This window comes from Glycomyces harbinensis (assembly GCF_900101745.1).
In the GTDB taxonomy this organism is placed as follows: Bacteria; Actinomycetota; Actinomycetes; order Mycobacteriales; family Micromonosporaceae; genus Glycomyces; species Glycomyces harbinensis.
The window spans coordinates 57672-159941 of sequence record NZ_FNAD01000015.1 but is presented as its reverse complement, the minus strand read 5'-3'; the positions used below and the strand labels follow the sequence as shown (position 1 = coordinate 159941).

General features: G+C 70.3%; 101 protein-coding genes and 2 pseudogenes (1 of these 103 cut by a window edge). 48 read left to right on the top strand and 55 right to left on the bottom strand.

The window, feature by feature from the left end:
- The 11 genes and pseudogenes from BLQ63_RS21385 to BLQ63_RS21335 form a co-directional block, all read left to right on the top strand.
- Positions 1-243 (top strand): annotated as a pseudogene (locus BLQ63_RS21385) (carbohydrate ABC transporter permease); the annotation flags it as partial.
- A gap of 13 nt (positions 244-256) precedes the next feature.
- Positions 257-1762, top strand: coding sequence for a glycoside hydrolase family 43 protein (locus tag BLQ63_RS21380; RefSeq protein ID WP_091039558.1), 1506 nt, complete (start codon positions 257-259; stop codon positions 1760-1762).
- A complete protein-coding gene (locus tag BLQ63_RS21375) occupies positions 1755-2636 on the top strand; it encodes a DUF6807 domain-containing protein (RefSeq protein ID WP_091039557.1) in 882 nt (293 codons plus the stop codon). Before BLQ63_RS21380 ends, BLQ63_RS21375 begins: the two co-directional genes overlap by 8 nt.
- Before the next feature lie 48 nt (positions 2637-2684).
- Positions 2685-3584, top strand: coding sequence for a DUF6807 domain-containing protein (locus BLQ63_RS21370; RefSeq protein WP_091039556.1), 900 nt, complete (start codon positions 2685-2687; stop codon positions 3582-3584).
- Between the two features lie 43 nt (positions 3585-3627).
- The gene (locus BLQ63_RS21365) at positions 3628-4830 is read left to right on the top strand and encodes an ROK family transcriptional regulator (protein WP_091039555.1); all 1203 of its coding nucleotides are present in this window, start codon (positions 3628-3630) and stop codon (positions 4828-4830) included.
- A gap of 156 nt (positions 4831-4986) precedes the next feature.
- Complete coding sequence (locus BLQ63_RS21360) at positions 4987-5727, top strand: SDR family oxidoreductase (protein ID WP_091039554.1); 741 nt, start codon at positions 4987-4989, stop codon at positions 5725-5727.
- A gap of 12 nt (positions 5728-5739) precedes the next feature.
- On the top strand, positions 5740-6324 hold the full coding sequence (locus tag BLQ63_RS21355; protein WP_091039553.1) for a TetR/AcrR family transcriptional regulator: 585 nt from the start codon (positions 5740-5742) through the stop codon (positions 6322-6324).
- A gap of 4 nt (positions 6325-6328) precedes the next feature.
- The gene (locus tag BLQ63_RS21350) at positions 6329-7297 is read left to right on the top strand and encodes a zinc-binding dehydrogenase (RefSeq protein ID WP_091039552.1); all 969 of its coding nucleotides are present in this window, start codon (positions 6329-6331) and stop codon (positions 7295-7297) included.
- Positions 7294-8028, top strand: coding sequence for a glucose 1-dehydrogenase (locus BLQ63_RS21345; RefSeq protein WP_091039551.1), 735 nt, complete (start codon positions 7294-7296; stop codon positions 8026-8028). Before BLQ63_RS21350 ends, BLQ63_RS21345 begins: the two co-directional genes overlap by 4 nt.
- 118 nt (positions 8029-8146) lie before the next feature.
- Positions 8147-8944: an ABC transporter ATP-binding protein gene (locus BLQ63_RS21340; RefSeq protein WP_091039550.1), complete on the top strand. Its 798-nt coding sequence runs from the start codon at positions 8147-8149 to the stop codon at positions 8942-8944.
- Positions 8941-9657 carry an ABC transporter ATP-binding protein gene (locus BLQ63_RS21335; RefSeq protein ID WP_091039549.1) on the top strand — a complete coding sequence of 239 codons (717 nt, stop codon included), beginning with the start codon at positions 8941-8943 and terminating at the stop codon, positions 9655-9657. Before BLQ63_RS21340 ends, BLQ63_RS21335 begins: the two co-directional genes overlap by 4 nt.
- 926 nt (positions 9658-10583) lie before the next feature.
- Here the strand turns inward: BLQ63_RS21335 and BLQ63_RS28580 are convergent.
- On the bottom strand, positions 10584-10751 hold the full coding sequence (locus BLQ63_RS28580; RefSeq protein ID WP_177155034.1) for a hypothetical protein: 168 nt from the start codon (positions 10749-10751) through the stop codon (positions 10584-10586).
- A gap of 65 nt (positions 10752-10816) precedes the next feature.
- On the opposite strand from BLQ63_RS28580, the gene BLQ63_RS21330 reads away from it, so the two are divergent.
- From BLQ63_RS21330 to BLQ63_RS21305, 6 genes are read left to right on the top strand one after another with little or no spacing between them, the layout of a single operon-like run.
- Entirely contained in the window at positions 10817-11695 is an 879-nt protein-coding gene (locus BLQ63_RS21330) for a branched-chain amino acid ABC transporter permease (protein ID WP_091039548.1), read from the top strand.
- A complete protein-coding gene (locus BLQ63_RS21325; RefSeq protein ID WP_091039547.1) occupies positions 11692-12720 on the top strand; it encodes a branched-chain amino acid ABC transporter permease in 1029 nt (342 codons plus the stop codon). Before BLQ63_RS21330 ends, BLQ63_RS21325 begins: the two co-directional genes overlap by 4 nt.
- 9 nt (positions 12721-12729) lie before the next feature.
- The gene (locus BLQ63_RS21320) at positions 12730-13989 is read left to right on the top strand and encodes an ABC transporter substrate-binding protein (protein ID WP_091039546.1); all 1260 of its coding nucleotides are present in this window, start codon (positions 12730-12732) and stop codon (positions 13987-13989) included.
- Positions 13990-14044: 55 nt separating this feature from the next.
- Positions 14045-15100: a phosphotransferase family protein gene (locus BLQ63_RS21315; protein WP_091039545.1), complete on the top strand. Its 1056-nt coding sequence runs from the start codon at positions 14045-14047 to the stop codon at positions 15098-15100.
- Positions 15076-16317, top strand: a complete 1242-nt coding sequence (locus tag BLQ63_RS21310) for an acyl-CoA dehydrogenase family protein (protein WP_245681036.1) — start codon at positions 15076-15078, stop codon at positions 16315-16317. The genes BLQ63_RS21315 and BLQ63_RS21310 overlap by 25 nt, the downstream gene beginning before the upstream one ends.
- Positions 16314-17900 carry an AMP-binding protein gene (locus BLQ63_RS21305; RefSeq protein ID WP_091039543.1) on the top strand — a complete coding sequence of 529 codons (1587 nt, stop codon included), beginning with the start codon at positions 16314-16316 and terminating at the stop codon, positions 17898-17900. The genes BLQ63_RS21310 and BLQ63_RS21305 overlap by 4 nt, the downstream gene beginning before the upstream one ends.
- Here BLQ63_RS21305 and BLQ63_RS21300 read toward each other — a convergent pair.
- Entirely contained in the window at positions 17897-18325 is a 429-nt protein-coding gene (locus tag BLQ63_RS21300) for an acyl-CoA thioesterase (RefSeq protein WP_218125399.1), read from the bottom strand. The two genes, BLQ63_RS21305 and BLQ63_RS21300, sit on opposite strands and share 4 nt — an antisense overlap.
- Positions 18326-18410: 85 nt before the next feature.
- Here BLQ63_RS21300 and BLQ63_RS21295 point away from each other — a divergent pair, with 85 nt between their 5' ends.
- A complete protein-coding gene (locus tag BLQ63_RS21295) occupies positions 18411-19616 on the top strand; it encodes an acyl-CoA dehydrogenase family protein (RefSeq protein ID WP_091039541.1) in 1206 nt (401 codons plus the stop codon).
- 78 nt (positions 19617-19694) lie between these two features.
- The gene (locus BLQ63_RS21290; RefSeq protein ID WP_091039540.1) at positions 19695-20918 is read left to right on the top strand and encodes an acetyl-CoA C-acetyltransferase; all 1224 of its coding nucleotides are present in this window, start codon (positions 19695-19697) and stop codon (positions 20916-20918) included.
- 127 nt (positions 20919-21045) lie between these two features.
- On the opposite strand, the gene BLQ63_RS21285 is transcribed toward BLQ63_RS21290, so the two are convergent.
- The 5 genes from BLQ63_RS21285 to BLQ63_RS21265 form a co-directional block, all read right to left on the bottom strand.
- The gene (locus BLQ63_RS21285; RefSeq protein WP_091039539.1) at positions 21046-21507 is read right to left on the bottom strand and encodes a MaoC family dehydratase; all 462 of its coding nucleotides are present in this window, start codon (positions 21505-21507) and stop codon (positions 21046-21048) included.
- Positions 21504-22256 carry a 3-oxoacyl-ACP reductase FabG gene (fabG, locus tag BLQ63_RS21280; RefSeq protein WP_091039538.1) on the bottom strand — a complete coding sequence of 251 codons (753 nt, stop codon included), beginning with the start codon at positions 22254-22256 and terminating at the stop codon, positions 21504-21506. Before fabG ends, BLQ63_RS21285 begins: the two co-directional genes overlap by 4 nt.
- Positions 22257-22356: 100 nt before the next feature.
- A complete protein-coding gene (locus tag BLQ63_RS21275) occupies positions 22357-23445 on the bottom strand; it encodes an alcohol dehydrogenase catalytic domain-containing protein (RefSeq protein WP_091039537.1) in 1089 nt (362 codons plus the stop codon).
- A 92-nt stretch (positions 23446-23537) separates the two neighbouring features.
- Positions 23538-24146 (bottom strand): TIGR03086 family metal-binding protein, encoded by a 609-nt coding sequence (locus BLQ63_RS21270; protein WP_091039536.1) that lies wholly within the window; start codon positions 24144-24146, stop codon positions 23538-23540.
- A gap of 144 nt (positions 24147-24290) precedes the next feature.
- Positions 24291-25133 carry an aldo/keto reductase gene (locus BLQ63_RS21265; RefSeq protein ID WP_091039570.1) on the bottom strand — a complete coding sequence of 281 codons (843 nt, stop codon included), beginning with the start codon at positions 25131-25133 and terminating at the stop codon, positions 24291-24293.
- Positions 25134-25200: 67 nt separating this feature from the next.
- On the opposite strand from BLQ63_RS21265, the gene BLQ63_RS28920 reads away from it, so the two are divergent.
- The gene (locus BLQ63_RS28920; protein ID WP_218125396.1) at positions 25201-26406 is read left to right on the top strand and encodes a hemerythrin domain-containing protein; all 1206 of its coding nucleotides are present in this window, start codon (positions 25201-25203) and stop codon (positions 26404-26406) included.
- Between the two features lie 158 nt (positions 26407-26564).
- Here BLQ63_RS28920 and BLQ63_RS21255 read toward each other — a convergent pair whose 3' ends face one another.
- The 5 genes from BLQ63_RS21255 to BLQ63_RS21235 form a co-directional block, all read right to left on the bottom strand.
- Positions 26565-27152 (bottom strand): DinB family protein, encoded by a 588-nt coding sequence (locus tag BLQ63_RS21255; RefSeq protein ID WP_091039535.1) that lies wholly within the window; start codon positions 27150-27152, stop codon positions 26565-26567.
- Between the two features lie 183 nt (positions 27153-27335).
- Positions 27336-28556 carry a CHAT domain-containing protein gene (locus tag BLQ63_RS21250; protein WP_091039534.1) on the bottom strand — a complete coding sequence of 407 codons (1221 nt, stop codon included), beginning with the start codon at positions 28554-28556 and terminating at the stop codon, positions 27336-27338.
- Positions 28550-30175 carry a tetratricopeptide repeat protein gene (locus tag BLQ63_RS21245; RefSeq protein ID WP_091039533.1) on the bottom strand — a complete coding sequence of 542 codons (1626 nt, stop codon included), beginning with the start codon at positions 30173-30175 and terminating at the stop codon, positions 28550-28552. The genes BLQ63_RS21250 and BLQ63_RS21245 overlap by 7 nt, the downstream gene beginning before the upstream one ends.
- Positions 30172-31338 carry a hypothetical protein gene (locus tag BLQ63_RS21240; RefSeq protein ID WP_091039532.1) on the bottom strand — a complete coding sequence of 389 codons (1167 nt, stop codon included), beginning with the start codon at positions 31336-31338 and terminating at the stop codon, positions 30172-30174. The genes BLQ63_RS21245 and BLQ63_RS21240 overlap by 4 nt, the downstream gene beginning before the upstream one ends.
- Positions 31335-32618 (bottom strand): hypothetical protein, encoded by a 1284-nt coding sequence (locus BLQ63_RS21235; protein ID WP_091039531.1) that lies wholly within the window; start codon positions 32616-32618, stop codon positions 31335-31337. Before BLQ63_RS21235 ends, BLQ63_RS21240 begins: the two co-directional genes overlap by 4 nt.
- Before the next feature lie 169 nt (positions 32619-32787).
- Between BLQ63_RS21235 and BLQ63_RS21230 the strand changes: the two genes are divergently transcribed.
- The 5 genes and pseudogenes from BLQ63_RS21230 (at position 32788) to BLQ63_RS29395 (ending at position 38542) form a co-directional block, all read left to right on the top strand.
- Positions 32788-34068 (top strand): PA2928 family protein, encoded by a 1281-nt coding sequence (locus tag BLQ63_RS21230; RefSeq protein WP_091039530.1) that lies wholly within the window; start codon positions 32788-32790, stop codon positions 34066-34068.
- A gap of 87 nt (positions 34069-34155) precedes the next feature.
- Positions 34156-34947: a hypothetical protein gene (locus BLQ63_RS21225; protein ID WP_091039529.1), complete on the top strand. Its 792-nt coding sequence runs from the start codon at positions 34156-34158 to the stop codon at positions 34945-34947.
- A 129-nt stretch (positions 34948-35076) separates the two neighbouring features.
- Positions 35077-35655, top strand: a complete 579-nt coding sequence (locus BLQ63_RS21220) for a DUF4386 family protein (RefSeq protein ID WP_091039528.1) — start codon at positions 35077-35079, stop codon at positions 35653-35655.
- A gap of 130 nt (positions 35656-35785) precedes the next feature.
- Positions 35786-36781: pseudogene (locus tag BLQ63_RS29995) on the top strand (Hsp70 family protein); the annotation flags it as partial.
- Between the two features lie 186 nt (positions 36782-36967).
- Positions 36968-38542 carry an outer membrane protein assembly factor BamB family protein gene (locus tag BLQ63_RS29395; RefSeq protein WP_245681034.1) on the top strand — a complete coding sequence of 525 codons (1575 nt, stop codon included), beginning with the start codon at positions 36968-36970 and terminating at the stop codon, positions 38540-38542.
- A gap of 7 nt (positions 38543-38549) precedes the next feature.
- On the opposite strand, the gene BLQ63_RS21210 is transcribed toward BLQ63_RS29395, so the two are convergent.
- The 4 genes from BLQ63_RS21210 to BLQ63_RS21195 form a co-directional block, all read right to left on the bottom strand.
- On the bottom strand, positions 38550-39122 hold the full coding sequence (locus tag BLQ63_RS21210; protein ID WP_091039526.1) for a hypothetical protein: 573 nt from the start codon (positions 39120-39122) through the stop codon (positions 38550-38552).
- Positions 39122-40342 carry a hypothetical protein gene (locus BLQ63_RS28570; RefSeq protein WP_091039525.1) on the bottom strand — a complete coding sequence of 407 codons (1221 nt, stop codon included), beginning with the start codon at positions 40340-40342 and terminating at the stop codon, positions 39122-39124. The genes BLQ63_RS21210 and BLQ63_RS28570 overlap by 1 nt, the downstream gene beginning before the upstream one ends.
- A 99-nt stretch (positions 40343-40441) precedes the next feature.
- Positions 40442-41239, bottom strand: a complete 798-nt coding sequence (locus BLQ63_RS21200; protein WP_091039524.1) for a hypothetical protein — start codon at positions 41237-41239, stop codon at positions 40442-40444.
- Positions 41236-42156 carry an ATP-binding cassette domain-containing protein gene (locus BLQ63_RS21195; RefSeq protein WP_091039523.1) on the bottom strand — a complete coding sequence of 307 codons (921 nt, stop codon included), beginning with the start codon at positions 42154-42156 and terminating at the stop codon, positions 41236-41238. The genes BLQ63_RS21200 and BLQ63_RS21195 overlap by 4 nt, the downstream gene beginning before the upstream one ends.
- Positions 42157-42301: 145 nt before the next feature.
- On the opposite strand from BLQ63_RS21195, the gene BLQ63_RS21190 reads away from it, so the two are divergent.
- From BLQ63_RS21190 to BLQ63_RS21175, 4 genes are all read left to right on the top strand, one after another.
- The gene (locus tag BLQ63_RS21190) at positions 42302-43480 is read left to right on the top strand and encodes a sensor histidine kinase (RefSeq protein ID WP_091039522.1); all 1179 of its coding nucleotides are present in this window, start codon (positions 42302-42304) and stop codon (positions 43478-43480) included.
- Positions 43477-44154, top strand: coding sequence for a response regulator (locus tag BLQ63_RS21185; protein ID WP_091039521.1), 678 nt, complete (start codon positions 43477-43479; stop codon positions 44152-44154). Before BLQ63_RS21190 ends, BLQ63_RS21185 begins: the two co-directional genes overlap by 4 nt.
- A gap of 94 nt (positions 44155-44248) precedes the next feature.
- Positions 44249-44641, top strand: coding sequence for a YciI family protein (locus BLQ63_RS21180; protein WP_091039520.1), 393 nt, complete (start codon positions 44249-44251; stop codon positions 44639-44641).
- Positions 44641-45861: an RNA polymerase sigma factor gene (locus tag BLQ63_RS21175; protein ID WP_218125395.1), complete on the top strand. Its 1221-nt coding sequence runs from the start codon at positions 44641-44643 to the stop codon at positions 45859-45861. Before BLQ63_RS21180 ends, BLQ63_RS21175 begins: the two co-directional genes overlap by 1 nt.
- Before the next feature lie 33 nt (positions 45862-45894).
- Here BLQ63_RS21175 and BLQ63_RS21170 read toward each other — a convergent pair whose 3' ends face one another.
- Positions 45895-46362 carry an SRPBCC family protein gene (locus BLQ63_RS21170; RefSeq protein WP_091039519.1) on the bottom strand — a complete coding sequence of 156 codons (468 nt, stop codon included), beginning with the start codon at positions 46360-46362 and terminating at the stop codon, positions 45895-45897.
- A gap of 216 nt (positions 46363-46578) precedes the next feature.
- Between BLQ63_RS21170 and BLQ63_RS21165 the strand changes: the two genes are divergently transcribed.
- A complete protein-coding gene (locus BLQ63_RS21165; protein WP_091039518.1) occupies positions 46579-48390 on the top strand; it encodes a glycoside hydrolase family 15 protein in 1812 nt (603 codons plus the stop codon).
- Positions 48391-48434: 44 nt separating this feature from the next.
- Here BLQ63_RS21165 and BLQ63_RS21160 read toward each other — a convergent pair whose 3' ends face one another.
- Complete coding sequence (locus tag BLQ63_RS21160; RefSeq protein ID WP_177155044.1) at positions 48435-49844, bottom strand: MFS transporter; 1410 nt, start codon at positions 49842-49844, stop codon at positions 48435-48437.
- A gap of 120 nt (positions 49845-49964) precedes the next feature.
- On the opposite strand from BLQ63_RS21160, the gene BLQ63_RS21155 reads away from it, so the two are divergent.
- Positions 49965-50891, top strand: coding sequence for a LysR family transcriptional regulator (locus tag BLQ63_RS21155; RefSeq protein WP_091039516.1), 927 nt, complete (start codon positions 49965-49967; stop codon positions 50889-50891).
- Positions 50892-50904: 13 nt separating this feature from the next.
- Here BLQ63_RS21155 and BLQ63_RS21150 read toward each other — a convergent pair whose 3' ends face one another.
- From BLQ63_RS21150 to BLQ63_RS21085, 15 genes are all read right to left on the bottom strand, one after another.
- The gene (locus BLQ63_RS21150; RefSeq protein WP_091039515.1) at positions 50905-52098 is read right to left on the bottom strand and encodes an ABC transporter permease; all 1194 of its coding nucleotides are present in this window, start codon (positions 52096-52098) and stop codon (positions 50905-50907) included.
- The gene (locus BLQ63_RS21145) at positions 52095-52778 is read right to left on the bottom strand and encodes an ATP-binding cassette domain-containing protein (protein ID WP_091039568.1); all 684 of its coding nucleotides are present in this window, start codon (positions 52776-52778) and stop codon (positions 52095-52097) included. The genes BLQ63_RS21150 and BLQ63_RS21145 overlap by 4 nt, the downstream gene beginning before the upstream one ends.
- A gap of 225 nt (positions 52779-53003) precedes the next feature.
- The gene (locus tag BLQ63_RS21140; protein WP_143015029.1) at positions 53004-54050 is read right to left on the bottom strand and encodes a peptidoglycan-binding domain-containing protein; all 1047 of its coding nucleotides are present in this window, start codon (positions 54048-54050) and stop codon (positions 53004-53006) included.
- On the bottom strand, positions 54047-54553 hold the full coding sequence (locus tag BLQ63_RS28005) for a hypothetical protein (RefSeq protein ID WP_143015028.1): 507 nt from the start codon (positions 54551-54553) through the stop codon (positions 54047-54049). Before BLQ63_RS28005 ends, BLQ63_RS21140 begins: the two co-directional genes overlap by 4 nt.
- 19 nt (positions 54554-54572) lie before the next feature.
- Positions 54573-55373, bottom strand: coding sequence for a hypothetical protein (locus tag BLQ63_RS21135; protein ID WP_091039513.1), 801 nt, complete (start codon positions 55371-55373; stop codon positions 54573-54575).
- A complete protein-coding gene (locus BLQ63_RS21130; RefSeq protein WP_091039512.1) occupies positions 55370-56299 on the bottom strand; it encodes an ATP-binding cassette domain-containing protein in 930 nt (309 codons plus the stop codon). Before BLQ63_RS21130 ends, BLQ63_RS21135 begins: the two co-directional genes overlap by 4 nt.
- Complete coding sequence (locus BLQ63_RS21125) at positions 56299-56955, bottom strand: ATP-binding cassette domain-containing protein (RefSeq protein WP_091039511.1); 657 nt, start codon at positions 56953-56955, stop codon at positions 56299-56301. The genes BLQ63_RS21130 and BLQ63_RS21125 overlap by 1 nt, the downstream gene beginning before the upstream one ends.
- A complete protein-coding gene (locus tag BLQ63_RS21120) occupies positions 56907-58475 on the bottom strand; it encodes a hypothetical protein (protein WP_091039510.1) in 1569 nt (522 codons plus the stop codon). Before BLQ63_RS21120 ends, BLQ63_RS21125 begins: the two co-directional genes overlap by 49 nt.
- 16 nt (positions 58476-58491) lie before the next feature.
- Positions 58492-59091 carry a hypothetical protein gene (locus BLQ63_RS21115; RefSeq protein WP_091039509.1) on the bottom strand — a complete coding sequence of 200 codons (600 nt, stop codon included), beginning with the start codon at positions 59089-59091 and terminating at the stop codon, positions 58492-58494.
- A 4-nt stretch (positions 59092-59095) separates the two neighbouring features.
- Positions 59096-59650, bottom strand: coding sequence for a stage II sporulation protein M (locus BLQ63_RS21110; RefSeq protein ID WP_091039508.1), 555 nt, complete (start codon positions 59648-59650; stop codon positions 59096-59098).
- Between the two features lie 14 nt (positions 59651-59664).
- Entirely contained in the window at positions 59665-59931 is a 267-nt protein-coding gene (locus BLQ63_RS21105) for an uberolysin/carnocyclin family circular bacteriocin (RefSeq protein ID WP_218125393.1), read from the bottom strand.
- Positions 59932-60096: 165 nt separating this feature from the next.
- A complete protein-coding gene (locus BLQ63_RS21100; protein ID WP_091039507.1) occupies positions 60097-60483 on the bottom strand; it encodes a hypothetical protein in 387 nt (128 codons plus the stop codon).
- A gap of 107 nt (positions 60484-60590) precedes the next feature.
- Complete coding sequence (locus BLQ63_RS21095) at positions 60591-60857, bottom strand: uberolysin/carnocyclin family circular bacteriocin (RefSeq protein ID WP_143015027.1); 267 nt, start codon at positions 60855-60857, stop codon at positions 60591-60593.
- Between the two features lie 194 nt (positions 60858-61051).
- A complete protein-coding gene (locus BLQ63_RS21090) occupies positions 61052-61321 on the bottom strand; it encodes a hypothetical protein (RefSeq protein WP_091039506.1) in 270 nt (89 codons plus the stop codon).
- A gap of 166 nt (positions 61322-61487) precedes the next feature.
- Positions 61488-64781, bottom strand: a complete 3294-nt coding sequence (locus tag BLQ63_RS21085) for an AfsR/SARP family transcriptional regulator (RefSeq protein WP_091039505.1) — start codon at positions 64779-64781, stop codon at positions 61488-61490.
- Between the two features lie 242 nt (positions 64782-65023).
- Between BLQ63_RS21085 and BLQ63_RS21080 the strand changes: the two genes are divergently transcribed.
- From BLQ63_RS21080 to BLQ63_RS21060, 5 genes are all read left to right on the top strand, one after another.
- On the top strand, positions 65024-65350 hold the full coding sequence (locus BLQ63_RS21080; RefSeq protein WP_143015026.1) for a DUF5818 domain-containing protein: 327 nt from the start codon (positions 65024-65026) through the stop codon (positions 65348-65350).
- 214 nt (positions 65351-65564) lie between these two features.
- Positions 65565-65840 (top strand): response regulator transcription factor, encoded by a 276-nt coding sequence (locus BLQ63_RS21075; RefSeq protein ID WP_091039503.1) that lies wholly within the window; start codon positions 65565-65567, stop codon positions 65838-65840.
- A gap of 177 nt (positions 65841-66017) precedes the next feature.
- A complete protein-coding gene (locus tag BLQ63_RS21070; protein WP_091039502.1) occupies positions 66018-67442 on the top strand; it encodes an alpha/beta hydrolase family protein in 1425 nt (474 codons plus the stop codon).
- 29 nt (positions 67443-67471) lie between these two features.
- A complete protein-coding gene (locus BLQ63_RS21065; RefSeq protein ID WP_091039501.1) occupies positions 67472-68059 on the top strand; it encodes an HD domain-containing protein in 588 nt (195 codons plus the stop codon).
- 165 nt (positions 68060-68224) lie between these two features.
- Complete coding sequence (locus BLQ63_RS21060; RefSeq protein WP_091039500.1) at positions 68225-68725, top strand: ATP-binding protein; 501 nt, start codon at positions 68225-68227, stop codon at positions 68723-68725.
- A gap of 26 nt (positions 68726-68751) precedes the next feature.
- On the opposite strand, the gene BLQ63_RS21055 is transcribed toward BLQ63_RS21060, so the two are convergent.
- From BLQ63_RS21055 to BLQ63_RS21035, 5 genes are all read right to left on the bottom strand, one after another.
- Positions 68752-69522, bottom strand: a complete 771-nt coding sequence (locus BLQ63_RS21055) for a class I SAM-dependent methyltransferase (protein WP_091039499.1) — start codon at positions 69520-69522, stop codon at positions 68752-68754.
- A gap of 11 nt (positions 69523-69533) precedes the next feature.
- Positions 69534-70466: an NAD(P)-dependent oxidoreductase gene (locus BLQ63_RS21050; RefSeq protein ID WP_177155042.1), complete on the bottom strand. Its 933-nt coding sequence runs from the start codon at positions 70464-70466 to the stop codon at positions 69534-69536.
- On the bottom strand, positions 70463-71512 hold the full coding sequence (locus tag BLQ63_RS21045; protein WP_091039497.1) for a hypothetical protein: 1050 nt from the start codon (positions 71510-71512) through the stop codon (positions 70463-70465). The genes BLQ63_RS21050 and BLQ63_RS21045 overlap by 4 nt, the downstream gene beginning before the upstream one ends.
- Entirely contained in the window at positions 71509-72006 is a 498-nt protein-coding gene (locus BLQ63_RS21040) for a hypothetical protein (protein WP_143015025.1), read from the bottom strand. Before BLQ63_RS21040 ends, BLQ63_RS21045 begins: the two co-directional genes overlap by 4 nt.
- 271 nt (positions 72007-72277) lie before the next feature.
- A complete protein-coding gene (locus tag BLQ63_RS21035) occupies positions 72278-73153 on the bottom strand; it encodes an alpha/beta fold hydrolase (RefSeq protein WP_091039495.1) in 876 nt (291 codons plus the stop codon).
- A gap of 99 nt (positions 73154-73252) precedes the next feature.
- Between BLQ63_RS21035 and BLQ63_RS21030 the strand changes: the two genes are divergently transcribed.
- Positions 73253-75211: an AfsR/SARP family transcriptional regulator gene (locus BLQ63_RS21030; RefSeq protein WP_091039494.1), complete on the top strand. Its 1959-nt coding sequence runs from the start codon at positions 73253-73255 to the stop codon at positions 75209-75211.
- A gap of 16 nt (positions 75212-75227) precedes the next feature.
- On the opposite strand, the gene BLQ63_RS21025 is transcribed toward BLQ63_RS21030, so the two are convergent.
- The 4 genes from BLQ63_RS21025 to BLQ63_RS21010 are packed head-to-tail and all read right to left on the bottom strand — an operon-like array spanning position 75228 to position 77231.
- Entirely contained in the window at positions 75228-75458 is a 231-nt protein-coding gene (locus BLQ63_RS21025; RefSeq protein WP_091039493.1) for a hypothetical protein, read from the bottom strand.
- Between the two features lie 13 nt (positions 75459-75471).
- Positions 75472-76197: a hypothetical protein gene (locus tag BLQ63_RS21020; protein ID WP_091039492.1), complete on the bottom strand. Its 726-nt coding sequence runs from the start codon at positions 76195-76197 to the stop codon at positions 75472-75474.
- Positions 76198-76207: 10 nt separating this feature from the next.
- Positions 76208-76909: a WXG100 family type VII secretion target gene (locus tag BLQ63_RS21015; protein WP_091039491.1), complete on the bottom strand. Its 702-nt coding sequence runs from the start codon at positions 76907-76909 to the stop codon at positions 76208-76210.
- Between the two features lie 4 nt (positions 76910-76913).
- A complete protein-coding gene (locus BLQ63_RS21010; RefSeq protein ID WP_218125392.1) occupies positions 76914-77231 on the bottom strand; it encodes a type VII secretion target in 318 nt (105 codons plus the stop codon).
- A gap of 220 nt (positions 77232-77451) precedes the next feature.
- Between BLQ63_RS21010 and BLQ63_RS21005 the strand changes: the two genes are divergently transcribed.
- Positions 77452-78036 carry a hypothetical protein gene (locus tag BLQ63_RS21005; RefSeq protein ID WP_091039489.1) on the top strand — a complete coding sequence of 195 codons (585 nt, stop codon included), beginning with the start codon at positions 77452-77454 and terminating at the stop codon, positions 78034-78036.
- 3 nt (positions 78037-78039) lie between these two features.
- On the opposite strand, the gene BLQ63_RS21000 is transcribed toward BLQ63_RS21005, so the two are convergent.
- Complete coding sequence (locus BLQ63_RS21000) at positions 78040-78483, bottom strand: MarR family winged helix-turn-helix transcriptional regulator (protein WP_091039488.1); 444 nt, start codon at positions 78481-78483, stop codon at positions 78040-78042.
- Positions 78484-78571: 88 nt separating this feature from the next.
- Here BLQ63_RS21000 and BLQ63_RS20995 point away from each other — a divergent pair, with 88 nt between their 5' ends.
- Positions 78572-79132 (top strand): class I SAM-dependent methyltransferase, encoded by a 561-nt coding sequence (locus BLQ63_RS20995; RefSeq protein ID WP_177155041.1) that lies wholly within the window; start codon positions 78572-78574, stop codon positions 79130-79132.
- 43 nt (positions 79133-79175) lie between these two features.
- Here the strand turns inward: BLQ63_RS20995 and BLQ63_RS20990 are convergent, their stop codons facing one another.
- The 3 genes from BLQ63_RS20990 to BLQ63_RS29690 form a co-directional block, all read right to left on the bottom strand.
- Positions 79176-79445, bottom strand: a complete 270-nt coding sequence (locus BLQ63_RS20990) for a hypothetical protein (protein WP_091039565.1) — start codon at positions 79443-79445, stop codon at positions 79176-79178.
- Positions 79429-79989 (bottom strand): RNA polymerase sigma factor, encoded by a 561-nt coding sequence (locus BLQ63_RS20985; RefSeq protein ID WP_091039564.1) that lies wholly within the window; start codon positions 79987-79989, stop codon positions 79429-79431. The genes BLQ63_RS20990 and BLQ63_RS20985 overlap by 17 nt, the downstream gene beginning before the upstream one ends.
- A 189-nt stretch (positions 79990-80178) precedes the next feature.
- Entirely contained in the window at positions 80179-80811 is a 633-nt protein-coding gene (locus BLQ63_RS29690) for a TetR/AcrR family transcriptional regulator (RefSeq protein WP_091039485.1), read from the bottom strand.
- A gap of 124 nt (positions 80812-80935) precedes the next feature.
- On the opposite strand from BLQ63_RS29690, the gene BLQ63_RS20970 reads away from it, so the two are divergent.
- The 5 genes from BLQ63_RS20970 (at position 80936) to BLQ63_RS20950 (ending at position 86891) form a co-directional block, all read left to right on the top strand.
- Positions 80936-82330 carry an MFS transporter gene (locus BLQ63_RS20970; protein WP_091039484.1) on the top strand — a complete coding sequence of 465 codons (1395 nt, stop codon included), beginning with the start codon at positions 80936-80938 and terminating at the stop codon, positions 82328-82330.
- Entirely contained in the window at positions 82327-83526 is a 1200-nt protein-coding gene (locus BLQ63_RS20965) for an FAD-dependent monooxygenase (RefSeq protein WP_091039483.1), read from the top strand. Before BLQ63_RS20970 ends, BLQ63_RS20965 begins: the two co-directional genes overlap by 4 nt.
- 142 nt (positions 83527-83668) lie before the next feature.
- Positions 83669-84034: a hypothetical protein gene (locus tag BLQ63_RS20960; protein ID WP_091039482.1), complete on the top strand. Its 366-nt coding sequence runs from the start codon at positions 83669-83671 to the stop codon at positions 84032-84034.
- Between the two features lie 83 nt (positions 84035-84117).
- Positions 84118-84417, top strand: a complete 300-nt coding sequence (locus BLQ63_RS20955) for a hypothetical protein (RefSeq protein ID WP_143015024.1) — start codon at positions 84118-84120, stop codon at positions 84415-84417.
- Positions 84418-84791: 374 nt separating this feature from the next.
- Complete coding sequence (locus tag BLQ63_RS20950) at positions 84792-86891, top strand: AIPR family protein (protein WP_177155040.1); 2100 nt, start codon at positions 84792-84794, stop codon at positions 86889-86891.
- On the opposite strand, the gene BLQ63_RS20945 is transcribed toward BLQ63_RS20950, so the two are convergent.
- The 6 genes from BLQ63_RS20945 to BLQ63_RS20920 all read right to left on the bottom strand — a co-directional run bounded on the left by BLQ63_RS20945 (position 86867) and on the right by BLQ63_RS20920 (position 89656).
- Positions 86867-87166: a hypothetical protein gene (locus tag BLQ63_RS20945; RefSeq protein WP_091039479.1), complete on the bottom strand. Its 300-nt coding sequence runs from the start codon at positions 87164-87166 to the stop codon at positions 86867-86869. The genes BLQ63_RS20950 and BLQ63_RS20945 overlap by 25 nt on opposite strands.
- Positions 87167-87231: 65 nt before the next feature.
- Positions 87232-87669, bottom strand: a complete 438-nt coding sequence (locus BLQ63_RS20940) for a hypothetical protein (RefSeq protein WP_091039478.1) — start codon at positions 87667-87669, stop codon at positions 87232-87234.
- Complete coding sequence (locus BLQ63_RS20935) at positions 87666-87986, bottom strand: hypothetical protein (RefSeq protein WP_143015023.1); 321 nt, start codon at positions 87984-87986, stop codon at positions 87666-87668. The genes BLQ63_RS20940 and BLQ63_RS20935 overlap by 4 nt, the downstream gene beginning before the upstream one ends.
- 220 nt (positions 87987-88206) lie before the next feature.
- Positions 88207-88485 carry a DUF397 domain-containing protein gene (locus BLQ63_RS20930; protein ID WP_091039476.1) on the bottom strand — a complete coding sequence of 93 codons (279 nt, stop codon included), beginning with the start codon at positions 88483-88485 and terminating at the stop codon, positions 88207-88209.
- A 125-nt stretch (positions 88486-88610) separates the two neighbouring features.
- Positions 88611-88811 (bottom strand): DUF397 domain-containing protein, encoded by a 201-nt coding sequence (locus BLQ63_RS20925; RefSeq protein WP_091039475.1) that lies wholly within the window; start codon positions 88809-88811, stop codon positions 88611-88613.
- Positions 88808-89656: a Scr1 family TA system antitoxin-like transcriptional regulator gene (locus BLQ63_RS20920; RefSeq protein WP_143015022.1), complete on the bottom strand. Its 849-nt coding sequence runs from the start codon at positions 89654-89656 to the stop codon at positions 88808-88810. The genes BLQ63_RS20925 and BLQ63_RS20920 overlap by 4 nt, the downstream gene beginning before the upstream one ends.
- A 503-nt stretch (positions 89657-90159) precedes the next feature.
- Between BLQ63_RS20920 and BLQ63_RS20915 the strand changes: the two genes are divergently transcribed.
- Genes BLQ63_RS20915 through BLQ63_RS20900 form a run of 4 tightly spaced genes read left to right on the top strand, consistent with a single transcriptional unit; the run spans position 90160 to position 97181 of the window.
- Positions 90160-91905 carry a type I restriction-modification system subunit M gene (locus BLQ63_RS20915; protein WP_091039473.1) on the top strand — a complete coding sequence of 582 codons (1746 nt, stop codon included), beginning with the start codon at positions 90160-90162 and terminating at the stop codon, positions 91903-91905.
- Positions 91905-93116 carry a restriction endonuclease subunit S gene (locus BLQ63_RS20910; protein ID WP_091039472.1) on the top strand — a complete coding sequence of 404 codons (1212 nt, stop codon included), beginning with the start codon at positions 91905-91907 and terminating at the stop codon, positions 93114-93116. Before BLQ63_RS20915 ends, BLQ63_RS20910 begins: the two co-directional genes overlap by 1 nt.
- A complete protein-coding gene (locus BLQ63_RS20905; protein ID WP_218125391.1) occupies positions 93116-94054 on the top strand; it encodes a GIY-YIG nuclease family protein in 939 nt (312 codons plus the stop codon). The genes BLQ63_RS20910 and BLQ63_RS20905 overlap by 1 nt, the downstream gene beginning before the upstream one ends.
- Entirely contained in the window at positions 94047-97181 is a 3135-nt protein-coding gene (locus BLQ63_RS20900; RefSeq protein ID WP_091039470.1) for a type I restriction endonuclease subunit R, read from the top strand. Before BLQ63_RS20905 ends, BLQ63_RS20900 begins: the two co-directional genes overlap by 8 nt.
- 51 nt (positions 97182-97232) lie before the next feature.
- Here the strand turns inward: BLQ63_RS20900 and BLQ63_RS20895 are convergent, their stop codons facing one another.
- The 3 genes in view from BLQ63_RS20895 to BLQ63_RS20885 are tightly spaced (at most 11 nt apart) and all read right to left on the bottom strand, a layout consistent with a single transcriptional unit that may run on beyond the window.
- Entirely contained in the window at positions 97233-99131 is a 1899-nt protein-coding gene (locus BLQ63_RS20895; protein WP_143015021.1) for a hypothetical protein, read from the bottom strand.
- The gene (locus BLQ63_RS20890; RefSeq protein ID WP_143015020.1) at positions 99128-101566 is read right to left on the bottom strand and encodes an AAA family ATPase; all 2439 of its coding nucleotides are present in this window, start codon (positions 101564-101566) and stop codon (positions 99128-99130) included. Before BLQ63_RS20890 ends, BLQ63_RS20895 begins: the two co-directional genes overlap by 4 nt.
- 11 nt (positions 101567-101577) lie before the next feature.
- Positions 101578-102270, bottom strand: partial view of a hypothetical protein gene (locus BLQ63_RS20885; protein WP_091039467.1) — the 3' end only. The gene runs 834 nt beyond the window's last position; the window shows 693 of its 1527 coding nt (coding positions 835-1527); its start codon lies beyond the right edge, outside the window; the stop codon is at positions 101578-101580.

Sequence of the window (102270 nt, the reverse complement as noted above, 5' to 3'; positions counted from 1 at the left end):
ACCACCGCGATCTTCACGTTCATCTCGGTGTGGAACGAGTTCTTCGGCCCGCTCCTGTACCTGACCGATCCCGAGCTGTACACGGTCCCCTTGGCGCTCAGGCAGTTCGTGGACTCCGAGGGCCAGTCCGCGTGGGGGCCGATGTTCGCCATGTCGGTCTTGTCGCTCGCGCCGATCATCGGCTTCTTCATCGCGGGACAGAAGTACCTCGTCAAGGGCATCGCCACCACCGGCCTCAAATAACGAACGGAACGCCTTGAAGCAGCTGCACTGGTCCGCCGACAACGGCGACGGCACCTACCGCAACCCCGTCCTGCACGCGGACTGGTCCGACCCCGACGCCGTCAGGGTCGGCGACGACTTCTACATGACCGCGTCGAGCTTCCACCGGGTGCCGGGCCTGCCGGTCCTGCACAGCCGCGACCTGGTGAACTGGACGATCATCGGCCACGCCCTCACCCGGCTCGAACCCGAGGCCGACTTCTCGACCCCGCAGCGCGGCGGCGGCGTGTGGGCCCCGGCTCTGCGCCATCACGACGGGCGCTTCCGGATCGTGTACCCCGACCCCGACCGGGGCCTGTTCGTCACCTCCGCCGAGGACCCGGCCGGACCTTGGACGCGTCCTCGGGTTCTGAAGGCCGGCAAGGGGCTCATCGATCCATGTCCCCTGTGGGCGGACGACGGCAGCGCCTACCTCGTGCACGGGTGGGCCAAGAGCCGCGCCGGGATCAACAACCGGCTCACCGTGCACCGCATGAGCCCCGACGCGACCGAACTCCTGGACGAAGGCGTTGTCGTCATCGACGGCGACGGCCTCCCCGGCTACCGGACCCTCGAAGGCCCCAAGTTCTACCAGCGCGGCGAGTGGTACTGGATCTTCGCGCCCGCCGGCGGCGTCGCCGAAGGCTGGCAGTCGGCGTTCCGCTCCCGCGATCCCTTCGGGCCCTACGAGGACCGCATCGTCCTCGAACAGGGCGGCAGCGACGTCAACGGCCCCCACCAGGGCTCGTGGGTCGCGGACGCCGACGGCTCGGACTGGTTCCTGCACTTCCAGGACAAGGGCCCGTACGGTCGCGTCGTGCACCTCCAGCCGATGCGCTGGGGCGAGGACGGCTGGCCCGTGATCGGCGACGACGGCGAACCCGTCGCGTCGCACGCCAAACCCTCCGGCGCCGGGCCGCTGACCGCACCGGACGCCTCGGACGACTTCGCCACCGGCATCGGCCCGCAGTGGGCCTGGCAGGCCAACCCCGAACCCCGTTGGGGCACCGCGCACGACGGCCTGCGCCTCGCCTGCGTCCCCGGCGGCGACGACCTGCGGTTCCTGCCGAACCTCCTGGGGCAGCGCCTGCCCGCCGAGCGGTTCCAGGCCCGGACGGAACTGCGCCTCGACGCCGAGCCGGGCGCGCGGGCGGGACTGGCCGTCGTCGGCGACACCTTCGCGTGGATCGGACTGGAGCGCAACGAGGACGGCTTCGACCTCGTCTACCGGGTCTTCGAGGACGACGTCGCCGTGGAACTCGTCCGCGAACCCGCCGGGGACACCGAGCGGATCGGCGTGGACGTCGACGCGGGCGGACGCTGCCGGTTCCTCGCCGGGGCCGTCCCGCGCCAGGTCGGCCCGGTCTTCCAGGCCACCGAGGGCCGCTGGGTGGGCGCCGCGCTCGGCCTCTTCGCGACCACGTCGCAGGCCCTGGCCTCGGGCGCCGCCGCGTTCGGCCCGCTGCGCGTCACCGAGGGCCGCGCCGGTGACTATGAATGACCCGCTCACCCTGGTGCAGACGCATGAACTGCGGCTCGGCGGCCGTGCCGTCGCCGAGTACGTGTGGCGGCCCCACGTGCCGAACACGTTGTCGCCCAGGCCTTTCCTGCATCCGGTGCGCACGCTCTCGGGTATCGGGGTGACCGAGGCGATGCCGCCCGACCACCTGCACCACCTCGGCGCGAGCGTCGCCGTGCCCGACGTGGGCGGCGCGAACTTCTGGGGCGGGCGCACCTATGTGCGCGGCAGGGGATCGGTGCCGCTGCCCAACCACGGCGTGCAGCGCCACCACCGGTGGGAGGCCCGCACCGACGCGGTGCTCGCGCACGAGCTGCGCTGGACCCGCATCGACGGGACCGCGATCATGCGCGAGCGCCGCCGCATCGCCGCGCGCCCGGTCGACGACCGCGCCTGGGCCCTGGACTTCCGCTATTCGCTCCAGAACCTCACCGCCGATCCGCTCGTCATCTCCAGCCCGGGAGCGAAGGGCCGCACGGGCGCCGGATACGGCGGGTTCTTCTGGCGGGCCCGGCGCGGCCTGCGCAGCGTCCGCATCCTCGGCCCCGGCGTCGCGGGCGAGGACCGCCTCCACGGGGCCTGCGCCGCCTGGCTCGCCTTGAGCGCCAAGGGCCCCGACCCGTGGACGCTCGTGTTCGTCCCCGAGGCGGGACCGGACGAGCCGTGGTTCGTGCGCGGCGGCGACTACGTCGGCGTCGGCCCGTCGCTCGCCTGGTCCCAGCCCTTGAAAGCCCTTCCCGGCGAGGGCCCCCGGCGTCGTATCATCACTGTGATCGCGGACGGCGCCCTCGACGCGGGGGCAGTGGAAGCCCTGGTCGAGACCGTCGCCGCGAGCCCCGCACCCCGCGAGGCGTAGACGATGGCGCGCACTGGGACACTGGCGAGCCGCGGATTTGGAGGCGCAATGGAGCACTCCGGCACGACTCGGTCGATGGTCGCCGACCGGCCGCCCGACGCCGTCCGCCTGCAGGTCGACGGGCGCGAGGTGGCGAGCTACGTGTGGCGGTCGCAGCTGCCGGCCTCGACCGCGCCGCGGCCGTTCCTCCACCCCGTGCGCACGCTCGCCGGGTGCCTCGTGACCGACGCGCGGCCGCATTCGCACACCCACCAGCTCGGCATCTCGATCGCCGCGCCCGACATCGGCGGCCGCAACTTCTGGGGCGGGCGCACCTTCGTCGCCGGGCACGGCCCCGCCTGGCTCGACGACCATGGCGCCCAACGGCACCGGCGCTGGCTGCGGCACACCGACTCGGCGCTGGCGCACACGCTCCAGTGGGTCGACGCGGACGGGGCCGCGCTGCTGCGCGAGCGCCGCTCGATCGACTGCGCCCCTTTGAACGGCACCGCCTGGATCCTCGGCGTCGAGACCCGGTTGACGAATGCGACGGACCGTCCGCTGACGATCCGCAGCCCGGCCGCGCTCGGGCGCGTCGGCGCCGGGTACGGCGGGTTCTTCTGGCGCGGCCCGGCCGCCACCGAGCAGGTGCGGGTGCTCAGCCCGGGCGGGTCCGGCGAGCGCGCCGTCAACGGCACCACCGCGCCCTGGGTCGCCGTCTCCGGCCGGAACCGGGATGGTCGCGAGTGGACGATGCTGTTCCTGGCCGCCGACGCGACGACCGCCGCGGACCGGTGGTTCGTGCGCGCCCGCGACTATCTCGGGGTCGGCTCCTCGCTCACATGGGACCGTCCACTGGTGCTGGAGGCCGGTGCCCGGATCACCCGGCATATCCTCGCTGTCGTGGCAGACGGAAACCTCGGCGAGGACGCGGCCGCCGCGCTCGCGGACGCGGCGCGACCGGCATGAGCGGATTCGTCCCGAACTCGCTCATCGAGCAAGCGCGGTCGGCATGAGAGCCGACGATCCCGCCAGGCAGGAGCGGTTGCGCGCGCTCAACCTCGAACTGGTGCTGCGGCGCCTCCTCGCCGCCCCGGGTTCGATGTCCCGCACCGAACTCGCGTCCGCGACCGGGCTGACGCGGCCCACGATCACGCGGATCGTGGAGGAGCTCATCGCCGGGCGGCTCGTCACCGAGACGGGCGCGACCTCGGACGGGCGGGCGGGCCGGCCCCGCATGGGGTTGCAGCTCTCGCGCTCCGGCCCGGCCGGGCTGGGGCTGGACATCCGCACGGACGGCCTGGCCGCGTGCGTCGTCGACCTCACCGGCTCGGTGCGTCACCTGGCGTTCGCGCCGTTCACCGACCCCGAGGCCCCGGCCGTGCTCGACCGCTTGGGCCGCATGGCGACCGAGGCCGTCGAAGCCGCCACGCGCGAAGGCCTCACGGTCATCTCCGCGACGCTCGCCGTGCCGGGCCCCACGGACGGCGGGATCGTGCGCACCGCGCCCGCGCTCGGCTGGCGCTCGGTGGACGCGGGGGCGCTGCTCGAAGAGCGGATCGGCCACCTCGGCCTCGCCTGCGCCGTCGACAACGAGGCGAACCTCGCCGCCCGGGGCGAGCTGCGCGCCGCCCGGTCGCACACCGACGGCGTGCTCGACCACTTCGTCTACGTCTCGGGCAGTCTCGACATCGGCGCCGGGATCATCCTCGACGGGCGCCCGCTGCGCGGCTCGCACGGCTGGGGCGGCGAACTCGGGCACGTCACGGTCGACCCCGAGGGCAAGCCGTGCCGTTGCGGCGCAAGGGGCTGCCTCCAGACCTATGCGAGCCTCGCCGCGATCCTCGGCGGCGAGACCCTGCCGGAGGGGACCACGCCGGACGCGGCGATCTCCGCCTGGGCCGACGCTGGCCGGCCCGAGACCCTGGCGGCCCTGGAGACCGCGGCGCACGCGCTCGGGGTCGCGCTCGCCAACGTGCTCAACCTCCTCGACATCGACACCGTCCTGTTGGGAGGGAGCTTCGCGCTGCTCTCCTCGTGGCTCATCTCGGGCGTGCAGGCCGAGGTGAACCAGCGGGTGCTGTCGGCCGCGTGGGCGCCGATCACGGTGCGGCCCGCGACGCTCGGCCCGGACGCGGCCGCGATCGGCGCCGCCGCGAGCGTGATCGACCGCATCGGCGCCGACCCGGCCGCCTGGCTCGCGGCCCAACGCTGACCGGACGGCCGAGCGGGGGCGAGCAGTCGGGCGGGCGCGGCGAACCGGCCCCCGATCCTTCGGCACCCGGTCGTCGCCTTCGTATTCGAGGCTTCCTTCGACGGGTGGCGCATGGTACCGTCAACTACATACCGACCAGACGGTTTGGAGTTGTGCATGCAGAGGTTCGAGGGCAGCGTCGCCCTGATCACCGGCGCGAGCAGGGGCATCGGCCTCGCCGTCGCCCGCCGACTCGTCTCCGAGGGCGCGTCCGTCGTCATCACCGGCCGCGACGAGGAGGCCCTGAAGGAGGCCGTCGCCTCCCTCGGCGAGGACCGCGCGCTCGGCGTCGCGGGCAAGGCCGACGACGCCGAGCACCGCGCCGCCGCCATATCCCGTGCCGCCGAGCGCTTCGGCGGCATCGACCACCTCGTCAACAACGCGGGCATCAACCCCGTCTGGGGCCCGCTGTCCGACATGGACCTCGACGCGGCCCGGAAGATCTTCGAGGTCAACGTGATCGCCGCCCTGGAGTGGACCAAGGCGGCCGCCGCCGCGGGCCGCCTGCGGTCGGTCCTCAACATGGCCTCCATCGCCGGCACCTCCGCCAGCCCCAATATCGCCTTCTACGGGATCTCCAAGGCCGCCTTGGTGAACCTGACGATGCAGCTCGCCGACGAACTCGCGCCCGCAGTGCGCGTCAACGCCCTCGCGCCCGCCGTCGTCAAGACCCGCCTCTCCAAAGCCCTGTACGAGGGCCGCGAGGACAAGGTCATCCGCGCCTACCCGATGGCCCGCCTGGGCGAACCCGACGACGTCGCCGGGCCCGCCGCGTTCCTCCTCTCCGAGGACGCCGCGTGGGTCACCGGCCAGACCCTCCTGGTCGACGGCGGCGCGAGCATCCGCCAGGCGGGGTGAAGGATGAGACCCATGAAGACCAAGAACGTCGCCGACGAAGTCCTGCGCGCCGCCCTCGGCCTGTTCGCCGAGCAGGGATACGCCAACACCAGCGTCCAGCAGATCGTGGAGGCCGCGGGCGTCACCAAGGGCGCCATGTACCACTACTTCACCTCCAAGGACGACCTCCTCTTCGCCGTCTACGAGCGGATGCTCTCGCTCCAGAAGCGGCGCCTCGACGACATCGTCAAGGCCGGCGGCGAGACCGAGGAGGTCCTGCGGTCCGCGTGCGAGGACGTCATCATCACCTCGATCGACTTCCTGCCCGAGGGCACCGTCTTCTTCCGCAGCCAGCACATGCTCACCCCCGAGCGCCGCGCGGAGGTCAAGCGCCGCAGGCGCGAGTACCACGACAAGTTCGCCGAGCTCATCGACGCGGGCAAGGCCGAGGGCCGCTTCCGCGACGACGTCTCGACGTCCGTCCTCATCGCCCACTTCTTCTCCGACGTCCACTACCTGCCGCACTGGTTCTCGTCCGAAGGCCCCGAAGACCCCGGCGAGGTCGCCGCGCAGCTGACCGAACTGTTCCTGCGAAGCCTCCGGAGGATCGATGGCTGACACCATGCGCGCGTGGCGGATCACCGCCCACGGCGAACCCGAGAGCGTCATGGGCCTCCACGAGGTCGACGTGCCCGTCGCCGGCCCCGGCGAGGTCCTGCTGCGGACCCGCGCCGTCGCCGTGAACTTCCCCGACGTGCTGCTCGCCCGCGGCCAGTACCAGGAGCGGCCCGAGCTGCCGTTCATCCCCGGCATCGAACTGTGCGGCGACGTCGTCGCCCGCGGCGAAGGCGTCACCGGCGTAGATATCGGCGACCGCGTGGTCGCCTCCAAGATCGGCGTCATGGCCGAATACGCCGCCGTCCCCTCGTGGTCGGTGCACCCCGCCCCCGACGCGCTCGACGACGCCTCCGCCGCGGCCCTCCTCATCGCCTACCAGACCGCGTGGTTCGGCCTCCACCGCCGGTCCCGGCTCCAACGTGGAGAGACGCTGCTCGTGCACGCCGCCGCCGGCGGGGTCGGCACCGCGGCCTGCCAGCTCGGCGCCGCCGCCGGGGCCACCGTCGTCGGCGTGGTCGGCTCGGCCGCCAAGGTCCAGGTCGCCAAGGACGCCGGGGCCACCGAAGTCCTGCTGCGCGACGACGCCTGGACCGAAGCCGTCAAAGGCCTCGGCGGCGCCGAAGTCGTCTTCGACCCCGTGGGCGGCAAGGCCTTCGAAGGCTCGGCCCGCTGCGTCGCGTTCGAGGGCCGCATCGTCGTGGTCGGCTTCGCCTCCGGCGTCGTGCCGCCCGTGCGCGCCGACCTGGCCCTCGTCAAGAACTACAGCGTCCTGGGCCTCCACTGGGCCCTCTATCAGAAGCGCCGCCCCGACCTCGTCGCCGAGGCCCACGCCGAACTGACCCGCCTCGCCGCCGAAGGCGCCGTGCGGCCCGTCGTCGGCGACGTCGTGGACTTCACCGAGGCGGCCTCGGCCGTGCAGCGCCTCGCGGGAGGCGACACCACCGGCCGACTCGTCGTGAAGGTGGACGCATGACCGATCTGCAAGGGCGCGTGGCGATCGTGACCGGCGGCGCGCGCGGCATCGGCGAGGTCTACGTGCGCGCGCTCCACGGCGCCGGAGCTCGGGTCGTCGTCGCCGACGTGCTTGCGGACCAAGGCAAGGCGCTGGCCGACGACCTCGGCGAGACCGCGCGCTTCATCGAACTCGACGTGACCGACGAGCACGCCTGGGACCGCGCCGTCGCCGAGACGATCGATGTCTTCGGGGCCGTGGACGTCCTGGTGAACAACGCCGGGATCGCCAACGCCGCGCCGATCGAGCACTTCACGCTCGAGAAGTGGAACGCGGTCATCGGCGTGAACCTCACCGGGACCTTCCTCGGCTGCCGCGCGGTCGTGCCGACGATGAAGGCCGCCGGGCGCGGCGCGATCGTCAACGTCTCCTCTGTGGAGGGTCTGCGCGGCAGCGTGCGCCTCCACGGTTACACCGCATCGAAGTTCGCGGTGCGCGGCCTGACGAAGTCGCTCGCGGTCGAGCTCGGGCCCGACGGCATCCGCGTCAACTCGATCCACCCCGGGTTCATCGTCACCGACATGACCACCCGCATCGACCCCGACCGGCTCATCATCCCGCTGGGCCGCGCGGGCGCTCCGGGGGACCTGGCGGGCACGGTCGTGTTCCTCGCGAGCGACGCCTCGGCCTACCTGACCGGTACCGAGATCGTCGTGGACGGCGGCATGACCGCCGGCATCCCGCACACATAAGCCCCTGCCGGCGACCGCCAACATATCGATATGGATTCACTGTCCTCACAACATACCGTCCGGTCGGTATTCACGGTATGGTGACACTACTCCGACACGAAGAGGTGCGAGTACGACGATGACGACCCCTCCCTCCACCACCCCCCGACTCGAGGTGGACGGCCTCGAAGTGGCCTTCGGCGGCCTCACCGCCCTCAGCGGCGTGGACTTCGCCGTGCGCGACGGCGAGACCGTCGCCCTCATCGGCCCCAACGGGGCCGGCAAGACCACCGTGTTCAACGCGGTGTGCGGGATCGTGAAGCCCCGCAAGGGAACCGTCCGCATCGGCGGACGCCCCGCCCCGGCCAGGGCCACCGGCCTCCTCGCCGCCGGCGTGTCCCGCACCCTCCAGGGCCTCGGGCTCTTCGACCACATGACGGTGCTGGAGAACGTGCTCGTACCGCTCACGAGTCTGCGCGCCAAGGACTCGCTCGGCCGCGCCCGCGACCGCCTCGCCGAACTCGAACTCCTGCACCTGGCCGACCGGCCCGCCGGGACGCTGCCCTATCCGGAACGCAAGCGCGTGGCCCTCGCCCGCGCACTCGTCTCGGACCCGAAGCTCCTGCTCCTCGACGAGCCCGCCGGGGGACTCGGCGCCGCCGACATCGACGCGCTCGCCGAGACGGTGCGCCGCGTCGCCGGCACCGGCTGCGCCGTCCTGCTCGTCGAGCACCACGTCGACTTCGTCATGGACGTCGCCGACCGGATCGTGGTGCTCGACTTCGGCCAGGTCATCGCCTCGGGCACTCCCGAAGCGGTGCAGCGCGACCCGGCCGTCGAGGCTGCCTACCTCGGCCTGGAGGCCGTCGACGCGGTGGCCGTCTCGCACTCGTCCTCGGGACGGCGCGGATCAGCGCGCGAAGGCGGTTCCGTATGAGCGCCTTCGCCTGCAAGGACCTGACCGTCGGCTACGGCGACGGCGCCCCCGTGATCGACGGGCTCGAACTCGACATGGCCGAAGGCGCGGTCGTCGCGCTCCTCGGCGCGAACGGCGCCGGGAAGACCACGCTGCTGCGGGCCCTCGCCGGGCTCGAACCCGCCCGCAGCGGCGCCGTCTTCCTCGGCGGACGGGACCTCACCAACCTGTCCACTGAGGATCGCGTGCGGAGCGGCCTGTCGCTCGTCCCCGAGGGACGCAGCGTCGTGGTCGAGCTGACGGTGGACGAGAACCTGCGGCTCGGCGGCCTGTGGCGCCACCGCGCCCGCGCACGGAAAGCGGCCGTGGAGGAGATGTACGAGCTGTTCCCGCCGCTGGACCGGCGGCGCGACGCCGCCGGGCACACCCTCTCGGGCGGTGAGCGGCAGATGCTCGCACTCGCCCGAGCGCTGATGGCCCGGCCCGAGGTCCTGCTGCTCGACGAGCCCTCGCTCGGCCTGGCGCCGCAGGCGACCGCGCAGCTCCTCGGAGTCCTGCGCGCGACCGCGGCGCGCACCGGCCTCACCGTGCTCCTCGCCGAGCAGAACGTCACCGGCGCATTGTCGGTGGCCCAGCGCGGCGTCGTGCTGTCCCTGGGCGCGATCGTCGCCGACCGCCCGGCCGCCGAACTCGCGGCCGACCCCGCCCTCCGCCACGCCTACCTGGGGTTCTGATGGAACAACACCGAACTCACCCCGTATCTGCCCCACTGCGCCGCAGCTCGGCGGCGACGGCCCGCCACCTTGCGTTCGAGGCGGGTGAGGAGAACAACCACCGCCCCGCCGTCTCCGCGAGTGCGCGTCTCGGCGTCGGTCCGGTGGCGCATCTGGGCTGCCGCTTCGGCTCCGATGCTCGTCCTTGCGGCGGTGCGGAGGCGCCGATGGTTCTGAGTTTCGCTTTCGCGCCGAGGGCTCCGGCGGGCCGTCATCCCGCGCTTGCGGTGGCGCCGAAAGGTCGCCGCACCGCTTCCGTCGCCTGCGTGCTCCCCGGCGTTGATCCGATGGTGTGCGTGGGCCGCCGTTTCGCCTCCGCAGGTCGTCTTCGCGGTGGTTCGGAAGGGCCGGTGGACCGGCGCTTCACTTGCGCGCCGGGGGCGCCGGCGGGTGACCCTTCCGCGTTCGCGGTAGGGGACCCGGCAGGCCGTCGCTCCGCTTCCGAGACTTGCGCGTCCCTCAGCATTGGCCCGGTGGCATGCGCGGCCCGCCGCTTCGCCTCCGATGCTCCTTGCCACGATGCGGGAGCACCGACGGGCCGGCCTTCGGCTTCCGCACCGAGGACACTGACGGACCGCCACCTCGCGTTCGCGGCGGTCTTGCCGGAGGACCGCCGCCCCGGCTCCGTCACACGAGCGTTCCCCCGCTTCGATCAGTTGGCGCGCATCGGTCGACGCTCTGCCCTCGCAACTCTCCCTCGCGGCGGCACGGATGCGCCGCTGGACCTGCGCTTCGCCTGCGCGCCGAGGACACCGGTGGGCCGCCACCCCGCGTTCACGGCGGGGGAGGCGACGGGCCGTTGCCCCGTCTCCGACGCAACCGGCCACCGCGACCGGGCGGTGCGCGTGCTTCGGGGTCGCGCCGTGTCGGTATCCGGTCGGCGCGAGTCACGGGCACTGCCCGGCCGACGCTTCGCACCCGTTCTGCTTCACCCCGACCTGGCGGTACCGATGGGCCGCCGCCCGGCCGTCGTCCGAGGCGACGTCGACGGACTTGAGGTCCGCGCCGATGCGCGCGGCCCGGCGGACGAGCGTGTCGCCGCCGGACAGTGCCACGACCACGCGCTCCTTGGGCTCTTCACCGCACCCGCCTCCCTCCGGCCCGAATCCGAGGTGCGCTGATGGACCGCTTCGTCTTCCTGCTCTCGGCCGGGCTCGCGCGCGGCGCGGTCCTGGCGCTCTTCGCACTTTCTCTCGTGATCGTCTGGCGCGCAGCGCGAGTCGTGAACTTCGCGCAGGCGGCCATGGCCGTCGCCGCCGTCTACGCGGCCTTCGCCGTCACCGCCGCGACCGGCTCCTACTGGGCCGGCCTGCTCACCGGGCTCGCCTCCGGCGCGCTCCTCGGCGCGGCCGTCGAACGCGGCCTCATGCGCCGCCTCCCGCACCACAACCCGCTGCCCGGCATCATCGTCGCCATCGGCCTGGTCATGGTGCTCCAAGCCGGCCTCGCGATCGCCTTCGGCCCCGAGCACCGGCCCATGCACCCGCCGTTCTCCGAGCGGCCCTTCATCATCGGCGGCGTCCCCGTGCTCTCCCCGTACGACCTGTTCATCCTCATCGCGGCGGCCGTCGTCATGGGCGGCCTTGCGCTTCTGTTCGGACGGACCTCGCTCGGGCTTCAGCTGCGGGCCGCGGCCTTCGCCCCCGAGACCTCCCGGCTCCTCGGCGTGCGGGTGCCGCGCATGGTCACCCTCGGCTGGGCGCTCGCGGTCGCCACCGCCGCGCTCGCCGCGCTCTTGTTGGTCCCCACCGAACTCGGGCTCAACCCGCACGCCGCCGACCTCCTGTTCGTCAACGCGTTCGCCGTCGCCGTCATCGGCGGCCTCGACTCGCCGGTCGGCGCGCTCCTGGCCGGGATCGGCGTGGGCCTGCTCGTCAGCCTCGTCACCGGCTACGCCTCCGCCGCGGCCGCGCCGCTCGCGGTGCTGGCCCTGCTCACGCTCGTGCTGCTGGTGCGGCCCGGCGGCATCTTCAGCGCGAAGGAGGCCCGGACCGCATGAGCCCGAACCGCTGGAAGACCGCCCTGCGCGCCCTGCTGCTCACCGTCCTCGCGATCGGCGCGACCTTCGGGCTCGACCCGTTCCGCAACTACCAGCTCGCCACGATCGCGGCGTGCTTCGCCGCGGTCGCCGGACTCACCGTCCTGGTAGGACTCACCGGGCAGCTCTCGCTCGGCCACGCGGTCCTCATGGCCGCGGGCGGCTACGGCTTCGCGTTCACCGCGACCGCCGTCGAAGGCCCCTGGGCGCTCTCGCTCCTCGCCGGACTCGGCGGCGCCGTCGCCGTCTCCGGACTCCTGGGGCTCCTGCTCGGCCTGGCCGCCGCACGACTGCGCGGCCCCTACCTCGCGGGCCTCACGCTCGCCCTCGTGATCGCGCTGCCCTCGGCCGCCAGCACACTGCCGCTCGGCGCCGACCAGGGCGCCCGCGCCCCGTTCTTCGCCGTCCCCGAAGCGCTCTCGGCCCTCATCGCCCTCGAGCAGTGGCACGCCTGGCTCGCCATCATCGTCGCGGCCCTCGCCGTCACGCCCCTGGTGATGCTCCGCTCCGGCCGCGCCGGACTGCGCATGCGCGCCGTCCTCGACGACGAGACCGCCTCCCGGCTGTCCGGAGTGGACCCCGGACTCGTGAAGGCCGGCGCCTTCGTCGCCAGCGCGGTCCCCGCCGGGCTCGGCGGCGCCGTCCTCGCGATCGCCACCCAGCAGGTCACCCCCGGCGGCTACGGCCTGGCGTTCTCCCTGCTGCTCGTCGTCGCCGCCGTCATCGGCGGCCTCGGGAGCATCGGCGGGGCCGCGATCGGGTCCGTCCTGGTCGTCCTCCTCCCCTGGGGCGTCGACGAAATCGTCGCCGCTACTCCCTCCGACCTCGGGCAGCGCCTGGACGGCAACCTCGCCGTGCTGCTCTTCGGCGCGGGCCTCATCGCGATGACCCTCGCCTGGCCGGGCGGCGCCGCCCGCCTGCTCGACCGGCTCCGCGCCGCCCGGCCCTCCCGCTTCGCAACCCCTTCAACGACCACAGAGAGGTGATCGGACAACATGCGAACCAGAACCATCAGGACTGCGGCGGCCGTATCGGCCGCGGCGGCGCTCGCGCTGACCGCGTGCAGCACCCCCGGCGACGACGAGGCGGTGCCCGGCGTCACCGACGACACGGTGACCATCGGGACCCACCAGCCCCTGACCGGCCCGGCCGCCGCCGGGTACTCGACGATCTCGGCCGCCACCGCGGCCTACTTCGCCTACGTCAACGACAACGGCGGCATCCACGGCCGCGACATCGAGTACGTCGTCAAGGACGACGGCTACGACCCCGCCGCGACCCAGACCGCCGTGCGCGAGCTGGTCACCGAGGAGAAGGTCTTCGCGGTCGTCAACGGCCTCGGCACGCCCACCCACTCCTCGGTCCTGGACTACCTCGACCAGCAGGGCGTCCCGGACCTCTTCGTCTCCTCGGGGTCGCTGACCTGGAACCAGCCGGGCGTCTACGAGAACACGTTCGCGTTCAACGCCGACTACGTCACCGAGGGCGCGGCCCTGGCGCAGTACGCGGTCGAGCAGGCCCCGGACGCGAAGATCTGCGTGCTCGGCCAGGACGACGACTACGGCGAGGGCATCGTGGAGGGCGTCGAGACCGTGATCGGCTCGAACGCGATCACCGAGGTCCAGTCCTACACGACCTCCGCGGAGGACCTGACCGCGCAGATCGGCGCGATGATGGCGGCCGAGTGCGAGATCAACGTGCTGGGCACCATCAACGGGTTCACCGCGATGGCGGTCGGCACGGCCGCGGAGATGGAGTGGTTCCCGAAGTGGTACGTCTCGTCCTCGGGCGCGGACTACCCGACCCTCGCCGGCTACCTGGGCGAGGAGCTGGCCCCGGTCCTGCTGCAAGGCATGGTGAGCGTCAACTACCTGCCGTTCAGTCCCGGCGGCGACTGGGTCTCGCTGTTCGAGCAGATCAACGCGGACTACAACGACGGCGCGCCGTTCACCGGGAACACGATCTTCGGGATGAGCGTCGGGTACCTGTTCGCGGAGGCGCTGGCCGCCGCGGGCGAGGATCCGACCCGCGAGTCCCTGGTGGCCGCGGTGGAGTCGGGCGACCTGGTGGGCAACGGCATCCTGCCGCTGTCGTACAGCGCCGACGACCACGCCGCGTACCGGGGCGTGGGCATCACGGTGGTGAACGAGGGCCTTCAGGACTATGTGGACAGCGCCTACGAGGTGTCGGCCGGAGCCGTGTCTCCTGTGGAGCCGGACCCCGTCCCGCTGGAGAACGAAGGCATCCCGGGCTAGAGGGGCCGCCCGGAACCTCCGGGCGGACCTCGGCCCGCAACAGAGAAGGAGACCGATGACCGAGGCGAACGGCGTTCCCGGACTGGACGTGGCCGGACTCGGCCGATGGCTGGCCCGGGAGCACCCGGGGCTCGCCGGCGAGGGACCGCTGCGCGCGTCCCTGATCGACGGCGGGCGCTCGAACCTCACCTACCGGGTGGAGGGCGCGAAGGCGCCGCTGGTGGTGCGCCGCCCCCCGCTGGGCCACGCGCTGCCCACGGCGCACGACATGCGCCGCGAGCACCGGGTGATCTCGGCCCTGCGCGGACTCGTCCCCGTGCCGTCTACAGTGGATGTCGTGGACGACGCCGCGGCCGCCGAGGTCACGGGCACGGTCTTCTTCGTCATGGAACACGTCGAGGGCACCGTGCTTGACGACCCGTCGCGCAACGCCGCCTGGACCCCCCAGGGCCTGCACCGGCTCGGGACCGGCGTCGCGGAGATCCTCGCGGACCTCCACGCCGTCGACCCCGAGTCGGTCGGCCTGGGCGACTTCGGCCGCCCCGACGGGTACCTGGAGCGGCAGATGCGGACGTGGCGGCGCCAGTACGAGGCCTCACGCTCGCGCGAGCAGCCCGCCCTCGACGCGCTCCAGGAGCGCCTGGCCGCCGCCGTCCCGGCCGGCCCGGCGCGCTCGGGGATCGTCCACGGCGACTACCGGCTCGACAACATGCTCGTCGCCGGCCCCGCCGACGCCCCGCACGTCGCCGCGGTCCTCGACTGGGAGATGGCCACCATCGGCGATCCCCTCGTGGACCTGGGGATGCTCGGCATGTACTGGCACATCAGGGAACTCGCCGGCGGCGAGGCTGCGGCCGGGGCGATCGTCCCCGGCGCGGGCTACCCCGACTTCGAGGAGGTCGTGGACGCCTACGCCGCCCGCGCGGGGATCGCGGTCCCCGACCTGGGCTGGTACCGCGCCTTCGCCTGCTTCAAGCTGGGCGTGATCCTCGAGGGCGTGCACTACCGCTACGTCGGCGGGCAGACCGTCGGCGAAGGTTTCGACCGCATCGGCGCGCTGGTCGCGCCCCTGGCCGAGGAGGGCCTGTGGATTTCCGACCCGACGAGATGACCCGGGCCTTCGTCGACGAGGCCCAGAACTTCATCGACAAGCACGTGCTCCCGGCCGAACCCGTGCTCGCCGCGCAGGTCGAGGCCACCCCCGGCGACTGGACCGTGCGCCCCGTGGTGCGCGAGCTCCAGGCCGCCGCACGCGAACGGGGCCTGTGGAACCTGTTCCTGCCGCCGGGCCCGCACGGCCTCGGCGGCGGCCTGTCCAACCTCCGCTACGCGCCCGTCGCCGAGCTCACCGGCCGCAGCCCCCGGCTCGCTCCGGCAGCGATGAACTGCGCCGCACCGGACACCGGCAACATGGAGCTCCTCGCCCACTTCGGCACCCCGGAGCAGTGCGAGACCTGGCTCGAACCGCTCCTGGACGCCCGGATCCGCTCCGCCTTCTGCATGACCGAACCCGGCACGGCCTCCTCCGACGCCTCCCAGATCGGGACCCGCGTCCACCGCGAGGGCGGCGAGTACGTCGTCAACGGACGCAAGTGGTTCGCCACCGGCGCGATGAACCCCGACTGCCGGCTGCTCATCGTCATGGGCAAGACCGACCCCAGCGGCGCCCGGCACCGCCAGCAGTCCATGGTCATCGTCCCGCGCGACACCCCCGGCGTCCACATCGTGCGCCCGCTCACCGTCCTGGGCTACGACGACCGCGACCACGGCGGCCACGCCGAGATCCGGTTCGAGGACGTCCGCGTCCCGGCCGCGAACCTCCTCGGCGCCGAAGGCGAGGGCTTCGCCATCGCCCAGGCGCGCTTGGGACCCGGCCGCATCCACCACTGCATGAGGGCCCTCGGCATGGCCGAACGCGCCCTCGACCTGTTCCGCGACAGGGCGAACGAGCGCGTCGCCTTCGGCGGGCCGCTCGCCCGCCAAGGCGTCGTCCGCACCTGGGCCGCCGAGGCCCGCGTCGAGGTCGAGGCCCTGCGCCTCCTGGTGCTCAAGACCGCCTGGCTCATGGACACCGTCGGCAACCGCGAAGCGCGCCGAGAGATCCAGGCGATCAAGATCGCCGTCCCCCGAGCGGTCGAGCGCATCCTCGACCGGGCCGTGCAGCTCTTCGGAGCCGCCGGCCTCAGCGGCGACCACCCGCTCGCCGAGATGCTCGCCGCCAGCCGCGCCATGCGGCTGGCCGACGGCCCCGACGAAGTCCACCTGGCCGCACTCGGCAAGGCCGAACTGCGGCTACCGACACCCGCATCCGAAGGAGTAGTGCAATGACGCACCAGAGCGACCCCGCCATCGACGGCCCCGGCGAGGGGACCCTCTCGATCGCGGCCATCCTCGCCGAGACCGCCCGCCGCCGACCCGACGCCCCGGCCCTCCACTTCATGGGCCACACCGTCAAGTACGGCGACCTGTGGGACCAGACCCGCGCCTACGCCGGAGCGCTCGCCGCCCGCGGCATCGGCCACGGCTCGCGCGTGGCGATGATCGTGCCGAACGTGCCCGACTTCCCGCGCGTCTACTACGCGGCCCTCGCCCTCGGCGCGGTCGTCGTCCCGGTCCACCTGCTGTTCAAGGCCGACGAGATCCAGTTCGTCCTCCAGGACTCCGGCGCCGACGTCCTGGTCGCCGCCGCACCGCTCCTCGCCGAGGCCGCACCGGCCGCCGCACGCGCCGGCGTCCCGCTAGTCACCGTCCTCGCCCCCGAAGGCCTGGAGATCGGCGGCGCACCCGTCGCCCGGCTCGAAGCCGAAGCGGCCCAAGCGGAACCCATCGAGCGGTACGCGCCGATGAACCCGCTCGCCGCCGCCACCGTGCTCTACACCTCCGGGACCACCGGCACGCCCAAGGGCGCCGTCGGCTCGCACCTGGCGATGGTCGAGCAGATCCACTGCGCCCTCATCGACGCCTTCGACGTGCGGCCCGACGACGTGCTCTACGGCGGCCTGCCGTTCTTCCACTCCTTCGGGCAGATGGCCGTGCTCAACATCGCGTTCCGTCGCGGGGCCTCGATCATCCTGCTGCCGAAGTTTGACCCCGACGAGGCGCTGGCGCTGCTGGTGAAGCACGGCGGGACCCTGTTCACGGCCGTGCCCACGAACTTCGCGCAGATCATCGAGGCCGCCAAGCGCGCCCCCGAGCTGCCGTCGCTGCGGTACGCCGTCTCCGGCGGCGCCGCGCTCCCGGCCGCGCTCCTCGAGGCCTTCGAGGCGACCTTCGGGGCCGAAGTGCACGAAGGCTACGGGCTCACCGAGACCTCGCCGGTCGCCACCTTCAACAACATCGGCGAGCCGATCCGGCCCGGGACCGTCGGCACCCCGTACTGGGGCGTGGACGTGGCCGTCGCCGACCCCGACGTGGAGGACCGGATCGAGTTCCTCACCGAGCCGGGCGCGCTCGGCGAGATCGTCGTGCGCGGCCACAACATCATGAAGGGCTACCTGGGGCGCTCCGACGCGACCGCCCGGACCGTCATCGGCGGCTGGTTCCGCACCGGCGACCTCGGCACCGTCGACGCCGACCTGGTCACCACCATCGTGGACCGCAAGAAGGACATGATCATCCGCAACGGCTACAACGTGTATCCGACCGAAGTGGAGGCCGTGCTCGCGCGCCACCCCGCCGTGTCGATGGGCGCGGTGTTCGGCGTGCCGCACGAGACGCACGGCCAGGAGGTGCACGCCGCGGTCGTCGCCGCCGAGGGTCAGGCCGTGGACGCCGCCGAGGTCGTGGCGTACATGAAGGAGAAGGTCGCCGCCTACAAGTACCCGCGCGTGGTCCACGTGGTCGAGGCCCTCCCGCTCGGAGCGAGCGGGAAGGTCCTCAAACGCGAACTCCAGCAGACGTACGGGAGCTAGATCGTGACGTCCTCGCCGATCCGCAGCTCGGCCTCGACGGCCGCGCGGATCGGCGCGGGCACCGGCACCGGGCGCCGGTGCTCCCTGTCCACGAACACGTGCGTGAACCGGCCCAGCGCCAGCGGCTCGCCCCGATCGGGCGCGCCCTCGCGCAGGATCGCCAGGTCCCACGTGATCGACGTGCGACCCAGGCGGGCCACGGCGACGTCGACCTCCACGGTCTCGGGGAACGAGGCCGAGGCCAGGAACTCGCACGAGGAGGCCCGGGCCAGGCCGATGACCCCGCCTCCCGGCTCCAGGGCCGCGCGGCGCATCATCCAGGTGTTCACCGCAGAGTCCATGGCCTCGTAGTACACGGCGTTGTTCATGTGGCCGTACTGGTCGTTGTCGTTCCAGCGCAGCGGGAACGGATGGCGGTAGGTCACGGGCGCTCCTAACGGGAGAAGGTCCAAGCATACTAACCACATACCGACTGGTCGGTCCGGCCGGATCGCGACGAGAGGAGTACCGATGACGACAGCGAATGGGAAGGCGGGGACCGAGGCTCCGGTGCTCGACGCCGACTTCTTCTCGTTCCAGGACCTGCTCACACCCGTCGAGCGCGAGGCCGCGCTCCGCCTGCGCACGTTCATGGAACGCGAAGTCCGCCCCATCGCCGACGACTACTGGGACCGCGCCGAGTTCCCCCACCACCTCATCCCCGGCATCGCCGCGACCGGCGTCATCGGCACCATGTGGCCCGAGTCGCGCCGCTTCCCCAACAGCACGCTCTTCCGCGGCTGGGCCGCCGTCGAGATCGCCCGCGTCGACGCCTCCTTCGCCACGTTCGTCGGCGTCACCTCGGGCCTCGCCATGGGCGCCATCGGCGTCGGCGGCTCCGACGCCCAGCGGGCCGAATGGCTCCCGCGCATGGGCCGCGGCGAGATCATCGGTGCCTTCGGCCTCACCGAGCCCCTCGCCGGCTCCGACACCGCCCGCGGCCTGCGCACCACCGCCGTCCGCCGCGGCGACACCTGGACCCTCGACGGCGCCAAGCGCTGGATCGGCAACGCCACCTTCGCCGACATCACCGTCATCTGGGCCAAGGACATCGACGACAACCAGGTCAAGGGCTTCATCGTCCGCAAGGACGCCCCCGGCTTCAAGGCCGAGAAGATCGAGCGCAAGCAGTCCCTGCGCGGCGTCCAGAACGCCGACATCACGCTCGCCGGCGTCGAAGTACCCGAGACCGACCGCCTCCAGAAGATCGACTCCTTCCGCGACCTCGCGGGCGTCCTCGGCCCCACCAGGATCGGCGTCGCCTGGGAGGCCATGGGCATCGCCGTCGGCGCGTACGAGGCCGCCGTCCGCTACGCCAAGGAGCGCGAGCAGTTCGGCCGCCCCATCGCCTCCTTCCAGCTCGTGCAGCAGAAGCTCGCCGAATCGCTCGCCGACGTCACCGCCGGACTCGCCGTCTGCGTCCGCGTCTCCCAGATGGAGGACGCCGGCACCCGCCGCGACGAGCACGCCGCCATGGCCAAGGCCTTCTGCAGCGCCCGCATGAGGGACGTCGTCGCCCGCTGCCGCGACGTCCTCGGCGGCAACGGCATCCAGCTCGACCACGGCGTCGCCCGCTTCTTCGCCGACGCCGAGGCCGTCTACTCCTACGAGGGCACCTACGACATGAACACCCTGATCGTCGGCCGGGCGATCACCGGCATCCAGGCATTCGTCTGACCGCACGGCCCGCACGCCGGCATCCACGCCGAACGCCCGACCGAGGCCCACAACCCGACTACACGGTAAGGAAACGCCATGACCGAGGCCTACATCGCCGCGACCGCGCGCTCGCCCATCGGCCGCGCCCACAAGGGATCGCTCAAAGACGCCCGCGCCGACGACCTCGCCGCGCAGATGGTCCGCGCGGCCGTCGCGAAGGTGCCGGGACTGGATCCGTCCATGGTGGACGACCTCCTGCTCGGGTGCGGGCTGCCCGGCGGCAGACAGGGCATGAACATGGCCCGCATCGTCGCCGTCCTGCTCGGCTGGGACACCGTGCCCGGCGCCACCGTCACCCGCTACTGCTCGTCCAGCCTCCAGACCACTCGGATGGCCTTCCACGCCGTCAAGGCCGGCGAAGGCGACGTGTTCGTCTCCGCCGGCGTCGAATCGGTCAGCGGCATGGACATCGGCTCCAGCGACGCCATCCCCGGGGCCGAACTGGAGAACCCCGCCTTCGCCGAGGCCTTGAGCCGGACGGCGAGGCGGGCGGGCGGCGGCGATCCCGAGTGGACCGACCCGCGCGAGAAGGGTCTCCTGCCGGACCCCTACATCGCCATGGGCCAGACCGCCGAGAACGTCGCCGCCCTCTACGGCGTCACCCGCGAGGAGCAGGACGCCTTCGCCGCCCGCAGCCAGCAGCGCGCCGAAGCGGCCATCGCCGCAGGGTTCTGGGCCCGCGACATCACCCCGGTCGCCCTCGCGGACGGCACCGTCGTCAGCGCCGACGACGGGCCCCGCGCCGGCACCACCGTCGAGAAGCTCGCGGGCCTCGACCCGGTGTTCCGCCCCGGCGGCACCGTCACCGCCGGGAACGCGTGCCCGCTCAACGACGGCGCCGCCGCCGTGGTCGTCGTCTCCGAGCGGATGGTCGGGGAACTCGGCATCGAGCCGATCGCCCGCATCGTCTCCACCGGCGTCAGCGGCCTGTCCCCGGAAATCATGGGACTCGGTCCCGTCGAGGCCTCCCGGCGCGCACTGGCGCTGGCGGGCTTGAGCATCGACGACATCGACCTCGTGGAGATCAACGAGGCCTTCGCCGCCCAGGTGATCCCCTCGGCGCGGGAGCTGGGCATCGACCCCGACCGGCTCAACGTCAACGGCGGGGCGATCGCGGTCGGGCACCCGTTCGGGATGACCGGCGCGCGGATCACCTCCACGCTCCTGAACGCGTTGGGGGACCGCGGCGGACGCTACGGCCTGGAGACCATGTGCGTGGGCGGCGGCCAGGGCATGGCCATGGTGCTCGAACGACTTTGAGTCACACTGAAAGCGGCGCGGCCTCACGAGGGCCGCGCCGCTCTTACGTTCTCCCTCTTCCCCTCCGGGCAGGCGGCAGGTGACCGCGGCCCGGCCGATCAGGGCATGCGGCGGGTGACCGGCGGTGCTATTCCGGCACGTACAGCGTGATCGTCTGCGCCGCGAGCGCGGGCTTGTCGGCGCCCTCGATCTCGACGGTGACGGCGTACCCGGCCCGCACCCCCAGGTTCACGGCCTCGGCCGAGACCAGCTCGACCACGGCCCGCACCCGCGACCCAGCGGCCACCGGCTGGAGGAACCTGAGCCGGTCCAGGCCGTAGTTCACCGACATGGCGAGCCCGCCGATGTCGAAGAGCCCCTTGGTGAGGCGGGGGAGCAGCGAGAGCGTCAGGTATCCGTGCGCGATCGGCCCGCCGAAGGGCCCGCCGGCGGCCCGCTCGGGGTCGACGTGGATCCACTGGTGGTCCTCGGTCGCGTCCGCGAACGCGTCGATGCGGGCCTGGTCCACAATGAACCACTCGCCGACCGCCCTGCCGCCGAGCGCGTCGGCGAGCGCCTGCGGGGAGGCGACTTCGATGCGGTCGCTCATGCCTTCGGCCCTCCGGCGACGTAGAGGACCTGGCCCGAGACGAATCCGGCGTCCTCGGAGCAGAAGTACGCGACCGCCGCGGCGACGTCCTCGGGCTGGCCGACGCGCCCGACCGGGGTCTCCTTGGCGGCGTGGGCGAGGAAGTCCTCGAAGGGCACCCCGATGCGCTCGGCGGTGGCCCTGGTCATCTCGGTCTGGATGAACCCGGGGGCGACCGCGTTCGCGGTGACGCCGTACCGGCCGAGCTCGATGGCGAGGGTCTTGGTGAGGCCCTGCATGCCGGCCTTGGCGGCGGCGTAGTTCGCCTGGCCGCGGTTGCCGAGTGCCGAAGTGCTGGACAGGTTCACGATGCGGCCCCACTCGGCCTCGACCATGTGCGGCTGTACGGCGCGGCTCATGAGGAACGCGCCCCTGAGGTGCACGCTCATCACGGCGTCCCAGTCGCCCGCGGTCATCTTGAACAGGAGGTTGTCGCGGAGGATGCCGGCGTTGTTGACCAGGATCGCGGGCGGTCCGAGCTCGGCGGCGACGCGTTCGACCGCGCTCGCGACGGCGGCCTCGTCCGAGACGTCGGCGCCGATCGCGAGGGCGGTGCCGCCGGCGGCTTCGACGGCCTTCACGGTGTCCTGCGCGTCGGCCTCGTTCAGGTCGATGACGGCGACGGCGTGGCCGTCCGCGGCGAGGCGGCGGGCCGTGGCGGCACCGATGCCGCGCGCGGCGCCGGTGACGATGGCGGTGCGTGAGGTCATGGGCGTTCCTTTCACAAGTGCGGGTCTTCCAGGAGTCGGTGCTGTGGGGAGTCCGGATACTCAGCGGTGCAGGCTTGCAGCGCCCGGGCTCGGGGTCGGTTCAGAATTCGATGAGCTGGCGCAGCGCCTCGCCCGCGGCGAGGCGGTCGAGCGCGGTCGGCAGTCCATTGAGGTCGATGCGGTCGGAGACGAGCCGGTCGAGCGGCAGTCGGCCCGCGCGCCAGAGGTCGACGTAGCGGGGGATGTCGTCGCCGGGCACCGCGGAGCCGAGGTAGGAGCCGATGACGGTGCGCGCCTCGGCGGTCAGCGACAGGGGCGCGATGCTCGCGCGGGCGTCGGGGCGGGGCAGGCCGACGGTGACGGTGGTGCCGCCCGGCGCGGTGAGCGCGTACGCGGTCTCGAAGGCCCGGGCCGCGCCCGCGGCCTCGATGACGAGCGGGACCCGCCGCCCGGCGGCTTCCTCGGGCGTCATGGCCTCGGCCCCGAGTGCCCGGGCGGTCGCGAGCTTCGCCGGAACCGTGTCGATGCCGATCACGGGGTGGCCCAACGCCTTCGCGACGAGGAGCGCGGCGGCGCCGACGCCGCCGAGGCCGACGACGGCCACGGTCTGGCCCGGTTTCGGGTTGCCGGCGTTGACGACCGCGCCGCCGCCGGTGAGCACGGCGCAGCCCAGGAGCGCGGCGATGTCGGGCGGCACGTCGTCGTCGACCGGGACCGCGGAGTCGGCGGAGACGACGGCGTGGGTCGCGAAGGCGCTGACACCGAGATGATGGTTGACCGCGGAACCGTTGCGGTGGAGGCGGATGCCGCCGCCGACGAGCGTCCCGGCGGCGTTCGCGGCACTGCCGACCGCGCAGGGGAGTCGCCCGCCGGTGCCGCATTCCTCGCAGCGCCCGCACCGGGGCAGGAACGTCATCACGACCCGCCGTCCGACGGCGATCCCGGTTCCGGGCCCGGCCGCCTCGACGATCCCGGCGGCCTCGTGGCCCAGGAGCATCGGCACCGGCCGGACCCGGTTGCCGTCCACTACGGACAGATCGGAATGGCAGATGCCGGCGACCTCGATGCGCACCAGCAGTTCCCCGGGGCCGGGCGCGTCGAGTTCGAGCGGCCCGATCGTGATCGGTCGCGATTCGGCGAACGGCGCGGGCGCGCCGCAGCGCTCAAGTACGGCACCGGTGATCTGCACGGCGACCTCCTCGTCGTCGGGACTGCCGCAAGCATACCGTCCGGTCGGTATGCATGGCTAGTCCCGGCGCCGACTCGAATCGACCCGCCGTTTCAGCTCTGCTCGGCGCTCCACTCGGGATCGCGGCCCAGCAGCGCCAGGATCTGCTCCAGCAGGCCGTCGCCGCCCTCCAGCTCCAGCGCGGGAGCGAACGGCGCATGGGGCCCGATGCGGGTCGAGCCGTCGAGCGGCACCTCCTCGGCGAGCGTGAGCACCGCCGAGAGCACCAGCGGATCGAACTCGGGCTCACGGCCGATCGACACCGCGACGTCCCAGGCGTGCACCACATAGTCGATCAGGTGGAACCCGACGGCGCGCTCGCCCGGCACCGGCAGCGGCGTGTCCGAACCGACGAGGACCAGCCACTCCCGCTGCGCCGCATCCGGTTCATTGAACGCGGCCACGACCTCCTCGGCCGAGGCCGCGAACGTCTCGGCGAACCGCTCCGAGAGCGGGCCCTCGGCCCAGGCCGCGGGGTCGAACTCCTCGCCGCGCGCGGCGGCGGCGAACCCCCGGTCCTGCGCGGTCATGTGGGCGAGCAGCTGCCCGAGATCCCATTCGGCGCAAGGGGTCGGCAGCGAGAGCTGTTCGGGCTCGACCGTGTTCACGATCGAGACGGCGTACGCCATGGTGCGGCGGTGGAAGTCGAGGAGTTCACTCATGACCGGATCATAGGCCGAACCCGCCCCGCGTGCGGCGCTCTCGCGGCGGTGCCGCACGCGGGGCGGGCCCCTGGAGGCGGTGACGAGACCGGGCCCCCGGGAACACCGGTCCGATCACCCGCGCTGTCGGAGACCGACCCGCGCTCAGGCCCGCAGGAAGGCCAGGTCCTCGTCACTGAGCACGAGGTCCCCGGCCGCCTGGTTCTCCTCCAGGTGCTCGAGCGAACCGGTGCCCGGGATCGCCAGCGCCACCGGCGAGGACGCCAGCGTCAACGCGATCGCGACCTGCGCGGTGGTCGCGCCCAGCCGCGCCGCGACCGCACCGAGCCGCTCGGTGTCGATCGCGTTCCCGCCGCCGCCGAGCGTGAAGAACGGCACGTACGCGATGCCGGCCTCCTCGCACTCCGCCAAGAGCCCCATGCCGTCCGCGGCCGAGTTCTGCACCGCCGCAACGGGCGCGATCGCCCGCGCCTCGGCCAGCTGGTCGGCGTCGACGTTGCTGACGCCCAGATGCCGGATCAGGCCCTCCTCGCGGAGTTCGGCGAGCACCGCGAAGCGCTCGGCGATCGACTCGCCGCCGGCGCCGGTGATGCCGCCGACGCGCAGGTAGACCAGGTCGAGCCGGTCGAGTCCGAGCGTCCGGAGGTCGGCCTCCACGAGGCCGCGCAGTCGACCGGGCGCCGCCTGGCCGCTCGGGATGCCGTCCGGCCCGCGCAGCGGCCCGACCTTCGTGGCGATGACGAGGCCTTCGGGGTACGGCGACAGCGCCTCGCGGATGATCTCGCTGGCGCGCACCGCGCCCCGGTTGTAGAAGCCGGCCGTGTCGATGTGGTCGACGCCCAGCTCCACGGCGCGCCGGACCACGGCGACGCCGTTCTCCGGGGTCCGCGTCGGGCCGTCCAAGGTGCTCATCGGCAGGCGCATCGCGCCGAAGCCGAGCCGATTGATCTTCAGGTCTCCACCGAGGGAGAAGGTGTTCGTCGTCATGAGGTCCATGCTTCCCGCAACCGCGGTGTCGGGCGACGGTTTGGCAGGTTGCTGCCACACTTGGATCATGCGGAGCGAGCAGATGTTCACGGTCAGGGGCGATGCCGAACTGGTCGAGCGCGCCGGGCACCTCTTCGCCTCGGTGCGGACCGAGTTTCTTTGCGCGGCAAGAGATCTGGAGACCTGGTCGCAGGCCGAGGCCAGGGCGGCGGTGCGCCGCCAGGTGGAGCCCGCGGGCCCGGGGCTCGCGATCCGCAAGCTGCTCAGCCCGGTCGCGCTGGCGGACGAGGGCGCCCGCGCGCATCTGCGGCAGGTGCGGGGCGCGGGGGCGCTGGTGCGGATCAGCGGCTCGCCGCTGCCGAACGAGGTCATCCTCATCGACCGCCGCGTGCTGATCATGGCCGGGCCGGAGGCGCCGGTCGGCCGCGAGTACACGGTGACGACGTCGCCGACGGTCATCGGCGGCATCCTGTCGCTCTTCGAGGCCGCCTGGGCCACCGCCGTCGACTTCGGCGACTACCTGGGCGCCGACATGCCCAGGATCGACGCCGACGGGCGCAGGATCCTCGGTGCCCTCGGCTCGGGCCTCACCGACGAGGCGGCCGCCAAGCGGCTGGGCGTCTCCCTGCGCACGTACCGGCGCCGAGTGGCCGACCTGATGGCCGAGCTGGAGGCGGACTCCCGCTTCCAGGCCGGGCTGCGGGCGGGGGAGCTGGGACTGCCGCGGTTAGGGCGGTCATGGCGCCTCGACCTCGACCCACAGGCCCCGCCGAAGTACCCTTGGGCCTGTTCTAAGGAGTACGCCATAAGTTCCGACACCGACCGACTGGTCGCCTTCGGTGCACAGCTTCGTTCCGTCCACCAGCGCCTGCGACAGGCGCTCGACCTCGCCCGACGCTCCATCGACGGGGAGTTCGAGGGCCCGCCCGGGCAGGATCTCCTCCTCTTCTGCCGCGGCTTCTGCTCCGCGCTGAGCGGCCACCACCGCAGCGAGGACGGGGGCCTGTTCCCGCAGATCATCGCCGAGCACCCCGAGCTGAAGCCGGTCATCTCGAACCTCATGACCGACCACAACATGCTCGAGCACCTCCTGGGCAACCTCAGCGCGGCGATCGACGCCGGCGAGGACCCCGAAACGCTCCACAGCCACCTCGACGGCATCGGCGCGGTCATGGAGACCCACTTCGGCTACGAGGAACGACAACTCCTGTCGGTCCTCGACACGCTCGCCCTCGAAGGCACCCCGAACGACCTCCTGGGAGACCTCGCCTGAGCCGGCAGCCCCGTCAGGATGGTGCCGCCTTGAGCTCCGATGCCATTGGGGTGCAGGCATGAACAGGGCCGAATGCATTCCCGTGCCGATCACATCTGCCGCGAAGCCGTGATGCCCTGCGCCCCGACGACATCCGGTGGAGATCGGGTCGCCCTGAACTATTGCCCGGCGGCCTTGCGGGCGGCTTGTCCGAGGCGGTCGCGATAGTCGGCCCACCAAGCCTCGCCGCCTTCGGGCAAACCGATGAAGTCGGGGCGCAGGCCCGCGGCGCCGTCGATGAGTTCGCGGACGATGTCGGCATGGCCGCCGTGGCGGTTGGTCTCGCCGATCATGAGGACGATCATCCGGTGGAGGGTGACGTCGGCGTCTTCGGCGGGCCACCAGGGGACGGTGCCGGGGGCGTCGAGGTCGAGGGCCTCGATCGTGGCGTCGGCGTGGGCCCAGACGCGGCGGTAGAAGCCGATGATGACCGCACTGGACTCCTCGGATCGGGCCCACATGTCGGTGTTGGGTTCGTCCGGGTCGTCGGCGAACCAAGGAGGGGGATCGCTGACGGGCAGTCCGAAGGCCTCGCCCAGGTAGCCCGCCTCGATGCCGCCGATGTGCTTGACCAGGCCGAGGAGATTGGTGCCGGTCGGGGTCATGGGACGGCGCAGGTCGTACTCGCCCAAGCCGTCGAGCTTCCACAGCAGGCTTTCGCGGGCGTTGCGGAGGTCGCGGTGCAGGTGGGTCTTGGTGTCGGTCATGCCTGCGATAGTGCCGACGAGGTGCGACATCGAGCTTGCGGGACGGCGGCCGGCCGTGCTCCCCGGCTTCCCGGCGATGATCCTTCGCGCTCAGAGTAGGCAGCGACCGAGTGGCGGCTACTCCTTGGGCCCTTCATGCCGACCGATCGGGCATTCGCGATGCGGCCGTTCGGATGCGGCAGGTCAGCCGTAGGCGGTGGCGAAGGCCGACCAGATGATCGGGGAGTCCTCCAGGCGGCCTTCGGCCTCCCAGCGCTCCGCCTTCTGCCTCTGCCAGTCGTTCAGGGCCGCTACGGGATCTGGGCTCTCGTGGGCGTCGTTCACCGCCACCACCGCCTCCGGCAGGACCGTCGTGTCGGGCTTCGCTCCCGTGGCGTAGCGGCGAATGCCCGCGTTGGTCGGCAGGGTCCATCTCGTCGCCGTCACGTACTGGGCTCCCGCGTGCAGCGCGGCCGCCACCAGGCCCACCGGTTCGGCGAAGCGGACTTCGCCGCCGCTTTCGCAGGCTATGAGCGCGACCCGGTTCGGCATCCGCCACCCGGCCGTCGCTCCGGGCCGGTGGCCCAGCACGATGTCGCCGGCCGTCAGCGGCCGGTGGCCCCGCGCGAGGGCCGCCCGCCCGGTCGTGTCGGGGCCGCAGCTCAGGTGCAGCCGCGCGTCCAAGCCGTGGTCGGCGATGGTCACGTGGCCCACGTAGAGGAAGCGGCCCGCGTCCGCCAGGAGCGGTTCGATCGCGTCCCTGTTCAGGTCGCCCCGGCGGAAGGCCGAGTCGGTCGGCTTCGGGACCAGGCGCTCGCCGAGACGTTCCACGAGAGCGGCCAGTTCGGAGTCGGACTCTACCGGGCCGAGGACCGAGCCGAGTGCCGCCGTCGCTCCCGGCACGCTCGGGTCCAGCACCGCTACGACATTCGAACCAGGATCCCATTTGGATACGCTGCGTTCCGGGGCGTTGCGGACCGTCGCCGGGGGCAGCACCGAGACGTCGGAGTTCGACACGAAGCGCTCGCCCTCGTCCACATGCAATGCCTCCCAGGGCACCTGGCTCGTCGCGTGCGAGGCCTGGATGCGCACGTGCGGCCGCAGGCCCTGCGCCAGAAACTCGTTCAGCTCCGTCGCCAGCCGGTAGGGGATGAGCGACGCCGCCAGCGCCGTCGAGAGTCCGATCTCCTGCTCGCGGTCGGTGAACGCCCCCGCGAGCGAGCGTTCGAGGGCCTGGTCCACGGTCTCCCCGTACAGCGGTGTCGGCAGCGACAGCGCCAGCGCGTCCAGGGCGGGCTTCACCCTGCCGGCCTCGACCATGATGTTCTGGATCGCGCCGAGCTCGTGCTCCCAACGCCACGTGTAGAAGAGCCCGTCGCCGTCGACGATCTTGAGCTGCACGGTCGGCTGCGCCTCGTTCACCATGTGTCCACCACTACGTCGGATCGGATCGCGAACCCGTAGCGCCGCTCGGTCTCCTGGATCCACGGCTCCAGATGAGACGGACGTCCCGGGTTGACGCGCAGTCGCGGCGGCAGCGCGAACCGGGGCGCCGGGAAGTCGCCCGAGGCGCCGGTGACCAGTCCCGCGGCCGCGAACGGCAGCAGTTCCGATTGGGTCGCAGGGAGTTCGAGCGGATCGGGCATCGTCGCGGTGAGCACGGGGTTCTCGGTGTACGCGGCGTTCGCGGTCGGCGCGTGGAGGGACACGGTCGCGCTCATGTGCTCCAGGAGTTCGGAGACGAGCGCGCCGTCCTGCAGGGCCGCGGCGAGGTTCAGCGCGTGCGCCATCGCGGGGATCGCCACGGTCGCCGCCCACTGCTCGCGCGGCAGGCCCGGCGTGAACTGGTGGCGGATCGCGTCGGTCGCCAGCGCGGACGGGAGCGAGAGGTCCAGGGCCAGCCGCAGCAGGCGCTCCCGTTCGCTCGTGGTGACCGCCAGGGTGCACTGTTCCGCGACGGCGAACGCGCGCCGCATGTCGATGCGCGCCAGGTGATATCGCGCGCCGAGGGATTCGAGGCACCGGCGGGCCTCCAGGTAGGCGGCCTCGGTCTGCTCGTATTCGGCTCGGGCGGCGAGGAGGTCGCCCTGGAGCGCGAGTGCTTCGGCGAGCATCGATACGTGTCCGGCGCTTCGCAGGACCGCGATCGACTCGGGCAGCAGCTCGTTCGCGAGATCGGCGTCGCCGCTCTGGAACGCGGCATGGGCGCGGCTGTAGCGGATCTCGGCCGCGCGCAGGGGCTGCCGGCCGTCGGCGAACACCTGCTCCGCCTTCGCGAGCAATCGGCCGCCTTCGGCCACGTCGCCGGCGCGCATGGCGGCCCGGCCCTGGTTCGCGACCGCGAGCGCCACCGCCGACGGATCCCCCTCGTGGAGCTCTTCGGCGAGCCGCAGATACGCCATGGCGGCCTCGTGGTCGTTGCGGCCCTGGGCGATCGCGGCGAGGTTCGAGTACGGGTACCCGGCCAGGCGCGGGTCGCGCGCGTTGGCGAGTGCCAGGGTGTGCCGGGCGGCGGCCTCGGCCTCCTCCCAGCGTTCGAGGCCGATGAGCAGGACGCTGCGGGAGTTGTGGACCGAGATGGCCACGTAGCCCTCGTCGTCGCCGCCCTCGTCGGTGATCGCCATGGCGGCGTCGAGGTCGGCGAGGGCGTCGTCGAGCCGGCCGAGGAGCTGGAAGGTCTGGGCCCGGTTGACGAGGATCGAGGCGCGCACGGCCACGGTGCCGTACCGGTCGCCCGCCTGCGCTTCGGCCTCAGCGGCCGCTTGCAGTGCCTCTTCGGCGTAGCGGAGGGATCCGGCGGTGTCGCCCTGGCCTTCGGCCATGCCCGCGAGGTTCCCCAGGACGCGGGCGCGGGCGTCGAGCCCGGCGGCGTCGACGTCCGGGACGAGGGTGAGCGCGTACGCCTCCTGGAACATCGCGATCGCCTTGGCGGTCCGGCCCTGGCCGGCCATGCGGGCGGCGGTGTTGTTGAGCTTGCGGAACTTCTTCCAGCGCGGGCCGCTGGTCTCCTTGCCGTGCAGGCCGATCAGGTCGTCGTCGCTCATGGCAGGTCGACTCCGACGGCCGCCGCCTCAATGGCGAGGCCCGCGTCCGAGGCGAGGACGCGCTGGTAGGCGTACACGATGAGCGCGTCGCGGCGCGCCTGCGCGTCCGGATCGGCCCCGGCATCGCCGGTCGCGAAGGCCGGGTCGTACACGTGGAGGGTCCGCTGCGCCGTCGGGAGTCGCAGGAATCCCTGCGGCGCTTGGGCTTCGCCGGTGAACATGCCGGTGTCGCGGTCGTGGTGCAGCGCGATCCCGGCGCCGCCGATTCTGGCGGTCAGCGTGGCGTCGCGAGCTTTCGGGGCGGCGGGGACCTCGACTGTGATCACGGAGGCGCCGCCGCGATGCGTCAGCGACCAGCGCGCCTGCCCTGCGATGTCAACGAGCCCTTGGGGAACGGACGCCCAGTCGACCGGCGCCTCCCCTTCGGCGAGCGCGGGGCCGGCGCCGGTGTCGCCGCCCGCGGCGAGCGTCCAGTCCTCGGGTCTGGCGGGGGCCGGCGAGGTTCGCAGGACGACGCCGTAGTTCTCGGCGAGGTCGGCCAGTTCGTCCGCGAGATCGCGGGCGTCCGAGCCGAGCACGGGGTGGGACTCCAGCGCGGTGATCGCGGCGGGGTCGAAGTCGAGGGCCCGCTCCACGGCCTCGTCGTCATCGAGCAGGTGCTCGACTTCGGCGGTGCGGCAGGCGGCCTCGGCCCTCAGGAGTCCGACCGACGGTGCGGGTACGACCGCTTCGTAGGACGGCGGCAGCCCCTCCCGGGCCCGCGGTCCTCCGATCGCTTGCGCCGAGAGGGTCACCACGTGCGTGGCGGGCCACCATGCCTCGATCCACCGCAGGTCGGCGAGTTTTCGGGCGGCTTGGAGGACCGGGGAGTCCGCCTCGGTCGCGATCGCGGCCGCGCCGGAGAGGATCGCGGCGGCGGCCTCGGGTCCGTAGATCTCCCACAGCCAGTCGGCGGCGAGGTCCAGGTCGTGGATCTCGGCGGCCGGATGAACCGGCGGCGCCTGGCCGTCCCCGTACAGTGCGGCCGGATGCGACCGCGGGTCCAGGACGTCCCAGTACAGCAGGGCGCCGCGCGCCTCGACCAGTGCCGTTCGTTCCGGATGGGGCCGTTCGGGTCCGACGCGGACGACCGGTCCTTCCCGTTCGATCGCGAACTCGGTCATGCCCGGTCCCCTTCGCGTTCGAGGGAGCGCCGCAGCCGGTCGCGCTGGTCCATCACGACCGAGCGGAGCACCCCGTCGAGCAGGTCCCACACGTCGTCGGCCTCGGTCGCCTCGCCGCGCAGCTCGCGCCCGTGGAGGCGGGCCCAGAGCCGGCGCAGGTAGGCGCGGTCGACGCCGAGCACGTCGTCGCGCAGGTCGTCGGGGACGTCGCGCGCCGCGGCGTCGGGAAGCCGCAGCACCCGCTGCACATAGGACTCGCGACTCCACCGGGACAGCAGGCGCGCGTTCGCATCGGAGGCGGGTACCGCCTCGATCGGCGCGTCGAGGCCCTTCGCCGCGTCCCGGCCGAGCGCCATCGTGATGCGGCTGGACTCCTCGGCGAGCTGCCAGGGCGCGGCCGAGCGGTGGATCTCGCCCACCACGAGCGCCGGGATGTCGCCCATCGACTCCCGCTGGAAGACCGCCGTGAACGCCGCGAACAACCGCTCCATGATGGACCGGTCGAAGGGCTTCGGCAGCCGCCGCTTGGAGGCCCGGTCGCCGATCTCCGGCGGCACCGGGCGCTCGCGGCCGGTCAGCCCGTACCCGCGGGCCACCGAGGGCCGGTCGAGCGCGGCGGCCTCGGCGGTGCCGACCCGCTTGCGCGCCAGCGTCTTCCACAGGTCCCGGTCGGGTCCGGTGGCGCAGTGTTCGAGGAATGCGGCGAGCCCCGGGTGCGGCGCCGCGTCGACCGCTTCGTCCGACCGGTCGGCCCACGCCGAGCGCAGCAGTCCGGCGAGCTCCGCCGCGCGCTCGGGGTCGGTCACGAAGCCGCGCAACCGGTCCACGGTCACCTCGCCGCGTTCGGCGTGCACCTCGGCCACGGCCTCGGCCGCGATGCGCGCGGCACCCTCGGCCGACCGCGGGTCGCCGTGCTCGTGCGCGAGCTCGAAGCAGCGCTGGAAGTACAGGTCCTGCGGGTGCCCCTCGGTGATCCCCGCGCGCCGCCGGGCCTTCTTCACCAGCTGGAACCACGCCGCGGTCGCCGCGAGCGCCGGGCCCGCGTCCAGGATCGCCGCGCGCAGGGCGTCGACGTGCTCGACCGCGACCACCCCGCCCGCGAACCGCGCGTTCATCGTCGGGCGCAGCACCAGCGGGTCGAGGAGGAGCTTCACCGTCCGCGCGAGCGGCCTGCCCGACGGGTTGCTCAAAGGCGCGACGGCGTCGCCGAGCTGGGCCCAAGCGTCGGCGATGAGCATGCCCCGTGGGACGGCCGCCGAGGGCGCGATGCCTTGCACCATGTCGCGAAGTCTAGGGGGTGCCGGCGAACGGACTCGGACATCGCCTCGCAAGGAGTTCGCCGGCACCCCCTATCCGCGCCGTACCCCCGCCAGAAACCTGTGACCGGTAGGACTGAGCGAGGAGCGACGCTGTGCGCGTCGACCCGTCCGACACCGAAGGAGGCCCACCATGTACTACGACCCGCCCCGGTCGCCGCTCCCGGCCCACGGGCAGCAGGTGCGGTCCCCGTACGGCACCCCCGAACAGCCCCTCACCCCCGCGACCAGCTCGTTCAAGTCCCCGGTGCGCGGCATGCTCGCGATGCTCCTCCTCTCCTCCCTCGGCATCGGCGCCATCGCGATCCTCGGCGAGCACCTCACCGCCCCCGACCCCCAGATCACCCTCCAGTCGGGCATCGGCTTCGCCGCCGACGACGAGGGCGAACTCGTCCTCGTGCCCTACGAACGCGCCGGGTCCGGCGGCCTCATCGCCTCCGCGTCGCACGACATGTTCCAGGTCCGCATCGCCGCCGTCGACCTCGCCACCGGCGAGGCCCGGTGGGACGTGCAGCTCACCGACGAGATCGGCTGGGGCGCGGCCGTCGTCGCGGCGGGCGAGACATACGCCTACCTCGCCACCGACGACGGCCTCCGCGTCCTCGAACTCGACGACGGGTCCACGGCCGCCGAACCCGGAGCGATCACCGGGCTCGCGGGCGCCGCCGCCTCCGGCGCGGCCTACGCCTTCGACCCCGCGCTGGGGGCCGTCGTCGCCCTCGACGTCAACGGCGGCGTCCACACCATCGCCCTCGACACCCTCGAAGCCGCCCCCGCCGGCGAGGACACCGCCGCCACCTGGTCGGGCCTGCTCGCCGCCGAAGGGAACGTGCCCGACATCGGCGGCCTCACCACCACCGAAGCCCTGCTCGCCGACGGCGAGAGCACCGTCCGCGTCAAGCCCACCGCCGAAGGCGCCCTCGGCGCCACCCTCGAAGTCGACGACGGCGACGGGCTGCGCGACCTCGGCACGCGGGTCTTCTACGGGGCCCAGATCGTCCTCGACCAGACCGCGCTCGCCTCCACCACCGCGACCCTGGAAGTCGACGTCGAGGACCTGATCGAGGGGTTCATGGAGGACCCCGAAGCCGCCGGCGCGGACCTGTGGACGGGACTGGGGAACACCGCCGCGGGCGCCGCCTCCGGGCACGTCCTTGTCGAGCACCAGATCGAGCCCAACGGGGACGCCTACGCGCTCAACGTCATCAGCCTCGACACCGGACAGGTCACCGCCTCCATGGACACCGCGACCAACCTCGGCCGCGCCGCCACCTCGCCCGGCGGCTACACGACCGTGATCACCGCGCCCGCCGACGACCCCTGGCACTCCGACCTCGTGGTCGTCGCACCCGACGGCTCGATCGACCGCCTCGAGTTCGCCGCCACCGACTTCTTCGGCGACCCCGACTACTGACCCCGCGAAACCTGTGACCGGTAGCGACCGCACCGGTCCGAGACTGAACCCGAACACACCGAAGCACCGCAACGAAGGGAACCCGCCATGTTCAAGGTCATCAACTGGATCCTCGCCCTCGCCGGCGTCATCTGCACCGTCATGTTCGTCCTCACCGGCCTCAACGGCGACGGCCCCGTCGCCTGGGCCAACGGCTGGATGGCCGGCCCCATCATCCTCATCGGCGTCCTCCCGATCACGCTCGCGACCGGTCGCATGGTCGACGGGGCCATGAGCCAGATGCGCGGCCACGCCCCCAAGGGCTTCGAGGGCGCCCCGCTCGCCATGGGCACCATCGTCTCCGCCGACCGCACCGGCCTGAGCATCAACGACCAGCCCCAGCTGGAGATCCTGTTCGACATCGACACCATGGACGGCCAGTCCTTCCGCGGCGTCGCCCGCACCATCGTCGACATCACCGAACTCTCGGCCGTCGTCCCCGGCGCGATCCTCCCCGTCCGCTACCGCCCCGGCAGCACCGACGGCAAGGTCGTCATCGCCGCCGACGCCCCGCAGGCCGAACTCCAGGCCGCCCTCGACCGCGTGCGCCTCGCCAAGGGCCTGGTCACGCCCCGCCAGCTCCAGATCTCCGAGCAGGGCACCGAGACCAAGGCGGTCGTCCTGTCGCTCAGCCCCACCGGCGACATCAAGGGCGACCGCGCCGTCATGGACATCAAGTTCCGCGTCACCCGCGCCGACCAGTCGACCTTCGACCTGGAGCAGCAGAAGCCCATCGACGCGAGCGCCCTGCCCCAGCTCCAGCCCGGCATGGTCGTCCGCGTCCGCTACCTGCCCTACGACGAGTCCGAAGTGGTCGTCCTGACCAGCCTCAACCCGTAGCGTCCGTTGGGGATCGCTGCGGGCGAGCACAGGAGGTCGCGGCCTTCGCAGGGAGGCCGCGACCGGGGCCCGGGCCGGACCGGGAGCCGATACCGTACTAGCAGGCCCACCGAGCACTTCGGAGTGAACATGTCCCCTCGCACCAGCGGCCGCCTCGCCGGCGCCCTCTTCCTCGCCGCCTTCCTCTTCTACGGCATCGGCACCGCCCTGGCCGACCAACCGGTCGGCATCGCGCTGATCTTCCTCAACTCCGCCGCCGTCGCCGTGATCGGCGTCCTGTTCTTCCTCGCGCTGCGCCGGACCGCCCCGCGCACCGCCCGGACCTACCAGACCGCGCGCATGTCCGAAGCGTTCCTCCTCGCCGCGGGAGCCTGGTTCCTGCTCCAGGACCAGCCGGAGACCAACGCCGTCCTGTACGCCGTCGCCATGGTCGTCCTCGCGGCCGGGAGCATCCCGATGCTCCTGGGCCTCAGCCGACTCGGCTGGACGCCCACCTGGTTCGCCTGGTGGGGCGCGGCCGGATACGCCCTCCTCGCCGCCGGCACGGCCCTCGACTTCGCCGTCTCCGGCGCGGGCATCGCGCTGGCGGTCCCCGGCGGCCTCTTCGAGCTCGCGTTCGGCCTCTGGCTCCTGATCAAGGGCTTCCCCGCCGCCGCCGCGGCCCCGCTCGTCCCCGAACCGCCGGTCCGGCCCGAGGCGACAGGCTGAAGTCGTCACCGGTCCGCTGTATCCTCGCCGTGGGTCACCGCCCACCCCATCCGCAGTGACCAAACGCCCAGACCCGACCTTTTCCGCCCCAAGGGTTTTCCTTGGTTCGGTATTGAGTGAGTAGGACATCGTGCAGACCCCTGTTTGGCTTGCCGTCGATCTCGGCACCACCCATACCGTTGCTGTTGTCGGTCGTGACGGTCAGGAGCCGCGTTCGCTGCTCTTCGACGGTTCGCCGCTGTTGCCTTCCGGGGTGTTCCTCGATGCCGGCGGGGACCTTCATACCGGTCGTGACGCGCAGCGTCTGGCTGCTGCCGAGCCTGGGCGGTTCGAGTCGCATCCCAAGCGGCGCATTGATGAGGGCACGGTCCTGCTGGGTGACCGGGAGGTTCCGGTGGAGGAGCTGCTTGCCACGGGTCTGCGGCGGATCGCCGACGAGGCCGCCGCTTCGGGGCTGCGCCCTGCTGAGACGGTGCTGACTTATCCGGCGGACTGGGGTCCGGTGCGCCGCGCGGTCCTCGAGCGCGCCGCGCAGGTCGCGGCCCTGCCCCGGGTGCGTCTCCTGCCTGAGCCGATCGCCGCCGCCACCTACTGCGCCGAAGTCCTCGGCCAGGAGATCCCGGTGGGCGCCGCCGTCGCGATTTTCGACTTCGGTGGGGGGACGTTCGATGCGGCGGTGGTGCGTCGGGCTGAGGACGGGCGGTTGCGGACGCTTGCGGTCGGGGGCTTGGACGATCTGGGTGGTCTCGATGTCGATATGACGCTGGCCGCGCATCTGGGGCGGATTGTGGCCGGGCGCGACCCGGAGCTGTGGCGGCGCTTGTCCGAGCCGGAGACGACCGCGGATCTGCGTGATCGGCTGGCGTTCTGGGGTGAGGTTCGTGCGGCCAAGGAGATGCTTTCGCGGACCTCGACTGCGCCGGTCGCGTTGCCCGGTCATAATCCGATGGGTTTGCATTTGACTCGTGACGAGCTTACGAGTCTTGCTGATCCTTTGGTGGCGCGTGCGGTGGATGAGACCCGCCGGACGCTTGAGCGTTCCGGGGTCGAGCCCGCGGAGTTGACCGCGTTGTTGCTGGTCGGTGGTTCCAGTCGGATGCCATTGGTCGCTACGAGGCTTCATGCTCGTTTCGGGATCGCGCCGTCGGTGCCCGAGCAGCCCGAGCTGCCGGTGGCTTTCGGCGCGTTGCGCCATGCTTTGGCCGAGCCCGATCTTCCTGCCGTGACCACCCCGACCCCGTCACCACCCCAAACCCCGGCGGCCTACACACCCGTCCCGCCGGGGACGCCGCCCGCCGGCACACCGGCGCCCGTGCTGCCGCAGCACACGCCGCAGTCCCCGCCCGTGCCGCCCGCCCGCCATCCGGTGGCCCCGTCCTTCATGCCCGGGACGCCCCAGCAGCTGCCGTTCAAACTGAACGTCCAGAAGGGACCGGCGCCGGCCGCCGGCCCGCCGCGACGCTGGATCGCCCTCTCGGTCGCGACCTCGCTCCTGACGGCCATCGTGATCACGGTGGCGGTGGCGCTCAACCAGTTCGACTGGAACGGCGCCACCGGCGGGGACGGCATCCTCGGCGACGCGCTCGACGGGCTGGGAACCGAGACCGACACCGGCGAGGCCCTGCCCCTCCTTTACGAGCAGCAGCTCAGCGCCAGCGGCGCCTCGGCCGTGGCCGCCGCCGACGGCAAGGCCATCCTCACCGAGGTCGTGGACGGCGCCACCGTCGCCAGCGCCGTCACGCCCGAGGGCGAGACACTGTGGACGCAGACCTACGAGCTCGAACCCACCGAGATGTTCCTGACCGTCGTCGGAGACCTGATGATCATCGACGCGATGGCCTCGGCCGTCGACGAGGGCGAGGACATGCGCGCCGTCGTGTCGCTCGAGGACGGCGCACTGCTGTGGAAGCGGCAGTGGACCAGCTACGAGCGCAACGACGTCGCCTACTACGGCACCGAACTCGTCTTCGAGCAGCGCGACGGCTTCGAGGACAACGCCGTGATCCGCCTTGACCTCGCCACCGGCGAGGAGGTCTGGTCGAAGCCCGGCCCCGAGGACCTGCTCGGCAGCGAGGAGCGCCGGGTCCGCGCCGACGCCGTCTGGGGCGAAGGCGCCGCCGGCACGTTGCCGCCGGACTCGCACGCGCTCTACGACAACCTGACCGCGGGCGACCGGCTCGTGGAGCTCGACTCGTACGAGGGCACCGCCGTGATCCGCGACGCCGCGACCGGCGAGGCCCTCACCAGCGGGGCCCTCCCGATCGACGGCGAGGCGTGGACCGTCTACGACGACCTGGTCGTCGCCAGGGCCTCCGACGAGGCCTCCCCGGGCCGCGACACGCTGGTCGCGTACTCGCTGTCCGACCTCGGCGAGGCCTGGAGCGTCCCGTTCGACGCGGGGGTGGGCATCCAGCACGTCAAGGCCTGCGGCGAGCACCTGGTCTGCGCCGCGGTCGACCACACCAGCGCCGACGACGGGTACAAGACCATCGCCTTCGACACCGCGACCGGCGACCAGGTGTGGGAGATCCCGGTCGACTGGGCCGTCGAGGACCACTGGTACACCGGCGCGAACGGCCTGGTCTTCGGCGACCAGGTCTTCGACACCGTCAGCGAAGTCCAGGTCAGGGACTTCGCGGGCCAGGTGATCGTGGAGGGCGAGCTGTTCACCTCGGCGCTCGCCGTCCGGGGCGACCGGGTGGCGCTGGAGACCAGCGACGCCGACGGCTGGAGCGTGTCCATCATGGACATGGATACGCGCACGCAGACGGCGCCGGCGTCGGCCGGGGCCGACGTGCCCGAGCACGTCTCCCTGTTCGGCGACCTCGTGGTGGTCCTGGGCGGCGACTGGAAGGCGCGGGTCTACATCGTCCCCGACGTCATCTGACCGGGAGTCAGCGGTTGTGCACGTCCACTCCGGACCCGTCGTGGAACCGGATGCGCAGGTACACCGCGTCGCCTCGGGTCACGTCGCCCTCGAACGCGAACCGCGCCGAGGGAATGTCGATGACCTTGTCCAGCAGTATGACCGCGTCCTCCCGCTTGAGCGCGCCCGGCGCCAGTCCCGGCCCGGGGGAGACGCGCCGGTCGGCGGCGAAGCCGAACCGGTCGCGCGAGAGGACCCATATGCCGCTGCGGTGCGGCCCGGTGCCGAGGACCTTCGCGGCCTCGCACGACCTTCCGTCGCCGAACGCGACCAGGCCCGGCGGGCGGCCCTCGAACCGGCGGATCTCGTTCCAGTACGGCACGCCGCCGGTCACGATGCCTGCCGGGCTCGCGATCTTCGCGGCCGACCAGCCCAGGACCGTGGCCGCCTTCCAAGCGGCCGAAGGAAACCCGCGGATCTCGGACTTGTAGTTGCCGCGTCCGGTCGGCGCGAAGGTCCGCAGTTGCTCGCCCTCTCTGAGCCACTGCCCGACCACCAGGGCCCGGGCGTCCTCGCGCAGGTCGTATTCGCGGCCACTCATCAGGAGCTGAACTCGCTGAGGAGCTTGTTGAGCGCGTCGGCCGCCTCCTGGTCGGCCGCGGCGTGGTCGTCGCGGCACTCGCCGATGACCATCGCCTGGCCCTCGAACGCCGACACGATCTCGCCGATCGCCTCGTCGAGGCCCTCGGCCGTGGAGGTGTAGTGGCCTTCGAGGCCCACCCAGCCCGGAATGCCCCAGGACATCTCCTCGGCCATCGTCTCCGAGGCCTGCGACCGGATCGGGCCGGCCTGGCCCGCGAGGCCCTGGAGCGCCGACTGGAGCCCGGACAGCTCGTCGAGGTCGACGTTGATCGCGCCGCCCGCGCCCCCGCCGCCGGAGGCGGGTCCGGCGGTCATCGAGTTGAACTGGTCGGTCGCCGCCTGCGTCGCGTTGCCCGCCAGGCTTCCTCCGGCGCCGACGGCCGCCTTGACGAGGACGCCCTTCCACAGCGCGTAGCTCATGCCGTCGCGCAGGCCGAAGATCTGGCCCGGGGTCACGTGGAACGCGCCCTTGCGGTTGAGGCCCTGGTCGACCAGCACGCGGAGGATCTTGCCGAAGATGCCCGTGGTGGTCTTGATCTTGTTCATGACCCGCAGGAACATCGAGGTCGCCTTGTAGAACGCGCCGAGGATGAACGTGGCGATGCTGGCGCCGAACGACCAGGGGCCGGTCGCGAGGGCCACCAGGCCGCGGGTGATGAGCCAAGAGACGAGTTCGGCGAGGATCGACTCGATGAGCGCCTTGATCGCCTCGGCGAGCATCCGGCACCAGCTGACGATCTGCTGCACGTTCGACGCCTCGTTGGCCGCCGCGGCGATGGCCGCGGCGAGCGCTTCGAGCTGCCCGGCCGCGGCGTCGGCGTCCTGCCCCTGCCAGGACTTGAGGTTCGCGCCGACCGCGGAGCCCGTGTCCGAGGACAGGGACTGGAGCGAGCCGGAGACCTCACCCCAGGCCTTCTCGACGCGCTCCATGTCGCCGGGGGAGCCGGAGACGTACTCGATCGCCTCGTTGAAGGGGTCCACCAGTTCCAGCACGATGCTCAGTCCGGCCGACGCCAGCGCGTAGACCGGGTCCTTCATCGCGCCCAGGACCTCCATCCCCAGGCCCATGATCTCGCCGGGGATGGCGGAGGCCGAGGAGATCCGGTCGTCGCCGGCGATCGTGCCCCAGATGTTCTGGGCCAGACTCGAACCCGTGCTGACTACTGGAATGTCACCCATGATTCCCGCTTTCGAAAGGTGTCGTACGCCTGGACGCAGCATACTGCGGTGCGGCGAAGGCCCGGACCGATCGGTCCGGGCCCTCGCGTCTTCCGCGGGTCACACGTCGGAGCGCTTGACGCGCCAGGCGGCGGCGCCGAGGACGGCGACGATGTAACCGGTGAAGACCGCCAGTCCGGCCCCCGGCGAGAGCATCCCCTCGCCCTGCTCCACGGCCGTGAACGCGTCGGCCGCGTTGGAGGGCAGGTACTGCACGACGTCGCCCCAGCTGTCGGGGATGAGCAGCGCGGCGACCATGGCGAGCAGGAACATGACGCCGAACAGGGTGGTGATCGCGCCGGGCGTGGAGCGCATGAGCGCACCGAGCCCCATGCCGAGCAGGCCGACGCCGGCCATGACGACCGCGGTGCCGATCACCGCGCGGGCCGCGCCGGGGTCGGACCAGGACGCGCCGTCCTCGATGAGCATCTGGCCGAACGTGAACGCGGCGGCCGAGGCGGCCAGCGCGACCGCGAAGACCACGGTGGTGAACACGGCGACCTTGGCCCACAGCACGGGAAGGCGCTTCGGGACGGCCGTCATCGAGGACCGGATCATCCCGGTGCTGTACTCGCCGGCCATGAGCAGCACGCCGAGCGTGCCGAACGCCAGCTGCGCGAAGTTCGTCCCGGTCAGGCTGGCGCCCACCGGATCGGTCGGCTCATTGCCGGGAGGGCCGCCCTGGGAGGGCGTGCCGTACAGCGACGAGGCGAGCAGCCCGAAGCCGACGAGCAGCAGCACGGCGACGCCCAGGGTGATGACGGTCGAGCGGACGGTCCAGAACTTGATCCATTCGCTCTTGACGACCCGCGGCAGGCTGACCCGCTTGCGGGGGAGTGAGAGGGCGGCGGCGGTCATCGGGCTTCTCCGATCGTGGCGGACTGGTATTCGACGGCGTCCCTGGTGAGCTCCATGAAGGCCTCCTCAAGGGACGGACGGATGACGGTGAGTTCGTGCAGCGCGATGCCGGCGGCCGCGGCCCGGTCGCCGATCTCCTCGGCGGACAGGCCCGTGACCTCGAACAGGCCCCGGTCGACGCTGAGCACGGTCGTCCCGGGCCCGGCGACGAGGTCGTGCAGCTCGTTGGCGTGCGGCGAGCGCACCCGGATGGACTCGTTCGAGGCGCTCTCGATGAACCCGCTCACCGAGACGTCGGCGATCAAGCGGCCCTTGCCGATCACGATCAGGTGCTCGGCGGTCAGCGCCATCTCGCTCATCAGGTGCGAGGAGACGAACACGGTCCGGCCGCGGGACGCCAGGTCCCGCATGAGGTTGCGGATCCACAGCACGCCTTCGGGGTCGAGTCCGTTGGTGGGCTCGTCCAGGACGACCACCTCGGGGTCGGCCAGCAGCGCCGAGGCGATGCCGAGCCGCTGGCCCATGCCGAGGGAGAAGCCGCCGACCCGCTTGCGGGCCACCTCGTGCAGGCCGACGAGGTCGATGACCTCGCCGACGCGCGACTTCGGCACGCCCGTGGTCGCGGCCAGGGCCAGCAGGTGGTGGTAGGCGGTCCGTCCGGTGTGGACGGCCTTCGCGTCGAGCAGGGCGCCGGCCTGGAACATCGGGTCGGGGTGCTCGGCGTACGGGCGGCCGTTCACGGTCGCCGTGCCGGAGGTCGGCGCGTCCAGGCCCAGGAGCATCCGCATGGTCGTGGACTTCCCGGAGCCGTTCGGGCCGAGGAACCCGGTCACGACGCCCGGCTTCACGGTGAACGTGAGCCCGTCGACGGCGGTCTTGTCGCCGTAGCGCTTGGTGAGTTCGTGTACTTCGATCATGCGGTCAATCCTCGCGACCGCGACCCGTCGTCGTCGTCGTCCGATCGCGGGCCGCGCGTCTACCGCATCCGCGGTACACCGTCGGTCCCCCAGTACCGCGCATAGACGATGACCTGGGAACCCGTTCGCGCGTACGATCGTTCGCATGGCTTTGGGGACCGTCCGCGGATGGGTGCGATCGCACCCGACGATCGTCGACGCGGTCTTCGCGACCGCGTTCGTCGGGCTGTTCTTCCTCGCCTACTTCAACGGCCGGCACGGACCGCCGGTCCCCGTCGCCGACTCGACCGCGTCGCACGTCCTCGCGGGCGCCACCGCCTGGTTCGTCATCGCGTTCCGCAGGCGCTCGCCCGAACGGCTCCTCCTCCTCGCCACCGCGGTCTCGATCGGCATCATCGCCGCCACCGGGGACCGCCACCCGCTCCTCATCATCGCCTGGATGGCGGTGGCCTACACGTTCGCGCGGCGCACCAACCGGCGCCGCGCGTGGCTCGTGGCCGGCGGCTGCATCGCGGCCGTGTACGTCGCGACCGGCCTGCTCACCGCCGGCGGCTGGGCCGCCCCGTCCAACCTCGGCGCCGCCGCCTGGTCGACCGCCTTCGTGGCGGTCGCCGACGCCACCCGCAGCCGCCGCGCCTACATCTCCGAGGTCGAGGACCGCGCCCGCCACGCGGAGGAGACCCGCGAGGAGGAGGCCCGCCGCCAGGTCGCCGAGGAGCGGCTGCGCATTGCCCGCGAACTGCACGACGTCGTCGCCCACCACATCGCGGTCATCAACGTGCAGGCCGGCGCCGCCGCGCACGTCCTCAAGACCAAGCCCGAGGCCGTCGAACCCGCGCTCGCCCACATCCGCCGCGCCGCCGACACCGTGCTCAAGGAGATGGGCGCCGTCGTCGGGGTCCTGCGCGGCCCCGACGAACTCGGCCCCTCGACCGAGCCGACCCGCGGCCTCGCCAAGCTCGCCGAACTCCTCGACACCTTCGCCGCCGCCGGACTCCAGGTCGAGCACCGGCAGGAGGGCGACGCCCGCGACCTGCCCGCGGTGGTCGACCTCGCCGCGTACCGCATCATCCAGGAGTCGCTCACCAACGCCCACAAGCACGGCACCGGGAAAGCCCAGCTCACGGTCGCCTACGACACCGGCGCCGTCCGCATCGACGTGCGCAACGCCGTCGCCGCCCCGGGCAGGGGCACCGGCTACGGCCTGGTAGGCATGCGGGAGCGCGCCGCCGCGGCCGGAGGCACCGTCACCGCGGGCGTCGAACCCGACGGCAGGTTCGCCGTGCACGCGGCGCTGCCGGCCACCATGGAGGAGACCCCGTGACCATTCGCGTCCTGCTCGCCGACGACCAGGCGCTCATCCGCGCCGGATTCTCGCTGATCATCGGCTCCGACCCCGACCTCTTGATCGTCGGCGAGGCCGTCAACGGCCGCGAGGCGGTCGCGCTCGCCCGCTCCGAACGCGCCGACGTCGTGCTGATGGACATCCGCATGCCCGAGGTCGACGGCATCGAGGCCACCAAGCGGATCGCCGCTGACGAGGACCTCGCCGGGGTGCGCATCCTGGTGCTCACCACCTTCGAGAACGACGACAACGTGGTCCTCGCGTTGAGGGCCGGCGCCAGCGGCTTCCTCGGCAAGGGCGTCGAACCCGACGACCTCGTGCGCGCCATCAAGGTCGTCGCCTCGGGCGAGGCGCTCTTGTCGCCCGCCGCGACCCGGGGCATGATCGCCCGCTTCCTCTCCCAGGCCGAACCCGGCCCGCTGCCGACCCCCGAACCGCTCCAGGCCCTCACCGAGCGCGAACGCGAAGTGCTCGCCCTCGCCGCGCACGGATTGTCGAACGACGACATCGCCGCCAAGCTCTACCTCTCGCCGCTGACCGCGAAGACCCACGTCAACCGGGCGATGACCAAGCTCGGCGCCCGCGACCGGGCCCAACTCGTGGTGATCGCCTACCAGGCCGGCCTGGTCAAACCCGGCGACCAGCTTCCGTAGAAAAAACTTCGCGGGAGGATGTCGAGAACCGCGAGGCGGCTCCGTCGTCCCATCCGAACGCCGGAGACGCCGGCGCAGAACACAGGAGACCGACATGAAGTACGTCATCCTCATCCACTCCAACCCGCAGCCGTGGGGCCACCCGACCGGGGACTTCATCCCCGAGAACCAGGCCCTCCCGGCCGCCGAGCGCGAGCGGCTGAACCGCGAGTTCGAGGCGCTGCTCACCGAGCTGAGCGAGAACGGCGAACTCGTCCACGGCGAGGCGCTGGCCGACCCGACCACCTCCACGCTCTACCGCTGGAAGGACGGCGAACCGCTGGCGACCGACGGCCCGTACTCGGAGTTCAAGGAGCACCTGGCCGGGTTCTTCCTCATCGACGTCGCCGGGCCCGAGCGCGCCCGCGAGATCGCGCGGGTCTTCTCCGGACCGGGCGAGACGATCGAGCTGCGGCCGGCGATGTGGCCCGGCGGCGAGGAGGGCTAGTGGGCGGCGGCGACCTCGAGGGCGTGTGGCGGCGCGAGGCCGCGCACGTCCTCGGGGCGCTGGTCCGCCGCTACGGCGACTTCGACGCCTGCGAGGACGCCGCCCAGGAGGCGGTGACCGCCGCGGCCGTCCACTGGCCGCGCGACGGCCTCCCGGCGAACCCGCGCGCCTGGCTGATCCGCGCCGCGTCGAACCGGCTCATCGACAACTGGCGCGGCGAGCGGGCCCGGACCGCCCGCGAGGCCGCCGAAGCCGGGGACCGGGCCGCCGCCCCGATCGACCACCCCGTCGACCACGACGACTCGCTGCACGTGCTCCTGCTCTGCTGCCACCCGGCGCTGTCGGAGGGCTCGCAGGTCGCGCTGACGCTGCGGGCGGTCGGCGGCCTGACGACCGAGCAGATCGCCGCCGCGTTCCTGGTGCCGGTCGCGACGATGGCCCAGCGCATCAGCCGGGCGAAGGCCACGCTGGCGCGTTCCGGTGCGCGCCTGCGGGACGTGGGCGCGCGCGACCTGCCCGAACGCGTCCGCTCCGTGCGCCAGGTGCTGTACCTGATCTTCAACGAGGGCTACACCCGAAGCGGCGGAACGGATCTGGTCGACGTCTCGCTCACCCGCGAGGCCGTCCGGCTGACGCGCGAACTCCACGGGCGCCTGCCCAGCGACACCGAGACGACCGGACTGCTGGCGCTGATGCTGCTCACCGAGGCCCGCGCGCCCGCCCGCGTCGACGCCCGGGGCGAACTGGTGCCCCTCGCCGACCAGGACCGCACCCGCTGGAACGGTCCGATGATCGCCGAAGGCGTCGCCCTGCTGGAGCGGGCGCTGCCGACCGGACCCGTCGAGTCCTTCCAGCTCCAGGCCGCGATCGCCGCGGTGCACGACGAGGCGGCCGCCTACGGCGACACCGACTGGCCGCAGATCGCCGAGCTCTACCTGATGCTGGAGCGGATCGCCCCGGGCCCGGTGGTGACCATGAACCGGGCCGTCGCGGTCGCGATGACCGAAGGCCCGCACGAGGCCCTGCGCCTCCTGGACCCCCTGCTGCGGGACCCCGGGCTCGCCGGGAACCACCGCCTGCACGCCGTCAGGGCCCACCTGCAGGAGCAGGCGGGCGACCGCGACGCGGCGAGAAAGTCCTATATGGAGGCATCGCGGCTGACGACGAGCAGGCCCGAGCAGCGGTACCTGTCGCGCAGGGCCGAAGCCCTCGGGCAATGAGACGGCCCGACCCCTGCGGGTCGGGCCGATCCCCTAGACCAGCTGACTCGGCGGCGGCACGTCGCCGCGCCAGCCGCCGGTCTCGTAGCCGTGGCGTTCGATGAAGTCCTTGAAGCGCTTCATGTCGCCCTTGACCCGGCGGTCGAGGACCCCGAGCCTGTCGGCGGCCTGCTCGGCGAAACCGTCCGGGTCCAGCTCCATCTGAGCGGTCACCCGGGTGTCCTCGTCGCCGAGCCGGTGGAAGGTGATCACACCGGCGTGCGTGGGCCCGTTGAGGGACTTCCACGCCACCCGCTCGTCGGGGTGCTGCTCGGTGATCGAGGCGTCGAACTCGCGCCTGACCCCGCCGATGTTCGTCACCCAGTGCATGTGCGTGTCGTCGACCTGCGTGACGGCCTCGACCCCCTCCATGAACGAGGGGAACGTCTCGAACTGCGTCCACTGGTTGTACGCCGTGGAGACGGGAACCTGGACGTCGACTGATTCGGTGATGGTGCCCAAGGCACTCAACTCCTTCTCTCGTTGATCGTCTGTCCCCCCTCGGCTACCCGCTCGATCGGGAACGACACCTCGACGAGTCCGGGTCACCCGTCCATCGAGACCGCCGAAGACCGCGGCGAGGCCCGATCAGGTGCGACAATGGCGCCAGTACGCCAAGCGCACGAACGACTCGGCAGCCCGCGGAACCGCCGCGGGCCGAAGAAGGGGGGCGCGGCTGTGGCCCTGCGCATCGAGGATTACGGCATGATCGGCGACCTGCACACCGCCGCGCTGGTCGGCACGGACGGCTCCATCGACTGGCTGTGCCTGCCCCGCTTCGACTCTCCGGCCTGCTTCGCCGCCCTGCTGGGCGACGACGGGCACGGCAGCTGGCGCCTCGGGCCCGCCTCCGGCGGCCGGTGCACCCGCCGCCGCTACCGCGGCGACACCCTCATCCTCGAAACCGAATGGGACACGCCCGAAGGCGCCGTCCGCGTCACCGACGCTATGCCGCCGCGCGGCGAGGCCGCCGACGTCGTGCGCGTCGTCGAAGGGCTCGGCGGCAGCGTCGCCATGCGCACCGAGATGCGCCTGCGGTTCGGCTACGGCAACGTCTCGCCGTGGGTCCGCTGCCACGACCGGCACCTCTCCGCGATCGCCGGACCCGACGCGGCCTGGCTGGAGGCCGACGTCGCACTCGAGGTCGAGGACGCCACGGCGCGCGCCGAGTTCACCGTCGCCGCAGGCGAACGCGTCGCGTTCGTGCTCACCCACCAGCCGTCCCACCACGACCGCCCGGCCCTGATCGACGCCAGCGAGGCGCTCGACGACACCGAGGCGTTCTGGACCGACTGGATCGGCGGCCTGCGCTACGAGGGCGAATGGAGCGAGGCCGTGCGCCGCTCCGTCATCACCCTCAAGGCCCTGACGTACGCGCCGACCGGCGGCATCCTCGCGGCCGCGACCACGTCCCTGCCCGAAGAGCTCGGCGGCGTCCGCAACTGGGACTACCGGTTCTGCTGGCTCCGCGACGCCTCGTTCGTGCTCCAGGCGATGCTCGGCACCGGCTTCATCGACGAGGCGCGGGCCTGGCGGCACTGGCTGCTGCGCGCCGCCGCCGGCGACCCGGGCGACCTCCAGATCATGTACGGCGTCGACGGCCAGCACTGGCTGCCCGAGAACGTCCTCGACTGGCTCCCCGGCTACGAGGGCTCGACGCCGGTGCGCATCGGGAACGCCGCGACCGGCCAGTTCCAGCTCGACGTCTGGGGCGAGACCCTCGACGCGCTGCACCTCGCGCGCGAGGCCGACGGCAGGGCCGACGAGGACGCGTGGGAGCTCCAGCGGGGCCTGCTGGACTTCGTCGCCCGCAACTGGGAGCGCCCCGACGACAGCCTGTGGGAGGTCCGCGGCGAGCAGCGGCACTTCGTGCACTCCAAGGTCATGGCCTGGGCCGCGTTCGACCGCGCCGTCCGGGCCGTCGAGCGCTTCGGCCTCGACGGGCCGGTGGACCAGTGGCGGGACCTGCGCGACCGCATCCGCGACGACGTGTGCGAGAAGGGCTTCGACAAGACCCGCGGGACCTTCACCCAGTTCTACGGCTCGGAGGGCCTGGACGCGGCCCTGCTGCTCCTGCCGCTGGTGGGCTTCCTGCCGTGGTCGGACCCGCGCGTGGTCGGCACCGTCGAGGCGGTGCAGCGCGAACTGACCCGCGACGGGTACGTGCTGCGCTACGACCCCGAGGCCGACAGCGGCGTGGACGGCCTGCCCGGCAAGGAGGGCACGTTCCTGGCCTGCACGTTCTGGCTCGTGGACGCCCTCCACGGGATCGGCCGCGAGACCGAGGCCCGGGACCTGTTCGAACGGCTCCTCAAGACCCGCAACGACCTCGGGCTCCTCAGCGAGGAGTACGACCCGGCGACCGGACGGCACCTCGGCAACACGCCGCAGGCCTACAGCCATGTGGGCCTGGTGAACTCGGCGCGCCACCTGAGCGGCACGCACCCGGCGACCGAGCCGCGCGCGGTGAAGCCGCGGTCCGAGGACTGAGCACCGGGGCCCCGGACCGCACCGGTCCGGGGCCTCCGCGTCGGTCAGGCGACGCCGGCGAGCACCGGCTCCCCCTCCTTCTCGACCGCGTCGTGCTTCTTGCGGCCCAGGTTGAACGCCCCGACGACCACGGCGACGACCGCCGCGCCGATCGGCACCAGCATCGCGGCCCGGTAGCCGTCGAGCAGCGCCTGCGGGGCGTCGGAGCCGGTGGCGGCGACGTTGACGGCCGCGACGCCCGCGAGTCCGATCGCCGCGCCGAACTGGAACGACGTGTACAGCAGCCCGCCCGCCAGTCCCTGCTCGGCTTCGTCGATCCCGTTGGTGGCGATGATGGTGAGCGGGCCGTACGCCAGCGTGAACGCCAGGCCCATGAGCACCAGGCTCGGCAGCAGCTCCCCGTAACTGGAGTCCATTCCGGCGGAAAGGAACAGCGCGAAGCCCAGTGCCGCGGACACGAGACCGGCCAGGAGCACCGGCGCGTTGCCGAAGCGGCGCACCAGCTTCGGCGTCACGGTCGGGGCGAGCGCGACGTCGATGCCGATCACCAGCATCGCCAGGCTCGCCTCGATGGTCGACCAGCCCCGCAGCTCCTGGAGGTACAGGACCACCAGGAACTGGAAGCCGAAGAACCCGGCCATGAACAGCATCCCGATGAGGTTGGCGCGCACCAGTGAACCGGACCGGAAGATCCCCAGACGCACCAGCGGCGCGGGATGGCGCCGCTCCACCGCGACGAACACCGCGATGAGCGCGACGCTCACGGCCACGATGCCCACGGTCCAGCCGACGGCGACGTGCGCGGCGCGTTCGACGCCGAGCACGAGCAGCACCACCGCGGCGGTGATCGTGAGGCCGCCGAACAGGTCGAACCGGCGCCCGTCCCGTACCGGGCGCGGCGACTTCGGGATGAGCAGGGCCGCGGCGACCAGGATGACCAGCGACAGCCCCACCGGCATGAAGAACACCCACCGCCAGTCGAGCGAGGTGAGCAGCCCGCCGATGACCATGCCGAGCGTGAATCCGCCGGCGCCGATGGCGCCGTAGACCATCAGGGCCCGGTCGCGCTTGGGTCCCTCGTCGAACCCGGTGGTGATGATCGACAGCCCGGCCGGGGTCATGAACGCGGCGGCGAGGCCGGTGACGAACCGCGCCGCGATGAGCGTCGCGCCGTCCTCGGCGAACCCGCCGAGTCCGGAGAACAGCAGGAACACCAGGAGCGCGGCCAGGAACACCCGGCGCCGCCCCAGGATGTCGGCGGCCCGGCCGCCCAGCAGCATGAAGCCGCCGTAGCCGAGGACGTAGGCGCTCACGACCCACTGGAGCGACCCGGTGGACAGGCCGAGGTCGGTGCGGATCGAGGGCAGGGCGATGTTGAGCATGGCGACGTCGATGCCCTCCAGGAAGATCGCTCCTGAAAGGACGAGCAGCACACCCCATTCACGGGCTTTCACGGGTACTCCTTGGCCGATGACGGTTTCTCTGGCCCTGAAATCATCGATCCGCGAGAGCGCGGGAACAACGGCGAAGAACGCAACGTTCATTCAGTCAGGCTTACCGATACGGAGGACCCCGTGGAACGCGACGAACTCGAGTGCTTCCTGATCCTGGCCGAGGAGCTGCACTTCGGCCGCACGGCGGTGCGGATGCGGCTCTCCCGCGCCCGCGTCAGCCAGCTGATCCAGCGCCTCGAACGCCGCCTCGGCGCGCCCCTGTTCGAGCGCACCAGCCGCACCGTCGCGCTCACCGAACTCGGCGCGCGGTTCCGCGAGGACGTCGAACCCCACCACCGGGCGATCGAGCAGGCGCTGGCGAGGACCGCCGCCGCGGCCCAGGGCATGGGCGGCACCCTCCGCGTCGGCTTCTCCGCGTCCCTGACCGGCGAGATCGCCATGAAGGCGGTCGACGACCTCCGCGCCGCCCACCCCGAGCTGTCGGTCGAGATCTGCGAGATGTCCTTCACCGACCCGTTCACCCAGCTGCGCGACCGCTATTACGACGTCCAGCTCATGGAGCTGCCCGTGCGCGAGGACGACCTCGCCAAGAGCGCGACGCTCCTCACCGAGGGCCGCATGCTCGCCGTCGCCGCCGGCCACCCGCTCGCCGCGAAGCCCTGGCTCACCATGGACGACCTCGCCGAGACCGGACTCCTCCACATCGAAGGCGACGTCCCGGACTACCGCCGCGAGACCCAGTCGCCCCGCGCGACCCCGAGCGGCCTCCCGATCGCGGCCGGCCCGGGCATCACGAGCCTCCAGGAGGCGCTGATGCTCGTCGCCGGCGGCAAGGGCGCCCTGCTGACCGCCGCGCACACCGCCGCCTACCAGCCCCGGCCCGGCGTGGCCTACGTCCAGATCCTCGACGCCCCGCCGGTCCGCTACGGACTCGTATGGCGCGCGGGCGAAGCCACCATGGCAGTGGACGCCTTCGCCGACCGCGTCGCCGCCGCGACCCGCGTCAAGGCACCGGCGGTTCCGGCTCTAGCGCCGGTCGCCGGCTGAGCCCCGCCGGACCTCAATAGGCGCTCAACGCGACCGTCGGCGAGTACCGGGCCGCCTTCGACGCCGGGTACACGCCCGCCACGGCCCCCACCGCGATCGTGGCCGCCGCCGACAACGCCAAGGCCCACAACGGGATCGACACCGGCCAGCCCTGCCACAACGCGAACCCCGCCGTCGCGGCGCCGCCGATCGCCGCCCCGCCGACCCCGCCCAGACCGGCCAGCAGCATCGACTCCGCCAGGAACTGACCGCGGATGTGCCCCCGCGTCGCCCCCAGCGAACGGCGCAACCCGATCTCGCTGCGCCGCTCCAGCACCGCGATCACCATCGTGTTCGCCACACCGATCCCCCCGACCAGGAGCGCCACCCCGCCGAGGCTCAGCAGCAGCGTCGTCAGCGTCCGGTCCGTCGCCGCCTTGGCGGCCAACGCGTCCGACGGCCGCGACACGACGGTCTCCTGCGGCGCCTCCGGATTCGCCGTCGCGGGCAGCACCTCCCGCACCGCCGCCACCGTCGCGTCCGGCGAGCGCTCGAAGATCGTCGTCGGGGCACCGTCGAAGCCCAGTTCCGCCTCGGCCACCGGCCAGCCGACCAGCGCGCCCGCGTCCAGCTCCGGCACCAGCGGCACCGGTTCGAGCACGCCCACCACCGTGAAGTCCTCGTCGCCGATCCGCACCGCGACCGAACCGTCCGCGACCGTGATCCCCAGCCGCTCGGCCGTGGTCGACCCCAGCACCGTCGTCGGGAACGCCGCGAGCGCCTCGTCCAGGAACCGGCCCTCCGCCACCTCGCCGCCGACCGTACCCAACAGGTCCACTGTGGTCGCGTACACCGTGATGCCGTTGCTCAGGTTCGGATCGATCGCCTCGCTCCGGTACACGTTCGCGTCGACCTCCCCGATCGCGCCCACCGACTCCACCGGGCCGATCCGCGCCACCATGTCGACGCTCTCGGGCGGCAGGCTCGCCTCCTCGCCGGTGATCGTCTGGCCCGGACTCACCGTCAGCAGGTTGGTGCCCAGCAGTTCCAGCTGCGCCTCGACCTCCGCCCGGCTCGACGCCGAGATCCCGACCACGACCACCATCGCGGCGATCCCCACCGCGATGCCCAGCGCCGACAGCACGGCCCGCAGCGGCCGGGCCCGCATCCCGGCCACCGCCAGACCCACCAGGTCCGCGCCCCGCAGGCGCGACGGCTCCAACGTCATCCCCGCACCGCCTCGTCCGACTCGATCCGACCGTCCCGCATCAGGACCCGCCGCGGCATCGCCGCCGCCACCTGGGCGTCGTGCGTGATGACGATGACCGCGGTCCCGCCGCGGTGCAGGTCCACCAGCAGCTCCACGATCGCCTCGCCCGTGGCGCTGTCGAGCGCGCCCGTCGGCTCGTCCGTCAGCAGCAGTCCCGGATCGCCCACGAGCGCCCGCGCGATCGCGACCCGCTGGCGCTGGCCGCCGGACAGTTCGCCCGGCTTGTGGTGTGCCCGGTCGCCCAGCCCGACGCGTTCGAGCGTCCGGGAGGCGGCCTCGCGGCGCTCGCGCTTGGGGCGGCCGGTGTAGAGAAGTCCGTCGGCCACGTTGTCGAGCGCGCTGGCGCCGGGTGCGAGGAAGAACTGTTGGAAGACGAAGCCGATGCGGTGGGCGCGGATCGACGCGAGCTGGCGGTCCGAGCAGTCCGAGAGGTCGCGGCCGTCGATGCGGACGGTTCCCGCGTCGGCGCGGTCGAGGGTGCCCGCGATGTTGAGCAATGTGGACTTTCCGGAGCCGGACGGGCCCACCACGGCGAGCAGTTCGCCCGGCCGGACGGCGAGGTCGACGCCCCGAAGGGCCGCCACGGGGGGTTTGCCCGGATACGTCCGGTCGACGCCGGCCAGCTCGACCACGGACACCGGATCGTCCTGCGGGAGTTCGGGTTCCGGTGAAGGCGATGCGTCCGACGGGTCGGACGGGCGCGCGGCCCCGGGACCGGCCCTCTCGTCGCCGGTGCGCACCTGCACGGCGGTGTTAATCTGATCGTCCACGAGAAATCATCCTCTCTGGGTGTGGCCTGGCGCGGCCTGTGTCCAACTTTCGCCGCGCCAGGCCCATGGCAGTCCGCGGGTCGACCTGCCGGCTCAGCGGCCGGCCGTCCCGACCTCGGTGCCCTCGGTCAAGCCCTCTCCGGTGATCTCGACCTTCCCGTCGGCGAACAGCCCCGTCTCCACGACGACGATGGCGTCCTGCCCTGCGAGCTGTAGTCCGAAGCCGCCCTCCGAGAGGGCCAGCAGCGCCGAGACCGGCACCAGCAGCACGTCCTCGCGCCGCTCGACCACCACCTCCACGCTCACCGGAGAGCCGATCTGCTCCTCCGGCACCGGTTCTGCGAGCGCGACCTCGATGCGCGCGACCGGTTCGGCCTCCTCGCCCTCGGCCTCGGCGTCCGCTTCGACCACTTCCCGCCGCGCCACCGTCCCGGCGACGGTGGTCCCGTCGGCCGGGAGGACCAGCACCTCGGTGCCGGTCTCGACCAGGTCGAGGTCGCTCACCTCGACCTCCAGGCTGGCGAAGACCTCTGGGCCGCTGAGGTCGAGGACGGCGTCGCCCGCGGCCACGGTGTCGCCGACGGCGACGTGGAGGCGGTCGACCCGGCCGCCCTCGGCGACGAAGACCACGGCGTCCGCCCCGACGGTGCCGGTCTTCTCGACCTTGAGGTCGCGCTGCCAGCGGCGGACGGCTTCGGCGGTGTACCAGGTGAACTCGCGGTCGACGGTGAAGCCGTCGTACCCGAGGTCGGCGAGGCCCCGCTCCAGCTGCTCGACGTCGCGGCCCTTGTCGCCGGGGCCGAGGTCGCGGTACATGGGGATGACGCCCTCGAGGAGGACGACCGGCTGTTCGTCCACATAGATCTCGGTGTCGCCGACGGCGAGGTCGTCGCCGACCGCGGGGAGGCGCGTGACGGTGCCCGAGGCGGCCGTGCCGATCGTGGCGGGCGTGCCGTGGTCGAGGGTGCCCTTCCAGGTCTCGACGGCGGTGATGTCGCCGAGTTCGACGACGGCCGTGGGGAAGTCGGCCTCGGGCTCCTCCTCGGCCGTGTCGCCGCGCGCGTCGAGGACGACGAGGGTCGTCGCACCCGCCGAGAGGATCGCGGCGACCGCGATCGCCGGCCAGAGCAGCCTTCTCATCCGCCGGTCCCGTTGAGGAGGTGCTCGCAGGCGGCGAAGGCCGCGTCGAGGAGTTCGGGGTCCATCTCCTCGTACTGCGCGGTGTCCTCGAGGTCGTCGGAGATGTCGAGTCCCTGCTCCCGCAGGCATTCGGTGTGCGCGAGCAGGGCCTCCTCGTCGACGTCGACGCCCTCCACCTCGTCGAAGGCGGGCAGCTCGGACTCGCACGCGCTGATCGCGGCGGTGAGTTCGGCGTCGGTGTGGCCGGAGGAGGACGCGGTGGCCGCCTCCAGCAGGCCCTCGAGGCCCGCGGTCGGGTCGGGCATGTCGATGCCGTTCTCGCGCATGCACTCGGCGAACGCGAGCGCCTGGGCGTCGTCGCTCGCCGCGGTGGACTCGGCGGCGCTCTCGGTGGCGTCCCCGCCGGCGGTCGCGACCTGGTCGTCCGCCCCGTCGTCGGAGCAGGCGCCCAGGAGTGCGGCCGCGGCGAGCACCGCGAGGATCGGTGTCAGGTGTTGTCGCATCACGTGGTCCCCATTCGTGTCAGAGGTCTTGGCGGCGGAAGTCGTTGACGGCGTAGACCGCGAGTCCCGCGACCGTGGCGGCGAACACGAGGCCGGCGATGAGCGGGTCGGCCCTGGTCTCGCCGTCGGCGAGCAGCGCCGCTGAGGTGGAGCCGGCGATGTCGGTCATCGCCTGCCCGGCGGAGAACGGCAGGTACGCGCCGATGCGGGCGAGCCAGTCCTGCCCGGCGAGCATCCCGATCGAACCGAACAGCGGCTCGATCACATTGGGCACGAGCACGATCGCGAGGAGGCCGATGATCTGCGAGCGGGTGGCGACGGTCAGGGCGAGGCCGATGAGCGCCCAGCCGGCGGCCTGGAGGAGGTACGCGGCGTGGAAGCCTGCGAGGAGCCCGGCCGACGCGCCGAGGTCGATCCGTCCGGCGAGCACCGCCGCGCCGACGGCCCACGAGACCGCGAGGTTCGCGATGCCGATCGCGATCGCGAAGGCGGCCACCGTGACCGCTTTCGCGGTGATCGCGGCGGTCCGGTCCGGGGTGACGAGCACGGTGGTGCGCAGCGTGCGGTGCCGGTACTCGGTGCCCACGGCGAGCACGCCGATCAGGCCCGCCGCCAGCGGCGCGAACGAGGACTTCCCGATGACCATGACCACGGCCTCGGCGGGTCCCACGGTGATCCCGATGTCGCCGACGCCGACCGCCACGGACGCGTACCCCCAGGTGACGACGGCGGTGACGGCGACCGAGACCGCGGCGATCCACCAGGTGGAGCGGAGGGTCCGCAGGCGGGCCCATTCGTAGGCGAGTGCGTTGCGGCTCATCGGGTTACCTCGATCCGGGCCTGATCGGTCCCGTATTCGACCGACGCGGCCGAGGCGTTGAGGAAGGCCTCCTCGAGGCTGCCGCTGACGGCCACGAGCTCGGTGACGAGGAGCCGCCGGGAGGCGGCGAGTTCGGCGACGGCCTTGACGTCGAGGCCGGTGACCGTGAGCCGTTCGCCGTCGCGTTCGGGCACGGCGCCGCCGGCGTCCTCGACCGCCGCCGCGAGCTGCTCGGGCTCGGTGGTGCGGACGCGGACGCGCTCGACGCCGTGCGCGGCCATGAACGCCTTCAGCGGCGAGTCCGCGAGGAGCCGGCCCTGGCCGATGACGACGACGTGCTCGGCGAAGGCCTCCAGGTCCGCGAGCAGATGCGAGGACACGAAGACGGTGTTCCCTTCGGCCGCATAATGTTCGAGGAAGTCACGCAGCCAGCGCATCCCCTGCGGGTCCATGCCGTTCGCGGGCTCGTCGAGCAGGAGCGTGTCGGGGCGGCCGATGAGCGCGGCGGCGAGCCCGAGCCGCTGGTTCATGCCGAGCGAGAACCCCTTCGGGGGCCGGTCGGCGACGGCCCCGAGGCCAACCTGGTTGAGCACTTCGTCGGCGCGTGAGGGCGGCAGGCCCGCGCCCCGCGCGATCATGCGGAGATGGTCGCGGGCGCTGCGCCTGGGGTGGAAGGCGCCGGAGTCCAGGAGCGCGCCGACGCGGCGCACCGGGTCGGCGAGTTCGCGGTAGGTCTCGCCGTCGAAGCGGGTCTCGCCCTGCCCGAGGTCGAGGCCGAGCATGAGGCGCATGGTCGTGGACTTCCCGGAGCCGTTGGGGCCCAGGAAGCCCGTGATCCGGCCGGGTTCGACGTCGAAGGAGACGTCGCGGACGGCGTGCTTGCCGCCGAACCGCTTGCTCAGCCCGCGGGCTTCGATGCGCGCCATCAGGACTCCTCTGGTTTCGGTTGGTCGGGTGCGCCGAGGTCGAAGGCCGCGTCGACCGTCGCCTCGGCGGGGGCGGCGTGCGCGATGAGGAGGACCGCGGCCCGCTCGGACCACTCGCGCATCTCGTCGGCCAGCCGGTCGCGCCCCTGGTCGTCGAGGCCGTTGAACGGCTCGTCGAGGATCGCGACGTCGAAGGCGCCGAGCGTGCACATCACCAGCCAGAGCTTGCGGCGGTTCCCGGTGGAGAGGGCCTTGGCCTCCGCGGACATCCAGTCGCCGAGGCCGTATTCGCGGGCGCGCTCGTGCGCGGCGGCGGGATCGGCTCCGGCGCTGCGGGACGCGAAGGAGAGGTGGTCGCGGGCGGTCAGGTTGGGGTACAGGGCCGGTTCGGTGCGGCAGACGCGGCGGTGTGCCCGGGCGGACGGGTGGCCCGCGTCGCGGCCCGCGACGGTCACCGTGCCGCTCCAGGGTTTGAGGTACCCGCTGCACAGTTCCGCGAGGGTGGACTTGCCCGAGCCGTTGCGGCCCCGGACCTGGGTCGTCCCGCGGCCGGGGAAGGAGACCGAGAAGCCCAGGAAGACCGGCTTCCCGCGCTCGTAGCCGGCGGTCAGGTCGACGATGTCGACGGCAGTGAGCGAATGCGGCGTTCCACGCATGCGAAGGCACCTCCTAGCAGGCAGATCGAGTAGGCGCCGGCCAGAGCCTGGCCGGCGGGCAGTGCGAACGAGAACGGCAGCAGCACCGGGGCCGCCACGACCATGGCGAGGACGGCTCCGACGAGGTTGGGCGCGAGCGTCCCGTCGGCGTTGCGCGGCGGCGCGATCACCGTCTCCGCGACGAGCGCGGCGGCCACGGCCGTGACCGCCGCACTCGTCGCCGCTCCCGGGGCGGCCTGGGCGCCCGCCGCGACGACCGCGACGGCATCCACTGCCATGCCCATGAGCGCCACCGGGAGTGCGCAGCAGATGATCGCGCCGAGCGCGACCGACCGGCTCGAACGCCCTGATTCGTATGCGAACCGGTACTGCGCGGTGTAGGTCACCGGGCCGATGGCCCGAAGCACGAGTTCGGCGAGTCCGAGCGCGGTGGCGAGCGCGACCGCGGTGAGCACGAACGCGGTCCGCTCCGGCACCGAGGGGAGCGGCAGCCACGTCGCTCCGGAGGCGAGGACGCCGACGCCGGCGGCCAGGACGGCGACGAGGACGGCGACCGACCGCCGCACCGGCACGTAGTAGGGGCTGCGCCGCAGTTCCAGGGCGAGGACGCCGGTGAGGGACCGCGGCGCGGCGCCGCGGATCGTACGCGGGGGAGCGGTCTGCTGGATCGGGAACGACTCGGCCGACAGCCGCCGCACGTCGAGTGCCGCGACGACCAGTGCCGCCGCGCCGATCGCGGTACAGGCCAGTGCCAGTGCGGTCGTGAACGCGCCGGGGCCGCTTCGGGCGATCCACGCGACCGGCCCGGCGTCGAGCATCGGCTCGATGAGCAGCGCCGAGGTCGCCCAGGTCGCCGAGAACGCGAGGGCGACGAGGGCCGGCACCGCCCAGGGCCGGTGGACCGTTGGTCGCACGCTGCGCCTGGCCGACCGGGCGGCTACGGCGAACGTCGCCGCCCAGGCCGCGGCCGGCACCGCGAAGACGGCCGCGACCGTGGCGCCCGCCAGATCCAGGCGAGAGGCGAAGGCGTTCAGGAACATCGCGTCCACCAGGGCCACGGCCGCGAAGTACCCGGTGATCCTGAGTCCGCAGTAGACGATGAGTACGTCGCGGGCCGACAGGTCCAGGGCCCGGAAGAGTGCGGTGTTCGACGAGTTCGACACCTGGAACCGCCTGCCCGAGAACGCCTCCCGCAGCAGATAGCCGCCCCCGATGTAGAGGTTGCCGACGCCGAGCACGACCAGGAGCCCCTGCGCCGAGGCCGCGCGCTCGCTCAGCAGCGCGTTCGACAGCGCGAACCCCGCTGCCGAAGCCGCCGCCAGGATCGCGAACCCGAAGAGCACCGCGCCGCCGTACCCGATCTGGAAGGGCCGCAGACCCATCGGCAGCCGCAGCGCGGTGACCAGTTCGAGGTGCCTGAAGTCCAGCACGGCGCCGAAGCGGCGGAATGCGGCCCGGCCGGGCCGGTCCGGTCGCGCGGCGGCGTCCGGCTCGGCCCTCACCGCCGCGTGCGCGCTCATCGGGGGTCCATCCGGGTCAGCCCGCCGCCGTCAGGGCGGTCAGGCCGATCGTGGTGGCGAACAGGAGCGCGATCTTGCGGCGCGGCAGGCCTTTCCAGGTGCTGCGGTAGGCGAACGGCGCCACCACCCCGATGAGGCCGAGGTACAGGAAGTACCAGATGTGCTCGCGGACCGCGACCACGCCGGTGAGGAGGCTGAACAGGTTGGCCGGGATGAGGCAGAGCGTGATGACGAGGAAGTACAGCCCGAAGCTCATGCCCTTCCCGATCGCGATCCTGGCGGTGAAGACCGCGCGCTCCAGTACCGCCGCGAGCGAGAGGTACAGGGCCGCGACCAGCGCGAGGAGGACGATGCCGATCATGATGGCGCTGCGGACGGCCAATTGCTCGAGTTCGGGGTCGCCGATGGCGTCGAGCGCCTCCTGCGGCATCCGGCCGTCCACATAGGTCTCTAGCTGCGGGATCCGCGCCACGAGGAGCGCGATGATCGCGAAGTACGCGATCAGCCACAGCGGTCGGCTGGTGGCGGGCGGCCGGGGCGGCTCGGCGGCGGCCGCCTCCTCGGGCGGCGGTGCGTCGCCCACCTCTGCGGCCGGGTTCGGTGCCTGGGTGCTCAACGGTTCACTCCAATACGATGACGACCAGCTCGACGAGCCCGGCGAACAGGATCATCGCGACGGCCAGGGCGAGCAGTTTCAGGGAGTCGACGAGGCCGCGCGCGTAGGTGCTGAGCAGCGCCAGGCGCTCCTCGGCGGCGAAGACCTTGCCGATCACGGAGAGGACGGGGTAGAGGCCGGCCGCCGCGGCGACCACGCATCCGCCGAACTCGATGGGGGCGTAGGCCCATGCGGTGCCGATGACCTCGCCCCAGCCGGCGTTGTCGACGGCGACGGCCATCGTCGCGCCGACGAAGGCGGAGGTCATTCCCAGTCCGAGCAGGGAGCTGATGCCGAGGGTCACGACGCCCGAGTAGAGGAGCATCGCCGCGCCGAGGTTCTGGCCGACGATGCCCGCCAGCGACTGGTCGTGGCCGCCGTCCCCGCCTTCGGTGAAGAGTTCGAGGCCGCTGAGCGAGTGGTACCCGACCAGGGCGCCGGTGATGAAGACGGTCAGGCTCACCAGCAGCGCGACGTACTGCGTGCGACCGGTGAGCCTGACCTGTGATGCGAGCAGCACCGTATGTGGTCCGGTTAGGCGACCGCGGCGCGGGAGCCGACGCGCAGCACGATCGAACGCACGGTGAAGGCGATCGCACTGATGATGCCGGCGCCGAACAGTGCCATGACGATGGCGAGCGCGGCCCCGCCGACCATGATCGCGTTGACGATCTGGGTGGCGGCCGCGACCGACAGGCCGAGCGAGCCGGCGACCCAGGCGAGCGCGATGCCCGCGGTGAGCAGTCCGGCGGTGCCGAGCATCGCGGCGACGGCGCCGAGCGCCTTGTTGCTGTGTTTCATTGGTCATCCTCTCGTGGGAGGCGGCTTCGGAGGTGTCCGCTCCGGGGCCGCCCCGGGGTGAGCCCTGGTTGACCGGGGCTGTACTCAGTGTTCAGTTCCGTTGCTGCGGTGCGCAATCGTTCCGCGACTCTTCGAGCCGAACGGGTCACCGCGTGCGTCGGAGATTCAGATCCTGTCGCGTCCGGGCCTTGCGGCCCGGGCTTCGGCGGCGGCGAGCAGGACGACGGTCGCGGTCGCGAGCGCGAGGACCGCGCCGACGGCCGTCAGGGCCGCTTGGGGGTAGGGGGCGACGAGATCGTTCGTGGCCGCGGCGTGCGCGGTCATCGCCGCGACGGCCGCCGCGCCGATCCGCAGGCGGGGCCGGCGGGACCGGTGCAGCAGTGCGACGAGGGCCGGGATCAGTGCGCCGAAGACGGCCAGTGCCGCCGCCGCGCCCCATACGAGGGGCGTGTCGGGGACCGCCCGTGCGAGCAGGAGCGCGATGGCGACGGACGCGCAGACGGCGATCGCGGCGAACGCGGGGCGGACGGCGGCGGCGTACAGCTTCTGCATGGTGTTCTCCTCCGGTTGTCCGGCTCCGGGTTTCGAGGCGCGGCCCGAACGCGCGATCGCCCCTCCGACCGGGAAGCGATGATCGGAGGGGCGAGGCTGGTGGCGGGTTACGCGATCGCGTGGGCGGTGCCCACGCGGGCGACGATCGCACGCACGGTGAAGGCGATGGCGCTGATGATGCCGCCGCCGAAGATCGCGATGACGATGGCCAGGGCGGTGCCGCCGACCATGATCGCGTTGACGATCTGGCTGGCGGCGGCCGCGGAGATGCCGAGCGAACCGGCGACCCAGGCCAGCGCGAGGCCGGCGGTGAGCAGGCCGGCGACGCCGAGGGCTCCGGCGGCCGCGCCGCCGAGGATCTTCTTGAGCTGCATGGTTTCATCCTCTCGTGGGGCGGTCCGTCGCGATCGGTGTCCGCGATGCGGCGACGAACCATCCATTGTGTTGCGGCCGGACCGTTGCCCGGCCGCAACTTCACCATCCCAGCGTTCGGTGATGCGGCACAAGCCTTTCGGTTCGAAATGAGCCGACCGGATCATCGTTCGGTCCGGCGGCGCACGCCGCCGCCCTAGCGGATCGCGGCGGCCCTGGTGCGGGAGTTGGTCACGTGAAGGATGGTGGCGTACAGCGGCACGACCCACGGGAACGCGCCGAACAGGATGGCGAGCGTGACGCCGCCCGCGATGACCGCGTCGACGATGCGGGTCGCGGTGGCGTGGGAGACGCCGTACGTGGCCGCGACCCACATCAGGCCGATCGTGGCGGTGAGCAGTCCGAGGGCGCCGATCGCGCCGGCCGCCGAGGCCACCACCCGGGTCTTCTTCGACATGTGCTGCATGGGAGTTCATCCTCTCTCGGTGCGGGCGGTCTCGCCCGCGGCCGGATCGGGCGGATGCCCGTCCGTACCGAGACGATCGCAGCCGGATCGGCCGCCGCACAAGCGATGGCGGCCGATTCGAGCCGATCGGATCACCGGCTCCCGCCCCGCTTCGCGGCGGGCCGGTTCACTGCGGTTCGGTGCCGAACCGGGTCGGTACGGGCGCGCCCGTCTGCGCGTAGGTCTGCTCGACCCGGCTCCGGTACCGGGCGGCCGCCTCCTCGTCGCCGTCGGCGCCGGTGGCTTCGCCCAGGAGCGACAGCGACCAGGCCTCGCCGGCGAGGTAGCCGGTGGGGCTCAGGAGGTCCGCCGCGGCCTCGGCGAGTCCGCGCGCGGTCGCGGTCTCCCCGAGGTGCAGTGCCGCCTCGGCCTGGAGGTTGAGCGCCAGTCCTTCACGGATGAGGAAGCCGCCTCGGCGCGCCAGGTCGAGCGCGGACGCCGCGTCCGCCTGGGCGGCCTCGATCTGCTCGAGTTCGATGAGGCCGACGGCGCGTTCGATGAGGACGTTGATCCTGATGCCCATGAGGTCGCTCCCGACCGGTTCCAGGGCCCGGCCCGCGACGTCCACCGCCTCCGAGTGGCGTCCCAGCCGGTTGAGCACTGCGGCGACCGAGACCAGGCCTTCGGCCTCCCGCCGCCGGTCGCCGTTCGTCTCCGCCTCGCGCACGACCAGCTCCGCGTACGGCAGCGCGTCGTCGTACCTGCCGAGCGCCGAGTACAGCTCAGCGAGGCCGCCCGCGGCGAGCGGTGTGAGCTCGCCGCCGCCGGTGTCGGCCTCGATCCGCATGACCTGGTCCATGTGGTGCTCGGCCTTGTCCATGCTGCCCAGTTCGATCGACTCCGACATGAGGTTGCGCAGGTGCGAGCGCTGCAGCCGCGAGTCGCCGATCTTCTCGGCGATGGTGAGCGCCTCCGTGTGCAGCTCCAGTTCCCGGCGCAGTTCGCCGAGCTCGCCGTAGACCACGCCGAGCGCGCCGAGGTTGACGCTCTGGCCCCGCAGCCTGCCGTGCTCGCGGTTGATCGCGAGCGCCGCCTCCCCGTGCTCGAGCGCGAGGCGCAGGCGCCCGGTCAGCCAGCAGGCGACCATCATGTTGTGGTGCGCGGAGGCCTGGCCGGGGACCCAGTCGATGCGGTGCGACAGCTCGACCGCGCGCGCGGCGTGCTCGACCGCGTTGGTGAAGTCGCGGGCCTTGAGGTACGCGGTCGAGGCGCCGAGTTCGGCCACCGCCTCGCCGGGGACGCTGCCGACCTCGCGGGCGCCGCGCAGCGCCGCGTCCGCGAGCGCCAGGAAGTCCACGCTGTCCATCGCCGCCCAGGTGTGGGCCCGGAGGGAGTCCGCGAGGCGCCAGGCCACCGAGCCGTGTCCGTGCTCGGCGGCGTACCGGGCGATCGCGATGAGCTGCTCCCGCTCCTCTTCGAGCCACCTCGCGGCGGTCTCGGGGGCGTCGAAGCGCGGGGCGCCTCCGGCGTGGTCGGGGTGCTGCAGCCGGGCGCTGCCGGGGTACCGGGTGCCGCCGGCCGCGTCGGCCGTCTCGCGGTACCAGGTGAACAGCCGCTCCAGCGCCTCGGCCCGCAGCGGGTCCTCGGCGTCGACGAGGCCGTTCGCGTAGTCGCGCACCAGGTCGTGCAGTGAGAGCCGGCCGTGTTCGTCGCGGTCGACCATGTTGGCGTTCACCAGTTGCGCGGCGGCCCGCTCGGCCTCCTTCCGGCCGGTGCCCGCGACCGCGGCGAGCGCGTCGATCGACAGCGAGCCGACCGGTGCGATGCCGAACATGCGGAACACGTGGCGCGCGTCCTCGGGCTGGGCGGCGTACGAGCGGTCGAACGTCGCCTTGACCGCGGTCTCGGGACTGTCGCCGATCTGCAAGGCCGCCAGGGGATCACCGGACGAGAGCCGCTCGGTGTACTCGCCCAGGCCCTGCGGCCCGTGGACCAGGTTCGCGGCGGCGATCCGCAGCGCGAGCGGCAGGTAGCCGCAGCGCCGTGCGAGCTCGTCGATCTCCGGGCGCCGGGCCGAGCGCGGCAGCCGCAGCAGGGACTTCAGGAGCGAGACCGCTTCCTCCGTGTCCAGCGGTCGGAGCGGGAGGTGGAAGCCGCCGTGGCGGGCGAGCAGGTCGCCGAGGTGGTTGCGGCTCGTCACGATCACCAGGGAGCCAGGTCCGCTCGGCAGCAGGGGCGTGACCTGCTCGGCCGAGCGCGCGTTGTCGAGCAGCAGGAGCATCCGCCGGCCCGCGGTCGCGGTGCGCAGCCGCGCGGCGGCCTGGTCGGCGTCCGCGGGGACCTGGTCGTCGTCCAGGCCGAGGGTGCGCAGCATCGCCGCGAGCGCTTCGATGGGCCGCAGCGTCGGCACCCCCGCGTGGCCGCGCAGGTCCAGGAACAGCTGGCCGTCGGGGTAGTCCCCGGCGACCCTGCGCGACCAGTGGATCGCCGAGGCGGTCTTGCCGACGCCGGCCATGCCGGAGAGGACGACGATCGACGCGGGCGGGATGCCCTCGGCCTCGTCGCCGAGCCGGGCCGCCTCCAGGTCCCGCAGTTCGTTCTCGCGCCCGGTGAACGCGGTGACGTCGGCGGGCAGTTCGCGCGGCGTCACCGCGGCGGGGGACCGGACCTCGATCCGCGGCTGGGCCGGCGGCGTCCAGTCGCCCTCGATGCTGCCGGTCGAGACCGTCTCGAGCCGCTCGTCGCGGTGCAGGATGGCGTCGTGGACGCGCTGGAGCAGCGGCCCGGGGTCGATGCCCAGCTCCTCGCGCAGGGCCTTGCGGCTCTCGCGGAACACCTGGAGCGCTTCGGCCTGGCGTCCGGCCCGGTACAGCGCCACGGCCCGCAGGGCGGTCAGCCGCTCGCGGAACGGGTGGTCGCGGGCCAGGGCCTCGAACTCGCCGACGACGGCGGCGTGCCGGCCCAGGTCGAGCCGCACCTCCAGCGACTCCTGGTGCACCACCGAGCGGCGCTCGCGCAGCCGCAGGGCCTCGGCGGCGATGGGACCGAGCGGCGGCACGTCGGCGTACGGCTCGCCGCGCCACAGCTCCATGGCGCGCGAATACAGTTCGGCCGACCGTTCGAGCCGGTTCTTGCCCCGTTCATTCCGCGCCGAAACCGACAATTCGTCGAATGCCCTGGCGTCGAAGTCCTCCGCCGTCACGAGAATGCGATATCCGGCCGGTTCGCGGACGATCCGATGCGCCGCTCCGAGCGCCCGCCGCAACCGATGTAGATAGACCATAAGGGCATTTCGTGCATTATCGGGCGGCGCTTCATCCCATATCGCTTCGGCGAGCGCTTCGCCCGTTACGACCTGGCCGGACCCCGTGAGCAGGGCCGCGAGCAGTCGGCGCTGCAACGGCGCGCGAACCAGAAGCGGTTCGGCGTCGAGCGCGACCGCAACCGGACCGAGTACTTTGAATTGAAGCGCGTCTGACATTGCTCGCACTAGTCACCGGCCTCGCATGAGGGTACGTGTCCCGGCCAGGATAGTACGGGGCCGTGAACGAATGGACTCGACCATGTTGCGCCGGTGAGCAACGAGCCGCCCCGAGCGCGCAGCCCTTGACCGCGCGAACCACATCCGCCGCCGATCCTTGCCTTGCGGCGCACCCGCACCGATGCTCGACGTACCCCTCACCGGATTGCGCGAGAAAGGACATCAACATGCGCGGAACGACCATGGCACGAACCATCACGGTGCTCGCGGCGGTAGGCGCCGCCCTGGCGATCGGGGCGGCCCCCGTCCAGGCGCACGAGGCCCCCGCGGCCGCGGGATCGGAAGTCGTGGAGACGCAGGCCGCCGTCAGGGTCACCGGCATCCTCCAGCGCGCCACCGAGGGCGGGTGCTTCACGCTCCGCACCGCCAGCGCCCAGTACCACCTGGTCGGCCAGATCAACGAGTTCCTGGTGGGCCAGCGGGTCACCGTGGCCGGCGAGTTCACCCAGTACACGGGCCCGTGCGTGCAGGGCCGCACCATCGCCGTCGAGAGCATGGTTCGCGCCTGACACGCGGCGGCTGTAGGCCTCGTGTAAGGGAACTGTAAGCGGGACTGGGCATCATGAGGGGCACGAGAAGCCCCCGGCTCGCCGACGCGACGTGCAGGTATTCGGACGTCCAGTCGGCCTTCCCACCGCCGCGACGTCTCCGCGCGCACCCGCGCCGGAGACGACGCGGTGTCAGGCCCCCCGCGAGCCGGTCGCGTAGTAAGGAGAACCTCCTATGCCCGGCAGCCGCTACCCCGATCTCGACCCCATCGACCACATCACCCCCCGCCAGCGCCAGATCCTCATACACCTGGTGCGCGGCAAGACCAGGGAAGTGATCGCCAAGGACCTCTACCTGTCGCGGAGCACCGTCAACCGCGACATACGCGACATGACCCGCACCCTCGGAGCCTCGTCTCCAGAGGCGCTGGGCGCACTCGCCTACCGTGCCGGTTTTCTGATCGAAGAGCACTTCAGAGTCGCAGCCGAACGCACCCCGCTGCGGATCTGACACGACACCCGCCATTCGCGCGGGACGATCGGCGGCGGGACCCGATGGGGGGTCTCGCCGCCTCGAACCGTCGGCCTCGCACACGAGGCGGCGACGGTGTGAACCGGCCGAATTGCCGAGGTGGACGGCGAAATCCGGTGCGACAATCGGACCGATGATCACAGCAGCGGCGGACCGATGACCGCATTCGTCCCGGGACTCGGCCTGTCCCCCTTGGAGATCCTGACCGTCCTGGGCGCCACGGCGGTCGTGCTCGCCCGCTGGCTCCCGCCACGCGCCCGGCGCCCGGTGCTCTGCTCCGGGGCCGCGGTCGTCGCGGCCGCCGGGGTCGCACTGGCGGTGGCGGGCCTGCGCTGGCAGCTGGCGCCGGTGCTCGCGGGCACCGCGCTCGTGCTCGCCTCGGCGGCCGCCACCGCCCGGCGCCCGGGCCGGACGCCGAGGCGCGTGCGCTGGTGGCTCGCGTTGCCGGGCTCGATCGCGTGCCTGGGCCTGGTCGCCGCGACTCCCGTTGCGGCATGGGCGATGCCGTTCCCCCAGTACCCGGAGCCGACCGGCCCGTACGCGGTCGGCGCGACCGTGGTGCAGTGGACCGACGAGGAGCGCCCCGAACCGTTCACGGAGGATCCCGACGACCACCGCTCGATCGTCGTGCAGCTCTGGTACCCCGCCGAGGAGACCGGCGCGGACCGGGCCTTCGGCGGCAGGGAGACGATCGCGGAGTCCCGCGAGGTCACCGCCGCCTCGGCCGACTTCTTCGGCATCCCCGGATTCCTGGTCGACCAGTCCGCCGAGGCCCGCTCGCACGCGGTCTTCGACGCGCCGGCGGCCGACGGGGGAGCGCGGTTCCCGGTCATCGTGTTCTCGCCGGGCCTGACCGGGACGCGCACGGCCAACACCGTCCTCGCCGAGGAGTGGGCCGCACAGGGGTACGTCGTCGCCACTGTCGACCACGCCTACGACGCGGCCCTCACCGTCATCGACGGCGAACCGGTGCACTCCCGCAACGCCGTCGCCGGCCTCACCGACGCCGAGATCGCGCGGCAGACCCGCGACAACCTCGCCGCGCGTACGGCGGACCTGAGCTTCGTGCTCTCCGGGCTGGAACGGCTCGACCGGGAGGAGGGCCCGCTCTCCGGGCGGCTCGACACCGGGCGGGCCGCGGTCGCGGGCCATTCCCGGGGCGCCGCGGCCGCACTCATGACGGCCGCCGCCGACCCGCGCTTCGCCGCCGTCGTCCACATCGACGGCGGGCTCGAACCGTCCCTGCCGCCGCAGCCCTTCGGCCAGCCGGCGCTCTCGATCACCAGCCCCGTCTCGGCGGCCGAGAACCCCGACTACATTCCGAACCTGGAGAGCGCCCTCGACCTGGGCACCGGTGAGCGCTACCGGATCGAACTCGCGGGAGCCGGGCACTTCTCCTTCACCGACGCCGCCCTGTACTTTCCGCCGCTGCCCTCGGTCCTGGGCACCGTGGGCCGCGAGGAGGGCCTGCGCCTCACGGCCGAGGCCACCACGGCGTTCCTCGACGCGGCGCTGCGCGGCGAACCGGCGGACCTGCCCGGCCTGCTGCCGCAGTACGGCGAGCTCACCGTCTACAAGTGACTCGATCGGACCGGCATTACGCTGAACCGGTGGCACCCGACCCGCTGACCAGAGCACTGAGCGAACCCGGCGACCTGCGGCCGCTCCCGAACGCCGCCGCCGACCTGCTCCGATCCCTCGACGCCCCGCCGAGACTGGCCGCCCACCTCCGCCTCGTCCACGACGTGGCCGCGCAACTGGCCGACTGGGTCCAGGACCGCTGCCCGGACCTCGCCCTCGACCGCGAGGCGGCGCTCTTCGGCGCGGCCACCCACGACATCGGCAAGACCGTGCACCTCGCCGAACTGTCCGGCCCCGGCTCCCTCCACGAGGAAGCCGGACGGGCACTGCTGACCGCGCACGGATTCGCCCCCCGACTGGCCCGCTTCGCCGCCACCCACGCGTCGTGGACGGCCCCCGAAGCCGCGCTCGAAGACCTCCTGGTGAGCGCCGCCGACAAGATCTGGAAGAACAAGCGCGTCACCGAACTCGAAGACCTCCTCGTGGCGCGATTGGCCCGGTCCACGGGCAAGGAGCACTGGGAGGAGTACCTCGCTCTCGACGAGATCCTCGGGAGCACGGGCGAAGGAGCGGACGCCCGCCTCGCCTTCCAAGCGTCCTTCCCGATCCACGCCTGACCGCCCGGAAGCGCCGCAACGGCCGCGACGTTCGGCACCGCCTTTCGGCATGTGCGGACCGCCGCGGCGATGGAACACTACACAACACAGTGTCAGGTTTCGCTTGCCCCGTGCGTGCCCGGCGTTGACAATTGTCTTACCTACTAAGCGATTGAGGATCCGTGTATGGCGACAGCCGCTGAACCCAGGCCCGGAGTCTCCCAGCTAGCCGGCGAGTTCAGACTGGCCGCGCTGCCGGGGTCGGTCGGGCACGCGCGCGACATGGTCCGGAGCCTCCTCGGAGCCTGGAACCTCGGCCGACCGCCGGAACTGCTGGAAATGGCCCAGATGGTGACCGCCGAGCTCGTCGCCCATGCCGTCGACTCCCAACCGGAGGATCCTCGCCACCTGCAGACCTTCCTCGACTTCCACGGCCGCCAGGTCGGACTGATCGTCCTGCGCGTACGCCTGGAGCAGCGGAGCCTCCTGGTCGAGGTGTGGGACGACCATCCCGAACCGCCGATCATGCGTGAACCGACGCCGGATCGCTCCGACCTCTCGAGGGTGATGGTGGTCGGTACGGTCAGCAAGGCCTGGGACTACTACCTCCCCGGTTCGGGCGGACGAGTCGTCTGGGCCGAGCTGCACCTGCCTCACTCGATGCCCCTGCCCGAACCCGAGGAGTGAAGGGTACGCAACCGCACCGCCAACCGCTAGACCTCCTCGTGCACGAGCGAGGCAAACGGGTCGACGTCATCTGGAAGCGCCGGTCGCGAATGGCTTCGTATCAGCCGCGCCAGTTCGAGTGACCGGTCCCCGGAGAAGCCGTCCCTGCTCCAGGTCGCACCGATCAGCAGGTAGGAGTCATCGGTGATGAACGAGTACCCCATCGCCGCGAGTTCGGAGATGCGCTGGCGGACCTTGGGTTCGTTCGAATAGTCCCCGAACTCGATCGGCCGCGCCACCCAGTGGACGAGCGCGTAGCCGTGGGCCCGAGCCCACCGCAGCATGCCGAGCGGGTTCGCGAACGAGGAGAGCATCAGCAGCACTTGGGGAAACCCCATGGATATCGCCCGGCGGCTGATGTGGTCGCCCTGCTCCCCGCCCCACAGGTGCGGCAGCCGTATGTCGGCGTCCAGGGCGGGCAGGTACGGAGGGTTGCTGATGAGGCAGCCGCTGGGAGCCAGCCCGTCCATCGCCTCGAAGAAGTCGGCGTGGGTGAGCCGGTAGCGGTCCTCCAGGGCGTGGTCGAGGATGTTCGAGGACGCGTTCCGGTAGGACGCCTCATCGATCTCGAAGCCGTGCACATGAATCGAGGAGCTCACGCGCCGCAGGACGCCGCAGATCGTCTTGGCGGTGCCCACGCCGAGCTCCACCAGTTTGAGAGCGCTCCCGTGCGAGCGCAGTCGACGCCGGATCAAGTCTTCGACGCACATGCCGTAGAACTCGGACTCTTCGGCGTCGTAGAAAGGGAGTGCCGTCAACGTCTCCCCGCTCAGCTCGGAGTGCCGTGCGAAAGGGCGGCCGGCTGACCGATGAGGCCGATCAGCGTCTCCATCGTCTCATCGGCCAGGAGCTCGTCCGATTCACGGGAATTCCACCCGATGTGCGGGGTCACCACCGCGTTCTGGAGCTGCCGGTACGAGCTGTTCGGCGGCATCGGCTCGGTCGCGAGCACGTCGAGGAAGGCCGTCGCTTCCGGGTGCTCGAGCAGGAATTCCACGAGGTCCCGGTCGTTGATGAGGTTGCCGCGGGCCGTATTGACGATCACGACGTCGTCCTTCAGCAGCCGCAGCGTGTCTTCCCGGAGATAGCGCTCCGTCCTGGAGTTGAGGGCCAGATGCAGCGTGACGATGTCGGCGCGCGCCAGGATTCTCTGGACGTCGTTCGAGGACGTCTTGGAGTTCACGGTCTCCACGATAAAACCGAACGACTCGCAGAGCCGCCGCACGATCCTTCCCGTGGCGCCGTAGCCGAGGATCGCGACGACCCGCTGCTGGGACTCGCGACCCTGGAACGCCAGGTAGTCCCAATGCCCGGCGCGGACGCTGTGGATGGCCGGCACGATCCTGTTGAGACCCATGAGGATGTACGCCAATGTCTTCTCGGCCAGCGTCTGCGCGCAGTACCCCGGGAACCAGTCGACGCGGATGCCCGCGTCACGGCAGGCCGCGAGGTCGACATGGTCGATCCCGGCCGAGCAGGAGACGATCGAACGCAGGGAGGAGAGTTCCTCGACCGCGCGTCTGTCGATGGGGGTGAACGCGTTGATCAAGGCGATCTCCGCGTGGGCGGCGCGTGACAGCACCTCGTCAATGGAACGATTCAATACATTCGAGTCGAATACTTGCAGGTCGCAGATGCGGTCCAATTGCGCTATCTGCGCCGAGCGCAAATTCGTCTTGCCGAGTATCTTCACTGTTTTCATATCGCTCTCCATTGCGTGACGAAATCATCCAGAACGGCATGCTTCATCGCCAGCGGATACGGGTTGAAGCGTTCTATGAGGCGCTTTGCCTTCCGCGCTCGCCGTCGCCACAGTTCCCGGTCGGGTTTGTGAATGACCTGCTGGAACTTCATCATGAAAGCCTCGAGCGAATCATGGACGCAGAGCAGCCCCAGGAGTTCTTCCTGTCCGGCGGTTATCGAGTCTGCGACGGAAGAGTTGTCACTGTAGCAGAGCTCGTCCCCGATCTTGAGGAAGGAATAGGCCCCTGCTCTCGAGAAGATCTTGAATCCCGCGAGTCCCTGGTCCTCGGTGAACTGCGTGAAATCTTCGTCGTAGATCAGACGGACCGTGATGCCGAGAATATCGAACACGAATATGAGCTTGATGAATTCGTCCGATTTGAGGTCCTGGATCGAGAAACCGATGATCCGGCGGGACTGGGTCCTATAGACGCGATTGCAGAGTGCCTGGTGGGCAAGGTACATGAATCCTTCGGGGGAGTACCAGAACGCCATCTCCGAGCCGCGGGTCATGGCATCGAACCGATCGTAGGGATCGACGTAGTTCACGTTGCTCTTGGAATACCAGAGACCCGAGTTCTCGACGGCGCCGAAAAGCGTTGGCACGAGTTCCAGACTGCTCAGGTTTCCCACTGAGAACGGCAGGTGGTCGGACACCGGGAGGATTCTGAGGGTGGTGCCGGACATGGCGAATGTCTGCGTGCAGAACAGGATCTCGCTCGGACTCCGGTGCGCAGACATGGCGAAGTCGCAGTACAGGTCGTAGAAGACGGGGCGGGGGATCTTGTTGAAGCTGCCGGTCGTGAGGATGTACCGGTACTGGGGATTGGTCCTTATGAGGTCTCTGATCTGCGGAAGCGAATCGAAGTAGCGGTCGGAGTCGCAGCAGACGAGGCTGCCCCGGGGAAGGGGGAGGACATCACCCCCGGTGAGGACCTGAACCTGGGCGACCAGCGGATTCCAGCCCGCTCCGCCTATGACGCCGATGCAGCCGAATGCGGTCATTCGCTCACACCTCCGGGATCACGCCAGCTGTCGACGACGTTGTCGAGTCCGTCGAGTACGCCGCGGCGATGCGAGGCCTCTCGGGCTTCGAGCTCCTTGCGAATCTCCATTTGCGCGAGACGCATGGTCAATTTGTCACTGCCCAGAAGGGCGGTCTCGCGTTCTTGGAGGTAGTCGATCGCTTGGTGAAGATGATCGAGCGTCTCGGTGATCTTCAGCGATCTGATCACGACGATCATCAGTGCGCCGAGCAGTCCGGCGATGGTGACGGCCGCACCGTAGAAGGCGGCGTAGTCGGTGAACTTGATCAGGCTCGAATCGGGCAGTACGGCCATCAGCGCGAACAGTACCATTATCGTGCGCAGGCTCAATCCCAGGCGATACGTCCGTTTGGCCTTGCGCCGGTGCCGTTCGATGAGCGCCTCGATCCAACCGTCGGACCGCTCGGGGGAGAGCGTGTTCCGAGGTTGCCAATCACCGCTCCGACCAGCCATCGTGCCACTTCCCAGGGCAGTAGAGAGGTGTATGCCCTTAAGGATATTTTCACAGCTCGCCGCGCATTCTCAAGGTCCCGATCGGATCTCCGAACTGTCGGATAGCGGACACCGAAGCGTCGACCTTGGACGATGCCCGACAGTGAAGGCGAGTAGGTGCTTTCTCGATTCGCACCGCTGTGGTATACGGCGACTAAGCGGTCTGCGTATCGCGCCTGGTTCAGTTGATGCACGGGTCGAAGCCCGCCGTTCGACTCAGTCCTTCGCAGACTCACCTCGCGAGCAGCGACCGCATCGCCCCGACGACCGCGTCCGGCGCCTCCTCGGCCATGAAGTGCCCGGCGTCGGTGGTGCGGTGGTCGAGGTCGGGCGCCCAGGCCCGCCACAGCTTCTCGGCGTCGTACCCGAGCACCGAACCCCAGTCCTGCTGGACGACGGTGACGGGCATGGCCAGCCGATTCCCGGCCGCGCGGTCGGCGCGGTCGTGCTCCACGTCGATACCGGCCGAAGCGCGGTAGTCGGCCACGATCGAGACGACCGCCTCGCGCGAAGCGCGCAGGTACTCCGCGCGCACCGGTGCGGGAATCGCCGCCCAGTCGCGGGTCCAGGCGTCGAGGAAGAACCCGAAGAACGCGTCCGCGCTGGCGCCGATCATCTGCTCGGGCAGACCGGGCGGCTGGGCCATCAGATACAGATGGAACGCGACCGCGGCGTCGGCGCCGTGCAGGATCTCCCACATGTCCAGCGTCGGCAGCACGTCCAGCACGGCCAGATGCGTGACCGCCCCGGGGTGGTCGAGACCGGCGCGAACGGCGACCAGGGCGCCGCGATCGTGCCCGGCGAGGGCGAACCGCGCATGGCCGAGCCGCGCGGCGAGCGCGACGACGTCGGCGGCCATCGTGCGCTTCGCATAGGCCTCCGCATCCTCGCCGGGCTTGTCGCTCGCCCCGTATCCGCGAAGGTCGGGGACGATGACGGTGTGGTCGACCGCCAATTCCGCGGCCACATGGCGCCACATCAGATGCGTCTGGGGGAAACCGTGCAGCAGCACGACGGGGCTGCCCGAACCCCCGACGGCCGCATTGAGCGACACGCCGTCGGCGACGGGAACGCGCTGGTAGTCGAATTCGGGAATCACGAGGTCCACGGGTGCTCCTTCTCATTCGGTCGAGGTCTCCGAGTCTGCGAGGGGCCGATGAGCGTCGGATGAGCGCGATACGTTGGCCGGGAGCGATCGGAGGGGTCTGTGCGAGTGGAGTTCGGGGTGCTCGGGCCGGTCCTCGCCTGGGACGGGGCGGGCGCGGAGCTGAACCTGAAGGGGCCGCGGCACCGGGCGGTCCTGGCACGGCTGGTGGCCGCGCGGGGCAGGGTCGTCCCGGTCGACCGCCTGGTCGACGACCTCTGGGGGGACTCGACGGGTTCGCTGAGCGCCGTCCGCACCTTCGTGGCGGCCCTGCGCCGAGCGCTCGAACCCGACCGCGAGCCCCGGCAGCCCGCGAAACTCCTGGTCACCGAAGGCCAGGGCTACGCCCTGCGCGCGGCTCCGGACGACGTCGACGCCTGGCGCTTCGCGAACGCCGTCGACGAAGCGGCCAAGGCGCCCCCGCCCAGGGCACTCGAACTCCTCGACGCCGTCCTGCCCCTCTGGCGAGGCGAGGCGTACGCCGACTTCGACGAGGCCTGGGCCCGTACGGAACGAAACCGGCTCGACCAGCTGCGCTTGAACGCGATCGAACAGCGAGCACGAGCCCTCCTGGACCTCGGGCGCCCCGAAGCCGCGATAGCCGACCTGGAAGGCCTGGCATCCGAACACCCCTGGCGCGAGGAGGCCTGGCGGCTGCTGGCACTCGCCTTGTACCGCAACGGCAGACAAGGCGAGGCCCTCGCGGCCCTGCGCCGGGCCCGAGCGCACCTGCTCGATGAACTGGGCCTCGATCCGAGCCCGCAGCTCCAACGCCTGGAGACCGACCTGCTCCGCCAGGCCGACACCGGCCAGAGCGCGGCCGACCGCGTGTGGAACGCGACGGCCGCGGCCTTCGACCAGGCGGTGCCCGCCGGCGCCCCGGCGCGGCTGGAGTCCACGATCGGACTGCTCCGCGGCCTGGCCCTGACCGGTCCGACCGGACTGGGAGCGGCACGCGAACAGCGGTACCAAGCCGTCGCCGCCGTAGCGGACTCGTCGGACCCCGAGCTGACGGCGCGCGTGATCGGCGCCTACGACGTCCCGGCGATCTGGACCAGGTCCGACGACCCCGCCCAGGCCGCGAAGATCGCGGCCGCCGCGGAGCGCGCACTGAAAGCGCTCGAACCGGACGGCAACGACACCGACAGGACACGCCTCCTGTCGGTGGTCGCGCTCGAATCCAGGGGGAACGGCGGCCCGCACGCGGCCGAAGCCGCCGCCGAGGCCGAGCGGATCGCCCGCCGCCTGGGGGACCCCGCGCTGCTGGCGTTCGCGCTCAACGGCGTCTACATGCAGACCTTCCACCGAACCGGTCTCGCCCCCGAACGCGACGCGATCGGCGCGGAGCTGATCGACCTCGCGACCCGCCACAGCCTGCCCGCTTTCGCGATCCTCGGCCACCTCATCAGGCTCCAGTCGCGAAGCGCCCTGGCCGATTTCGAAGGCGCCGACGAACACGCGAAGGCGGCGGACCGCCTGGCCGAACGCCACGGGCGCCCGCTGGTCGGCGTCTTCACCGGCTGGTACCGGGCCATGCGCGCAGCGGCGACCGGCGGGCCGTTCGACGCAGTCGAAGCCGCTTACCGAACCGCCGCAGCGAATCTCGAAGGCTCGGGAATGCCGGGTGTGGAACGGGGACTGCCGTCACTGGCCGTGCTCTGCCTCCAGGTGAACCGCGACCGTCCGATCCGCGTCCGGGAATCCGAGGACTGGGGACCGTACCGGCCGTGGACGAGTCCACTGCTGCTGATCGCGGAAGGCCGTCGCGAACAGGCCGCGAAGCGACTGAGGAGCATCCCGGACCCGCCAAGGGACCTCATGCAGGAGGCGATGTGGGCCCTGGTGGCCCTGGCGGCGATCGAACTGGACGACCGACCGGCGATGCGAAGGGCCTGGGCGGAACTCCTGCCCGCACATGCCGAACTGGCGGGAGCCGGAAGCGGCATGCTGTACGTCGGCCCGGTGGCGGGCACCCTCGACGCACTGGAAGCCGCGCTCCGCTGTTCGGAACCGGAGACCTAGGCGCCCGCTCGCGCCGTCAAGCCGCGTAGGTGTAGTGATGGGGCCATTCGCCGGCCGTGCGCCTGCCCCTGAAGATCGCCCGCAGCGCGATCTTGGCGTCCCCGGGCAGGGCCGCCTCCTCCACGGGAGTGCTCGAGCGCTTCTCGATCGTGACCGTGCCGGAAAGCGCGTCGGGGCCGTCGCCGTACCCGTAGGTCACGGTCTCCTCGTCCTCGGCGGTCTTCAGGACGAACATGCTCAGTGCCATCGACAGGCTCCCGTCAATTTCCGCTGTTGGGCGCTGTGTAGTCCTCGCGCGAGAAGGGGATGTTCCCGTCCCTCACGTACTGCTCCCAGTTCGACGCCTCGTTGGCGGCCTGATGCGCTTCAGCATACTCGGCACCGGGGTTGTCCCTGAAATATCGGGCCTCGGCGACCTCATGGTTGAGCAGGGCCAGGTCGCTTTCGTGCGGCGGGTTGGGGTTGCCGGTCCGCAGGCGGTTCCACGCCGAGGCGATGTCCGCGTCCTCGTCGAAGCGGGAGTTCCTGAGGGTGCCGTCGTACGGGTCGCGGATCGGGTGCTCGTCGCGCATGACGTTGTTCTTGGCCGCCAGCACCTCCTCGCGCGAGAGGCCGGTGTTCGCCGCGATGGCGTCCACGTCCTCGTCGTTCTGCCGGAAGCGCTCGTAGGCCTCCGCGGCCCACTTGTCCTGGCCCTCGTAGTCGTTCGCCCGGGGACGCACCGCGCCGCCCGTGTACCGGTCGTCCGGATTGGCGGGGCTGGAGTCCGTCCGGCTCGTGCCGGCCCGGCCCTGCTGGAACTCGGCGTCGACGGCGTCCTGGGCGCTGCCGGTCCCCTGACCGGCGTCGATGTCGCCGTGGCGCTTCGGCGGCCTGGTCGTACCGCCGTCGCCGCCGTCGCCCGGCCGGGAGGGCTTGCCGTCGCCGCCCCGGCGCAGGGCGAGTCCGATGCCGATGAGCAGCAGGAGTGTGAGGGTTCGTCTCATGGGCCGGCCTTCAGTCGTTGAGGAGTTCTGAGAGCGCTTCGAGACTGGTGATCAGCGAGGAGATGAGCTCCATGATGATGCCCACCCACTTGACGACGGCCGCCACGATCTGCGAGGCGATCACCGGGATGGTCACCACGAAGATCGCCTCGACCGCCCACACCACGACATGCGCCACCAGGTCCGCGATGAGGTCCCGGACGAGGTCGCGCGTCAGCTGCACCAGCGCCCCCGCGCCTTCGGTCGCCGAACCGATCGCCGAGGCGACCGCGCTCAGGCCGCCGAGCCCTTCGACGTTGTGGCCCATCATGTTGTAGTAGGCGTCGGAGGCCGAGCCGACCCACTCGTCGACGTCGCCGTTGACCGACGTCCCGAGGTCGGTGGACATCGCGAGCAGTTCCTCGGCCATGTTGTACCAGGTCTGGGCGTGGGACATGACCACGTCCGGTTTGCCGGTCAGCCAGTCGAGCATCTCCCGCAGGGGCTCGAAGTACTCCATCGCCCAGCCGAGCCCGTTGGCGAGCAGGGCGCTGAACGGGTCCATGACCGTCCCGACCGCTTCGAGCCCCAGGCCGACCCCGGCCAGCGTCCCCGACACCCAGTTGCCGCTCTGAATCGAGGTGACCAGGCCTTCGATGCCGTCGGCCAGGCTGGAGCCCGTCCACGGCTGCCGAGTCGACTCGACGTCGGCGATCAGCGAACCGTCTCCCATGCCGCTAACCCCCGATCTCGGCGGTGATCTCGTCGAACGTCAGCGAGGAGTCGTGGTCGGACTGCTCGTAGGCGTCGGCCGCCGCCCGCATGCTCTCGGCCGCCAGTCCGATGTTCTCCTCGACATAGGCGACCAGGCCGTCCTGGCGCTGGTGGCGCTCCTCCAGGAGCCCGGAGATCCACCCGCAGAGCTGGCCGTACGCCTCGTCGTCCTGCGCGATGTTGGCGCTGGCGGACTTGAGCGCCTCGAACCGGGTCTTGAACTGCTCCAGATTGCTCGCATGGGCGCGCAACTGCTCCGGGTCGACGATGTAGCCGGTCATCACTGGCCTCCTTCACCTGGGGTGCCGCCGAAATGGCGGATCAGGCCGGGCAAGTACGCCTGCCCGGCGGCCGACGGGGTTAAGGGCAACGGAGCTCGCTGTTCTCATTGAAGGAGAGGAGAACCGAACCGCAATATTACGGGCCGGTCGCAACCCGTCACGTCACCGGCTCGTACTACGCTCGACGACCGTCGGCAGACCACTGAAAAGGAGCTTCGCCATGGCCAGGAACGCGGGAGCCCGCCTGGGCCGCCGAGCCGCGCGGCTCCTCGTCGAGACCGGCGAGTGCCCCGTCCTCCCGGGATTGACCGACGACGAGCTGGCGGACGTGGAGTCCGAGTTCGGATTCGAGTTCGGCGACGACCACCGCGCGTTCCTCGCTGCCGGGCTCCCGCTCGGTGCGCTCGGCGAAGAGGGCCATTGGCCCAACTGGCGGTACGGGGACCCCGACGCCCTCCGCGCCCGGCTGGCCTGGCCCGTGAACGGCGTCCTGTTCGACGTCGAGCAGGGCACGTTCTGGTACGACGCCTGGGGCCCCAGGCCCACCGAAACCGAAGCGGCCGTGGCCGAAGCGCGAGAACACCTGGCCCGAGTGCCGGTCATGGTCCCGATCTACTCGCACCGCTACCTGCCCGCGGGCCGCGAGAACTGGGGCCACCCGATCCTCTCGATGTACCAGACCGACATCATCGTCTACGGCGCCGACCTGGTCGACTACGTGGAGAACGAGTTCGGCCGGACCCGGCACCACCTGACCGGAGACCCCCAGGCGACCGTCGAATTCTGGAAGGACCTGGTGGGCTGACGCTCAGCCCTCGGCCCGGTCGGCGCGCATGACCCGCAGCAGCGCAGGAATGCCGACGGCCAGGCCCTTGCGCTCCTCGGCCGTCATGGCCGAGGCCCAGCGCTCGTAGCGCTCGTGCAGCACCTGCGCGGCGTCGCGGTGGAGCCGCCGCCCCTCGGCGGTGACCTCCAGTCGGTACACCCGCCGATTGTCGGGATCGCGCTCCCGCGTCAGCAGCCCGTCCGCCTCGAGGTCGGCGACGAGCCGGCTGACGCTGCTCTTCTCCAGCCCGAGCCGCTCGGCGAGCTCCCGCTGCGAGAGCCCCGAGCTGTGGTCCAGCTCATGGATCGCGAACAACTGCGACATCGACAGCGCTTGGCCGGGGAACAGCCGGTCCATCAACGCGAACTCGGCCGTCCGCACCAGGTCGAGGAGCAGATGGTGCAAGTGCTCGGCGTCGGCGCTCATGTCCGCTCCTCCAAAGTCGCGGTTGTGTCCTGCAACCAATCATCGTAGACTGGATCAAAAGTTGTACGATACAACCATTGGAGGACCCATGCCGCACGATCATTCCCACAGCCACGGCAACCGCCCCATCGAGGGCCGCCACAGCAACCGGTACGACCGGATGGCCCGCCTGCTGATGAAGCCCGTCTACCGCAAGATCGCCAAGGACGTCGCCGCGTCCGCACCCCAGGGCGCGACCGTCCTCGACGTGGGCACCGGCCCCGGCATCCTCCTGCGTGAACTGAGCCGCCTCCGCCCCGACCTCCACCTGGCCGGCGTCGACCTGGCCCCCGACATGGTCGACCACGCCAGGAGGAACCTGGACGACCGGATCGAACTCCACGCGGCCGACGTCGCGGCGCTCCCGTTCGAGGACGACAAGTTCGACCTGGTCGTCTCCACCTTCAGCTCCCACCACTGGGGCGACCCGGAGGCCGGCGGCGCAGAGATCGCAAGGGTCCTCCGCGAAGGGGGCCGCCTCCTGAACTACGACTTCCCGAGGGCCCCTTTCAAAGCCCTGACCGACAACCCCGGCCTGACCTCAGTGCGCCGAACGCCCTTCAGCAGGATCCTGAAAGCCACCCGCTTCGAAGCCGCCAAACAGGCGTGAGCCGGGCCGAGGCCCGTGCAAGGGCGGTCGTTCGACGACCTGCTCAGCCACGAGGGCCCGCGACGCTCAGCCGGCACCGGCCGTCGTCGCAGTCGCGCTGCAGTCGGCCCCGCGAGAGGGTCTGGGCCAGGCCGACGGCCCAGCACATCGGACACCCGCGCAACGCCAGCAGCCCGACCGGCAGGAGCAGCAAGCCGAACCAACCGACGACCGGGACCAGCGCGATCGAGCCGACCAGACTGCCGAAGCCGATCACGCCCCGAGCCAGGTGACGGGACAGGGAAGCGCTCGCGAAGTCAGTTCTCGACGCCATGAGGGCCTCCACTGTCCGACGCCGAGTGAAGCGATTCCTGCACCGTCCTGCGGGCGCGGTGCAGGCGCGACTTCATGGCGGCGGTGCTGACGCCGAGCGCCTCGGCGGTCATGCGCCCGCTGTAGCCCTGCACATCGCGCATGATCAGCGCGCGACGCTGGTCGTCCGGCAGCGCGGCGATCGCCGCCGCCACCGCACCGGCCTCGAGACGTTGCAGCGCTTCCTCCTCGGCCGACCTCACCGCCGTGTCCGGCACCGGCTCGCTCGCCCGCACCAGCCGTGCGCGCCGCAGGCATTCGTTGCGGACGATGCGGAACATCCACGACGCCAGCGCACCGGTCGCCCGCAGCATCCCGATCTTGCGGTAGAGGATGATCAGCGCCTCCTGCGCCGCGTCCTCCGCGTCCTCGGGAGTGGCGCAGAGCGTGCGGGCGAACCGCTGCACGTTCGGGTGCGAACCCGACACCAGCGCGGTGATCGAGTCCACGTCGCCGCGCTGGGCCGAGGCGACCAGCCGCTCGCTCGGCCAGGCCCACTCAGCCACGCGCACGCCTCCACTTCCGAACCACGTGATAGCCGCACAGGCCGACCAGCACGACTCCGACGGCGACCGCGATACCCACGACCATGACGACCTCCATATCCGGCACCGACACTCGCCGGCACACGTATAAGAGGCCCTGGCCCCCGAAAGGATTCAAGTCGGCCGAGAGGCCCCGCGGCAGGGCCGCCGTCACTCGGCCCGATACGCCCGGAGGAACGCTTGCACGCCCGCGACGATGAGCGGCCGGACGCGGTCGTCCTTGGCGGCGTTCGCGGAACCGAGCCTGCTGAGCGTGACGCCGAAGGTCAGCGCGATGAAGTGGTCGGCCGCGAGCCGCGCGTCCGGGACGTCGAGCAGTCCGGCCTCGGCGAGGGCGGCGAACCGCTCGCCCAGGGCCTCTTCCGGCGCGTTGGTCAGGGCGCGGTCGTCCGGCTGCGGCAGGTGGCCGGACGCCGTCCGGACGAACCGCTGCAGGGTGGTGTACTCCGCGGAGTCGAGCATGTCGGTCGCGATCCGCATCGAGAAGGCGACCAGGGAGGACTCCAGCTCGGCGGCGTCGGGGACGCTGTCGAGCGCGTCGTCGAGGGTCCGCCGGACCGTGGCCAGCAGCGACTGGCCCACGGCGTCGAAGACCGCGTGCAGCAGGGTCCGCTTGTCGCCGAAGTAGTCGTAGACCGTCCGCTTGGACACCCCCGCGCGGGCGGCCACCGCGTCGACGCTCGACCGGTCGAAGCCGTCGGTGAGGAACAACTCACGAGCCGCCGAGAGGATGGCGGACCGCTTCTCTGCGGACCCCGCACGCAGCGTCTTCCCCGTTGACATAGGCAGATCCTAACGGACCTCGCGCACACCGCCCTGTCGGTCGCGGAAGGCGGACGCCGACCAAATTACACTGCACGGTGTAGTGTAAATCCATGGAAACCGACCACCGACGAAAAGGACGTCCATGCCTGTAACCGTGGATTCCCCGGTCCGCATCGGGAAGCTCGCGATCGGTGCCCTCGGCACCCTCGCCCTCGCGCTCGGCACGCTGCAAGCGGTGGTGGAACCGTCGCTCCCCCTGCTGCAGAGCGATCTGGGCATCGGTCCCGCCCAAGGCTCACTGATCTTCATCACCCTGCTCATCACCGGTGCGGTCGTCGCGCCCATCGCGGGCAAACTCGGCGACCGCTACGGCGGCAAGCGAGTCCTCGTCATCCTCATGGCAGTCGTCTCGGCCGGCGGCCTGCTCTCCAGCCTCGCGCCCAACCTGCCCGTGCTCCTGCTCGGACAGATACTCCAGGGCGCGATGGTGGGCGCGCTGCCGCTCTCGTTCATCCTGGTGCGCAAGCACCTCCCGCCGGGCCAGACGCAGGTGGCCGTCGGAGTCGTCAGCGGACTGTTCACCGGCGGCGGCCTGGTCGGCATGCTGATCGCCGGCCCGATCGCGGAAGGACTGTCGCGACACTGGATGTTCGCGATACCCACGATCGCGATCATCGCGACGACACTCATCGTGTCCCGCCTGATGCCGGACGATCCGCCCACCGAATCGGACTCCAGGATCGACTGGCTCGGCGTGATCCTGCTGAGCTGCACACTGGTCGCGCTCGTGCTCGGCTTCATGGCGATCACCGGCGGCGGACTGCCGCCCCTCGCGATCGGCGCCGTCACGCTGGCCGTGGCCGCCCTCGCGGCCGGATGGGTCGCCGTCGAACGCCGCGTCTCCTCGCCCATGGTCGACCTGCGCATGCTGGCGACACCCGCCATGTGGAGCTCGTGCCTGGTCACCCTGTTCATGAGCCTCGGCCTGGGGATGACGGTCTACCTCGTCCCGCAACTGCTCTCGGCGCCGGCCGACGAGTACGGATTCGGAGCGAGCTCGTCCGACATCGGACTGTTCCTGGTGCCGGCGACCATCGCCGGGGTGGTGGCCGGGACGATCGCCGGAATCGCGTCGCGGCGCTTCGGCCCGCGCGCGGTGATCATCGCGGGCACCGTCGTCACGGCGGCCACCCTCCTCTTCCTGGCGTCGCAGCACGACGCGATCTGGCAGATGGTCGTCGCCAGGGCCCTGATCGGCTTCGCCGTCAGCGTCAGCGCCGTGGCCCTGCTCGCCAGCACCGCCACCGCCGTCGCCGCCAAGGACACCGGCATCGCCACGAGCCTGCTCGTCGTGACCCGCGTGGTCGGCGTCGCCCTGGGCGCCCAGCTCGGCGGCGTGATCCTCGGAGCGGGGACCGACCCCGTGACGGACCTGCCGACCGAGACGGCCTTCACCACAGGTTTCATCACCGCCGGCGTCATCGCCGCGCTGTCACTGCTCGTCGTCCGAGCCATGAAGAAAGGAGTCCGGGCATGACACCTGTCGAGCTGCCGGAACGCACGGTCCTGATCTCGGGGGCCAGCATCGCCGGACCCGCGCTGGCGTACTGGCTGCACCGGTACGGATTCGCCGTCACGGTGGTGGAGAAGGCCGGCGCACCGCGCGGCGGCGGCTACCCGATCGACGTGCGCGGCACCGCGATCGAGGTCGCCAGGCGCATGGGGATACTGCCGCGGCTGCGGGACGCGCACGTCGACTCGCAGCGGATCACCTTCCTTGACCCCGACGGCGCCGAAATCGCAGCGGTCGCCCCGCACGCCATCGCCGGAAGCATCGAGGGACGGGACCTCGAAGTGCGCCGCGGCGACCTCACCGCGATCCTCTACACCTCAGTCCGCGACGACGTGGAATTCCTGTTCGACGACTCCATCGACACCCTCGACCAGTCCGAACACGGCGTCGACATCGCCTTCCGCAGCGGCGACCGACGCACCTTCGACCTGGTGATCGGCGCCGACGGCATGCACTCGCACACCCGAAGGCTCCTGTTCGGACCCGAAGGGCGGTTCCACCGCCACCTCGGCTACTGCTTCGCCGTGTTCAGCATGCCCAACACGTTCGGGCTCTCCCGCGAACTCATGATGTGGAACGTCCCCGGCAAGGCCGCGGCGCTCTACGCCACCGGCGGCAAGGACGACGAGCTGCACGCCTTCCTGAACTTCCACCAGCCCGAACCACCCCTCGACGCCCTCCGCGACCCTGAAGCTCAAGCGAACCTGGTGGCAGAAGCCTTCTCAGGCGCCGGCTGGAAGGTCCCGGAGATCCTCGACGCCATGCGAGAGGCGGACGACCTGTTCTGCGACACGGTAGGCCAGATCCGCATGCCCACCTGGACCAAAGGCCGCGCCGCCCTCATCGGCGACGCAGCGTACGCCCCCTCATTCCTGACCGGCCAAGGCTCCAGCCTCGCCCTGGTAGGCGCCTACATGCTCGCCCATTCCCTCGCCACCAACCGAAACCACACCGAAGCCCTCGCCGCCTACGAAAAAACCACCCTGAAGTTCGTGGAGATGAACCAGGCCCTGGTCGACGAGGGAGCGGCAGGACTCTTCCCCACAACAGAACAAGCCCTGAAAGAACGCAACACCAGAATCCGCAACCTCGTCACCATCCCCACCTCAACCCCAAGACCGGCATACTCGGCCCTCAAACTGCCCGAACGCCTGGTCTAGACAACGCCGAAGGGCCCGGACCTAATAGTCCGGGCCCAACGGCATCCCTCAAGGCAGAACCAGCTCACCAGCAAACCGGATGCACGCCAAGTCCCGCATATGTCAGAGTCGTAACGCTCCCTCACCGAACGGAACCTGCGCGATGACCGACTCCAAGACCATGACCCTCTGGCGCCCGTGCGGCCCGTCCGAGCTCGAGCTGGTCCGCGAGTCCGGTTGGACCGCCTGGCCGCCGAGGCTCCCGGAGCAGCCGATCTTCTACCCGGTCCTCAACGAGGACTACGCGATCAAGATCGCCCGCGACTGGAACGCACCCCGCGACGGCGTCGGCTACGTGACCCGCTTCGAAATCGACCGCGAGTTCGCCGAGCGCTACCCGGTCCAGCAGGCCGGCGGCAAAACCATCCTCGAACTCTGGGTCCCCGCCGAAGAACTCGACGAATTCAACAACCGCATCATCGGCCTGATCGAAGTAGTAGTCGAATACCGAGCCGACCCGAAAACCTGACACGAAAAGGCCCGGACCAGGTGGCCCGGGCCCGCTGCCCGCCTTCGCGCCCTCACTTGCAGGTGACCTCTAGGCTGACGGCCATGTCAGTGAACATTCACCTGTACCTCGACGTGGACGGCCTCAAGTCACCGGACGAAGCCGACCGCATCGGGGCTGCGGTGAACCTCCTCATGAAGGACCACGGGATCGAGTCGTGGATGGTGGTGAGCGTCCACCACGAACCCCCCTCCGTCACCGCACGCAGCGAGCCCGACCCCATCATCGTCCGCGGAGCCCGCGAGTGGACCAAACAGTTCGAGCGCGACATCGAAAGCGCGATCCGCACCATCGCGCCCTGGGCCCGCATCGACCTCGAATGGGACTACCCCGACCCGGCGTGACACCCGCCCGCGGTGCAGCAGGGCTACCGCCGGAATCGTGGCCGCACAAGAGAATAGGCCCAGACCATCTGGTCCGGGCCTATCTCATGCTGCAGTCCTTCCCCAACTCTGGGGCGCGGAGACCGTGCTGCTCCGATGTGACGGTTGTGGCGAGTGGGTTGCTGTTCTCTGCTCGACCTATGCTCAGCGGGGACAACATTGCTAGGAGGGCTGCGTTGACGCGGCCGTATCTAAGTAGGGCATGGCTTCTAGGCCAAATGCGTTCGCGACAAGTCTGTTCGGCCGACTGACAGCATGCCGCTCGGAGGATTGCAGATCGTCATCAGATTGCTACGATATGAATTCTCTTCACTCCTCACCCCTGGATGATCCCTATGGCGGCCAACCCCATCCATGTCGAACACGTACGCCGACACCTCGATGAAGCCCTCGTCCCGCATATCGACATCGAGGACATCAAGAACCTGCCCGAGGAGAACCTCGCTGAGGCTCGCCGCAGCAGGGCGCTCGCAGCGCTCGCCGTCCAATACCTCACCAAGTGCTCCGAGACCGACGCCGCGATGAGCGTCATCGACGGCAAGGACGACAACGGCATCGACGCGATCGCATGGGACCTCGACGCCGCGCACCTCTACCTCGTCCAGGCCAAGTGGAGCAAAGACGGCAAGGCCAGTCTGAACGCCGAGGCGGCCGGCAAGCTCGAACGCGGACTGCGCCTGATTACCGACCGCCGCCACGAGGAGTTCAACGCCAGGTACCAGGAACTCGTCGACTACATCGACCTCGTGGTCGACCAACCCCGCTTCAAGGTCACGCTGGTCCCGATCCTCATGGGCACCGCGAACATCGACGAGCGAGCCGCCGGGCCCATCACCGACGTCGTCGCGGAGCTCAACAGCGTCCACGACTGCGCCCGCGTCGAGTACCTGAGGCTCCCCGAGATCCACCGCATCGTCGCCGACGGTGTGCACACCCGCCCGGTCGACCTCAAGGTCCACCTCGAGAACAGCGCCTGCGTCTCCGAGCCCTACCTCGCCTACTACGGGTGCGTCTCGGCAGAGGAGCTTGCGAGCTGGTACGACGAGCATCGGGATCGCCTGTTCGACAAGAACCTCCGCGACGCCCTCAACGGCAGTGATGTCAACGCATCCCTGCACCACACCCTCGTGAACGAACCCGACAATTTCTGGTACTTCAACAACGGCATCACCGTGCTCTGCAAGAACATCGAACGGTCCGGCCGCGGCGCGCTCCGATACTCCGGCTCCGCGAACCTCCTCCTGGAGGGGGCCTCGGTCGTCAACGGTGCCCAGACCGTGTCCACCATCTTCCGGGCCGTCCGCGAGAACCCCGAGACCGCGGGTTCCGCGCTCGTCTGGATCCGCGCCGTCCAACTCGAGGAGAACGGCTTCGCCGAGCGGGTCACCGAGACCAACAACACCCAGAACGCGGTCGACCTGCGCGATTTCGCCGCCCTCGATCCCACTCAGAAGCGCCTGCGTGACGACTTCCGATCGATGAACCTCACCTACATCGTCAAGCGAGGCGAGCGCGAGATCGACCCTGACAAGGGCTGCGACATCGAAGAGGCCGCGCACGCGCTCGCCGCCGCGGCGAGGACCACGGATGTCATCGTCGACGTCCACCGCGATCCCAACAAGCTCTGGCTCCGCGAACAGGGCGGCCGGTACTCCCAGTTGTTCCACCCGAAGATCCGCGAGATCCGGGTCTGGCGGACCGTTCGGCTCTACAGGGGCACTCAGCGTCGTATCAGCGAGCGAGAGAGCGGCCTCGAGAAGCGGGCCAAGGGCTTCGCGAAGAACCTGGGCCATCTGGTGGCACACGTGGTCCTGCGTCACCTCGTGGACGAGACGATCGAGCGGCCCGGCCGCGAGTGGGTCGACAAGACGCTCTCCAAAGTCTCGGTGACCACTGACCGCGTCCTCGACTTCCTCATCGCGGAAGCGGACCGCCGCTACGTCAACTACTTCCCCGCCTCGCTCGCGAACAGCTTCGAGCGCTGCCGTGAACTCGCGCTCGCCGCCGCCGACCACCTCGCCGCGGACGGCCCGGCCCCGGTCCTGTCGCCTGAATACCGCGGTGACGTGACGAAGCCCCGAAGCGAGACTGCAGCGAAGACGATCTACAACTACGAGGCCATCGAGCCCGACACGAAACTCGAGTTCCGGGCGCTGACCGCCCGTGAACGCAAGCTCGTCAACCACTGGCTGAACACGGACCAGACCCGCCGCTTCGCCAAGTACATTCCGAGCAAGACCAAGATCCTGCTATGGGAGCACGACGGACTCGCCTACACGGCGACCGGCTTGACCAACAAGATCTGGCGGGAGGCCACCGGCAAGAGCGATCGAGCGATCCAAGGAACCCTCTACTGGTACGTTCCCGGCCGCGGCTCCCTGGCGGACATCGCCGAGGAGGCCCGCCGCGATCACGACGGATCGGACGCCTCCTGACGGCCGAGGTCCTCCCGATACAGCGCCACCGCGAATTCGAGAATCCGAGCTGCTCGGTTCTCGTAACCCAACCAGTCGAGGTGGTCGGGCTGCGCCACGAACACCGGCTCGTCCCTGCACCCGATCACGGCTGTCCCGATCCGACGCGCCACGCCATCGCGAAAGTCCGCCAGCACGGTATCCGACAAACGCGACCACGCCAGCTCTACCACCAGGCCGTCGATCTCGATGCACCCCAGTGCGACCCTCCAGGAGGAAAGGACCGGCCGCCGCACTGGATCAGTGATGCGTGTGGCGGCCGGCCCCGCCGGGAGGCGATCAGTTCGATCGTGTCGAGCGTTCAATCGACGGCCTTCCCAGCGTGCGGGCGGCAATCGGGACACCAGGCGCGTTCGTGGAGGTGAAGCCCTGGCGTGTAATGCCACCCGGCTGCCTCGACCCGGCGCGCCATCTCCCCGTAACCCGAGGCGGAGAAACGGAACGCGCCGGGGCACAGGCAGCATGACACCGTGACGGGCCGCCCGGACCCCACCAAGTCCGGGCCGTCGACGGTGTCGGATCGATGCTGATGGAAGACGACGGCGCGATAGCCGCCTTCTCGTAGATCCGGCGCGGCCGCGGCATCGGGAGGAACCGCCTCGGCCGCGGCCGCGCCGGTGGAAGCGGCCAGCACGCCGCCGCTCCCGGGATCGCCGTCCCCACCATCGACGGCAGTGTCCGAAGGGTCGAGCCGCAGCGCGAAGACGCTGCGCGCAAGGAGGTCGGAGAAGTCCTTCACCGCTGGACCTCGTCCCCGGGCCGCTCCTGGAATCCGCCGAGCAGCGCATCGATGGCCGCGAAGGCCAGGTGCTTGACCTCTTGCCTCCATTCGGCCGGATTCGACGACCACAGCAGCCCCTGCCAGCGGATGAGCCGGGTGGACGGGTCGAATGGCAGGCACACGATCGCGATCTCCGGGCCCTCGTCGTGATGCAGGCGAACCCCGATACGGTGCCCGCCCGCGCTGGCGCGCAGCACGAAGGTCGTTCCGGAGGCGTTGACGAACTGGCCCAGGACTCGGCCGGGTTCTAGCGGCGGTCGCTGCCCTCGTGTCATCGCGTCGCTCCCAGCTGCCATAGGTGAATCGCTTGTGGACTCCAGTCGTTGTCGACTGGATGTTGCGACAAGCCTAAGAGCAGCGAAAACGATGACACAACGATGAAAACTGGCAGGCGAGTCGGTCAGCCGTGCCGGATCGCCAGCTGGAACGGCCAAGAGGTGGGGGACAGAATGTCCATGCGAATTGTCCCGAGAGCAGTTCGGAAGAGAACGCGCGCTACTTCGAGTCTGCGGCGTTCCGGGCGTCCTCGACGAGGACCCTCAGGTCCAACTCGCCGTCGCGGACGCCGCCGACGAACGCTTCCCACTCTTCGGGGGTGTAGATCAGGATCGTGCCCTCGGCGTCGTCGGCCCGGCGCATCGCGACGAGTCCGTTTGCGGCGAAACCGATCTCAAGTTCACCGAGGGTGCCGTCATCGGCATCGGGACGCTCCCAGCGCGCGGTGGCGGTGTCGAACTGCCCCTTGAGGGGGTGCTCGCGGACCGGCTGGTTCATGGCGCTCCTCGGGGTGCTGGGAGAGGCGACGGGCGGCGGGCTCTCGGGCTCCGCCGCCGTCGCGATCAGTGGTGCTGTGTCGGGTGAATCCTCGGACCGCTGGCCTCCACGCCGGGCCGATGGACTCACGACTGTGCGGGGGAGTCCTTCACCCAGGCGAGCAAGCCGTTGTAGCTGCTCGCGCTGACAGTGAGGATGGGACGGTCGTCGGCCAGCTTGCTGTCGGACACCTGCGGGTTCTCGCCGTTGAGGCGCACCTCGACGCAGTTGTTGTTCTGGTTGTTGGCGCTGCGGCTGGACTTGCGCCACGGCCCGATTTCGGTCATTTCAGGAAGTCCTCCAGTTCAATCGAGTGGCCTGATGCCACCTTGAGGCCACCGGTGAAGAACTTACCTCGCGTCGAGTCTGCCGAGACGAACCCTGAACCCCGTGGCGACTGGGCGTGAATCACGGTCTCCTCACCGCCGTCGTACTCCAGCAAGTTGAGTTCCCAGGTTTGCAGTTCGTAGGGGCCGGCGGAGAAGGGGACCACTCGTATGTCGGCGAATGGAAGTGCGGCAGTTTTTCGTAGGTCTGCCAGGATCTCGTCCCTCTCCGGGCCGAGATTGATGGTCAACGCGGCCTCGCCCATGATGATGAGCGCGGGGCGCTTTGACACGATCCAACGTTCGCGCCGTTGCTGCCGGAACTTGATGCCGCTGTCCCAGTCGGGCTCCGCGTCGAAGTCGACCTTCGTGGTAGCTCGGATCCTCCTGGCGTAGGCGGGACCCTGGATGAGCGAAGGGAACAGGGAGAACGAGTGGAACGCCATGTAAGTGGCATTGTCCTCGCACTGCTGGTAGAACCAGCCGTTGTCGTCCAAGGCGCTCGCATACTCGCTGCACCAGTCGTTTGCCCTCGCCGCCTTCACGAGGTTCGCCATGTGGTCGGTGAGCGCGGGCGGGGTCCGGTAGAAGTTCGCCAGCGCGAGCACGGTGCCGAGTTTGATCCCGCGATACCGGCCTGATTCCAAGCGGCCCAGGGTTTTCGGCGAGCAGATGTCGCGCGGGATCTCGGTCTTCTCGTACCCTCGCGGGTAGTAATCCCTCGGTCGGGTCCGCTCTGAGATGAGCTGACGAGCCAGCTCCATGAGTGGGGGTGGGCCTGGAATCGCGTCGTCGCTTTCCGTCATGGGCAGAAATTGTAGAGATCGTGAGCGGTTCATTACAAGATCATCTGGCGCATCGTACGCGTGTCGGATGCTGTCGGAAATCCGACTGGCGCTGAGTTCAGTTGCGCGGCTTCGGCTCCCAACGCTGCGTCTCAGATCACATGAGTGTCCGTCGGTCGCCTCGAGCCTGACTGACCTGCGGCGCTCGGAACCTGCGCGTTTTGCAGCCTGCCAAGAACGGAGTGCCGACGACGTGGACGAAATGCACCCGCGGCGGTCGCCAGTAAGGCTCGCATCCTCCAGGTCCGCTCCGCGGCGGGCAATGGATCGACGGCCGCCCGAAAGGCTCGGGTTGAGCCGGGCGCGGTCATCAGCCGGGCGCGCGCGAAGCGCCGCAATGCGCGAGGATGTCTCTTCACGCACCTGCCGCCGAGTCGCGTGCACCGGTGCCGGTTCGGAAGACGGGCATGGGCTTACGCTGGAAGTCCAGTCTCTGTCGTCGAATGATCCTTGTAAGGAGCAATGTGAGCGCCCTCGGTAGCTTCATCTGGTCGATCGCCGATCAACTTCGGGGCCCATACCGCCCGAACCAGTACGGCAACGTGATCCTCCCGCTCACGATCCTGCGACGTCTCGACTGCATCCTCGAACCCGACCGCGAGACGGTACGCGAACTAGCCGCGAAGCACGACAACCCCAACCGGCTCAAGATCGAGGTCAAGAAGGCGACCGGCAGGCCCTTCTACAACACCTCGAACTACTCCTTCGAGAACCTGCTGGCCGACGCCGACGGGCTGGCGGACAACCTCGCCGACTACATCGACCGGTTCTCGCCCGATGTCGACGTGTTCGAGTACTTTGACTTCAAGAAGCAGATCCTCGCCCTGGAGAAGGCCGAGCTCCTGCGCGAGGTCGTCACGTCATTCAAGGCCGTCGACCTGCATCCGGACGTCGTCTCCAACGCCGACATGGGCGATGCATTCGAATACATCATCCGCAAGTTCAACGAGGCCGCGAACGAGACCTCCGGTGACCACTACACCCCACGCGATGCGATCCGCCTGCTGGTCGACTTGCTCTTCGCCGACCTGGACGTCGAGCTGACCGAGCGAGGCATTGTCCGCACGCTGTACGACCCCACCGCCGGCACCGGCGGCATGCTCACTCTGGCAGAGGAGCACCTGCTTGCGGGCAACCCCGATGCGAGACTGAGCCTATACGGCCAGGAGTACAACCCGCAGTCGTATGCAATCTGTAAATCCGACCTGCTGGCCAAGGGGCACGATGCGACCAACATCGCTTTCGGTAACACGCTTACCGATGACGCGTTCAAGGGTCGCCAGTTCGACTACTGCATGTCCAATCCGCCTTATGGCGTCGACTGGAAGCAGTACGCCAAAGCTGTCACGGCAGAGCGGGATCAGGCCGGCCCTTACGGCCGATTTGCTCCCGGCCTCCCGTCAACCTCGGACGGGCAGATGTTGTTCCTCCTCCACCTGGCCCACAAGATGCGGGCACCGGAGGACGGTGGCGGCCGGACAGGCATCGTGATGAACGGTTCGCCGCTTTTCAACGGTGCCGCCGAGTCCGGTCCCTCCAACATCCGCAAGTGGCTGCTGGAGAACGACCTCGTGGATGCCATCGTCGCGCTGCCGACGAACATGTTCTTCAACACCGGCATTGCCACCTACATCTGGATCCTCGACAACGCCAAACATCCCGAACGTAGGGGCTTGGTCCAGCTCATCGACGGCACTTCGTTCTGGACCAAGATGCGTAAGAGTCTCGGATCCAAGAACCGTGAGCTGGGCGAGAACGACCGCGCCAAGGTGGTGAGGTTGTATGCCGATTTCACCGACGCCGACCCGGACTTCTCGAAGGTGCTGCGCAACGACGAGTTCGGCTACTGGACTATCACTGTGGAACGCCCTCTGCTCGACGAATCCGGCAAGCCAGTCGTTGACCGGAAGGGCAAGCCCAAGCCGGACACGAAGAAGCGCGACACCGAGAACGTCTCGTTCACTTACGATGGCTCGACCGCCGGAGCGGCTGGCAAGGACGAGGTCATCCAGGGGTACTTCGATGCCGAGGTGAAGCCCCACGTGCCCGACGCCTGGATTGACTGGGCCAAGGTCAAGACCGGTTACGAGATCCCCTTCACCCGCCACTTCTACAAATACGTCCCGCCCCGTCCGCTCACGGAAATCGACGCTGACCTGGAAAAGCAGGTCGCTAAGATCCTCGACCTATTGCGGGAGGTCGGACAGTGATGGCGACCGTGCCGCTCAAGCGCCTGGTTGACCCGGCCCGACCAATAACCTACGGAATAGTCCAGGCTGGCGAAGACGTGGCCGGCGGCGTCCGATACATCCGACCGGTCGATATGGACGGCCATCGAGGAGTCGATCCAGATGCGCTCCGCACAACTAGCCCGGAAACCGGAGCCGCTTACGCACGATCCTCGCTCAAGCCGGGAGATGTTGTGATGTCGATCGGCCCGTCCTTTGGCAAGACGATGGTTGTGCCCGAGGAACTCAATGGTGCCAATCTCACCCAGGGAACCGCGCGGGTAGCAGTGCAATCTGATGTTCACGCGCGTTACATTGTCTGGGCTCTCCAGTCGCAGACGTCTGTGGATTTCTGGGAGACGTCGATCGGCGGCGCAACGTTCCGCGCACTCAATCTAGGACCACTTGCAGAGACCCCTATCCCCGTGCCTTCTCTGGAGGAGCAGCACACGATCGCTTCCTACCTCGATCGCGAGACCGCCCGCATCGACACGCTCATTGAGGAGCAGATGCGCCTGATCGAGCTGCTCCGCGAACGGCGAATAGCTGTACTTGCAGCCCTTATGGAGTCGCTTGGGGGCATGACAAGACTGAAACACGTTTCCACTGTTCAGACTGGGGTCACGCTGAACGGTGAAGGTGATCCCGCCGCCCCAGAGTGGCCGTACTTGCGGGTGGCAAACGTCCAAGTCGGGTACATGGACCTGCGAGAGATTAAGAGTGTCCGGGTACCGCTTGAACGGGCCGCGGCGTCGATGCTCCAGCCTGGAGATGTCCTTATGACCGAGGGGGGAGACATCGACAAACTCGGCCGGGGAGCGCTCTGGCGCGGCGAGGTGCCGAACATGTTGCACCAGAACCATATCTTTGCTGTGAGGCCGAGTGAAGTGCTCGACCCTGAATTCTTGGTGTACTGGCTGGACGGCCCAATTGCTCGCACGTACTTTCGCACGACTGCAAAGCAGACGACTAATTTGGCAGGCACCAACAAGTGGACTCTCGGGAACCTGCCTGTTCCAGTGCCACCAGTGGTCGAGCAGCGTCGAGCAGTTGAGGCTCTTGACGAGGAAACCACGAAGATCAGCGCGCTGATTGCGGAGACCGAGCGGTTCATCGGACTCGCCCGTGAGCGTCGTTCGGCGTTGATCACGGCGGCGGTGACGGGGCAGATCGACGTGCAGGAGATGGTCTGATGGGCGGCAAATCGGTGCGGCTGTTCCTGGTGGACGGCACGTCGGGTGGTCTGGTGACCGCCGAGATCATGAACTGGACAGGCCAACTGATCGCCGGTCCTCGGACCGATCTGCCGGCCCTGGTGAAGCGGGAGGAGTCGCGGAAGACAGGGATCTACCTGCTCCTCGGCGAGGACCCGGCCAGTCCTGGCGGCACGATCGCCTACATCGGTGAGAGCGATGATGTCGCCAAGCGACTCGTGCAGCATGCGCGGCCCGAGACGAACGGCGGGAAGGACTTCTGGAACCGTGCGGTCGTCCTGACCAGCAAGGACATGAACCTCACCAAGGCTCACGCGAGATACCTGGAGTCCCGTCTGATCGTGCTCGCCGCTGCGGCGGGTCGAGCCAAGCTTGCGAACGGCAACAACCCTCCGCCTGTAGCGCTGCCCGAGGCGGATCGATCTGACATGGAGTACTTCATCGACCAGGCGAAGATCGTACTCCCGGTCTTGGGCATTAATCTGCTTCGGTCCACCAAGGCTCCGTCAGTCGCGTCGTCGACCAGTGACGACATCACCCCTGAGGCATCACCGGTATTTCGCATGATCAGCAAGCGGGCCGCCGTTGATGCCACGGCTCAGGAGATCGATGGCGAGTTCATCGTGCGTGAAGGCTCGCAGGCTCGCCGCGAATGGATGGCGGGCGACCACAGCTACAAGAAGCTGCGGTTGCAGTTGGAGGATGACGGAACGCTTGTGCTCGCCTCGGACGGCCTGTCGATGACGTTCAGCCACGACTACGTATTTGCGAGCCCAAGCGCCGCTTCGGCAACGGTGTCGGGCCGGGCCTCGAACGGTCGAACGGAATGGAAGGTCGACGGCACGGCGACGACATACGGTGAGTGGCAGGAGAGCATGCTCGCAGAGGCGATCGAGGAGTCATCTGAAGATGGCTGATCACAACGAGATCGTCTTCGAATCCGAAATCTGCGAGTACCTTGCCGCCCATGGGTGGCTGTACTCGGCGAATGACGCCGAGTATGACCAGGAACGGGCGCTCTTCCCCGAGGACCTCTTCGCATGGCTGGAGGAGACCCAGCCGACGGCGTACGCGAAGGCGTTGAGGGCCGCAGGATCGCAGGCGAAGTTCCTCGACGTGCTGACCACAGCGCTTGACAAGCCCCTCGAACACGGTGGCGGAACCCTGAACATCCTCCGCAACGGAGTGCAGTACATCGGCGGCGGCCGGTTGAAGATGGCGCAGTTCCAGCCCGAGACCAGCCTGAACGCGACCACCGTCGCCCAATACGGGACCATGCGGGTGAGGGTGATGCGGCAGGTGCACTTCTCCACCGCGGACAAGCGCAGCATCGACCTGGTCTTCTTCGTCAACGGACTTCCCGTCGCCACCGTCGAGTTGAAGACCGACTTCACCCAGTCCCTCAAAGAAGCGATCAACCAGTACCGCAAGGACCGGCACCCGATGACGAACGGGCGGGTGGAGCCGCTGCTGTCGTTCGGGCATCGGGCGCTGGTGCACTTCGCGGTCTCCAACGACCTCGCCGCGATGACGACCAAGCTCGAGGGCGAGAAGACGCACTTCCTGCCGTTCGACACCGGTCACGACAATGGCGAGGGGAACCCGCCCGGCACCGACGGGCGGTCGTCGACGGCGTACCTGTGGGAACGGGTGTGGGAGAAGCACGCCTGGCTCCACATCGTCGGCCGGCTGATGATCGTGGAGACCAAGGAGGAGTGGGACGTCGCCACCGGCACCTCCGTCCGGCGTACGAGCATGCTCTTCCCCAGATTCCACCAGTGGGAGGCCGTGACGAACCTCGTGGCCGCAGTGCGCGAGGAAGGGGTGGGGCACCGCTACTTGATCGAGCACTCCGCAGGCTCGGGGAAGACGAACACCATCGCTTGGACCGCCCACCGGATGGCCCGGCTGCACGTGAACGACGAGAAGGTCTTCGACTCGGTGATCGTGGTCGTCGACCGCTCCGTGCTCGACGGGCAGCTCCAGGACGCGATCCGGCAGATCGACGGGTCGGCGAAGATCGTGGCCACGATCAGCCCAGAAGACGTCCGCAAGGCGGGCGCGAAGTCGAAATCCAAGTTGCTTGCGACCGCCTTGCAGAACGGCGAGCTGATCATCGCGGTGACCGTGCAGACCTTCCCGTTCGCTCTTGAGGAGATCCGAGCCGACAAGGGCTTGAAGGGCAAGCGATTCGCAGTGATCGCCGACGAAGCCCACTCGTCGCAGTCCGGGCAGATCTCGTCCAAGCTCAAGGCCGTGCTGACCGCCGAGGAGGTCAAGGAGATCGAGGACGGCGGCACTGTCGATGTCGAGACGGTCCTGGCCGCGGAGATGACCGAGCGAGCCGAGTCAAAGAACATCTCCTACTTCGCGTTCACCGCGACACCGAAGAACAAGACCCTGGAGCTCTTCGGCCGCAAGGGATCTGACGGCAAGCCGGTCGAGTTCCACCTCTACTCGATGCGGCAGGCGATCGAGGAGGGCTACATCCTCGACGTGCTCAGGGGCTACCAGACCTACGACACCGCGCTGAAGATCGCCGGCCGGGCCCAAAGCGGCGACAGCGGCCTGGTGGAGGAGTCTGCGACGAAGAAGGGGCTGATGAAATGGGTGCAGCTGCACCCGACCAATATCAGCCAGAAAGTGCAGATCATCGTCGAGCACTTCCACGCCAACGTCGCCCACCTGCTTGACGGTAAGGCGAAGGCGATGATCGTGACCGACTCGCGCAAGGCCGCGGTGAAGTACAAGAAATCGATCGACGCCTACATCGCGAAGCAGGCTGCCAAGGACGCCTCGTACAACTACCGCACCCTGGTCGCTTTCTCCGGCTCGGTGGCGATGGCAGAGGACGAAGAGTGGACCCCGGACTGGGGGCCGCAGCCCAGCCGGGACGACGAGTTCACCGAAGCCAACCTGAACCCCGGCGCGGGCTCAGACCTGGCCGCCGCCTTCAAGGGCGCGACCTACACGATCATGCTGGTCGCCAACAAGTTCCAGACCGGGTTCGACCAGCCGCTGCTGTCGGCGATGTATGTCGACAAGAAGCTCTCTGGAGTCACTGCCGTGCAGACGCTCTCGCGTCTCAACCGCACGTACCGGACCGCTGGCGGGGAGCAGAAGCGCAAGACGTTCGTCATCGACTTCCGCAACAAGCCCGAAGACATCCAGACGGCCTTCGAGCCGTACTTCACCAACGCCACCCTCGAGACCGAGACCGACCCCTACATCGTCGTCCACCTCTCCAACAAGCTCGCCCAGGCCGGGATCTACACGCCGGAGCAGGTGCGCGAGGTCGCCGAACTGTGGCTCGGCCGCAAGGGGAACAACGCGCTCTCGGCCGCGATCGGCCCGGCCAAGAACGACTTCGCCCGCCGCTACGCGGCGGCGATCGAAGCCGAGGACAAGGTCACCCTCAACACCCTCGACCTGTTCCGCAAGGACATCGCCACCTACGTCCGGCTCTACGACTTCATGAGCCAGATCATCGACTACGGCGACCCGTACATGGAGATGCTGTCGATCTTCCTGCGGCTGCTGGAGAAGGTCATCGCAGACACGTCGTGGGCCGCGGAAGTGGACCTTTCCGACGTCGTCCTCGTCGGCGTCAAGCACAACAAGCAAGCCGCGGTCGACATCTCCTGGAAGGGCAACGGCGAGCTGAAGGGGATCGGCGCCGCCGGCACGGGCGCCCGCAAGGAGCCGAAGTACGTCGCACTACAGGTCGTCATCGACAAGATGAACGACCTGTTCGGCGCCGAGTCGTTCACCCAGTCGCAGGTCCTGGAATTCGTGCAAGGACTCGTACAGCGGCTTCTCGACCATCCTGACCTGATCAACCAGGCGAAGGTGAACTCGAAGAAGCAGTTCATGGAATCCCAGGACTTCCAAGCGGCCGTCACCGAGGTAGTGGTCGAAAACCAGGAGGCCCACAACACCATGGCCGACTACTTCTTCAGCGACGGTCCCGGCATCAGCGCCGTCATCGTGGCACTCGCTGACGCCTTCTACGAAGCCGCGATCGACCAGCAGGCCGATGTGTGAGCAGCTGGAAGGGGCATCGAAACCTATCGGAACCTGAACTTCGAGTCGGTCTCAGCTGCAATCGCATGCAGGTGCGCCTTGGCAGATTCCGCACCATGGGCATTTGAAGCGGGGTCGGTCCGCGACGGTCGGGCAGAGCAGGGCGAGCGCTTCGCTGCCGAGCGCCGCATCGATCGTGTCGCCGTCCACCAGATTCGTGACGCCGGATTCAATGACCGTGCTCGTCCAGAGCACGGGGAATCTTTCCTTGCAGCTGCCGCAGATTCGGGTCCCCCACTGTGCGCCGCATTCGCATCGGCAGTGGTAGGTGCTAGAGCGGGCCTCGAATGCCACCGGCCCAGTTCCAGGACACAGTGGACAGTTGCTGATCAGCCGCAACGACTGTTCGGCGGCGTCGACTCGAGCAATGACCTCCTCGGCGGGCTCAGGACGCGCGGACCTGGATCGGGCGGTATGCACGGAGGACAATGCTCGGATCTCGTCACGAAGTTCACCCGATTCGCCGGGAGTCAAGGGCTTCGCCAGGATCCAACCCTGACCCTGCGGGCGCAGCCAAGACCTTGGCTTGAGCTGGAGCCAGGGCTCCGCGGAGATCCGGGGAGGGAACAACTGCTGCAGCCGGGTGGCGTGCAGGATCCACCGCAGCGACCGCGCCATCCGTTCTGCGCTTTCGATTTCCAAGGGGGACACAGGGACTACGCCGAGGAGTCGCTGCGGTGTGCCCCTGAACGTCGAGAACCTCCCGGTCCAGTGAACCTGATCCTGCAGATTCTGCGGCAGCGAGGCGCGTTCGGATCGGTCGCCGGGATAAGCGATCACCGTGGACACGGAGCCGGCTCCGTACTTCCGCAGGAGCGCGTCGACCGCCTGTTGGACATGGGCCGCTGAGGGACCCGCGGTGATGTCACTGCTGAACGGGACTATCACGGCGATCGTCTCATTGCCTAGCCGCACCTCGATCCGTTCGTCCGCTGTGATCTGGAGTCGAATATGGAACTCGTGACCGTCCACGAGCTCGATTCGTCTCCCGATTTCGGGAGGGGGTCCGTTCACCGCCTCGAACCCCAGAACTCCGAACGCCCGGAGCACCAGGGCCAGAATGTATGTGTTGTAGGCGGGTTCGAAGTCGCGATGTTGCTGCTTGAGCAGAGCCGCTTGGTCGGCGTCGCGGAGTGCCCATGCTTCCCAGAGCAGCGCTGTCCGGTGATATTTGTGGTTCCCCGTGAGCAGGTTGGTGCGAGGAAGCCGGTATGCGATCGGCGCCCTGCGGTTCGCACGGTCGTAAACCGGCGACGATCGGAGGAGGTTCACCTTCCCGTTCAGGTCCTCCAACGTCTTCAGCGTTGTCGCCACGGGTCCGACTTGGTCCTTTGCGGCTTCGACCGCTTCCGCCAGGAGGTTCGAGAGGCGTCGGCGCTTCCAATAGGACTGCTTCCCCTCCAGGGCCGCTCCGTACCGGCTCAGGTCGCCGAGGTGCCGCATCAGCAAGCGGAGGTCGCTGATGCGACCGCCGAGATACCGCCGCAGCCGGTCGACGAGCTGCGCGGCGACCTGGTTCTCATAGAAGTCGTAGTCGTCGGTGTATCGAATCGCCAGCAGGCGCTCCGGTATGACCCGGTCGAACTCCACGCCGGCCCAGTCCTCGCTGCGACTCGCGAGCCGGACCAGTCCCTCTACCGGCACCCGCCGGGCCTGCGGCGCGCGCAGCAGGACGTGTTCGACCCCGAGGCGGTCGTGCGGCTGCCTGCATACCGCGGTCAGTGCTGGAAGGAGCCGGACGATCTCGGTGTCGAGCGGTGTGAGCCGCGCGTGGTCCGCGACATCGGGGACCAGCAGCGGGGTGCCAAGGATGCCCTGAACGTCATCTGCACGCGCGATTTGGCGGTGGAGATGCACGATGCTCGCCATGACCACCGCAGACGGTTCGGCGTTGGCGACGTCTCCGTTCATGCATGCCTCCGGCGGTGCTCGTCGGAGAAGACTCGAAGGCAACGGTCCGGGGTCGTCCCTTCGAATCGATCCGGCCAGTACGCGACAAGTGCCGATTCAAGGTGGTGCAAGCCTTCGGTCGTCACTTCGAATCGGCTTCGCAGCTGGTGGAGCACCTTGCTCGCGATGAACTGGTCTGCCGCGAGCGCCACGGGGTCGACGGTCTCGTTCTTGATCTTGAACGGGCCGCGGCCGGTCTCGTTGACGGCCTCGGTCCCGCGGGCGGCGACCGCAACGGGCACGAATCGCTCCAGCTGCGCGGTCACACGGGGATCGAGATGAATCCGAGCGACTTCATGCAGATCGTCCTCCAGGGCGTCGAGCAGCGACTTGACCCTTTGGTATGCCACTGCGTGCAGTTTTTTCGCCTGCTCGAAGGCGCGTTCCAAGGCGCCCGCCGAATAGGGCTCTGTGCGGCCCTTGTCGGGTACGAACGGCCGCTTCGCGGGAAGTTCGAGGACGAAGGAGCGGTTGTAGGTCTTGTCGGCGAAGCCGAGCGTGGATTCGTCCTGATTGGCGGTGCCGACGAACCACACGTTGTCCGGCAGGAAGATCCCGGTGCCGTTCTCGTCCATCAGTGAGGGCTTGCGTCCGTTGCCGACGGGCGCGAGCCTGATCGGTTCCTTTTCGCCGCCGTGACCCTGGTTGTTCTCCAGTTTCGACAGCAGCATCGAGAAGTACTGCTCCGGCCGTGAGAGGTTCATCTCGTCGAGGACGATGAAGAAGGGGCGGTCGGCGTACCTCGGCGTCTGCGCCTTGTACAGCGCGAGCAGGAACGGTTCCTCCTGGAACCGGCGCTCGAAGGTGTTGTAGTGGCCGAAGAGGTCGTGCTTGTCCCGCCATCCCGCCTGTACCTCGATCACCTCGCATGCGGTGCCGAGCGCGGTGGCGAGCGCCTTCGGAAGCGAAGTCTTTCCGATGCCGCTCATTCCTTCGAGCAGGTGCAGGTGGCTCATCGCCATTCCGCCGAGTACGGCGCACACGTCGTCCAGGCGGTAGGCCCGCTCCGATTTCGAGAACATCGCAGCCTGAAGATTGCACGCGAGCTCGTGCAGGTCGGGAGTCTGGTCGTCGACGAGCCTGCCCCGCCCCTGGAGCCAGGGGTCCTCGTCGAAGGCGACGCAGTTGGGGAACAGCGGCTCGGTCGGGTCGGGCCGCCCTTCGACGACCTCCTTCAGGGTCCCGCTGAGTTCGGCGATGCGCTGCTCATAGCCCCGGCCCATGACCGCATACTGCTGTTCTGCGTCCGCGAGCTGCTTGACTCGCATGGCGCTGATCCGATCGGAGAGTATTCGGCCGTGCTCGACCTGCAACTCGTAGGCGAGTCGCTCGCGCTCGGCATTGAGCGCCCGGTTCTGCTGCCGGAGCGCCTCGAGCTGCGTGGCCGAAGCCTCGTCGGGGCGAGATTCGAGCTCGTCGCGGAGCTCCTGGACCTGGTCTCGGGCCGCTGCGAGGTCCTTCAGGAGTTGCCGCGGATCGGAGACGCCGACGGACGCCCACCTGTTGCGCAGCTCTGTGAGCTCCGTCGACTGCTCCTTCAGGATGGTGGTCGCCGCGACGGCATCCTCCTCCTTGATGATCAGTTCATTCTCCAGCCGCCGCAGGGCGACAGCCGCGAGCGCTTGAACCTCCTGGTCGAGGTCCTGCTTTCGCCGGTCCACCATCACCTTGTCGCGGTGGAGAGCCGCCCGCTCGTCATCGAAGTTTCGCTGGCGCTCGTCGAGTTCGGCCCGTTCCGTATCGAGGGACTTGGCCCTTCGATCCGCCGTTTCGGCTGACGATGCCAACTCGGCGTCCAAGGCCTTCCTCCGCGATTCGATCGCCGCCTCGCCGATCTGCCGCGCTTCCTCCAATTGCCGCTGGAGCGCCTGCTCCGCGGCGGCGCGACGGGCCGGGAATCCCGAGTCGGCCTCGGACTCGCGCTGGATGAGGCTGCGCTCGAGTTCGTCGAGGGCGCTCGCCTGTTCTCGCAGTGACGCCGCTTTCACCTCGAGCTTCTGTCGTTCGTTTGCGAGAAAGTCACGTTCGCTTCGGTTCTCGTCGAGCGCGGCCTCGGCATCCCGGAGACGCTCGTTCGCCGTCTCCTCGCGCTCCTTCGCGCGTTCGGCCGACTTCCGGTAGAGCTCCTCCTGAGCTTTCAGGCCGTCGAGCGCTTGGAGCAGGCGCTCTTCTTGCGCCGCCAGTTCTGCTGCCCTTCCCGGGGCATCGGCCTCCGCAGCGGGTGGGAGTGGCACGCCCTCGCCGTCGGCGGCTTTTCTGGCCGCGCTGTCGTCTCCAGACCGGTCCACCGCCGCCGCGACATCGGCCGCACGGTCTTTCCTGGCCGCGGATTTTCCCTTGGCCTGCTGGGCGGGGACGTTCTTCCGCTGTTGGTTGCGGCTGTTCCTCGGGCTCAAGTGGCTTCCCTTCAATCGGTGGTGAGGGCGTCTTTCGGTACGGGCACTCGCAGGAATGCCGCGGCGGTCTCGATGGCGAGACGACGAGAGAGTTCGAGTTGCTCGATGTGGATCAGGCCCTGAGAGCCGTGCGCTGCTTCGTTGCGGATCTTCGAAGCGACCGTCAGATCCGTCAGGAGGTTGGGCCTTCGGGCGGCGAGGCCCCTGAACGGGTGCGTTTGCCCATGCTCGGCAGCGGAGATCACGAGGGCCGCGAGTAGTTCCGGAACATTCGACTTATGGGGGTGCCGCAATGCCAACTTGAGCCGCGACTCGTTCTTGGTTTTGATGCACCGATACTCTCTGGGGCCCAATTCGAGGTGTCGGCAAACGTTGAGGAGCTGCTGCCAATCATTGAGCTCTTCTTGTCCACGCACCGGGAACCGGGCGGGATGGTCGAGGACCATCTGGCGGAGCAGCAGCTCCTGGATCTGCCAAGCCGCCGTGGCCGCGATCCCTGCTTGAGACGACTGAGGCCCGGGTCTCCGAGCCAGCGTGCAATGCCGCTCCAGGACGGTGAGCAGTTCCACGAGTCGTCGGTGTTCTCGAATCGAGGACCCGAACCACTGCTCGAAGCGCTCCTCATACTGCTGCTGCAACTGGTCGCTCAGTTTCTCGAACTCTGCGAAGAACGCTTCGAGCGGGCGGTTCATCAAGCGCTCGAC

Bases quoted from the DNA above. Each gene is read 5' to 3' on its own strand.
- BLQ63_RS21375 (WP_091039557.1), top strand. From the start codon at position 1,755: ATGAATGACCCGCTCACCCTGGTGCAGACGCATGAACTGCGGCTCGGC.
- BLQ63_RS21370 (WP_091039556.1), top strand. From the start codon at position 2,685: ATGGAGCACTCCGGCACGACTCGGTCGATGGTCGCCGACCGGCCGCCC.
- BLQ63_RS21365 (WP_091039555.1), top strand. From the start codon at position 3,628: ATGAGAGCCGACGATCCCGCCAGGCAGGAGCGGTTGCGCGCGCTCAAC.
- BLQ63_RS21360 (WP_091039554.1), top strand. From the start codon at position 4,987: ATGCAGAGGTTCGAGGGCAGCGTCGCCCTGATCACCGGCGCGAGCAGG.
- BLQ63_RS21355 (WP_091039553.1), top strand. From the start codon at position 5,740: ATGAAGACCAAGAACGTCGCCGACGAAGTCCTGCGCGCCGCCCTCGGC.
- BLQ63_RS21350 (WP_091039552.1), top strand. From the start codon at position 6,329: ATGCGCGCGTGGCGGATCACCGCCCACGGCGAACCCGAGAGCGTCATG.
- BLQ63_RS21345 (WP_091039551.1), top strand. From the start codon at position 7,294: ATGACCGATCTGCAAGGGCGCGTGGCGATCGTGACCGGCGGCGCGCGC.
- BLQ63_RS21340 (WP_091039550.1), top strand. From the start codon at position 8,147: ATGACGACCCCTCCCTCCACCACCCCCCGACTCGAGGTGGACGGCCTC.
- BLQ63_RS21335 (WP_091039549.1), top strand. From the start codon at position 8,941: ATGAGCGCCTTCGCCTGCAAGGACCTGACCGTCGGCTACGGCGACGGC.
- BLQ63_RS21330 (WP_091039548.1), top strand. From the start codon at position 10,817: ATGGACCGCTTCGTCTTCCTGCTCTCGGCCGGGCTCGCGCGCGGCGCG.
- BLQ63_RS21325 (WP_091039547.1), top strand. From the start codon at position 11,692: ATGAGCCCGAACCGCTGGAAGACCGCCCTGCGCGCCCTGCTGCTCACC.
- BLQ63_RS21320 (WP_091039546.1), top strand. From the start codon at position 12,730: ATGCGAACCAGAACCATCAGGACTGCGGCGGCCGTATCGGCCGCGGCG.
- BLQ63_RS21315 (WP_091039545.1), top strand. From the start codon at position 14,045: ATGACCGAGGCGAACGGCGTTCCCGGACTGGACGTGGCCGGACTCGGC.
- BLQ63_RS21305 (WP_091039543.1), top strand. From the start codon at position 16,314: ATGACGCACCAGAGCGACCCCGCCATCGACGGCCCCGGCGAGGGGACC.
- BLQ63_RS21295 (WP_091039541.1), top strand. From the start codon at position 18,411: ATGACGACAGCGAATGGGAAGGCGGGGACCGAGGCTCCGGTGCTCGAC.
- BLQ63_RS21290 (WP_091039540.1), top strand. From the start codon at position 19,695: ATGACCGAGGCCTACATCGCCGCGACCGCGCGCTCGCCCATCGGCCGC.
- BLQ63_RS21285 (WP_091039539.1), bottom strand. From the start codon at position 21,507: ATGAGCGACCGCATCGAAGTCGCCTCCCCGCAGGCGCTCGCCGACGCG.
- fabG (WP_091039538.1), bottom strand. From the start codon at position 22,256: ATGACCTCACGCACCGCCATCGTCACCGGCGCCGCGCGCGGCATCGGT.
- BLQ63_RS21270 (WP_091039536.1), bottom strand. From the start codon at position 24,146: ATGAGTGAACTCCTCGACTTCCACCGCCGCACCATGGCGTACGCCGTC.
- BLQ63_RS21265 (WP_091039570.1), bottom strand. From the start codon at position 25,133: ATGACGACGAACACCTTCTCCCTCGGTGGAGACCTGAAGATCAATCGG.
- BLQ63_RS28920 (WP_218125396.1), top strand. From the start codon at position 25,201: ATGCGGAGCGAGCAGATGTTCACGGTCAGGGGCGATGCCGAACTGGTC.
- BLQ63_RS21255 (WP_091039535.1), bottom strand. From the start codon at position 27,152: ATGACCGACACCAAGACCCACCTGCACCGCGACCTCCGCAACGCCCGC.
- BLQ63_RS21250 (WP_091039534.1), bottom strand. From the start codon at position 28,556: ATGGTGAACGAGGCGCAGCCGACCGTGCAGCTCAAGATCGTCGACGGC.
- BLQ63_RS21245 (WP_091039533.1), bottom strand. From the start codon at position 30,175: ATGAGCGACGACGACCTGATCGGCCTGCACGGCAAGGAGACCAGCGGC.
- BLQ63_RS21240 (WP_091039532.1), bottom strand. From the start codon at position 31,338: ATGACCGAGTTCGCGATCGAACGGGAAGGACCGGTCGTCCGCGTCGGA.
- BLQ63_RS21235 (WP_091039531.1), bottom strand. From the start codon at position 32,618: ATGGTGCAAGGCATCGCGCCCTCGGCGGCCGTCCCACGGGGCATGCTC.
- BLQ63_RS21230 (WP_091039530.1), top strand. From the start codon at position 32,788: ATGTACTACGACCCGCCCCGGTCGCCGCTCCCGGCCCACGGGCAGCAG.
- BLQ63_RS21225 (WP_091039529.1), top strand. From the start codon at position 34,156: ATGTTCAAGGTCATCAACTGGATCCTCGCCCTCGCCGGCGTCATCTGC.
- BLQ63_RS21220 (WP_091039528.1), top strand. From the start codon at position 35,077: ATGTCCCCTCGCACCAGCGGCCGCCTCGCCGGCGCCCTCTTCCTCGCC.
- BLQ63_RS21210 (WP_091039526.1), bottom strand. From the start codon at position 39,122: ATGAGTGGCCGCGAATACGACCTGCGCGAGGACGCCCGGGCCCTGGTG.
- BLQ63_RS28570 (WP_091039525.1), bottom strand. From the start codon at position 40,342: ATGGGTGACATTCCAGTAGTCAGCACGGGTTCGAGTCTGGCCCAGAAC.
- BLQ63_RS21200 (WP_091039524.1), bottom strand. From the start codon at position 41,239: ATGACCGCCGCCGCCCTCTCACTCCCCCGCAAGCGGGTCAGCCTGCCG.
- BLQ63_RS21195 (WP_091039523.1), bottom strand. From the start codon at position 42,156: ATGATCGAAGTACACGAACTCACCAAGCGCTACGGCGACAAGACCGCC.
- BLQ63_RS21190 (WP_091039522.1), top strand. From the start codon at position 42,302: ATGGCTTTGGGGACCGTCCGCGGATGGGTGCGATCGCACCCGACGATC.
- BLQ63_RS21180 (WP_091039520.1), top strand. From the start codon at position 44,249: ATGAAGTACGTCATCCTCATCCACTCCAACCCGCAGCCGTGGGGCCAC.
- BLQ63_RS21150 (WP_091039515.1), bottom strand. From the start codon at position 52,098: ATGACGTTGGAGCCGTCGCGCCTGCGGGGCGCGGACCTGGTGGGTCTG.
- BLQ63_RS21140 (WP_143015029.1), bottom strand. From the start codon at position 54,050: ATGAGAAGGCTGCTCTGGCCGGCGATCGCGGTCGCCGCGATCCTCTCG.
- BLQ63_RS28005 (WP_143015028.1), bottom strand. From the start codon at position 54,553: ATGCGACAACACCTGACACCGATCCTCGCGGTGCTCGCCGCGGCCGCA.
- BLQ63_RS21135 (WP_091039513.1), bottom strand. From the start codon at position 55,373: ATGAGCCGCAACGCACTCGCCTACGAATGGGCCCGCCTGCGGACCCTC.
- BLQ63_RS21130 (WP_091039512.1), bottom strand. From the start codon at position 56,299: ATGGCGCGCATCGAAGCCCGCGGGCTGAGCAAGCGGTTCGGCGGCAAG.
- BLQ63_RS21125 (WP_091039511.1), bottom strand. From the start codon at position 56,955: ATGCGTGGAACGCCGCATTCGCTCACTGCCGTCGACATCGTCGACCTG.
- BLQ63_RS21120 (WP_091039510.1), bottom strand. From the start codon at position 58,475: ATGAGCGCGCACGCGGCGGTGAGGGCCGAGCCGGACGCCGCCGCGCGA.
- BLQ63_RS21105 (WP_218125393.1), bottom strand. From the start codon at position 59,931: ATGAAACACAGCAACAAGGCGCTCGGCGCCGTCGCCGCGATGCTCGGC.
- BLQ63_RS21100 (WP_091039507.1), bottom strand. From the start codon at position 60,483: ATGCAGAAGCTGTACGCCGCCGCCGTCCGCCCCGCGTTCGCCGCGATC.
- BLQ63_RS21095 (WP_143015027.1), bottom strand. From the start codon at position 60,857: ATGCAGCTCAAGAAGATCCTCGGCGGCGCGGCCGCCGGAGCCCTCGGC.
- BLQ63_RS21090 (WP_091039506.1), bottom strand. From the start codon at position 61,321: ATGCAGCACATGTCGAAGAAGACCCGGGTGGTGGCCTCGGCGGCCGGC.
- BLQ63_RS21085 (WP_091039505.1), bottom strand. From the start codon at position 64,781: ATGTCAGACGCGCTTCAATTCAAAGTACTCGGTCCGGTTGCGGTCGCG.
- BLQ63_RS21080 (WP_143015026.1), top strand. From the start codon at position 65,024: ATGGCACGAACCATCACGGTGCTCGCGGCGGTAGGCGCCGCCCTGGCG.
- BLQ63_RS21075 (WP_091039503.1), top strand. From the start codon at position 65,565: ATGCCCGGCAGCCGCTACCCCGATCTCGACCCCATCGACCACATCACC.
- BLQ63_RS21070 (WP_091039502.1), top strand. From the start codon at position 66,018: ATGACCGCATTCGTCCCGGGACTCGGCCTGTCCCCCTTGGAGATCCTG.
- BLQ63_RS21060 (WP_091039500.1), top strand. From the start codon at position 68,225: ATGGCGACAGCCGCTGAACCCAGGCCCGGAGTCTCCCAGCTAGCCGGC.
- BLQ63_RS21050 (WP_177155042.1), bottom strand. From the start codon at position 70,466: ATGAAAACAGTGAAGATACTCGGCAAGACGAATTTGCGCTCGGCGCAG.
- BLQ63_RS21045 (WP_091039497.1), bottom strand. From the start codon at position 71,512: ATGACCGCATTCGGCTGCATCGGCGTCATAGGCGGAGCGGGCTGGAAT.
- BLQ63_RS21040 (WP_143015025.1), bottom strand. From the start codon at position 72,006: ATGGCTGGTCGGAGCGGTGATTGGCAACCTCGGAACACGCTCTCCCCC.
- BLQ63_RS21025 (WP_091039493.1), bottom strand. From the start codon at position 75,458: ATGGCACTGAGCATGTTCGTCCTGAAGACCGCCGAGGACGAGGAGACC.
- BLQ63_RS21020 (WP_091039492.1), bottom strand. From the start codon at position 76,197: ATGAGACGAACCCTCACACTCCTGCTGCTCATCGGCATCGGACTCGCC.
- BLQ63_RS21015 (WP_091039491.1), bottom strand. From the start codon at position 76,909: ATGGGAGACGGTTCGCTGATCGCCGACGTCGAGTCGACTCGGCAGCCG.
- BLQ63_RS21010 (WP_218125392.1), bottom strand. From the start codon at position 77,231: ATGACCGGCTACATCGTCGACCCGGAGCAGTTGCGCGCCCATGCGAGC.
- BLQ63_RS21005 (WP_091039489.1), top strand. From the start codon at position 77,452: ATGGCCAGGAACGCGGGAGCCCGCCTGGGCCGCCGAGCCGCGCGGCTC.
- BLQ63_RS21000 (WP_091039488.1), bottom strand. From the start codon at position 78,483: ATGAGCGCCGACGCCGAGCACTTGCACCATCTGCTCCTCGACCTGGTG.
- BLQ63_RS20995 (WP_177155041.1), top strand. From the start codon at position 78,572: ATGCCGCACGATCATTCCCACAGCCACGGCAACCGCCCCATCGAGGGC.
- BLQ63_RS20990 (WP_091039565.1), bottom strand. From the start codon at position 79,445: ATGGCGTCGAGAACTGACTTCGCGAGCGCTTCCCTGTCCCGTCACCTG.
- BLQ63_RS29690 (WP_091039485.1), bottom strand. From the start codon at position 80,811: ATGTCAACGGGGAAGACGCTGCGTGCGGGGTCCGCAGAGAAGCGGTCC.
- BLQ63_RS20970 (WP_091039484.1), top strand. From the start codon at position 80,936: ATGCCTGTAACCGTGGATTCCCCGGTCCGCATCGGGAAGCTCGCGATC.
- BLQ63_RS20965 (WP_091039483.1), top strand. From the start codon at position 82,327: ATGACACCTGTCGAGCTGCCGGAACGCACGGTCCTGATCTCGGGGGCC.
- BLQ63_RS20960 (WP_091039482.1), top strand. From the start codon at position 83,669: ATGACCGACTCCAAGACCATGACCCTCTGGCGCCCGTGCGGCCCGTCC.
- BLQ63_RS20955 (WP_143015024.1), top strand. From the start codon at position 84,118: ATGTCAGTGAACATTCACCTGTACCTCGACGTGGACGGCCTCAAGTCA.
- BLQ63_RS20950 (WP_177155040.1), top strand. From the start codon at position 84,792: ATGGCGGCCAACCCCATCCATGTCGAACACGTACGCCGACACCTCGAT.
- BLQ63_RS20935 (WP_143015023.1), bottom strand. From the start codon at position 87,986: ATGACACGAGGGCAGCGACCGCCGCTAGAACCCGGCCGAGTCCTGGGC.
- BLQ63_RS20930 (WP_091039476.1), bottom strand. From the start codon at position 88,485: ATGAACCAGCCGGTCCGCGAGCACCCCCTCAAGGGGCAGTTCGACACC.
- BLQ63_RS20925 (WP_091039475.1), bottom strand. From the start codon at position 88,811: ATGACCGAAATCGGGCCGTGGCGCAAGTCCAGCCGCAGCGCCAACAAC.
- BLQ63_RS20920 (WP_143015022.1), bottom strand. From the start codon at position 89,656: ATGACGGAAAGCGACGACGCGATTCCAGGCCCACCCCCACTCATGGAG.
- BLQ63_RS20910 (WP_091039472.1), top strand. From the start codon at position 91,905: ATGGCGACCGTGCCGCTCAAGCGCCTGGTTGACCCGGCCCGACCAATA.
- BLQ63_RS20905 (WP_218125391.1), top strand. From the start codon at position 93,116: ATGGGCGGCAAATCGGTGCGGCTGTTCCTGGTGGACGGCACGTCGGGT.
- BLQ63_RS20900 (WP_091039470.1), top strand. From the start codon at position 94,047: ATGGCTGATCACAACGAGATCGTCTTCGAATCCGAAATCTGCGAGTAC.
- BLQ63_RS20895 (WP_143015021.1), bottom strand. From the start codon at position 99,131: ATGAACGGAGACGTCGCCAACGCCGAACCGTCTGCGGTGGTCATGGCG.